Origin of the sequence: Legionella spiritensis, assembly GCF_900186965.1 — a bacterium.
GTDB lineage: Bacteria > Pseudomonadota > Gammaproteobacteria > Legionellales > Legionellaceae > Legionella_C > Legionella_C spiritensis.
This window is the reverse complement of the sequence record NZ_LT906457.1, coordinates 3117721-3233063: the sequence shown is the minus strand read 5'-3', so window position 1 is coordinate 3233063 and position 115343 is coordinate 3117721. Positions and strand designations below refer to the sequence as shown.

Here is a 115343-nt window from a genome sequence, read left to right as displayed (position 1 = left end):
CTGGATCGCCAGTTGTTGAAAACGCTGTCGCGTCAGATCGCTTTCCGCAAGGGGATTGAATACAATTTGTGGGAAAACAGGCAGGAACAGCAGGTGTTTTGCACGGAAATTATCGATCTTTACGCGCGCCTGCAGGAGGTGGTGCCTCTGGAATTGCAGCTTGATTATCAGACGTAAGTGACCAGAAAAAACGGCGGCAGATACAAGATATCGGCCGCCGTTAGACAACTGTATCGTAATTACATGCCCATGCCGGAGGACGAAGACGGCCCTGGAGCATCGGAGCGGCCTTCATCAATGCTTCGTTCTTTCTCTTTAGCTAAAGCGGCTTGCCTTTCTTTTTCAAGGTTCAGTTTTGCATCGTGTTCTTCGGAAGCCTCGATGACAAATTTTGCTATTTCCCCGGCGATTTCAGCCACAACAGGGTTGACAATTTTTTCCTTGTCCGGTTGCTCTCTCAATTGGGTCAGGGAAGAGCGCTTCCTTTCCAGTTCATCGAGTGTATTGCGAATCTTTCCTTCCCATTCCGTACTTAGATAAAAATCCGTATCCGTGTTTCGTATGCGCTCTACATTGGATTTTTCCCTGGAATCCTTGTAAGAAATGGCAATGGCTTTGATGGTGGCGGTGGTGATGGTTTCTACCAGAGCCGCTAACTGGCCATGCCGTCTGGATTTTTTATCGGAGGCACCCTCCCCGGTAAGGATGGTTTCGATGAAGTGACGGAAGGAATGATAATCATGAATAACCGGTACTTTCTGTTCGAGTCTGCCCTGCAAGTGGTTTCTTTGTATCTCGGCGTTCCTGTCGGCGTGCATAATTTGGGTCATGGTTTCATGAAAGGTTCGGAGTCGGCGTTGAATGTCGGCACTGAGCTCCGGTCCTTCTGCCGCCAGATTTTCTTTAAAGGAATGTACGAGCAGCCCTGTCAGGTGTCTGTCAATGAGGTTGGTACTTACTTTAACGCGTTCATGGACGGTTTTATCCTTTAATAGATCTTTAAACGAGAGTTGACGCATTGGTTCTTTTTCAAGGCTCTTGAAAAGAACTTGTACGGATTTGTCGTATTCAAGAAGCATTTTGATTGTTGTCACAAAGTTGTGCATGGTTTGTAACCGGTCACGGTAACTCTCTTTGATAAAAGACTGGGATACCAGATGATTGTATAGTGGCAAGATGTTTTTATAGGTACGCAACGCATATTTTATTGATGATTCAGGTACGTCGGCGACACCCGCATGCACGGGATAGTCCGGATGAGTCAATGCCATGAATAGCGGCATCTTTCCTTCCGCGCGCAGAAGCAGGGCTTTATGGTTCATAAATTCAAATCGTGCGTCATTATTGTCGAATTGTTTCTTATAAGCTTCTTCGGAAAGTTGCTCATACTCCGTAGGGAGGCGTGACAATTCGGGATTGGCTACCATGATTTCCTGTACGGCTTTTTGCATATAGGAATAAAAATATGGGCGCTGCTCAATGGGGTGATGTTCAATCCATTCCTGATAGATTGGATTTAAAATCCCGGTTAGCAATGCCTCAACCTGGTCGAGCAACTCGTTTCTCAACGGATAGTAGGTTTGGCCAATTTCCAGTTGCAGCACCTTCAATAAAGAATTGTGCGTATGCACGGTGGCACCGAGGCGTTTCAAATCGTTACCGGATACTTCCGAAAACTTGTCGCGAACAGCAATGGTGTCTCGCCATTTCGTGGCATCCATTCCCTCGTCAAACAAGTCTAGCAGCGCCACGGATGAATACGCTCTTCTTTTCTTGATTTTTCCTTCTTCGTATTCTTTATATTTATCGAGCAAGGAGCGCACGGAAATCTCTTTTTCATCACGGTCGGAGGCGCCTTCGGAATCGGAATCAGGCAATGTTGTGGCGGATCCCGATTGTGTTTTTTCTGTGGATCGGGGACTTCTGGGCGAAGATGTAATCTTATCCTTATTATCCTTAAACAGGCTGAAACTACTGTTGCTTAAGGTGCGTTTCAGAGTTTGCAGTTTTGAAGAACTTGTACGGGGTTCAACGGAAGATAACTCCTGACTGCTTTTCGATAGTGATAATGTATTCTTGACTTCAGGATGGTCTTCGATAAGAACTGGGGAGTATTTTGAGGCATGGCGAATGGTGGCGGAATTTTTTTTGATTCGTATCCTGACGCCCGGTAAAGCCTGTCCAGTTAAACTTTCCAATACTGCTTCAGGATCAAGCTTTTCGTCGCTGCCTGCAACTTGAAACAGGCAGGTTGCCTTGTTTTTATGAAGTTCCCAGACCAACGGTTTGCCTTTATACTCTATACCTTCAAAATAAACTAACATTTTATTACAACTTAAAAAATACAAAAAGAGCAAATATAATACAGAAAATAGGGTTTCTTGTCAAATATTAGTGGTGTTGCTCGTTTTCATTGGAGGTCGTTTTGTTTTATGGCAGGCACTGGTTTGTAATCGGGTTTAACCTGGCCTAACCTTGAAACCAGTGTATCAAGGTTAACCGGTTTTATAACGATAAATTCTTGTTTTACAGGCTTAACGCTTGTAGCCGGGAAAACGGAATGATTAATTCGTTGAGCGTATACAAATGAATTCTTCTTCGTCAAAATCAATGTCGCCATGAAAGTCCGGTTGACGGGTATGGGTTTTTTCCTGCGGCTCCAATGCTCGAATCGTATCGTCCTGTTCTTGCGGGCGTGCTTCGGGTTCGTTCATTTTAGGGTCTCCTTTTTTTCAGTCTTCCTGATAAAGAATAGTGCAAGATTGGCAATTATCCAGTTTTCAGCTTATTTTTTGAATTTAAACTATTTTGTAGCCCGTAAGGAGGCCTGCGGGCTATTGCGGGTTCACGCTGCGTTTGTCCGGCATGGAAAAAACACCCTCTAAAAAAGATGCCATTCCTGGAGCGGTGCAGTACAATGCTTTTCACCGGAATTATCGATTTATACAGAGAGCGTCATGTGGATCAATCTTGCCGAAGGAACCTGGCTGAAACATCGCCGGATTCAAAATGAAACCGTGCTGGCACTGGCGTTAAGCGCATTTTTATTTGCCATTCCCTTAAGCAATACGGCTCAGAGTATTACCTTTGTGGTTGCCGTAGTGCTGTTGCTGGCGAGCAAATGGCCCGTGGATTCATTTCGTTACTTGCTGAAACAACCCTGGGTGATGGCCCTGGCCGGTTTCTTATTGCTGGTGATCATGGGGTGTTTGTGGAGTCCGGCAAGCTGGTCCGGAGAATTTCTGGTCATCAAAAAATACAGCAAATTGCTCTGGCTGCCTGTATTAACCCTGGGATTTGTTCATCCGCGCACGAGGCACTGGGGCTTGCACGCCTTTCTGGGTGCCATGTTGCTGACCTGTCTGGTGGCGGTGGCCAAAACCATTAGCCTTGGATCACTGCATAACGATATCCCGGGTTACGTATTCCGTAATTACATTATGACCGGCCATATGATGGCGTTTGCCAGCTACCTCGCCGGGTATTATGCCATAACGCGGCCGCGATGGCGCATGGCCTATCTCGCAATGTTTCTGTTGTTCAGTTATCAGATTCTCTTCCTGAGTCTCGGCAGAACCGGATACATTGTTTATTTTCTCCTGCTTTTCCTGCTCATGGTACACGTCTTAAACAGGAAACAACTGGTTGCGGGGTTGCTTGCCGCCGGGCTGGCGCTGACTTTGGCGATGCACTATAGTCCGCGTATGCAGCAGGGTTTGTATGGCATTGTGGATAATCTGCAGCATTTTCAGCAAGGTGACAAAAGCACGTCGGTGGGCTTTCGTTTGCAGTTTCAGCAGTTTTCCTGGCAACTGTTTCGGGAAAGTCCGGTGATTGGCCATGGCACTGGCAGTTTCGCCTATTATTTTGAGCAACGCCAGCCGGTGCCTGCCTGGGGCAAACGACTTAACGAACCGCATAACCAGTATTGGCTGATTGCGGCGGAATACGGGCTTGTCGGCGTCGTCGCCTATCTGGTTCTGCTGGCCACGCTTTATCTCGCCAGCCGGCGTTTACGCGATATGAAACCCATCGCCGTGGCGTTACTGGTACCGTTTGTCATTGGCGGTTTTTCAGATTCGTTGCTTTTTTATTCCAGCAGCGGCTATTTCTTTCTGGCTTTAATGGCCTTATGTCTCGGGGAAGGGCTAGTACTGTTTCCATTTAGTTTTGACAAGTTAACTGTCATTCCCGCGAAGGCGGGAAACCATTCCTGATGTGGCTCAGTGCTTGATTCAGTATGGATCCCCGCCTTCGCGGGGATGACAAAAAGACAAACACTCTGTGCAAGCCAACCTGTCAAAACTAAATGGAAGTGGTACTAGGTTTTGCCGTACCCCAGAACCTAGTCCGCCACGGAAACGATGATCTCCCGGGTATTGGCTAATCCATGCTCATCCACGACACGTACGATGTAATGTCCGGGTTTCGCCTTCCACCAGTACGGTTGGTCGCGGCGGGTTTTGGCCAGATAACGACCATTAATGAACCAGTAAAGATGCGAGACATCAGCGTCCGCAACCGCCGTCAGCGGGATGCGGGTCTTTTGCAGCGCATGGGCGCGTACGATGTATTGTAATTCATGATGCGGCGAGGTGATTTGCGGTATCAGCCCGGTCATGGCGATGCGCCCGCATCCGGGTTCGTAGGGAGGGGGCGAGCGGCGCTGAATACCGGCTTGCCGGAAAGTGGCCAGTAAATCGGACGGCCAGAATTCAAAAATCTCAAAACGCGACTGTTCATTAATATGGCAGGTGCGCAGGCCGGTGGTGCTGTCTATGGCCACTTCCCGGTAAATGGTGTCCGTTGTTATGGGCGATTTACCGGGAATGAACCAGGTCAGTTCGGTATCCTGACAAAAACGTGTCGGTAACATGCCAGAAGCCTTGCAGACACGGACTTGAGTCAGATTCATGGTTTGCGGGTATTTTTCCAGTCTCGGGATGGGGCCAAGTTCATGGTTCATCGCTTCCACAATCTCAAAAAATAACGGGGCGGCAATGTTTTTACCGACAAAAGCGGGATTTCCCTGATTATTGAAATGGCCTATCCATACGGCCAGGACGTAAGGGCCGAATGCGCCTGCCGACCAGGCGTCGCGATAACCGGACGAGGTCCCGGTTTTCCAGGCAACAGGCAGGGCGTGCCGTTGGATCCCCGGTTGTAATCCCGGGGTATCCTTAAGCATATCCAGAACCAGAAAACTGGCTTCCGGACTTAACAGACGTTTTCCGGCGTCGCGTTTTGCATCCTGCGTCAACCGCAACTCATGCCAGACACCGTCGTTGACCAGGGTGGCGTACAGGGTTGTCAATTCTTTCATACTCAATTCGGCGCCGCCCAGACTCAAGGCCAGGCCATAATAGGAAGCGGGTTTTAACGAACTGACCCGGGCGTCTTCAAGGAATTCATACAACGTGGGGTTGGTGAGCTGGTTGGCCAGATCAACGGCCGGAATATTGCGGCTCAGGATCAGGGCGTCTTTTGCCTTGACAGGACCCATAAAGTCGTAATCAAAATTTTCCGGATTGTAACTGCCAAAACGGTGCGGAACGTCTTTTAAAACGGTTGCCGGATGAATCAGCCCCTGATCCAGAGCCAGAGCATAGATAAATGGTTTTAAAGTCGAGCCGGGGGAACGTTTGATGTCGGTGCCGTTGATTTGGCCGTCGATGGCCGTATTGAAGAAACTGGCCGAGCCGGTTAAGGCTTTGATACCCATGGTCCGGGTATCAACCAGCATGATGGCGGCGTTGTTTGCGCCCAGGGAGGCGGTTCTGGCCAGATATCGTCGGGAAACACGTTCCACCAGGCGTTGCAGACGACCGTCGAGGGTGGTCAGTATGGTTTTTTGATCAGGATGGCGGCTGAGTACGTCGTTGACGAAATGCGGCGCTTTAAAAGGCAATTGCCGCATAGACCGCATGGCCAAAGGCAGGTTCATGGCGGCTTGCTGATTTTCATCGTCCGGATGAATACGCAGCCATCGTTGAAACAGTTTGTCGCGAATGGGTTGCAGTTGATGATTGTCCGGCGTTCGCCGTCCGGGATTTTGGGGGATGACAGCAAGCGCCAGCGCTTCGGGCAAAGTCAGTTTTTCCGCGGGTTTATTAAAATAGACCAGGCTCGCGGCGCCGATTCCTTCAATGTTATGGCCGTAGGGCGCGAGATTTAAATAGGCTTCCAACAGTTCTTTCTTGCTGTAGTGTCTCTCAAGCTGCAAAGCCCGCAGTATTTGCGCTACCTTGCCGGTCAGGGTTCTGGAATGAATTTTAAAGCGCATACGGGCCACCTGCATGGTAATGGTGGATGCCCCGATGCGGCGTGATCGGAGGACAAACGTTTGCCAGGCGGCTTTCAGCATGGCGACAGGGTTTACGCCGGGATGGCGGTAAAAATATTGATCTTCCTGCAGCAGGGTGGCTTCCACCAGTTGCAAAGCCATATTATCGAGCGGCGTGTAAAGACGGTATTGATCGTCATGACTCAAGGTAAGACGCAACAATCGGCGCTGTTCATCAAAAACCCCGGTGGAATAACTGATGCCGTTCAATAACGGTGGTTTGGGAATGAAAAAATAAAACGCCAACGCACTGACAAACAGCACAACAACGATTATTCTAGTTAGTCTGAATGTCAATTTCATGGAATCTCGTACCCTTTCCATTCAGGTTCATTAATGGCATCCGGTCAAATATTAAATGGAAACGGTACTATACCTCATTGCGGATAGACTATGAAAAAAAACAGGATCTCTTGGTTATTGGCGGCAATCGGCTCTTTTTTAGCGCCGCTGACAGGCCGGGTACAATGGAAAAGCCCTCCGTGGTTCAAGTTTTTGCGAAAAAAAGCGCGCAAGAATCCGAAACAATTCCTGGGAGCCGCCGCGGGTTTAGGCGTCGTGCTGCTTGGTCTTGTTCTTGGATACGTCTGGTATAAAAATTTACCGCAACCCTTGCTGATCACCGCAAAAATTGCCGAACCCCAAATCACACCCAACCAGGATGAACTGGTTGCCGAGCCTCTGGTCATTGATTTCGGACTGGCGGGCGACAAGCGGCAATTTACGCCGTCGTCCGTCGCGCCCCTTAATGAGGTTGGCAAGGTGGTGACGGACAATATCGAGATAAAACCGGCCATTGCCGGGCAATGGCGATGGGAAAGCGACAGCCGGTTGATCTTTACGCCCGCCCGGGATTGGCCGCCCGGCCAGAGGTATGAGATCAACTTTGGTGTGAAAGCCTTTGCCGACAGCAGCAAAATAGCGAGCCTGAGCTATACCTTTTCTACCCGGCCGTTCAAGGCGGCCATCAGTAAGTTCACCTTGTATCAGGATACGGTTAATCCTAAAAACAGACAGGCTGTAGCTACGGTTGAGTTTAATTTTCCCGTGGATACGACAAGCTTCGAAAGCAAGACAAATCTCAAGCTGCAAGCCTTGCAACAAGGGAAACTTGATTCAGATGCCCCGCCTTATCAATTCAAAGTCACTTATGACAAGCATAAACGTGTTGCCTACCTTCGTTCCGAAAATTTGCAGATCCCTGAGGTTTCCCGTTATGTGCTGCTTACCGTTCCGAAGGATGTGAAATCGGCGTCCGGTACGGCCGAAACGCTTGATACGGTCAGCAAAAACCTGCTGATCCCCGATCAGGGCAGTTATTTTAAGGTCTTACAGACCGGAGCATCCATCGTCCGTAATGACAGGGATCAGCCGGAGCAGGTTCTGACGCTGGAAACGTCGCTGGGCGTCATGCAAGCGCAATTGAATAAACACCTGCACGTTTATTTGCTGCCTGAAAATTATCCCGCAACGAAAAACGAGCGGGAAATCAAACATTACCAATGGCAAAATCCCGGTGAAATCACCGCGGGGATCCTTGCGCTTTCAACACCCTTGACAAAATCAGCCATCCCCGCGGATCGTAATTACGCAACCCTGCACAGTTATAAATTCAAGGCCAGGACACCCCGTTATATTTATCTTAAGCTGGATAAAGGGGTAAAAAGTTTCGGGGATTTCGTGTTAAGCCAGGATTACGCCGCTGTCATTGCGGTTCCCGAGTTTCCGAGAGAAATCAATTTTCTTCATAAAGGCGCCCTGCTGGCCTTGACCGGGGAGAAAAAATTATCGGTAGCCGTACGGGGATTGCCCGCCGTCAAATTTGATATTGCCCGGGTACTGCCGGATAACATCAACCAGCTGGTCACCCAAAGCGAAGGTGATTTCAATAACCCCTATTTCCTTCATACCAGCTTTAACCAGCAAAACATCAGCCGGATTTTTTCAGAGACGCAATCTTTTGATAATTCCGATTTGAGCCGTCAACAATACTCCGCTCTCGATCTGGGCCGCTACGTTGCGCATGATCTCAACAGCAAAGGCCCCAGAGGATTATTCCTCTTGCAAGCGACAGGCTGGGATGTGGAAAACAACGTGGCGCTTGATGTCAAAGCCGGCCGTTTGATTTTAATTACGGATATGGCTTTGATCGTGAAAGACAACAGCGACAAGTCCCACGATGTGTTTGTGCAATCCATTACCACCGGACTTCCCGTTGCCAATGCCATGGTGCGTGTGCTGGGTAAAAACGGTTTACCGCTGCTGACCCGCTTTACCGATCAGGAAGGGCGTGTCAGTTTCCCGCCCCTGCAGGATTTTACCGACGAACGCGAGCCGGTGGTTTATCTGGCTAACTTTGCCGGGGACGTGTCGTTTATTCCCTACAGTAATTATGGACGCCAGCTGAACTATTCACGATACGACGTGGGCGGGTTGTATAGCGGCAATCAGGAACAACATCGTTTGAGCGCTTTTTTATTTTCCGATCGCGGCATTTACCGGCCTGGCGATGAAGCGCATGTCGGCTTGATTGTAAAGCAGACGTTTGCGCAGCCGCAGCCGGCCGGACTGCCCCTGGAAATGACGGTGAGTGATCCGCGCGGCACGACCATTCTTGATCAGAAATTTACCCTCAATGCTTCGGGCTATATGAGTTTTAATATCCCGACCACGGCGACGTCCCCAACCGGCCAATATTTTGTAAACCTCTATCTTGTAAAAGATAATCAGGCGGACAGTCTGCTGGGCTCCACAACCCTGCGTGTCGCTGAATTTCAACCGGATCGCATGCGTATTGCCGCGGAATTCTCGCAAAAAAAGACGAAAGGCTGGCTTTCTCCCGACGCGTTGCAAGCCCGTGTTAATTTGTGGAACCTCTACGGCGCGCCGGCGGCGAACCGGCGGGTTAGCGCCAATTTGCTTCTGGCGCCGCAGGATGTGGCGTTTGACGAATATCCGGATTACCGTTTTGTCGATCCGTTGGTCGATGACCATAAACCGGCTAAAGTCTTCACCGATAATTTGGCCGAGGCTAAAACCAATGACGAAGGGCAGGCAGATTTTGATCTGGGCCTTAATCGTTTCCAAAAAGCCACGTATAAGCTGACGTTTTTCGCGGAAGGGTTTGAAGCGGAAGGCGGTCGCAGCGTGACCACGCAATTGACCGCCTTGGTTAGTCCCCTGCCTTATCTGATTGGCTATAAGCCGGACGGTGAATTGCGCTACATCAATCAGGGAAGCGCGCGCTCCATTCACTATATCGCGGTGAATTCCCAGTTGAATCAGCAGGCGGTTCGCGATTTAAAAATTCAGTTGCATGCCTTGCATCCGGTAACCACACTGGTTAAAAACCCGGATGGAACCTATCAGTATCAATCGGTCATCAAATCCACTCTAATTCGTAGCCAGCCGTTTTCCATTGGTGGACAAGGAACAAACTATTCTCTGCCGACTGATGAGATCGGTGATTTTTCTCTCAGTGTGGTGGATGATAAAAATACCAGACTAAGTCAGGCAAGATTCAGTGTGGTTGGCGCCAGCCAGTTACCGTTGCCCAAAAATGCGGAATTGACCGTCAAGCTTGATAAAACGGAATATCGGGCCGGCGAGGATATCGCGTTGCATGTTACCGCGCCTTATACCGGAGCCGGATTAATCACTATTGAACGGGACAAGGTTTACGCCTCGCAATGGTTCAGGGCGGATACCACAAGCTCGGTACAAACCATCCGGATCCCGGCTGATTTTCAGGGCAATGGTTATGTCAACATCGCTTTTGTGCGTAACTGGGATTCCCCGGAAATATTCATCAGCCCCTTAAGTTTTAGTGTGGTGCCATTCACGGTCAGCCATGAGGATCATGCGATTGCCATTGAATTGAAAACGGCGAAACGGGCACGTCCGGGCGAGGCGTTGACGATGGTGTATAAAACCGACAAGCCGGCAAAAATTATTGTCTTTGCCGTGGACGAAGGCATTTTGCAGGTTGCCGGATATCAAACACCGGATCCGCTGGCGTTCTTTTTTCAGAAAAGAGCTCTGGAGGTTCTGACCCAGCAAACAGTGGATCAGATTTTACCGAAATATTTAAGGGATCGTGAACTGTCCGCTGTAGGTGGTGATGAAGGGGAAGCTATGCTGGCCAGACATCTCAATCCCTTCAAGCGCAAGACCGATTTGCCGGTGGCCTATTGGTCAGGCGTTCTCGAAAGCGACGCGACTCCGCGGCAGTTGCGTTATCAGGTGCCGGATTATTTTAATGGTACGTTAACGGTCATGGCGGTGGCGGCGGCTTTTGATGCAATAGGATCGGCCTCCGTACAGTCACAAATACGCGGCCATTTTGTCATTAACCCCAACGTTCCCACCTTTGTAGCACCGGGTGATGAATTTGAAGTGACGGCCAGTATCGCCAATAATCTCGAGAACTCGGGTGATGTTGCCGAGATTGATGTACAGTTATTAACGTCTCCGGAGCTGGAGCTAATCAGTGACGCCAGTCAATCCCTGACTATTGGCGAAGGCAAGGAAAAGACGGTGCGTTATACTCTGCGTGCCAGATCGCAACCGGGTTCGGCAACCATCACGCTGGTGGCCAAAGCCGGCGATAAATCCGGTAAAATGGAAGCGACTTTGAGCGTAAGACCGGCAACCCCTTTCCTGACCACCTTGAAAAGCGGTAAGAGTGATCATCAGAAAACGCTCGCGGTAGATCGTAAATTGTATCCACAATACCGCACCGTGGAAGCAAATGCTGCAAACAGCCCGCTTATTCTGGTCAGCGGTTTACAGCGGTATCTGGATAATTTCCCCTATGGTTGTACGGAACAGCTGACAAGCAGGGCTTTGCTTTTACTCGCGATGGCGGGTCAACCCTGGTTTCATCAGGACGAGGCAGAGATCAGGGAAAAACTGGCGTTGGCCATACAAATGCTGGGCCAAAGACAGATGAGCAGCGGCGGCTTCAGTTACTGGCCGGGACTTGGGGCGAATCGGAGCAATGATTTTGCCACGGTCTATGCGATGCAGTTTTTAACGGAAGCGAAAGCGCAGGGAGTGACTGTTCCAGGCGATCTGTTTTATGCCGGGATCGGTTATCTGAAAGAGTTTGCAGGACAAAATCCTCGCAATCTTGAACATGCCAGATTACAGGCTTACGCCATTTATGTTCTGACACGCAATGAAATGGTGACTACGAATTATCTGACCAATCTGCAGCTTTATCTGGATAAGGAACAGGATAAATTATGGCAGGAAGATATTACCGGTGCTTATGTGGCGGCTTCCTATCAGTTATTGAAAAGCGAAGAGGAAGCATCCCGGTTGATTGAACAATATAAATCATCAGCCAACGCAGGCGTCTCCGATTTTTACAATAAGAACATTGCCGATGCGCAATATCTGTATTTAATCGCGCGCCATTTTCCCAATCATCTGGCACAAGTGGGCAAGGATTATGTCATGCCGCTGGTGAATGCTATCAATTCCGGTGAGATGAATACGGTATTGGCCGGTTACACCAGTATGGCTTTGAACGCTTATAGTCTGTCGGTGGAACCATCGCAGGAAAACGGATTGACGATTACTGAAATTCTGGCTAATGACAAACCCCGATACCTAACCCCCAATCCGGCGGCCTATCAATCCGTCACGATAGACGGTAACGCCAAAAATGTTGTGTTCAACGGTCCGAAGGGGCAGGATTATTTCTATCAGTTGATCCAGGCCGGTTTTGACGCGCAGCCGCCAGCCGCCAGTCTGCAACAAGGTCTGGAAGTGTATCGCGAATATCGTAATGCCGAGGGAGATGTGATCACAAAAGCCGAACTCGGAAAAGACATTGAGGTTCATATTCAGATCCGTGCCATGCAGGATCAGTATTTCAGTAATGTGGCCGTTGTGGATCTGTTGCCCGGTGGATTTGAAGTGGTTGCCGATTCCGTCGATACAAGCAAATTCGATTACGTGGACATCCGTGAAGATCGGGTGGTGTTTTTTATGGGCGTGGGCGCGGCGGCTTCGGAAATAGTTTATCGTATCAAAGCCACCAACAGCGGTGATTACACAGTGCCACCCGTATTGGCTCAATCCATGTATAACCCTAATGTTCAGGCCTATGGCAAGCCCGGTCAAATCAGTGTGACCAATACAGACTGATGCCGGGCGTTTTGTACCAGGGGGCATGACATTTTTCTCTGTACATGACAAAAAAATCTGTCATGTACAGAGGGCATTTTTTCTAAAACGGTGCAATTTTTTACAAAAAGAGGTAAAATTCGCCTTTTTTAAACCAGTAACGATACGATGAAATATCTGCTTTACCTTTGTTTGTTTTTTATAAGCAGCCTGCTTTATGCTGAAATTCGCTCGGAAATACATACGATTAAACTGGGTGACACACCGGTACAAATCGTCAGGGAAGGTGAATCGGGCAACACCTTTGTTCATTTGCATGAGAATGAAAGGACGGCGCTCAAAGCGGCGGAACGTTTTATCGCACAGCAAGGCGGCACTCTCATTACCTTGCGACACAGCGGACAGCGCAATATTGTGTTTCGGATAAACAAGGTGACGTACCAGTTTGATCCCAATCGCATTTTTACCGATCAGGGTATTAAAAAAACGCTACGGCAATACGGCCCGTATTCCGGAGCCGCGCATCGGGAGGTTAAACGTCTGGCTCAGGGAATTATTCGTTTGATCCCCCCCGGCAAGGTGATTGCGGTTCATAATAACAAAGGGTATTCCATGACCGATTATTTCCCCGGACACCCGTTGGCCCGGGATGCGAAAGCATGGCATCACCCTCCGGGCACCAATACGCGCAATTTTTATTTTGTTACCCGTTATCAGGAATACCTGCGGTTGAAAAAACTGAAATACAATGTCGTTTTACAAGCGGATCATGCGCAGAATGATGGTTCCCTGTCTTATTATCTGGCCGGCAATAATTATATAAATATTGAGTCCGCACATGGTCAGCTGGATGCGCAATTCAAAATGCTGAATCATGCCTGATAACTTGGCATGAGGCTCGTTTCAAGATACGATTAGATTTTTTGCACAGGGTAGGATGAATGGAGCAGCTTGACGTTAGTTCAACAGAGACGGTGCAACAGCAAATGTTGCGGTTAAGTTCACATCTGAATGGACGTATCCTCGGTCAGAAGGGGTTGGTGTCGCGATTGTTAATCGCCTTGCTCGCCGATGGCCACCTTCTGGTGGAAGGGGCGCCAGGTCTGGCTAAAACCCGGGCTGTCAAGGAGCTGTCAACGCTGATTGAAGGCAGTTTTCACCGTATTCAATTTACACCGGATTTGCTGCCTGGTGATTTAACGGGCACCGATGTCTTTCATCCGGAGGACGGCTCCTTTGTCTTTCAACCCGGACCTATTTTTCATCATCTGATTCTTGCCGATGAAATCAATCGGGCTCCAGCGAAAGTGCAGTCCGCGCTATTGGAGGCTATGGCTGAGCGGCAAGTCACTATTGGCGGTAAAACCTACCCGTTGCCCGAGTTGTTTCTGGTTATGGCGACGCAAAATCCGATTGAACAGGAAGGAACCTACCCCTTGCCCGAGGCACAGCTTGATCGGTTTTTGATGTATGTGAAAATCAGTTATCCGGAAGCCGCCGTTGAACATGATATCCTGTCTTTATCACGCAATGAGGCGATGGGATTGCAGGGCGGAACCGGTGAAAAAATCAAGGCGCTATCCCAGTCTGCCTTGTTTGAAGCACGGAAACAGGTTTTAAAGGTACACACCAGCAGTGCCCTGGAAAATTATCTGGTGCAACTCGTGGTCGCAACCCGTAACCCGGCGGCATACAGCGACGAACTAACCCGCTGGCTGCGTTTCGGAGCCAGCCCGCGTGCGACGATTGCGCTGGATCGCTGTTCCAAGGCACATGCCTGGCTGGCCGGTCGTGATTTTGTGACACCTGAAGATATTCATGTGATTGCTCATGACGTGCTCAGGCATCGTATTTTGCTCAGCTTTGAGGCGGAAGCGGAAGGAGTGAGCAGCGATGATTTCATTGATGCCTTGTTGCGTCTGGTGGCGGTGCCGTAGGAGAGGACGATGACCGATGGCGTGGTGGCACCTCTCAGCGAATTGATTGCGTTGCGGCGGTATGCCCGCAAGATTCATTACAAACCGGGAAAGAGCACGATCAGCGCGGGAAATCATTTATCCCGGCTTCGCGGCCGCGGTATGGATTTTTCCGAGGTTCGCAATTATCAGGCAGGAGACGAGATTCGTCATATGGAATGGCGGGTGACGGCACGCACGGGACGCCCCCATATTAAAATTTATCAGGAAGAACGCGAGCGTCCGGTGGTCATTCTCACCGACTTTAATCCATCCATGTATTTTGGCACGCGAGTCGCGTTTAAGTCCGTGCTGGCTGCCCGCCTGTCGGCCATGGTAGCCTGGACGGCCGTGAGGCAGGGTGATCGGGTGGGAGGTTTGCTGTATTCCGCCTCTCGTCACGATGAATTCATTCCCCGGGCTCGTGAATCAGGCATACTGCCGTGGTTGGCGGCTTTGAGTGATTATACCGGACAACTGGATAACCGGAATCATTCCGGGCCTCGCCAGTTAAGCGATGCTTTGCTGCGTATGCGGCGGGTCACCCGGCCCGGCAGTATTCTGGTGTTGATCAGCGATTTTTATCATCTTGATGCGGAAAGCGAGAAGCATCTCAATCGACTGCGCGCTCATAATGACGTACTTGTTTACCATATTTGTGATGTACTGGAACTGGCTCCCCCCAAACCGGATATTTACGCCATCACCAATGGTGCGCAGGAGATCCTTCTAGACACGCGAATCGACAAAGTCAGCCAGGATTATCGGAATTATTGCGAGGACAGACAACTGGCGTTGCAATCATTGTGTAAACGCCTGCAAATACAATACGTGACCGTGACTGCGGAAAAAGATATAGCGCAACTGGTTCGCCAGACGTTTCCCAGGAGGTCTAATGGCTGATTCGCAACCGTTAGCGCAGTTACGCGATATTCATTTACCCGCCCCCATTGGCTGGTGGCCGCTGGCGCCAGGCTGGTATTTTCTTGCTTTGGGTGTTCTGGTTTTGTTGCTGGTTGCCGTTTTTTTTATCCACCGGCGTTACTCTTACGGTCGTGCCAGGCGCCAGGCCTTGCAGTTGCTGGCCAGATACCGGCAGGAGTATATGAATGAAGGGAATAGTCAGGTGACCAGTGCCAAGGTATCGGAATTGTTGCGACGGGTGGCGCTGGTTTATTTTTCCAGGGAGCGGGTAGCTGGATTGCAAGGAGATGCGTGGATTGAGTTTCTAAACAGTACCGGCAAGGATATTAATTTCAGCGCCGTTCGTGAATGTTTGATAGAGCTGCCCTACCAGGCTCCAAAAAGTATAAATTTAAAACCACTGTTTACACGCGCCGAGATATGGATTAAGCAACGAGGTGTACCGTGTTCGAATTAGCGTACCCCTGGGCATTGTTGTTATTGCCTCTGCCTTTCGTTATCTGGTTTCTCTGCCCTCGTGCCGCATTGGCTTTGCCGGCCGCTATGAAAATCCCTTTTTACGAGGCAGTATATTCCATCGTTGATCAGGAAAAACGGGTTTTAGCCAGACAGGGGAGTACCGGTATTTTCCTGATTATCTGGGTGCTGATTTTACTTGCGGCGTCCGCTCCCCGCTGGGTGGGCTCCCCTATTCCCCTGCAAAGGGAAGGACGTAATATTATGCTGGCGCTGGACTTGTCAGACAGCATGAAAATCAATGATATGATGATGAACGGTCGCCCTGCCAGTCGTCTGGTCGTGGTAAAACAGGCGGCGGAACAATTCGTCAGGGAACGGACAGGTGATAAAATTGGTTTGATTCTGTTTGGAACCCGCGCTTATTTACAAACGCCTTTAACCTATGATTTGCATAGCGTGTTAATGCGTATTGAAGATGCTACGGCGGGGCTTGCCGGAAACACGACGTCCATCGGTGATGCGCTGGGTTTGGCCATCAAACGCTTGCAGGATGTTCCTGCCAGGGGGCGAGTGATTATATTGCTTACCGATGGCGCCAATAATTCCGGGGTTTTGACTCCTGTGAAAGCGGCGGAACTGGCTAAAACGGATAATATCAAGGTATATACCATAGGTTTGGGCTCGCAAACTGATGCAGGCGCGTTAAGCGGCATGTTTCTTGGTATGAATGCGTCCGCCGATCTGGATGAGGAAACGTTGCAAAAAGTGGCTGCCATGACCGGGGGCCAGTATTTCCGTGCCACGGATCCCAAGTCGTTGCAAGATATTTATAATACGATTAACCAGCTGGAAACCATCTCCCAGGATCAGGCGAATATTCGGCCGCAAAAAGATTATTACCCCTGGCCGCTGGCGTTGGCGTTGTTGTTATTTTTATACTGGTTCTCCGAAAAGGCCGGGTACGTACAGAAAATTTCTTTTCGATCCGCACGTGTTCAGGAGAGTGGTTCATGATAACGAACGTTCACTTTCTGCGCCCATGGTGGTTGCTGGCTCTGGTTCCTTTATTGATTCTGGCAGTGCGCCTGTGGCGGGCAAAACCTCATCTTGAATCCTGGGCTGCCGTTTGTGACCGTCATTTACTGGATCATCTGATTCAGTCGAAGGGAAGAAACAAACGACATCTTGCCATGACAAGTCTGTTTATCAGCGCCGCTTTTCTAATCATCAGCCTGGCCGGACCAAGCTGGTCCAGATTTCCGGTTCCTTCTTACCGGCAAGTCCAGCCAAGAGTATTGATTCTGGATATGTCAGACAGTATGTTGATGGATGATTTGAATCCGAATCGACTGACGCGGGCGAAATTCAAATTGCATGATTTGTTTAGCCGCCCTGATCTCGGACAGACAGGATTGATAGCGTACACGGGTGAACCTTTTATCGTTTCACCATTGACCGAAGACGCGAAGACCATCGATTCGCTCCTCTCGTCGCTAACGCCGGATATAATGCCTGTGTCCGGTCAGCGACTGGATAGTGCTCTCAAGCAGGCCGGACAATTGATTAATCAGGCCGGATTTCATTATGGCCAGATTCTGGTTCTCACCGCGGAATCGCCAAGCCGCGCGGCGATTGAAGAAGCTGAAACGCTCGCCGGACAACAGATCTATACGTCGGTCATTCCCATGCTAGGTGATCAATCTCTTAATCCGCTATTTCAACGATTGGCCAATGCCGGGCAAGGAATCGTCGTTCCCTTTTCCGATAGTTCCGCCGATCTGGAACGCTGGTTAACATTGTCGACGGGCGACTACCAGTTTAATCCGAGTCAACAAAATCTGATTCCGGTCTGGCGTGATGAGGGACGCTGGTTTTTAATTCCAGCACTGATTTTTTTATTACCGGTATTCAGGCGGGGTTGGCTGCAAAGGATAGACGCATGAAAAAGTGGATATTTATCATCCTCACGACACTGACCTGCAGTGCGTATTCATTTAGTTGGCAGAGCCTGTGGGCAACGGGTGATCAACAAGCCCAGTCGCTGATGAACAAAGGACAATATAAAAAAGCCGAGAAGACATTTCAGCATCCGGACTGGCGTGCCGCGGCCGCATACCGTGCCGGCCATTATCAGGATGCGGCAAAGGGATTTGCAGCATTAGACTCTGAGCGAGGTTATTATAACCAGGGGAATGCGCTGGCTCATATGGGACAATATGAGGCGGCCATCAAAGCCTATGATGAAGCGCTGCGCTTTAATCCGGACAACAAAGACGCACTCTATAACCGTCAGATCATCGCGGATTTGTTAAAAAAACAGAAGGAAAGCCAGCAAAACAAGGATCAGCAAGGTCAGGATCAGAAAAATCAGCAAAACAAGAATCAGCAGGGTCAGGATCAGAAAAATCAGCAAAGCAAGAATCAACAGGGTCAGGATCAGAAAAATCAGCAAAACAAGAATCAGCAGGGTCAGGATCAGCAAAATCAGCAAAACAAGAATCAGCAGGGTCAGGATCAGCAAAACCAGCAAAACAAGAATCAGCAGGGCCAGGATCAGCAAAATCAGCAAAACAAGAATCAGCAGGGTCAGGATCAGCAAAATCAGCAAAACAAGGATCAGCAGGGTCAGGATCAGCAAAACCAGCAAACTGCGGATAAGCAGCAACAAAATAAAGAAACGCGGCAATCTGATCAAAAATCGTCGGGGAAAAAGCAGGAAAATAGCGATGAGGCAGGAAAAACGGCGGCAGACGAGCATGCTACTGCGGTGGAGCGTGAAAAACAACTGGCGAAAGAACAGTGGTTGCGTTTGATCCCCGATGACCCGGGGGGATTAATGCGAGAAAAATTCTTGCGTGATCATTTAAGAAGACAACGTGGGTGGTATCAATGAAACATATACTGACAGCTGTTTTTTTAATCCTGTTCTGGATGGTGGGGTATGCGGATGTTACCTTGCAGGTTGAGTCGCCAACCGTCGAGTATGGTCAGCCATTTCGCCTGACGTTAACCATTGAGGATGCACAGACGAACGCCATTCCTGATTTAACGCCCCTGCGTAAGGATTTTACCATAGTCGGTACGGAACGAAGTGTGAATTATGCCTTGATTAACGGCCAATCCCGGACACTCAGCCAATGGACGGTATTGTTGCTGCCGAAACGTGAGGGAAAATTCACGATCCCTCCTATCCGGGTCGGGCAAGAGGAGACTGTGTCAACAACCATCGAGGTCATGAAAGACGCGGCCGGGATGACAGATACCATAAATGCCCGGGAGCAGAAAAGTGTGATGTTGCAAACCGAGGTCAGCACCAGTAAACCTTACGTGAATCAGCAGGTGCTCTACACGGTCAAGTTATACAATAATCGCCGGCTGTTCGATGCTGATTATCAGCCTCCCAGGATAGAGGATGGTTTGTTGATTCCATTGGGTGACGGGCGACGTTATCAGGTTATGGTAAATGGTACGGCTTATACTGTCGATGAATTGCAATACGCTGTTTTTCCTCAGAAAAGCGGCCCGTTAAAAATAACGCCGCCCCGGTTTCAAGCTTTGCTATCAGGTACCATTCCCCAAAGAATCACCGTGGCGGCTGAAACCACAACCCTGGATGTGAAACCGGTGCCTGCAAAGTATTTGAACCAAATCTGGCTGCCGGCCAAACAGGTTACCGTAACGGAGACTTTTGATCGGTCGGATAATGAGTTTCAACAAGGCGATATGCTGGTGCGTACCATAACCGTGCGGGCAACCGGCATGGTGGCTCAGTTGATGCCCGCGCTGAAACTGACCACAAGTGATCAGTACAGTATTTATCCTGAAAAACCCGTAGAAAAAACATCCTTTGTCCAGGGGGATTTAATCGGGACAACAACCATGAAAGTGACCTATCTGCTGAATAAGGCGGGTAAAATTGTGATTCCCGAAGTGAAATTACCCTGGTTTAACACGTTGAGCGGCCAATCCGATGTTGCGACATTAGCGAAAAAAACAATTGAGGTGATCCCTGCCGCCGGAGTGAAATCAGCGGCGAATTCTGGTTCCGGCATGTCTCCTGCACAAAATGCAACGCCGTTACCGGCACCAGTCAGCTCGAATCAACCCGCCGCAATACCTTCTTCGTCCGGAGCCTTTGTAGCGAATGATAACAAGGCATGGTGGGTTGCCGGAATTTTTGCCCTGGCCTGGATTGTAACCCTGTTATTGTGGTGGTGGCGTCAATCGCCTCATAATCGAGGCCGTTTGACGAAGGCTCGTAAGAAATTATGGGAGGCTTGTCTTGCCAATCAACCGGAGCAGGCAAAGGATGCGCTTATCGAATGGGCGCACTGCCAATGGCCTGACGCAGGCGTTTTAAATCTGGCAGACATCGGGCGGCAGGTACGGGATCCGGTGTTTAAAAAGCATTTGAATGCTCTGGCACAGGCTTTGTATCACGCGGATCAGACGCGGTGGCGAGGTGATGAGTTATGGCGTTGCATTGTCAACAACAAATTGGGTAGGGCCGCTGGAAAAAACAAATCCAATCCCCTTCCTCCCATCCATCCCTCCGTGGATTAATCATGCGCATGGAAGATTATTGCCAGCAGGATGCCCATGCCCTGGCAGAGTGGATCCGCAAAAAGAAATGGCGTGCCGAGGATGTACTGGATTGCGCGGTCAGGCGTATGCGCCAGGTGAATCCCTTATTGAACGCGGTGGTGACCGACTGCAGTGAATGGGGATATCGGCAATTGGCCGGTATGCGCGGCGACGAGCCGTTTTACGGCGTACCGGTGCTGGTGAAAGACCTTGGGTTTGAGATGAACGGCGTTCCTTATACGGCGGGGTCGCGTTTTTATGAAGGAACCGTTTCTCACCGTAACAGCGACATGATCACACGTTTGCTGTCGCTGGGCATGGTCCCTTTCGCCAAAACCAACACGCCTGAACTGGGATTATCCTATGTCACGGAATCCGCATACCTGGGCCCGGCTCGCAATCCCTATGATTTATCCCGAACGCCGGGTGGATCCTCGGGCGGATCAGCGGCTGCGGTGGCGGCTGGAATTGCGCCGGTCGCGACCGCCAGTGACGGCGGCGGCTCCATTCGTATTCCCGCCGCTTGCTGCGGATTATTCGGCTTTAAACCTACCCCGGGCTTGATTTCCTGTGGTCCCGCGGTCGGTGAAGCCTGGTCAGGCATGGTAAGCATTCATGTCCTGACCCGAAGCGTGCGCGATTCGGCCGGTTTATTTGCTTATTTGTCAGAAACGGGACTCGCAGCTTTGGGCCATCGTCCCAATAGCCGAACAATCCCGGCTTTGGCCAGGCATCAAGGCAAATCGGTGATTATTCCGGAAGGGCTATTTGCCGATGTGCCTGTCGACAAATCTTACCGGACGGCGGTGGATGTGGTATGCGGCCATCTGGAGAATATGGGTTATACGATAAAACGGCAATACTTGCCGCTTGATTTAGCCGCCATTGATGAATGTGTATTAACCATCATTGCCGCGAATGTGGCCGCCGAACTGGAACGGCAGCAAGAACAGACAGGCAGAAAACCTCGCAAGAATGAACTGGAATCGGCAACCTGGGAATTGAAACGCAGGGGTACATCCATCAGGGGATCCCGGTTGATCGCCGCCAGGAACAAGCTTTATCAATACATGCGGCCTGTTCATGACCTGTTGCAATCAACGAATTTCTTATTGACGCCGGCTCTGGCAAAGCCGCCGTTACCAATCGGCAGCCTGACTATGAAGGACGGATTTGAGTCGTTTCTTCAAAAGAATCGTGATTTTTCCCCGTTCACCTCCCTTTTTAATCAGGCCGGTTTACCCGCGATGGTTCTGCCGGTTATGGCGGATCAACATTTACCTGTTGGCGTGCAATTGGCAGCCGGAAAATGGCAAGACTGCTTGTTGCTTGAACTGGCGGAACAGTTACAACGAGTTTTGCCGGATTTTACCAGACCCGTCATGACGTTGCACCAGACCGATTTCTGATGCGCAGAGCCTGATCGGAAGAGGGTTTATTTTTTCAGATAGTTTACTTCCTGACGAAATTGCGAAATTATTTACAAAAGAAACTCGCTATTTGGCAAACACTAAGTTATAATTAACTCACTTGATGAAATCCTGATTCTCAGTGGAATAATTGATGCTCTCGTGACAATCCCTTCTTTTGTTATTCAAAGTGGCGAATCATCGCGTAAGTCCTGTCTTTTTTTCAAACCTGAAATTCGGATAACACAAGTGTGTAATTTAATTAATTTGGAAAGTATAAATGTCTGCTATAGTAGAAACTGGCCACGTCAAGTGGTTTAATGATGATAAAGGTTACGGCTTCATCAGCCGTGATAACGGTAAAGACGATGTATTCGTTCACTTCCGCTCAATTAACAGTGGCGATTCACGTAAGACGCTCGTAGAAGGCCAACGTGTACAGTTCACAGTAACCAAAGGTCCTAAAGGACTGCAAGCGGAAGATGTAACCTCCATATAATCCCGCTGTTTCTCCAATCTTCCCCCTCTGTTGTGACGTGATATGCGCGGCTTCGTGAGGGGGTGATCTTCTTTATTCTATGAAAAAACCGGATGTCATTGTCATTGGTGCGGGTGCCGCAGGCTTAATGTGCGCTATTGAGGCAGGTCGACGGGGACGACGCGTCCTGGTTATCGATCATGCCAACAAGGCAGGGAAAAAAATATTAATGTCGGGTGGTGGTCGTTGTAATTTCACCAATTATCACATTGAGTCCCATCATTTTCTCTCGAACAATCCCCATTTTTGTAAATCCGCGTTGAGTCGCTATACGCAATACGATTTTCTGGCATTGATCAGGCGATTTCACGTGCCCTTTCACGAAAAATCTCATGGACAATTGTTTTGCGATCGCAAATCATCAGACATTGTCGACATGCTATTACGTTGTTGCGAGGACGTGAACGTAGCCATCTCTCTTAACAGCCGTATCAAGTCCGTGATGCGTGAATCCGATGGTTTTCATATCAGGCTGGATAACGGTGAGAATTTAAAAAGCCGGAGTGTGGTTGTCGCGACAGGCGGATTATCCATACCCACCATGGGCGCTTCTCCTTTTGGCTATCAACTGGCCGCGCAATTCGGCCTCAACGTTTTGCCGACCAGGGCGGGACTGGTTCCTTTTACCCTGCAGCCGCATGACAAGGAGCGATATAGCGTGCTATCAGGCATCTCATTGCCTTGTCAGGTGTCTTGCAACGGGCAGAACTTTGAACTGGATATGCTTTTTACCCACAGAGGGCTGAGTGGTCCGGCCATGCTGCAAATATCGTCCTATTGGCAACCCGGTGATGATTTGGCTATTAACTGGATGACAGACAGGGATTGGGAGAACGATGTTCTGGAGCAAAAACGCGCCAGACCGGGAACACGCTTAAGGCATTATCTGGAACAGATGTTACCGAAACGTGTTGTACCCGCCTTGTTCGATGACAATATACTTGAGAGAGAATTGCATGGCTTCCCGGATCAACGATTGCAGGAAATGGTAAGTAGCCTTAAAGAGTGGCGCATGAAACCCAATGGTACGGAAGGGTATCGAACGGCGGAAGTGACGCTTGGCGGTGTTGATACCCATGCCCTGTCTTCCCAAACCATGGAAGTCAAAGCGATTCCCGGTCTTTATTTTATCGGCGAGGTACTGGATGTTACCGGCTGGCTGGGAGGGTACAATTTCCAGTGGGCCTGGTCGTCCGGTTGGGCTGCAGGGCAGGTGGCTTAATGTCTGAAAAAAGTCGTAACCTCATAAAAATCAGGTATAATTAACGCTTCTTGTATTGCCGGGATGCACTTATGACCAGGGCGGGTTTTCATTTTATTCTTTGGCTGCAAAAGCGGCTCACTGGCGCCAAAGCAGTTTTGAATTCGTTGAACAGGGCATGCTGCTCGCCTCATTCAAAACCATTCTGCCACTCAATTGTCTCCATTTTTGCTTCACGACGGCAACCGTATTCATTTTCAAAGTCCGGGCTGGCCGTTGTGATGTTATCTGTTTTCTCGGGATATACTTTTGCCTCGACTTCCGTTGACGGGTATTTTAAAACGCTGAAGTCTTGCCCGGCCTATCTGTCCAAAAACAAAAAAACAAATCCCGATCAACTTACCGTCCCTGCCAATGAGCAGTATGAACTGGTAGAAATCAACCGTGCCGGCCAACCCGACTGGTTTCGTATCGTTATTCCCGATAACGCGCATACCTTGCGGTGGGTGGCTCGTGATTGCGGTCAGGCCAATTATCGGAGCACGGATCATTCCCACTGTGATCAAACGCCGGGGATGGCGGATGCCTATGTACTGGCATTGAGTTGGCAGCCTGCTTTTTGCCAGACCTACGGCTATGAAATCGGCAAACCGGAATGCTTGAAATTACAGACGGATTCCTATGCCTCCTCTCATATGGTTCTACATGGTTTATGGCCTAACCAGGACAATTGCGGCACCAATTACGGATTTTGCGGTGTGGAGTCGTTGAGCCATCACTGTGACTACCCTTCCCTGACCATCAGCAAACCGATCGCGGATAAATTACGGATCTTGATGCCCAGCTTCGCATACGGCAGTTGCCTTGAGCGCCATGAATGGCAAAAACACGGGAGTTGTCAGATCCTGTCACAGGATGACTATTTTTCATTGGCGCTTCGTTTAACCGAAGAAGCCGATAAAACGGAGCTGGGACAGTATCTGTACCAGCATCGTGGTGATCACGTACCAAGAAAACAATTGGAAGATATGGTAGCCCGGTCGTTTGGCAAAGAGGCTGTCGCTAAAGTGTATCTGGGGTGTAAAGACGGGTTTCTGGTAGACGTTTTTATCCAGTTGCCTCCCTTGATTCCGTACACGACGCCCCTCGCAGAGTTGGTCAGGAAGGCGCCGGAACGTCGTTCGCATCAGGGCTGTCCGACTACTGTCGGGATTTCGGATTTCCATGCCGGGTCATAGGTTCAGTACCCGGCGTGAAGAAAAAGAGGGTAAAGCGCATCCCTGCCGGCGTTTGTTCTTCGCCGATTGATGATGACTTACCCTCATATCGCTTGCGCATTGATTTAACTTCCACTAATGTAGGGAGATATTGTTTATGGATAAAGGTCTATGTTAATCCGGATTTTCATACTGAATTTCCTTGCTCTTTTTCTGGCCGGCTGCACGCATCATGGCGATGCCGGGAAATCCGTAGCCGGAACCAGAGTCACGCAAGCTCGCAAGTTGCCATCGTTTAATCATGTGGTTGCCGAGGGGCAAATTGATGTAAGTATGCACACGGGCTATGCCCAGCCGCAAGTCATTCTGCGCGGCGATCCGCGCGATCTTGTTCAGGTTGTCACGGAAGTCAAGAATAACCGGCTGGTCATGTATCTGGGCGCCGGTCATCCCCGTTATGGCCCGGTGAGTGCGGACATACGTACTCGTTATTTAAATTCCTTTGTCTATGACGGAGGCGGTACGGTTTCCGGCATGCGCCTGAACTCCGGGCTGCTTGATGTGTCGATAAAAAATCCCGGCACAACCCGGTTGGGTGGCAACATAAATCTTAGAAAACTGGAAGTCAAGGGCAGTGGTATGACTCGAATCAGCGGAGTCAGAACCAGTAGTTTACAATTATCAATGTCCGGCAATCCCGTCGTTGAATTAGTCGGTGTGGCCAAACTGTCCTGCCTGGATCTGCGGGGAGAGGGACGTTTTAGTCTGTATTGGGTTAAAAGCGACAAACTGACCATCAAGGCCAGAGATAATATCTTTCTGCAACTGGCCGGAATAGCAAATATGATGAATGTGGAGTTGTGGGATCACGCACGTTTCAAGGGGCGTTACCTCCGTGCCAGCCGGGTATTTGTAAAAACCCATAATTTTTCGGTTGCTGAAATCTCGGCGACCAGGCGTCAACATGCCCTGGCGAGCGATGCCAGCGATATTTATTTTTACAATCTTCCCCAAATGAAAACCGATTTCATGGCATACAATGGAGCCGTCCTTGATATGCGTGACTGGCGGATGTATTCCTTGCAGGAATACACTCGTTATAATAAATGGCCAATATGACGGGAAAGAAAAAATTATTGACAGGTTGGTTTGCTAATGACAATCAAACCAACCTGCCAATTATGTTTATATTGCAAGCAAACAACCCGGGATCACGTTTGCCCGGATTGCCAGCCAGGACACGTTACGTGCCTTGAGCCTGTGTTTCGTTGAGTAAATTATTTGTTACACACCGGATAATGGTGTCCAGATCGCCATCCAGAGGAAGTACATGAGCGGATTTGGATAACCAGTGTATAGTGACATTGGCACAATCCGCAAAGCGTGCGGCTACCTTGCGTGACGCAACCACTTCATCATAACAGCCGAGAAAGACATCGGTTGGGCAGTTCGGCGGAATGAACTCAAATTGATTAACCAGCGTCAGAATTTCGATAATGGCCGGGATAGGGAGTTGGCGGTAAGCTATCTCACAGTGTTCCGGTGTAAAAAGGTTGCCTGCTGAACTTCGGATTTTACTGAACCCCAGACGGTTTAAAATTCTGGCGAGTCGGATAATACCCGGTAATGACAACTGTAAATTAAGTGCGGGGGCGAGAAGATACAAGTGATTTAAGTCAAAGCGCCGGCTTAAGTGACAGGCCAGCAGACCGCCTAACGATAATCCCATGACATCGACCTGTTTGAATTCATGAATCAGCGTGCCACAAACTTTTTCGACGTAAGCCAGCCAGTCAGCGGCCTTGACATTGGCGAAACAATCGATGCTCTCGCCATGCCCGGGCAGAACCGGGGCAATGACGGCACCGTAGTCCGAAAAGGCGGGGTACAGATTGCGAAAGACAGCGGGAGACGATGAGAAACCGTGAATTAACAGCAAAGCACGGCTATTATCCTGATTAACCTGCCTGAATTCCCGCAGATATTTCGCGTCTCGGGCACGTAAAATATCCAGTTGGACGCCACGGCGCATACAGCGAAAATCATCTAAATTCATTGATCCTCCGTCTCAATCGATTCCGTCGTTAATTTGTCGAAATTATGAGACATGACTCCTATTATTGCCATCTCTTTATCAAATTCATGGTGCCCGGCGGCAAAAATAACCCTTTGCTTCTATAAATATGACTCAATATCGTATGAAAATGCTAAAAAAGTGTAAAAATTATTCAATAAAACAGGATGTTGGATACTGTCTGATTATAATAATTAACAGACAACGCATTTATTCCAGCAACTACGCCAGCAAACAAAACAAAGATTGAATAGGGTGTTCATAGTTTGTTGCTGGTATTTGTGCTATTTTTAAATTAATAAAAGTATGATTTTCAGGTGAGTGCTATGGCTAATGATCCATCCTCAAACAATCAGGATCCCAGCGGAACGGGTGATCAAAACACCCAGGGCGGGTATCAGGATTACGATACCGGTCTGGTAGACTATTTGCAGGCTTCGGCCGATGAGATCAGCGCTCGCGGCGAAGCGCAACTCGACGCTATTACGGATTTGCCTGGAAATCTGGCTAATTCCGGTATGGGGGCTGCCAGCTCTCTGGTTTCCGGGAATGTAAGCGGCGCATTACAGAGCGGGATGTCCGCCCTTTCCGATACGACAACCGCAGCGGGTGCGACGTCTGCAAACGACAGTACGGTTGATGACTACAACACTATGGCGCAATCCAATAATCAAAGCTTAAGCAGCAGCAACACGGATAGTATGGATCAGGTAGCCGAGTTGGGTTCTTCCCTGATTTCTTCCCTATAGGTGGCCAGAATAATGCCGGATTTCGTGCTTTAAACTACTATAATATAATGAAAGATGATATTTATACGTCTGGTTTTATGGAGAAAATACAGGCGATACATGCGGCAGGAGAAGTGATTTATGCCTAGCAAAAGCGAAAACACCGAACAAGAAGTTGGAACATCCGGGCTTCAGACGGAAGCCGCGGCCACAAAATTTTTTAAATCAAAACACGGTCAACAATTTTTATCGCAGGTGGTTGAGGTTATTGAAGAAAAGGAACAGGAAAAACAAGCGGCTATCCTGTGGCAGCAGCAGGAAGAACTAAAGGCTGCAGCCATTCTTACAGCAAGCCAGGAAGACACGGTTGTTGTGCGTCCTCTTGATGAGACGGAAGTGGTATTGTCTGAACCGCAGGAAAACAATATCCCTGAGGAGCCTGACACGTCCACTTACGATGCCATGATGAAGGGATTCAATAAAAACATGGAAGCGCTGGAAGAGCACAGACAACAAATTGAGCAACGCTACGAAGACTATAATGATAACCTTAAACAGGCCGATGATTTTATCGATACGTTACCCACGGATAACAAGGACGATGCTATCCAGAAAATCGAGGATAAAATCAAGGAACTGGAAGCGAACAATGACAAGGATGCCCAACGGATTTATGGTCTGGTTGATGAGGGGAAGGAAAACGAGGCGCGTGACGAGTTGCAGAAGCTGAATGCCAAAAACCTTCAGGTTGGTACCTTAAAAGACATGCTATCCGTCGTTAAGGGTGAGAAATCACTGTATACGGCAGAAGGGGAAAAAATAGATTTAAACGACACCAATGTCGTCGATGCGTTCAAGGAGTCCGGTTTCATCGTACCGGATGGTCAGAAAATAGTGACGGAAACCAACGAGGAAACGGGCGAAAAGGAGTTTTTTCTCCTTGGGGAAGACGACGAGTTAACCGACGAAAATAAAGAAAGCGCGAAAGACGCTTTTGACCGTAAAAAACCGGAACTGTCCAGTGTGAAATCGCTGGTTGGCGATATGAAAGACAAGGAGCTGACCAGCATTCGCGATGAGATAAGCAAGTTGCAGACTTCCGCTAACGAGAGCGCACCGGTTGCGAAAAGCGAGCAAACGGCAGCGCCTGCTCCTGCCGCACCAAGCAAGAAATCCGGTAAAGAAGCTGATACGGACGGGCCACCAAAAACAGGTGAGGATGAGGAGAAGAAAGAAGAGGATTTGTACGATAAATTCATGGCCCTGATCAAGACTATCGAGAGAATCGCAGATGAGCAATTCGATAAACTCCTCGATAAGATACTAAACGCGATGTCAGGCAAATCCAGGGGTGACACACCGGAAATTGTTATGGATCCGCAGAATAACACGGAAGATCTCCTCGAAACGGACGAGCTCGAACCGGAAGAGCCCAAACCGGAGTTCGCCGCTATAACGGATAACACAAACACACAGCAGCATAAGGAATCCCTGGAGGGTTACCATGCCCTTGCGATCGAAAATAATGAAAAAAACAACCCTTCTTCAGGAGCGCCGTTACAGATAACCGACGGGAATGAGATTGAGCCGGAGGATACCAATTCCGTAACGAGTAAAGTCTAGTACCTCATCCTGTAAACAACCCAACGTACCAATATTTTAGCTTGGTATCCTGTAGCCCGTCATGAAGGCGAAGCCGAAATGCGGGATAACCGGGTACCCAAGTCCAATATTGGGACATGAAACCCGCAATACGGCCGCAGGCCTCCTTACGGGCTACTGCATTTTTGTAAAAAATTAGGCTTCCATTAATTTATGGGGCAAACTTTCCAGGCGCCCGGCCGGGGTAATGGTCACATAATTTAATTTACGCTGCAATTCTGAAATTGTATCTGCGCCGGCGTAAGTCAGCCCCGAGCGTAATCCGCCGATAATGTCGGCAATAATGGCGTCCTGATTGGCGTGGTAAGGTACTTCGGTGGTCACTCCCTCCGCAGTTTTCCATTCCTGCATTTGACCCAGAAAATCTTCCTGGGCTTCGCGTGAAGCCATACCTCGATAACGTTTGTATTGCTGGCCGTTTTCCTTTTTAATCACGTCACCGGGAGTTGGTTCCGTTCCTGCCAGCATGCCGCCTATCATGACAAAATCCGCGCCGAAAGCGAGCGCTTTCACGATATCGCCCGAGGTACGAATACCGCCGTCCGCGACGATGGAACGGTCGGCGCGGGCGCAATGCTGAATGCAGGTGAGCATGGGAATGCCAAAGCCCGTTTTGATGCGGGTACTGCAAACGGAGCCGCCGCCGATGCCGGCTTTAATGATGTCGGCGCCACAGGACGCGAGATAATCCGCCCCGGCGTAGGTAGCGACATTGCCGGCCATGATACAGCGACTTCCCAGTATTTTTCTAAGATTTTTCAATGTCTTGCCGACGTATTTGGCATGCGCGTGAGCGACGTCGACACAAAAAAAATCCGCCCCGGCATCACGCAACGCTTCCGCTCTCTGCAATTCCGCATCGGTACAGCCTACGGAAACAAAAACCTGGCCCTGGCATCGTTTAAACTCGCTGATGTTCTCTTCGATGCTGAGAAAGCGGTGCATGACGCCAATGCCGCCCTTGCTATTCATAAAGTTAGCCATGTTACTTTCAGTAATGGTATCCATATTGGAACTCATGACCGGCAGTTGCAGCGTTAATTTGCCTATTCGATCCGTCATGCCGATATCGACGACACGTCTGGATTCGTGGTGATTGTATGCGGGAACCAGTAACACGTCATCGAAAGTGATGGCTTGGTCGTTCATTATTTATCCTTTTTGTAAAGCGGGTACTATAAATGCTCCGCCGCGTAATAAGCAAGCCTTGAACGTTCCCCTCGCATTAATGTCATATGAGCGCTATGTTGCCAGGTTTTAAAGCGATCCACGGCAAAGGTGAGACCGGAAGTTCGTTCGGTCAGATAAGGCGTATCGATCTGCTTGATATCGCCGAGGCAAATGATCTTGCTGCCGGGGCCTGCCCGGGTAACCAGGGTTTTGATTTGCTTGGACGTCAGATTCTGGGCTTCATCAATAATAATAAAGCGGTTCAGAAAGGTACGGCCGCGCATGAAATTCAAGGAACGGATTTTAATTTTATTCTGGAGTAAATCCTGGGTCGCATTACGGCCGAAAGTACCGCCTTCCTGGGAACTGTGCAAGACTTCCAGGTTATCCATTAAAGCCCCCATCCACGGCGTCATTTTTTCTTCTTCCGTACCGGGTAGAAACCCGATGTCCTCGCCTACCGGAATGGTGACGCGGGTCATTAAAATTTCATTGTACCGATTTTGATCCAGTACCTGGGTTAAGCCGGCGGCAATGGTAAGCAGGGTTTTTCCCGTGCCGGCCGAACCTTGCAAGGTGACAAAATCAATGTCGGGATCCAGTAGAATATTTAATGCGAAATTCTGTTCACGGTTACGGGCATTGATACCCCATACCGAATGTTTGGATTGGGTAAAATCACGAACCAGCTGTACGATGGCGCTGCCTGACTCCACATTCTTAACAATGGCCTGAAATTCATCGTTTTCGGTACTCAGGCAATCGTTGCAATACCATTGCCCGGTCAGCGGGCCGGTAATGCGGTAAAACGTTTTGCCGCTCTCCTGCCACGCTTCCATATCCTTGGCATGATTTTCCCAGAAATCATTGTCCAGAATATGCAAGCCGCCGTGCAGTAAATTGACGTCATCCAATACCTGGTCATTGTAATAATCTTCTGCCGAAATACCGAGGATCCCCGCTTTGATACGTAAATTGATATCTTTGGAAATAATGGCGACGTGGCGGCCAGGGTATTTTTTCTGCAGGCCGAGAGCGGTGGCCAGTAAGGTGTTGTCCGCTTTATGGCCGGGCAAGGATGTGGGTCTTAATTGTTCAAATTCATCGGTCTGGAAAAAAAGACGGCCGCTGCTTTTGACGTTCTCGGCGCTGAGAAAATTGGGGATGGGCAGGCCGGCGACAATTTCATTATGAGTGGCGTTGCTCATTAATTCGACCAGCATCCGGTTGGTTTGCCGGACATTACGCGCTACTTCCGAAATTCCCGTTTTGTGGCTGTCTAATTCTTCCAGTACAACCATCGGTAAATATATGTCGTGTTCCTCGAAGCGGTAAATGGCTGTGGGATCGTGCATTAATATATTGGTATCAAGAACAAACAACTTACAGCCATCAGATATTTTTTCCATGGATTCACCCTATCATCTAAGACAATTTTATTGTGATGAGGGTGGTGGGCGCAGTCAAGCAAATTAAACAAATCTTTGGATGAGTGAAACGCACAGAACCCGGGATTTTTTATTTTTGCAGGGTTTGCAGGGTTGTCAATACGTCGGCGACGTGTTCCTTTACCTTCACTTTCCGCCATTCATGGCGTAAAACGCCTTGCGGATCAATGAGAAACGTACTGCGCTCTATCCCGCATACCTGTTTGCCGTACATGGATTTCATTTTGATGACATCAAATAATTGACAGAGTTGTTCATCCTGATCGCTGATGAGTTCAAAAGGAAACTGCTGCTTGTTTTTGAAATTATTGTGAGATGTCACGCTGTCTCTTGAAACGCCGAATATTTCGCAGTTCAGTGCCTGGAAGCGTTCATAGGCGTCACGAAAGTCCTGGCCTTCGGTGGTGCATCCCGGTGTGGAATCCTTGGGGTAAAAGTAGAGCACAACCCATTTCCCATGGAAATCATGCAAACGGGTGTCAGGATTATTGGTGGCTGTAAATAAAACATCGGGTATTTTATCGCCAGTCTGCATGGTGCTCTCCTCAAAATAAAAGAACAAGCCTAAATTAGAATGAATGAATAAGCCAGGACTTGTAAGCCTGCCTGGAACGGAGAATAGCTACATCCATTGATTTCCGTGTATAATTATCCTTTTTTTATGTAATCAGGTGGCTTATGACGGCCAAAAAAAAATCGGATAATTCCATAGCCATCAACAAAAAGGCCCGCTTTGATTATTTTATCGAAACGGAATACGAAGCCGGTCTGGTTCTTGAGGGTTGGGAAGTGAAAAGCCTGCGAGCCGGCAAGATCAATCTCTCCGATGCCCATGTTATTATCAAACACGGGGAAGCGTTTCTGCTGGGTTCTCAAATTCAACCGTTACCTACGGCGTCAACTCATTTGCACCCTGATGCCGCACGAACCCGAAAGCTGTTATTAAATCGTCGTGAACTCAATCAATTAATAGGCAGCGTGGAGCGTCAGGGGTACACCATCGTACCTTTATCCCTGTACTGGAATCGTAATCGCGTCAAAATAAAGGTTGCCCTGGCCAAGGGTAAAAAGACTCACGATAAACGGGATACCATTAAAGACAGGGACTGGCAACGAGACAGGGCGCGCTTGTTAAAGAAAAATAATTAGAGCTGTCGTCCGGAGTCATGGCCTGAATGGCTTTGTTGACAAGATGAGCACTCAAGACATAATAAGGATTAGGTGCTATAAATAGTTAGGGCTTGTTGACCTGTCAACAAGCCCTGGATCAATGACATTGCGCGGTAACATAGCGGACAATCGGATCACGCTGCAGGGGTCAATGGACTGGACAAGGGAATCTTAAGGAGAAGCTTATGCCACACTTCGCGAAACGGGGCGCATGGTTGTTGCTTGTGCTGCTGTGCTTGCCATTTACCGGCCATGCCGATAAGTCGATACGTTCCGTCGTTATTTTCGGGGACAGTTTGTCCGACACCGGAAACACGACCCACTTGTTAAAAAGTTTGCGGCAGGAAGAAAGTCCGGCCTATCTGGTTCATCCCCTGAAGGTTTTTGTTGTCAACAAGATGACCGAATTTGCCGAGGACTATTATGTGCCGCAAATGGTTCTTGACGCGGGCATTGAGATAGTCAGGAATTATTTTGATACCGAGCTCGGTCCCTTGCTGGCCTCTATCGTCAGTAAAGTGCGGCGGGTGCCGGTGCTGCCCGGGGAGCCTTACTGGCAAAATCATTTTTCAAACGGCCGGGTCTGGAATGAGTATCTGGCGCCAATGCTGTCTGTTGATCGTGAGGACATGAATGATTTCAGCAATCAGGCGTTTGGCGGCAGTTGGGCTATGACCTATGATCATCAGTTAACGGTCTGGAATTTGATTCGTCATCCTCTGAATACGTTAAAAACGCTAATTGTCGGCAAGCTCATCCCCCCCAGCCTGGGATTGACGGTACAGGCTTATTTGCTGATCCATGAGCAGCTGGATGAGCGTACGGCCTATTTTGTCTTTACAGGGGCCAATGATTATTTGAATGTGCTGTTGTTTGAGGACAATTACAACCCGGCTGTTATGAGCGCTTATATTGATAATGTTCTCGATGGCATCGCCGCAGGTGTTCATAAGTTAACCAAATCCGGGGCGCGTCACATTGTTGTTATGGGATTGCCCGATGTGGGTTTGACGCCCAAATTTGTCCGCACATCCGACAGCCCGGTATTGAGTGCGGCCATTGCTTTGCATAACAAACGTCTTGGCGCGCGTGTGGAGGAATGGCGACAGGCCCAACCGGATGTTGATTTTTTATATATCGATGTTCAGAAATTCCTGCAAAAAGCGCTCGATAATCCGTCTTTTTTTGGTTTTTCCAATGTAGTAGACGCTTGTATTGACGTGAAATTTCCCATGTTTTCCGCGTTTGCCCAGTCGCCTTTTGCCCGCAATTATGTATTGCAATACGCTCAGGTTCTGAATTATCGTGCCCCTGGTTTTGCTCCGAATGAAAGGAATTACCATCTTTGTGATGCGCCGCAGGATTATTTATTCTGGGATGAAATCCATCCGACTACCCGCGCCCATCATTTGCTTGCCTATGAAATTTGCGAGGTTTTGAAAGCCAATGGTTACCAGGCCAACTGTCAAAATCCGCTTAATAGTTAGAATATGGCCGGTAATGTGGCATACTTGGCCCTGTTTTTCGAGACAGACACCGGCATGAATAGTATTGCCGGTGGGCTTTCAGGTATTCGGTAAGGAGTTTGTTATGTGTGGCATCATGGGGGCGACCTCACAGCGTGATATCAGTAAAATTTTATTGGAAGGGTTACGCCGTCTGGAGTATCGGGGCTATGATTCGGCGGGGATGGCTGTCATTGACAATGCCGGTCACCTGAAACGTCTCCGTATTCAAGGCAAGGTGCAGGCGCTGGCCGATGCCATGCAGGAAACCGCGATTGCCGGGATGACCGGAATTGCTCATACCCGTTGGGCGACACATGGCAAGCCTTGCGAACAAAATGCCCATCCCCATCTGTCTCACGGTGAAATCGCGGTGGTTCATAATGGTATTATTGAAAACCATGACGCCTTGCGTAACAAACTGGCCGGACTAGGCTACCAGTTCGTTTCCGAAACGGACTCCGAGGTCGCGGCCCATCTGATTCATCATCATTACCAACAGCATGAGCATCTGCTGACGGCAGTTCAGGATGCTGCGGCCGAGATGCGCGGTGCTTTTGCATTGGGCATTATCCATCAAAACCGCCCGCATGAACTGGTAGCGATACGCAAGGGAAGTCCGCTGGTGGTCGGGTGCGGGATAGGCGAACAATTCATAGCCTCCGATGCGCTCGCTCTGCGTTCCTTCGCCCAGCAGGTCTATTATCTGGAAGAAGGTGACAGCGCCTTGCTGACCGCCGACGGCGCGCGTATATTTGATGAACACAAGCGTCCCGTTGATCGAGTGGCTCACCCGTTAGACAATGACAGTCAGGTTATCAGTAAAGGCTCCTACCGCCATTTTATGTTGAAGGAAATTCATGAGCAGGGGCGGGTGTTGTCTGATACTCTGGAAGGTCGTATTGCCAGTATCGAAGTGCTGCGAGCCAGTTTTGGCGAACAGGCAAGCCGTATTTTTTCCAAAATCAGGCATATCCATATTGTAGCGTGCGGAACCAGTTATCATGCCGGTTTAACGGCGCGTTACTGGCTGGAATCGTTAACGGGACTATCGACACAGGTTGAAATAGCCAGTGAGTACCGTTATCGTGATGTTGTGGTTGACGAACACACCTTGTTTATCGCCGTGTCGCAATCGGGAGAAACCGCCGATACTCTTGCGGCGCTCCATAAGGCCAAATCACTCGATTATTTATCTACGCTGGCCATCTGTAATGTGGCGACCAGTACGTTGGTACGGGAAGCTGACAGCGTTTTTTTAACCAGGGCGGGTACTGAAATAGGTGTGGCATCCACCAAAGCGTTTACCACCCAGCTTGCGGCGTTTCTTATGCTGGCCGCCGCTCTTTGCCATGACAAACGATCAGCCAGTGTTTTGACGCAATTACAGGAATTGCCGGCCTGTTGTGAGCGTGTACTTAAGATGAACAAAACCATCGAATCCCTGGCCCCGCTTTTTGTGAACAAGGCCCACGCCCTGTTTTTAGGACGAGGTGTGCAATATCCTGTCGCTCTGGAAGGTGCCCTGAAGCTGAAAGAAATCTCTTATATCCATGCGGAAGCCTATCCGGCCGGTGAATTGAAGCACGGTCCCCTGGCTTTGGTGGACAATGACATGCCAGTCATTGCTGTCGCGCCAAATGATGAATTGTTTGATAAATTAAAATCCAATCTGCATGAAGTGAGTGCGAGAGGCGGGCAATTGATAGTTTTTGTTGATGATTCCCATACCTGGCAGGCGAACAGTTCGCATTTGATTCCGATTCCTTCCTGTGGTCCATGGATAGCTCCCATCATTTATACTATTCCCTTGCAGTTGCTGGCGTATCATGTCGCGGTTGCCAAGGGAACGGACGTGGATCAACCTCGTAATCTGGCCAAATCAGTAACGGTGGAGTGAAGAAAGGCCGATGATTCCAGTCGTTGTTCAAGACGCCTTCTCCACGGAACCGGACGGTACGGATATTGGCGACGTCGGCGTCGCTTTTTACGAGCTGATTGCGCCTGTACAGGAGCCGCATCCCGGAGGAGGTAAAATTCGCAAGTGCGGGGCGAACAGTATATAATGCGTTCGTTTTATTATAATGTTTTTCGGGGATGTGAATGAGTCAGGAACTATTGGCTACCGCAACAATCATTGCGCGGGAACTCAAGGTCAAGGTATCACAGGTTGAAACGGCGATTCGGCTGCTTGATGAAGGCGCGACGGTGCCATTTATCGCTCGTTATCGTAAAGAGGCAACGGAAGGACTTGATGATGTGCAACTAAGGCATCTGGCGGAACGCCTGCACTATATCCGTGAGTTGGACGAACGGCGTGCCGTGATACTGCAGTCCATCCGCGAACAGGAGAAACTGACTCCCGAACTGGAACAAACCATTCTCGCGGCAGATACCAAGACACGTCTTGAAGACTTGTATTTGCCTTACCGTCCCAAACGTCGTACCAAAGCGCAAATGGCCAGGGAAGCGGGACTTGAGCCTTTGGCTCAAGCTTTGTGGCAAAATCCTGCCCTTGAGCCTGAAAGCGAGGCTATCGCTTATATCAACAAGGAAGCCGGCGTCGAGGATACCAAAGCCGCGCTGGAAGGTGCCCGGCAGATATTAATGGAGCAATTTGCCGAAGACGCTGATCTCCTTAATGAGTTACGCGAATACCTGTGGCAACACGCCGTGCTGACATCAATTGGCAGTGCCGGCGGCAAGAAAGACGCGGCCAGCAAATTCTCCGATTATTTTGATTACAGGGAACCGGCAAAAAAAATTCCCTCCCACCGTGCATTGGCATTGTTTCGCGGCCGACGTGAAAGCGTCTTGCAATTGTCGTTGCAATTGCCTGATGATCCGGAATATGGTGAAAAGCATGTTTGCAGTTATTTTAACATCAATTCTCAGAACAGAGCCGCCGATCAGTGGTTGCTTGATACGGTGCGCATGACCTGGAAAATCAAATTATTTACCAAACTCGAACTTGAATTGCTTGCCCGTTTGCGCGAGTCGGCGGATGAAGAAGCCATTCGTGTTTTTACCCGTAATTTGCGAGGCCTGCTATTGGCCGCACCGGCGGGTGCCCAAGTGACCATGGGACTGGATCCTGGGATTCGAACCGGTGTGAAAGTGGCTGTTGTCGATGCGACGGGCAAACTTCTCGATTACACGACCGTTTTTCCTTTCGCACCACAAAACGAATGGCACCAGGCTATTGCCGAGTTGGCGAAACTGGCAGCGAAGCATCAGGTCGGTCTGGTTAGCATCGGCAACGGAACAGGGTCGCGGGAGACCGAGCGTCTGGTCACGGATATGATAAAAATGTATCCCGATATCAAGCTGAATAAAGTGGTGGTCAGTGAGGCGGGTGCGTCTGTTTATTCCGCATCGGAACTGGCCTCTGACGAATTTCCGGATTTGGATGTCAGCCTGCGGGGAGCCGTCTCCATTGCTCGCCGTGTGCAAGATCCGCTGGCAGAACTGGTTAAAATTGATCCGAAAGCAATCGGTGTCGGCCAATATCAGCATGACGTCAATCAAACCCGTCTGGCACGAAGTCTTGATGGTGTGGTGGAAGATTGTGTGAATGCCGTAGGTGTTGATGTCAATACCGCTTCTGTATCCCTGCTGACCCGGGTATCCGGCCTTAATGAAACGCTGGCGAAAAATCTGGTGCAGTATCGTGATGAGCATGGCGCATTTATCGAGCGCAATCAGTTAATGCAGGTGCCGCGTATGGGAGAAAAAACCTTTCAGCAAGCCGCCGGTTTCCTGAGAATTATCAATGGTAATAATCCCCTGGATGCCTCTGCCGTGCATCCGGAAACTTATCCTCTTGTAGAAAAAATAATCTCCGATCAGCATGTGGAAATTGGCGGGATTATTGGTAATCATGAACTGTTGAAAAGTATGAATGCGGCAAAATATGTTGACGAGCGCTTTGGTTTGCCGACCGTTGAAGACGTGTTACGGGAACTGGAAAAACCGGGTCGTGATCCGCGTCCTGAATTTAAGACGGTGAGTTTTAAAGAAGGGATAGAAGATATCAGCCATTTGCAGGAAGGCATGATACTGGAGGGCGTGGTCAGCAATGTCACGAATTTCGGCGCGTTTGTCGATGTCGGTGTCCATCAGGATGGCCTGGTTCATATTTCCGCAATGACCAGCCGTTTTATTACCGATCCCCATACCGTGGTCAAGGCGGGTGATATTGTCACCGTCAAAGTGGTTGAAGTGGATAAGGAAAGGCGGCGTATTGGTTTAAGTATGAAGCTTGACGAGGAAAAAAGCACTCCCCGACCCAATAAAGTGACCGCAGTTCAACCGGGTAAAAAACAACATGCGGTAAAAAAGGAAAAATTGAGACGCAGAGAGCCGGACAAACGAACGATTACTCCAGTGAAAAAGGGAGTGTTTAACACGGCAATGGCCGATGCTCTGGCCAAACTCAAACGAGATTCCTGAATGACCAAACCCCGAGGCGAGATTACTATTCAAACTCTGGCCATGCCGGCGGATACCAATGCCAATGGCGATATTTTCGGCGGATGGCTGGTGTCCCAGATGGATTTGGCTGCCGGTGTGCTAGCTAAACGACTGGCGCGTGGCCGCGTGGCCACAGTCGCTATTAATTCCATGAGTTTCCTGAAACCGGTTCATGTTGGTGATGTGGTCAGTTGCCATGTGGAATTGATCAAACAGGGACGCACGTCCTTGACCATCTCTGTTGAAGTGTGGGCTATGCCTGCTGTAGGCACGCAGGGATATCGGGTGACGGAAGGCGTTTTTGTGTTCGTGGCTATTGATGGTCAGGGCAACGCAAGAAAGGTGTCTGATAACGAATGACTGCTGAATTCGAACAATTAAAACAATGGATTACCAGGATGGCCTTGCTTATTGATGAAAGCACGGATCCTGTTCCTGAGTATTACACGCCTTTCATACACGAACCGGAACTGGCGCTGCGGCTGGTTGATTTAATTGCGGAACTGGATGAAGGCGCACTGGATGATGAGCGTCCTTATTACTCAGCCTGTGTTTTCGCCCTGGATATTTGTGTGGCACAACTGCAATCCGCTCAGGAAAACGGTAATAAAATGGGTGGTAAAACACTGCGCCAGCTCATGAGCCGTATGGCTGAAACCATGCTTCACAGCGGCCATTCCCTAAGTTTCTGGTTACCGGTTCTTAACGCGTTTTATGAGGTGCATACGGAATTATCGCCTGAACTCAAAGGGGCCTATCTGGAGTTGGCGGAACGGGAGGATGATTTGACTCCCGAAGAAGAAAGCAACCATTTAAACGCCATTCGCGAAATGATCGAGGAATTATCGGATTTGTCCGTATTTGATATTGCGGAGAATTTTTTTGCGCAAAGTTATGCCATGCCGGAAGATTTTTTTGCGGATCTGATGATTGATTTGTATAGTATTGATACAGGACAGGATATCGCCTTGTTGTTGCTTCTCCATCCCAAATCGGAAGTGCGCGCCATTGTGGCGGCAACCATGGAACAACTTATAGATACCATTCAATTCAGCTCCATCTCCCTGTCGAGGCTGCAAGCCATCAAAAACTGGTATCCCCCCGAATACCAGGAGCAATTCAATCGCTGGATAAAAATACAACGTAAAAAAGGCGTGGTTTTCCATCATGAAACAACCGCTTTGCCTTCCTTTCGCCTGAAAGCGAGTGAAGTGGACGGTAGCGGCGCTCAAGGTATTTTTATTCATGTGAAACAACGGCGGCACAATCGTCTTTGCGGTTTGTTGTTCAAACAGGATTTTGGCATTAAGGACGCCTGGATGACACCGGCCATTCCCGCCAAAGACATTGCCGGTTATTATGATGAAGCGTTTGATGACACCGTAACGCTGCGGGATGTGGATACGGATTATTTATTGTTGCTTACCAATCATTTCCTGGCATTGACGCTGCGGCAGGGCGCCATGCCGGATTTGCATCTTTTGGAAATACAGGAACTGCTGGGCTTGCATTTTTATCCGGAACTCATGGATATTCCGGCGATCATGGATCGTTTGAGTGTGCAAATTTTGCCATTTACTCCCGAGGCCATGCAGGCATCGTTCAAGCGTTCCAATCGCTGGACTACCGGCAAGAAATTCACCGAATCCTGGTTTATTGAAAATGCCCATATTGACAAGCTGGTTAATCGCTGCAGCAGTTTTGTTGAAGGGGTTCGGGTTTGTGACGTTGAAACAGCGATGGCTCATGTATTTGAACAGGACATGGAATTGCACCGCGATAAATGGTTCTTTCATTTTTTATGGGTAACGTTGTGGTTGAAAGCGAAAGCCCGCAAGGGTGAGAAAATGTGGTGGGACAGCTTTTTTATTGCCCACGCCATTGCAGAGGAAACGCCTCTTGAGAATATTCCTGTCATGCGTGCCATATGCCGGCAAACGGTTATTAACAGTGTTGAAACCATGAATGAACGCCGTACGCATTTAAACAAAGAGTAGAGGCCTATTGGTCGGGCCGTTCAGCCCGAGAGCTCCTCACCTTTCATACGGATTGCTATCATTGCTTGCCAGGTACGAGGAATTCAGGTTGCCTTGGGTGAATCACCGGTATGGCGGCGATCTTCTTTCTGTTCCATTGATTTTTCTTCAACTTTCGCCAGTCTTTTCGCACTTAAACGAGCCTGATTGTCAGGGTTTTGCCACCATAAGCGACCATAGCCCGGATTAGCCATGTGCGTGTGTGTGCTACTGCCCTTGACTAGCATCGGTTTTTTGTCTGACGTTTTGTCGGCCGGTAATTTTCCGTTACGGTTAGGTTCGTATCGCAGAAATAAATCGGATGTATCAGGTGGTTTACGGAAATAGATGGTGATCGCACAATCATGGGTTTCAGCATCCCGTATTGTTTTTGATGTCTCTTTTCTGGATTTATGGTGCAGGGATGTTCTCACAATCTCCTGAAGATTAATGACTTTAACACTCTCATTATCTTCATTCAGATCATCGACCAATACGTCTTTATCTTCCTCGCCCACTTTTCGGGTTGTAAAATGCCAGCCTTCCGGAATTGTGATATAAATCATGATATTTCGCCAATATGGATGCTATTTTTACAGCATGGTTAGATTATATGTATAATAGATTAATATAACCGATCCGTCTATATCAAAGTCAGAGCGGCCTCATTTGATTTGCAAGTCTCTGCTCCCTATTGCGGTATGAGGTATTAGATGCCAGGATGAGGCGATCCGGTTTCTGCCAGGAAGACGGGTTCACCCTTTATTAAATGGTTAAGCAAGGTCTCATCGCTCTGGTTTAAAAAATCCAGTACGACTTTTTGATCCGTTTCCTCGTCTAACAGCCAATCATTGATGGTGGTTAGCAGGTTTTGTAACCCTCTTTTGCGTCGGTCCAACGTCAAGGTAGCGTTTGAACGGTCTTGATTACTCATGGAGAACTGGCTTATAAGTTCAATCAGTTCATTCACACGGCTTTCTAGGAATCTTTTGTCTTCCTCCTCGAATCGTTCTGGTAATTCGTTTAATTTCTCGCGGATATCTGATTTAATTTGCTTCCCGTCTTTAATCAATTTATCGCGTAAATCCAGTTTGGTCTGCATGACTTGCTTATGGGTAAAGTAAAAGCCGCCTAAGACCCCGGCAGCTATAAACAAAGCCATGGGCGCATAACCGTCCGAATCGACCAGACAGTCTTCCAGTAACCATCCCCCCGCTGCGCCAGCTATTATTCCCCCCCATATATATAGCCTGTCGTATACTTGCCGGGTACTATAACTGGTTATGCCTTTCGTGGTTGATGTGCGTGCAAAATTTGAAAAATCAATACGATTTCCAAAGAAACCGGTGAGTTGATTGGCTAAGTCAATAGGTAATATACCGGGCATGTGTATCTCTCTTATCCTGTTTGGAAACAAGTGGCAGGTTATTACAGAATTCTGCGTACCTGCTGGTTTATACGAATTCAAGTTTGTTGCATAACTCAATTTACCGCAACCGTGTCTTTTTAAAGGCTCTGCGCCAATAACTCTCTGGCATGCAGGCGTGTTTGTTCGGTGATGGTCAATCCACCCAGCATGCGCGCAATTTCATTGATTTTATCGTCTTCCAGCAGGGAAATAATGCGGGAAAAGGTTTGTTCCTGCTCGCTGTATTTTTCAACGACAAAATGATGGTGGGCGCTTGAAGCAACCTGAGGCTGGTGGGTCACACAAAAGACCTGCAGACGCTCGCCCAGCTTACGCAGAAGTTGCCCAACCAGGGCGGCGGTCGCGCCGCCTATGCCGACATCCACCTCATCAAACAGCAGGGTCGGTGTGGCGCCTCGTTGTGCCGTAATCATTTGAATAGCCAGGCTGATGCGGGACAGCTCGCCGCCGGAAGCGATTTTGTTCAGGGCGTCCGGCATGGTGCCCGGGTTGGTGCATACTTTGTATTCCACCCTGTCCAGGCCATGTGGTTGCATTTTATCCAGCGGTGTCATAGCGATTTCCACCCGACCGTTCGGCATACCGAGTTTCCGGATAATGGCGGTTATCTCGGCACTTAATTTTTCAGCGGCCTGTTTGCGGGAAGCACTTAATTTCCGAGCGGTTTGCTCAAAGGTTTGCAGTTGCTGATCGTATTGCTGTTGCAAATGCGATACCCTCTGTTCACTGTCTTTCAATTGCTGTAATTCAAGTTGTAACTGCCGCAGATGTTCGGGCAGTTGATCGACGTCTTTGTGGTATTTACGGGCGGCTTGATGCAACTCGCTGATCCGTTCCTCAACCTCCTGCAAACGCTCCGGATCAAGATGTACCTGATCGGAAAAACCCCGTAGTTCATTGAGCGTTTCCTCACACTGGATCAAGGCGTTATTAAGCAAATCCTTACTGTTTTTAATGGCGGGATGTTCTTCGGGCAATTGCTGCAGCCAATGCAGGATCTGATTTAACATGCCGCAAACGGTGATATCCTCATCGCCATTTAAAGTCCGGGCAATGTGGTGGCTGTGCTGCAAATAGTCCTGGGCGTGATGGAGGAGCTGATGCTCCTCACCGAGACGTTGCATGTCGCCTTCCTGAATATTCAGGGATTGCAACTCGTCAATTTGAAAGGCTAGAAGCGCCACGCGATCCTGGTTTTTATCCTGTTCTTGCAGATCCTCCAGTTCGGAACGAATTTTCTGGCATGTTTTATAAAGCGTCTGGATTTCCTGTAGAAGAGGGCCATGTTCCGCGTAATGATCAAGTTGCTGGCGGTGTGTCGGATGTTGCAGCAAGGTCTGATGCTGGTGCTGTCCGTGAATATGCACCAGCATTTCGCTGAGTTCCTTGATCTTTTGAAGTGGAATCGGTTGGGCGTTAACGAATGATTTCGACCGGCCTTCGGCATACAGTACCCTTCTCAGGATAATCTCACCGTCTTCCCAGCCAATATCATGTTCCTTGAGCCAAAGGGCGGGTTCGGATTGCAAAGAGATCTGAAAGGTGGCGACGATGTCGCATTTTTCCTCACCATGACGGATCACAGACGCGTCTCCCCGTCCGCCTAAGGCCAGCATCAAGGCGTCTATCATAATGGATTTTCCGGCACCGGTTTCGCCGGTAAAGGCTGTCATACCCTGGGCAAAATCCAGCTCAAGATGTTTGACTATGGCAAAATTTTCGATACGCAAGGCAGTGAGCATGATTTATCCCTGGTGTTTGGATTCCCAGCCGAGTTTTATCCGTAATGTATCATAATAATGGTAATCCACGGGATGCAGCAAGCGAAGTTGCTGGGCATTTTTTTCAATAGATACCTGTTGTCTGGGTTTGACCATGCGTGATTCATGGCCGTCACAACTGATGCGCAAATCCGTTTCATTGCGTTCGCTGATAACCAGATCTATCCTGGACTGGCTGTCAATGACCAAGGGTCGTGAACTTAAACTATGTGGAAACATTGGCACCAGTACGATGGCGTTGATTTGCGGGTGCATGATTGGGCCGCCGGCCGACAAGGCGTAGGCGGTGGAGCCGGTGGGTGTGGCCAGTATCAAACCATCCGAGCGGTAGTGGCTGACGAATTGTTGATTAATATAAACGTCAAATTCAATCAAATGGGTTTCACTGCCGCGCCCCAGAACCACATCGTTGAGGGCGTCACCCTGAAAATAGGTGTTTTCTTCATCATGAATGCGGGTTTGCAGCAGGAATCGATGTTCCTCCTGATATTCGCCGTTCAGAACAGCCTTCAACTGCTCTTCCATATCGTTTGGATTGATGTCTGTTAAAAAGCCCAGACGGCCGCGGTTGATCCCGATAACCGGAACATTGACCTTAATGGCCATGCGCGCGGCGGAAAGCAAACTGCCGTCCCCACCGACCACAATAATTAAATCCTGCTTTTTGCCCATGCAGGCACGTTCCAGGATGGGAAGTTTGATAGTAAAGGAACCGGCGGTGTCCGTATCGAGATAAGCGTCTATCTGCTGTTTTTTTAAAAATTTCACCAGACGTTGCAGACTCTCATTAACACCTTCGTTAGCGCGGTGCTGGCGTGCATACAAGATAACGCGTTGAAATTTCTGTTTCATATTTTGTCAGATGGTTAATGGTTCATTTCCTTCCTTGCACCGGAACCGAGCACTCGACACAAGTTATGACTACAATAATGATGATTGCTTAAATTCTATCATATTATTGAGAATACCCCCTAGTGCACTTGCTATAAAGAGGCAGGCGATCCTTCGCCAGCCGTTCGCCCGTATTACTCTTCCGACTGGGCGCGTGACGCGCGTTTGCGCTCATGTTCTTTCAAGGTTTTTTTGCGCAATCGAATCGACTTGGGCGTCACCTCCACCAGTTCATCGTCGTCAATGAATTCAAGAGCTTGTTCGAGCGACAATTTCACCGAAGGGGTCAGAATAATATTTTCATCCGAACCAGATGCTCGAATATTAGTCAATTGTTTTTCCTTGGTGACATTGACCACCAAATCGTTATCACGCGAGTGAATACCGACAATCATTCCTTCGTAACAGACTGTTTGAGGCTCGATGAACAGACGGCCTCGTTCCTGTAAATTAAACAGGGCAAAGGCGCGGGCCGCACCCTGGCAATTGGCGATAAGCACACCGTTGTTGCGTTTACCCAAACGTCCGCGAAAGGCGGGACCATAATGATCATAGACATGATACATCAGGCCGGTTCCCGATGTGCTTGATAAAAATTCGGTGTGAAAACCGATAAGGCCGCGAGTGGGAATGAGATAATCCAGACGTACCCGACCCTTGCCATCCGGGATCATATTTTGTAACTCACCACGGCGCTCGCCGAGTTTCTCCATGATGGTACCCTGGTGATTTTCCTCGACATCAATGGTCAACCGCTCATAGGGTTCCTGCGGCTCGCCGTTTTCTTCCCGTAAAATAACTTCCGGTTTACTGATCGCCAGTTCGTAGCCTTCCCGGCGCATGTTTTCAATGAGTATCGATAAATGCAATTCCCCTCGTCCCGATACCCGGAATTTATCCGGATCTTCCGTGTCTTCCACGCGCAAGGCCACATTATGTAATAATTCTGTCTGCAATCGCTCGCGTATCTTGCGGCTGGTGACAAATTTGCCCTCCTGCCCGGCAAAGGGGGAATCGTTGACTTGAAAGGTCATGCTGATGGTGGGTTCGTCGACGGTTAACGCCGGCATGGGTTCGACCAGATTGGGATCACACAAGGTGTCTGAAATATTGAGTTGCTCGATACCGGTGACCGCTATAATGTCTCCGGCACTTGCCTCGGCAATTTCCACCCGCTCCAATCCTTTAAATCCAAGTAGCTGAAGCAGACGTCCGTTGCGGATGTTTCCTTCCTTGTCGATGATTTTAACGGGCGATTTGGCCTTGATTTGCCCCCGGGTAATGCGGCCAATGCCAATGGTGCCGACATAGGACGAGTAATCCAGAGAGCTGATTTGCATTTGAAACGGACCTGATTCATCCACCTGCGGCGGCGGTACCCGATCAATGATGGTTTGCAGCAACGCCGACATATCCTCTGTCTCATCGGTGAGATCCAGTTTGGCGTAGCCATTTAAGGCGGAGGCATAAACTACCGGAAAATCAAGCTGGGTATCGGTAGCGCCCAGATTGTCAAACAAATCAAAAACCTGATCCATCACCCAATGCGGCCTTGCGCCGGGACGATCGATTTTATTGATCACAACGATGGGATTTAAACCGCGGGCAAAGGCTTTCTGGGTGACGAAGCGGGTTTGCGGCATCGGGCCGTCCACCGCGTCTACCAGCAATAAAACACTGTCCACCATGGACAGGATGCGTTCAACCTCACCTCCGAAATCCGCGTGCCCGGGCGTGTCGACGATATTAATTTGATGATCCTGCCAGTTAACACAGGTGTTTTTAGCGAGAATGGTGATACCGCGCTCCTTTTCCAGCGCGTTGGAATCCATGACGCGCTCCACTTTGGGCGCGCGCTCGTTAAGCGTACCGGTTTGTTGCAGTAATTTATCGACGAGGGTGGTTTTGCCGTGATCGACGTGCGCGATGATGGCAATATTACGTATCTTCTCTATCATAAAGGGCCTTGGTTTACAGTAAAGCGTTATGCCGGGTGTTGTCAGCGGCATGACAGGCAGAAAGTGTTCATCAATTTATCATTATACATCGGAATGTCAGTAAATCCTATCCAGATGAGCAGGGCTTGTTGACATTTCATAACGTGAAGCGAAAATGTGGCTAATTGCGTGCCGTTATGCAACCATGAAATGACATGTCAACAAGCCTCCGGTTCCGTGAACAAAAATGTCACGGCACCATTTTTTTACAAAAGAGCGTTATCCCGCATTACGGCTTCGCCCTGAGTGATCCTGACATATTTTTGTTAAAAATACATATCCCTAACGTTTTTTATAGCTATCCCAGACTGAATTTGAACACAGATTTTTGAGATTACCTCGATCTGCCCCCTCTCCCGCGCCAGGAATTTGAGTAGTAGGATGATATTTTTTGCGGGAGAGGGTTGGGGAGAGGGTGTGGAAAAATCGGTGTTAAGGCAACGAGCCCGCGATTTAAGGAAAAACAGTACGGATGCTGAGAGGCATCTATGGTACTATCTTCGAGCGAATAGACCTGGATTTAAATTCAAGAGACAAGTACCAATAAGCGACTACATCGTTGATTTTGCCTGTCTTGAAAAACGGCTGATTATCGAACTTGATGGTGGTCAACACCTGCACAATCAAATTTACGATACGAAACGTACTGATTGACTAAAGACACGTGGTTTTAAAGTGCTCCGCTTTTGGAATCATGATATCTTTCAGCACACGCCAACAGTCCTCGACGTCATCATGACTGCTTTAAAGTAAAGCCGTTTGAAGCATCCCGCCTGTCGCCTCCATAAACAACTGCTCATCCTTACCATGACGTCCCTTAGGTTTTGGAAGCAACGTTTCTAAACGACACCATATCTCATCGTCAATGACCATCCGTGACAAGCCCTCTCCCCAACCCTCATCCCGCGAAAAAACATCATCCTGTTACTCAAATTCCTGGCGCGGGAGAGGGGGCAGATCGAGGTAATCTGAATTTGATCACAAAAACATAGGCGCTTCCATTTTTTTGTTCAAAAAAATGTCGAGATTCCTCAGAGCGAAGCCTTCATGGCGGGCTACAGGAAATACTACAAAAAAAGACAAATCACACACCTTATTTCGGCGCAATGGTATCTGGCTGGTCAAGCTCCTGGGATGAGGTCATTTCATTGGTGCCGCCGGAAGAATCAAGGCTTGGGATGTCCTTGTCGTTGAGCTCGGAACCGTCTGTTATGGCCAACGTGTCTGACGCCGCCGTTAGCATCAGCGGGCTGCTTTCCTTGTTGTCTTCAATGGCAAGCTGATTATTGTCAGTCGACGTCATTTCTGACAGAGGCGTGTCTTCCTGGGCAAGCTCATCTTCCACAATATTTTCTTCCTTGTTCCCCTTGTCCGCTTTCTTGTCGGAAAAGAGTTTGCCGAGCAAGGCATTGGTGAGCGCCTGATTTAATTCCATCATCGTTTGCATGAATTTTAGCCATGCTTTTATCACTGGATCGTCAATGCCATCGGTGGAATAAATCTCTTTCATGAAATCGTAAAGCTTGTCATTGACTTGTTGTGCTTTATTTTTTTGGGGTCCGGCCGGTTTTTCAGCGGCGGTTTCCTCTTTTTTATCGGTTATTTCTTCCGGTTTCGCATCTTCTTCCGGCTTTTTTTCAGTCTTGGGCTTGCTTTTTTCCGGTGCGGAGGTCGGGCTTTTGGCTACCACGATACTGCTTTCCGTATTGGTTTGAGTCTGCGTTTGTGAGGAGGTTTGTTTCAGGGTATTATCGTAGGTGGCCCGTTTTCCCTCGTCGCTTAATGTTTCGTAGGCGTTATGAAGCTTGTCAAAAGCCGCTTCGCTTTCTTTCTTCACGTTTTCGGGATTTTTATCGGGATGTACCTCTTTTGCCGCTTTGAAATAAGCTTTTTTTATCTCGGACGGGCTGGCATCCTGAGCAACTCCCAATACCTCATAGAAATTGCCGGCGCCGTTTATCCTTTGAATGTTGGACGATGGTTGCTTCTGGGTTTCCGGTTTTGCATCTTCAGGTGTGCTGGACATGTCTTTTTCCGAATTTTGTTGCCATATATTTACAGTATATCATATCATACATTTTGATATAAATTTAATCATGTTGTGGCTATTATAAAGCGAGTCATGAAACCAAATGTCAATGAAACCAGGAACAAGACGGTACTGTTTGGCTCCTGAACAGTCCCCTACCCATTATAATTTGAGTCGGTTGTTGCGCGCACAAGGCTGGATTGCCACGCGCTTTGCAAAGCGGGCCGGATTTGGCGAAACCAATCTGCATTTTGATGAGGCTGCGGCGCAATGTCTGGAATACAAACATCGGCTCGCGGCTCTGGTAACCCGTTATTGTCCGGAGGTGATGCCCGAAACCCATAGTATTGATGATCATAACTGGCCTGGCGTGTTGAATCGCCTGGCTGACCGTCAAGGGCAAAGTACGTCCGCACCGGAAACATGGATTTTAAAGCCGTCTCTATTAAACAATGGTCAGCAGATTAAAATTTTTCAATCGATCGGGGAGATTGAGCGTCATTATCTGAATCCCCGGCGTTTGGGCGGGATTCATGTGTTGCAGCGATATATTACCAATCCCCAGTTGTTACGTGATGATCGCAAATACAGCATTCGCCTGTTTGTCATTCTAACGAACTACGCCGGTTCCTACCTTTATCAGGACGGTTATTTTAATGTCGCTTTATCGCCTTACTCCCGCAATGGTTTTACGGATTTGCGCCCCCATCTGACCAACGAGCATCTGCATGAAAGCGATGTGAATGTTTTGCAGATCCCCTCACGACGATTTGCTTTTTTTGCAGCGCAGATGCACCAAATAGAGCCTATGGTGTCGAGGGTGCTGGCGGGATTGAATCGTGAATTTCCGCAAGCATTCCAATGCGGTGAACGACGTCGTATGGCCATTTTCGGGTTTGATTTCATGGCCGATGATACGGGACGGCTGTGGTTGCTGGAAGCTAATCACGGGCCATGCTTCCCCGTAGAGGATGAGCACCCACTGCAGCGTTATCTTTATGATGATTTCTGGCAGGCATTCATCGACGCTTTTGTGACTCCTGTTGCTGACAATGCGGCAGTGGATACCATCCGTTATTCAGGGTTTTCCAGGGTTTGAATGGCTCCCGGATTTTGCTGTCGTATTGATACGATAAATCACGGAATCCACCCGAAAACGGCGATCGGCGCTTAAACTGTTGGCCACGGCGATAAATGTCTGGCCGGCGTTTGCAAATAACGCCGCACTGACGCCGCCGAACGTCGGGATGGTTTCAACGACCATAAAACGATCCTTTTTCCATTCATAGAGCGGTGAGGACAAGGAGGTTTCAGGATTGGTGCGATCACCCAGAATAAAATTAATCCGTAACAGATAATAATGACCATTCCGGGTGAAAAAAGCGAAATTACGGCCTCCGGCTCCTTTTAGAGTCTGGTAGGAAACAAATTGTCTGCCGTTCCACTTATAGACAACGGAATCGTTGCTGATGTTGGCATAAGCCAGGTAGTGCTTGTCTGCAATAGTAAAAAATTTAAAAGCTCGCCCGCCGTTTCCTTTGAAAAGCTGCACGGATATGAATTGTTGTCCATTCCAGCGGTACAGGCTTGATTGCTTGAGATGATCAGCCAGAGCCAGATAGTGCTGTCCGTCCATGTTAAATGTTTCAAAGCTGTAAGCCCATTGCGAGGGGATGGACTGAAATGGTTTAAATTGCCGACCATCCCACTCGTAAACCATGGAGTTGGTATTGGCGTCCCGGGTATTTGCCTCACCGGCGGTAACCCCGTTGGCTACGGCCAGAAAACGGCGATTGCCAATAGTGAAATAATGCCATTGTTTGGCGGCGAAGGTAAAAAACTGTTGCACCGGGTAAAAATAATGCCCATCCCAGCGGTATAATTTGGAATAGGTATTCATATTATAGGGCGCGTGTGGTCCGGAACGAATACTGGCCACCGCAAGAAACGCGTTGTTGTCTATGGTAAAAAATTCGACGCTTTCATTGCCATGGCTGGGAATACGCTGATATTCCTTATAGCCGCCGGATTGTTTTTTGAAAATTACCACGGCAATATCGGAATTGCCGCCATTCATGTTCGCCGGGGTGTCGGGAATGTCCTCGGCCAGTTGCGCTACCGCCAGAAATTGCTCATGATTCAGTTTGAAAGGCGTTACCTCGCGTGCGCCAGAGGTTGTCAGCGTCTCTGCTACCGACAGGATTTGGCCGGCAAAAAGCGGAGACAACAGGCCGATCATAAGGAAAAAACCGGTCAGCTTATGTTTTATGGTCATGATGATTGTCCAATGGCCGGATTTTGTGACGGGTATTGTTTGACACCTTCCGGAAACCCGCTGGTCAGTCCCGGGATCTCGATTTTCGTTAAATCCCAGTTTTTGTCGAGTAATTCTCCAGACATCCAGAAACCTACCGTATTGGATAGCATTTCCCGGGAATCCTGTAGCGAATGTTTCAGGCGAACCATAAAATCAATGATGTCGCCGGCCTTCGAATAATTGTAATCCCCGGGTATGGCCGGTCGTCCCGGTAAATAAATGGTTTCCAGATCGGTAAAAACCTGCCCTGCAATCTGAGTGCGATTAAACACACTGCCCCACACGCCATTCACGTAATATTTATAGGTGGACTCGGGCAAAGGATTTTGACCGACATCGGGTAATACTTTCGCATAGGCGGGAATAAACACCCGATTGGCAGGCAGATTGCCGCCGGCCAAAGCGTGTACAAACGGCACCATCCAGTTGCTACCGCTGGTTAATCCTGCTGTGACATTACTGCCGGCCACATTTCGCACGATGACCATGGCGTTCGCCCAGTCGAGCTTGAGTTTGACCACGTCGTCGTGAACTTCGGCCATGCTTTGCAGCGCGGTCAGCATAAAGGTTCCTACCATGACAGAATTATAGGGAATGGGATAATCCTTGTTGCCGTTAAAAAACTGGTTTTGTACCGACGACAGATCGAACGTTGCGCCGTTTTGAATATTGACGATATAGTTGCCGGCCATGGACATGGCGTAGTCAACCATGGCCTGGATTTGTTGCTCATGTCCTTGCCAGGCCTTGATGTTGAGTTGTTGCAGCCAGTTGTTGGAGGTTTGGGCATTCAGCGCCTTTACTTTTTTGATATCGGCTAACAGACTGGTCAGGGCAGCTTTCCAGGAATCGTCGCCGTTTTCCTTGATTTTAGCCAGATAGGCCAACGCGGGGCCCACGTGGGAGACGGCGGTCATCTCAAAAAAACCGGTGGAGCGGTTGGTTCGTAATAATTTCTTGTACAAAAGCTGCCTGTTCTGATCGTAAATATAAATGGAAGAGTCCAGGATCAGTATCAGGGGGCCATTAAAGGGATTGCTGGCCTTTTTAGTTTGTTCCGACTGGATCAGGTATTGTGAAATCGTGGTTTTGCCGGCGGGAAAATCCGTCTCTCCCGTACCTGTGAAATCGAAATACAAATCCATAAACGCCTGGGGTGTTGTATAGGTGGCGGCGGTACCGGTCATCGATATCAATAATAATCCGATGGCCAACATCCAGCAGCGTCCTGTTGTGCCTAATCGTAGCGTCATGTTTTTACTCCATTTCGTTTGGCATGGTTTTAATTCTTAAAAAACATCTACGTGCCGAGAACAAGTCGCGGCACGTAGACAATTTTAGAACAATTTGTATATCATAACCTATCCATACTAAATGGATAGGTTACTGGAAAACAACCCAACAGGGCTGAATCAATTACGTATTTTGCAATTGGTGTTCGACTTTCCATTGTGTCCAGCTTCCGGAATAACCACTCAGCCGTTGTTGGGCAAATTGATAAAAATAAGTCAAAAAAGTCAACCGTTCCTGGTAGTAAACGGTGTATTCCGGAGCGTTTCTGACAATTTGAGTTAAATCATAGTAAGGAGGAATGGACGCCTGGCGAGCAAGGATATCGTTAAACGAGGCTTTATCGGCATTTTTCAGCATGTCATACATGGCAAGAAATGTTGTGGAACGGCCCTTTCCGCCCCGGCAGTGGATATGCAGCCAATGATGTTTCGGCAATTGATTGACCAGAGACACGAATTTATCAACTTCGTCATCCTGCGGGGCGCGATGATCGGCAATGGCCAGACGAAGATAGGCAAAGCCCATGGACTGTACCAGATCCTGTTCGCTTTGCAGGGTTTTAATCGGAATGATTTTTCCGGCATTATACTCCTGTTTGTCGAATTGCTGCGAAGTCAACACATTTTCTATGGCCGGATCAACGGCCAGGCTTTGCAGCCATCGGGATTCGTCCGCGATGGTTTGATCGGTCGACTTGCCAAGGTTTAGCCAGTTGTGCAAATCGCACAGAGTAATGGCGTTGCCGTTAAGATAGCCGTGATTTTCCTGGCGTAAATCGATGACCAGAACGTGATTGGGTTTGTAATTTGCCTGGTTGCGTATGTATCTCGCAATATCCTCCCAGCCGGTTTTACTTGGTGCTTCGCTTGCCGAGGCCAGCAATGCCTGGACTCCGGCTATGTTGCCGTGGTAGTACTCCCCAATCATCCGACTGTGACGAAGGTTCGTGACGGGGGCAGTCTTCCGGGCGGTGTCTTGCACAATACATGGTTTTGCCCTGCTTGCCTCACACGATTCGGGATTGCTCAATGAAAAGCCCTGATTATGAAACAGCATCAGTGCGGTCGAAACGACTTGAATGAACCCCTTGTATTTCATGCCATTATCTCACGGGCCACGGAGAAAGGATTGCCACAGTTTAGTACGTCATCCTGTAAATAACAATATTCAACAGGATGAGTTTCCAGGCTCTGTGCACAGAGCCTGGAAACTCGCATTTTGAAGTTTCCTGGATATATCTGCCAGGTTGGTATGTTGTTTGCTAAACTTGGAGTAGGACGTAAAAATGGGGGAAGTCATGAAGAAATTGATTTTGCATCCCACTGAAATCAGCCAATGGCATGCGTTAGTGAACGAGGCACAGGCTGCTACTCGCTTGATTCTTAATGAAAATACAGAAAGTTATCTGGTTTTCCTGCTGATGCGCTATACCCAGGGACCCAGGCTGATTGAATCGGTTATTGCCCTTGATTTTCTCGAATCCATGAATAATACTGGGCGACGTCAGGTCGAATTGCTGCGTGATGTCGGTGACAAGAGTCTGTTATTCTGCGGTCTTTTCCCCGGCATGGCGAAAAAAAGAAAAGTCAGTCTCAATTATTTTACGGATATGGGACAGGCCGCTTATTTAACTGTCAGCGAATTACAGGAAAGTCAGCTGGCTGATTTGTACTCCGAACTCAGCGCACAGTTTTTAACGCTACAGAACATTTTGCAGGCCATGCGCCATGAGGGACTGGAACTGGATATGGATAGCCACACGGTTATTTCCATGCCGGATTTGCCCATGCAATAAAGTGGTATTATGATTAAAAATCACATCGTTAATCTCTATCTTTTTTCGCCTATTGTGCTACCGAATTTGATTTCGGGGATCTCTTGTGGCTAAAGCGTTTACTCATTTATGTGGAAAAATTAATGTCAGCTTGTTTGATGATACCATAACCGTCTATCTAAATTACGCATCACTGGATAGTAACAGACGTGCTTTGTTTTTTAAGCAAGTTGATGCGATCAGGGAACAATTAAGACATTTTTTTACATCCCAGGTTGTCGAATTAGGCGTTACTCGTTTTGTACAACGCTATCATGTTGATCATGAGCGTTATCATCAAGATGATTTTGATAGAAGGTTTCGTCATTATCATGCCCAGTTTGGACATACCATCGATGCGAAAAAGCTGGATCAGATTTTGAGCGCGCTGGAACAATACAAGCTTATAACGATGGAAGAAAGGACTGTTTTCATGGCGGCTTATAACGAGGCTAATGCTATCCCTGAGGGTTTGGAACATAATGATCAAACTCGTCTTGTCAGTCCTGCGATATCGGAAGCAACCGGACAACAACCTTTTAAGAAAAGCAGTATATCGCATGAGAAAACACCATCAGGGCAAACAGCGGAGTCATCTGAAGTTGGTATTGTAAGCAGGTTTCTGCGATTTTTTACCTCTTATACAACAAAAGAACCGGAGGGGAGTCCAAAAGGGCGTGAGACACTTTCTACCGGTAGAAACATCTGATTCGGCCTACGCGTTTTGCCGTGCAGGCAACACACAATTATTCACGGAATAAAACGGCAACATCAATCGCGTCAAACGTATAACAGCTGTTGCAAAAATCACAACGGACTTCAATGTTACCTTGTTCTTTAAGAAGCTCCCCTGCTTCCTTCTCGCCCAGTATTTTCAAAACCTGCCGCATTTTGTCATGGTTGCAGCGGCATTGAAATTGCACCGGCCGGCTGTTAAACAGCCGTAATTCGGTTTCGTGGTATAAACGATGCAGCAGGGTCTGGTTATCGAGGGTCAGTAATTCCTGTTCGCTTACCGTCTGGCCTAACTGCACGGCGTATTCCCAGAATTGTTCGCGTTGCAGAGTATCCTGACCGGGCATGAGCTGCAGCAGCATCCCGGCAACCCGCTCCTCATTGACCGCAAGCCATACCCGGCTGGCCACTTGTTCGGACTGGGCAAAATAATGCATGAGATTTTCACTCATGGAGGTGGAGGAAATAGGTACCATACTCTGGTAAGCCTGGGTGTTCTGGTATTGATTGATGGTTAACACCATGCGTCCCTGTAGAAATGAGTCGGCATAATCGGCGATTTCAAGCCCTTCCTCGTATTTGGCGAAGGCGCGTATATTTAATTGATGATCGCATTGTACAAGCAGCAGTGGCAAACGCTTGTCGCCCTGAAACTGCAGACTGAGCTCTCCTTCAAATTTGATGCTTCCTGTCAACAGTAAACAGGAAATCAATGCCTCACCCAGCAAATTCCTGACCATTGCCGGATAAGGGCGCTGAGCCATGATGGTTTGGTAGGTGGTTTCAAGATGTGTAATTTCACCTCGAATGCTGGCGTTCTCAAATAAAAAACGTTGCAGGGTATCGGTTTCTTTCATGATGGAACAATATTGGGCGACAAAATTGCGATTCTAACACAAAGTGGATTGCCTGCACGGCATTGTCACGCGATAATGGCGATTTTTTGGACGAGACGATGATGGTGCTGAATCCCCAACAAATGGCCGCCGTAACTTATATCGACGGCCCGTTGCTGGTGCTTGCCGGCGCCGGCAGTGGCAAAACGCGCGTGATTACGCGAAAAATCGCTTATCTGGTAGAAGAATGTGGTTATGCCGCGCCTTCGGTTTATGCGGTGACATTTACTAACAAGGCGGCTAATGAAATGCGCTCTCGCGTCGCTTTAACCTTGCCTGCGGCAAAAAGACGGGGATTGAAAGTCGCTACGTTCCATACGCTCGGTTTAAGTCTGATTAAAAAGGATTTGGCGTTATGCGGTTTAAAGAAAGGGTTCTCTATTTTTGATGCCGAGGACAGCTTACAGTTGTTACGAGGGTTTCTGCCGGCCGGTAAGGCTTCCGTACGTGATTATTTGTTACAGATGCAACAGATAATCTCCCACTGGAAAAATCAGTTACTGACACCGGAACAGGTACTGGCGCTGCCACCTGTCACGCCTTCTCATGAGGAGGCGGCACGACTGTATCCCGCCTACCAGCAGGCATTGAACGCTTATAACGCGGTGGATTTTGACGATTTGATCCGTGTTCCTGTCCGGTTGTTGCAACAGCATGCCGAGGTACGTGAGCGCTGGCAAAATCGTATTCGTCATTTATTGATTGATGAATATCAGGATTCCAATACCAGTCAGTACGAGCTGGTGAAATTGCTGGTTGGTGTCCGGGCCCGCTTTACGGTGGTCGGGGATGATGATCAGTCTATTTACGCCTGGCGAGGCGCCAAACCGGAAAATCTGGCACAATTGCAAAAGGATTATCCGGGACTCAACGTCATCAAACTGGAACAGAATTATCGTTCCACCAGCAGAATTTTGCATGTGGCCAATACCTTGATTGCCAATAACCCCCATTTGTTTGACAAGCGGTTGTGGAGCGATTTGGGGCATGGTGAGGTCTTGCGGGTGTTGTGCTGCAGGGATGAACAGGATGAAGCGGAGCAGGTGGTGGCTGATTTAATCAGTCATAAATTACGAATGGGTCATCCGTTTGGTGATTACGCCATTTTGTATCGCGGCAATCATCAGTCACGAATTTTTGAAAAAGTGCTTCGTCATCATGGGGTTGCCTATCGGATCAGCGGTGGTCAATCCTGGTTTGCCCGTACCGAGATCAAGGATATTTTCGCCTATCTGAAACTCCTGTGTAACGAAGCCGATGACGCGGCGTTTTTACGAGTGATCAATACCCCAAAACGGGGTATTGGCGATTCAACATTGGATGCGCTTGGCCATTACGCGCAAAGTCAGGGTCGAAGTCTTTACGCCTGCGCCGATCATCTGGCGCTGGCCGACAGGATTGGCGATAAACCCAGAGCTGCCCTGGCGCAATTCAAACACTGGTTTGAGCATATAAAAAGCCGTCAGCAGACGCAAGGCGGTATTGATGTGTTGCGCGACATGGTGGAAGACAGCGGTTATGAAGCGTATCTTTATGAGCAAAGCGATACACCGGCCAAAGCGCAAAAACGGATGGAGAGTGTCTGGGAATTGATTGAATGGGTAGGACGACTGCTGGCGAAAGATACTGGGCAGGGATTGGCCGAGGTTGTGAACAAGCTGATTCTCATTGATATCCTGGAACAATCGGATGAACAGGACAAGGACACCATTCAATTACTGACGTTGCACGCGTCCAAAGGGCTGGAGTTCCCCTATGTTTATCTGGTCGGCATGGAGGAAGAATTGCTGCCGCACCGCACCAGTATCGAAGACGAACAGATCGATGAGGAACGCCGTCTGGCCTATGTCGGCATCACTCGCGCCCGCAAGGGATTGTGCTTTACCCTTGCCAGGCAACGTCGCCGCGGCGGCGAATTGCTGGATTGCCAACCCAGCCGCTTTTTAGACGAACTGCCCAAAGACAGTCTGGAGTGGTTTGGTAAAACGATAGAGCGCAACGAAGTCAAATCCAGAGAACTGGCGCGTTCGCATCTGGCGGGATTAAAGAATTTATTGACTTGAGGAGTCGTCGTTATCGGCGTAGCCGAAATACGACGACTGTAATGACACGTCACGCGGCCGGGGCACTGATTTGTTGGGGGAGATCATCTAATAATTGCTGCGTGCTGGTGTTACCATGGCTAAAGAGGCGATGACGGTTATACATCGCCTTCTCTTGTTCCTGCTCGATGCGTGCCTTGGGCGTTTGTACTCTGAAATCAAGATGGCGCAAATCCTGTTGCAGGGCGTTTAATCCCTCAATTTTTTGCCTTGCGCCGGAACGATCTGCCAGAATCAGGCCGCCGAAGTGTTTTGCCTTGTAGCGCTCTATCTTATAGACGGCGTGCTGGGCTTGCCATTGTTCAGCAGGCGCTGCAACATCAACGTGCTCTTCGGTGCGGCGATCTATCTTCTGTCCGGTTTGTTTTTTCCAGGCGTCTGCAAAAGTCAGCGCTTCGCTGGTTGGGCGGGGAGCGGATACCAGGCGGAAAGCCAGGTAATCCCAGCCGGCGGCCAGCAAGTAAACCGGTGAGAAAATCAGTTTGAGAATACGGGTGGGTAAATCGGTACTGTGATCATGCCCTGCTTCTTCAGGATTCAAGCGTTTATCCAGTAAATCGTTAAAATCAGCTTCTTCCTGATCGTGAGCGTGCTCCACGAAATAATGCATGTCTTCAAAGCCTTCGCTGATAATGCCGAGAATCGCTGAAACGATGGCTGGAATGCCGGGAACGCGATCGGCCGTCACGCCTATGCTTATCAAGTGACCGAAAAATAACAATATACGCAAAGGTACGATGGTCACCTTGAGCAAAAGCCGGAACGGATTAAGAATTTGCAGCCAGTTTTCCCGTTGCAGCAATCCGAGGATGCTTTGATGGATGCTCTCATAGGCGCGGCTGAACCAGTTGTGGCCACTGCTCAGGAGACCGTATACAATTTCGAGAGAACCGGCCGTGTTTTCCAGATTAAAGGATAATGCCGCAATGCCGGTAATCAGGGGATTGATAACACCCATGATAAAACCCGGCATTTTCCCCATCCAGGCAAATAAGGGGCGAGAATGTTTGGCCACGGTCCACCATGTGCCTGCGGTACAGATGGTAAGCGCCACCGCCAGGGAGACCAGTAGAACCGCCATACCCACGATCAGGACATTTCGCAGGGTTAATCCTTCCTTTAAGTCGTCTCGAATCCTTTTGTACCACTTGCGAAGGGTGTCGTTGTTGATCATGTCGGTTATGGTGTTGTAGGTCAACAATCCCCAGGCGGCTCCGGCGATAATGGCCATTGGGACGATAAGCACCGGTAATATTCCAAACGGGATAGCGGCCAGCAGGGGAATAGTGGCAAACGCCTCCACCAGGAGATAGGTCGTTCCAAGGCCCATAAACAAGCCGGACAACACACTAAATCCCTGGGTAAGCCGGAATTGCCGGTGGCGGAGTTTGAATAAATTCTGTCTTTCCTGTTGTCCATTTTCAGCCAGCCAGTCTCTCAGTTCTATCTCATAATTGCTTAAAAGAGTTTTATCTTCTCCGGCAGGAGGGAACACTTGCATGGCGAACCATTTTTCCATACCGCGCAGGGTTTTCTTAACCTGTTTTTTGCGGGCCTTGCTGGCGGGATCCAGTTTTTTACCGCTTAATTTAGCCAGTTCCTCAAGTTGCTGTTTGTAATGCCCAAAGAACAATGGGCAGCCTCTTGCTTCGGTGTCGATACCATTTTTGAATAACGATAATAAATACTCGTTGGCCAGATGACGTTTCAGATAATCTCGTCGGGTCAGCTTATCAAGCGCACCCTGGATGTTCTTGTTGTAAATTTCACCTTCATAGGCGACGGATAGGACAAAGGCTCCGATAGCGAGTGGCAACAGCGGCAACAGCGCATACATACCGCCAAAACTTAAAAAACCGAGGATGATACTCGCACCGAAGGTCAATAAAAGAGCCAGGAGGCGAGAGAGATTCTTTTTTGTTTTCATTGTCTATCTTTGAGGCATATTTAAGGTCTTGGTACTTTATAACAAATGAAAATGATTATCAATAAATTGTGATATAAAAAAAATCATTATGATTGTGAGACGATCTGGCTCATGGTGCTCGGCAGTTATTTAACCGGAAAAATAAAGTTGCATCCTGGCGATCATCATGTACTATCAGGAGGCATTTTTATTGAATTTAAGGAGAAACAATGCGCATCAAACAATGGATAACCGGCCTGTCTACGGGTCTTTTTATAACCACTACGTCCATGGCAGCTCAGCCCACCCGGATTATGGAGCAGATACAGGTACCGCAATGTCTGGCCGGCAAATTGTCATCCGACTACAAAGTGCTTGCCGAGAACAAGGCGTTTAAGATTGTGGAAGTGCCGTCCGATCAGCTCGATAACATCGCCATATTGGCCGAAAAGGTTCGTTGCGGGAAGTTTGTTAATGTGAGCCACAAACTGGCCGGAACCGGCAAAGGATTACGGTCACAAACGGCGGAGCAACTGTTAAATAAAAAGGCTGTGAGTAAAAAAATAACCGCTGTCGATGCATATGAAATCAGACACCAGGATGAGGTGGAAGCGGCGTTGGCGAAAGTAAATCCCGATAATATCTGGTCAACCCTGACGCATTTGACTAATTATTACAATCGTTCCGCCACCAAGGATACCGGCGTTGAAACGGCTGAATGGCTTAAAGCAACCTTTGAAACCATGGCGGCTGAATACGGGCGTCAGGATACGGCCACCTATTTTGTCAATACGGGCTGGTGGTATAAGCAACCTTCCGTTGTGACGGTCATCGGCAAGGATATTGACGCGCCGGCGGTAGTCATCGGTGCGCACATGGATACTCTGGACGGACGTATGCCCGGTGCCGGTGATGACGGCAGCGGTTCATCCAGCGTGATGGAACTGGCGCGCGTGTTGCTGTCCAGCCAGCATGAGTTTAAGCGTCCTGTTTATATTGTCTGGTATGCCGCGGAAGAGCGTGGTCTGGTGGGATCGCAGTATGTCGTGCAGGATTTTCTGGACAAACACATTCCCGTGAAGGCCGCCATACAATTTGATATGACCGGTTTTCGTAACGATCAGAATGATCCGACCATGTGGGTCTTCAGAGATTATACGGATAAAAATCTGAGTGATTTCGTGGCGCAATTGATTCAGACTTACGTCAAGGTTCCCGTGGATTATTCGCGTTGCGGTTATGGTTGCAGTGATCACGCGTCATGGATGGCTGAGGGAATTCCCGCAGCATTCCCATGCGAGACCAATTTTGAAGATCATAATCCCTATATACACTCGTCTGATGATCAGATCTCTTTATTAAATCTGGAGCACATGACCAACTTCACCAAGCTTGGTCTGGCGTTTGCCATAGAGCTGGCCAGCGAATAAAGTAAGCCGAATGACCGAGGTTGTTTTTAAAGACAATCTCGGTCAGGTTCTGTCAACAAGCCTTGTAGTTCTAAACAAATAACAGTTTCCTGTAGCCCGTCATGAAGGCGAAGCCGAAATGCGGGATTACGTCCATTTCGGTATTTACCTGTTCTCTTGGGACAATATTGGGGGCATGAAACCCGCAATACGGCCGCAGGCCTCCTTACGGGCTGTTCTTTTGAAAAAAAATTGTCCACATAACCTAATGCGTTTCTTTTTCCTTGTGGTTTTTAACAGGACGAGGCGGACAATGATATTCCTCCGTAACCCGACCTTGCGTATCAACGGCATGCAGTACGACCGGGAATTTCCACAGCGTATGAAGATGTTTCAGTACTTCCCGGGTATTGTCGCCCAGCGGTATGCTATGTTGCTGGGTATATTGCAGCGTCAGAGAGCGATCACCTTCCACATCAACGGAATACACCTGTATATCCGGTTCCAGATAACCCAGATTATATTGCCTTGAGAGTGCTTCCCGAATTTGTTTATACCCTTGTTCATTGTGGATTGCCTCAACGACCAGTTCCGATTGCCTGTGGTCATCGACGATATGAAACAGTTTCAGTTCCCGGATCAAGCGCGGTGACAAGTACTGGGCGATAAAACTCTCATCCTTGAAATTACGCATGGCGGTATCCAGTCCGGTCAGCCAGTCGGTGTTGGCCAGAAAAGGAAACCAGTGCCGATCCTCCTCGGTGGGGTTTTCACAAATCCGCCGGATATCCTGCATCATATGGTAACCCAGCGTGTAGGGATTGATACCGTTATAATAAGGGCTGTTAAACGGCGGTTGCATGATAACATTGGTATGATTTTGCAGAATTTCCAGCATAAATTCGTCGGTGACCAGTCCCTCGTCATAGAGGGCGTGGAGAAGCGTGTAATGCCAGAAGCAGGCCCAGCCTTCGTTCATGACTTTGGTTTGGCCTTGTGGATAAAAATACTGCGCGATTTTACGGACTATGCGCACGATTTCCCGTTGCCATGACTCCAGTAAAGGCGCATTTTTTTCAATAAAATACAGAATGTTTTCCTGCGGCTCCTCCGGAAATCGTTTTTTTTCGCCGTTGGCATCCACCTGTTTGTTTTGCGGGATGGTGCGCCATAATTCATTGACCTGGGATTGCAGATATACTTCCCGGTTTTGCTGCCTGATTTTTTCTTCCTGAATGGAGAGTCCGGCGGGATGTTTGTAGCGATCCACACCATAATTCATCAACGCATGGCAGGCATCGAGGACGGCTTCCACTTCATCGATCCCGTGCCGTAACTCGCATTCGCTGATGTAATTTCTGGCAAACACCAGATAATCGATGATGGCATCCGCCGAAGTCCACATTTTAAACAGGTAATTATTCTTGAAGAACGAGTTGTGGCCATAACAGGCGTGTGCGATGACCAGAGCCTGCATGGCCATGGTATTCTCTTCCATCAAATAGGAAATACAGGGATTGGAGTTAATAACCAGTTCATAAGCCAGCCCCATCTGTCCCCGTTTATAGCTTTTTTCAACTCCGACAAAATGCTTGCCGAAAGACCAGTGATGATAGCCGATGGGCATGCCTACCGAAGCGTAGGCATCCATCATCTGTTCGGCGGTAATCACTTCGATTTGATTCGGATAGGTATCGAGCTTGAAGTCGCCGGCCAGACGGGCTATTTCCTTGTCGTAGGCTTGAATTAATTCAAAGGTCCATTCGGCGCCGGTTGAAATGGGCTTTTTTTTTCTCATACCACCTTCCTTTTGAATAATTCACGAAATACCGGATAGATATCGGCGACATTATCAATATTTTCCATAGCGAAATTAGGGTATTGCTGGCGCACTTTCTGGTAGACTTCCCATAAGCTCTGGTGATGGCGGGGCATAATCTCTATGTACGCAAAGTACTGCAGCAGGGGCATAATCTGTTCTTGTAATAACTCCTGGCAATAGGGCGAGTCGGCGTTCCAGTTATCGCCGTCGGATGCCTGTGCCACATAGATATTCCATGCGGAAGGCGGATAGCGCGCTTCGATGATCGTGTTCAACAATTCCAGGGCGCTGGATACGACGGTTCCTCCGGTTTCGCGGGAGTAAAAGAATTCTTCTTCATTGACTTCCTTGGCGGAGGTATGGTGGCGAATAAAAACCAGTTCTATTTTTTCATAGTTTCGGGTAAGAAACAGATACAGCAAAATAAAAAAACGCTTGGCAATGTCTTTTTTCGCCTCGTCCATGGAACCGGATACATCCATGACACAAAACATCACGGCCTGGGTCGAGGGCGCCGGAATACGAACGCGGTTGTTATAGCGCAAATCCAGGGTATCGATAAACGGCACGGATTGAATTTTTTTCTTGAGAAATTCAATATCGCGCTGCAATCGTAGCAGGTCGACTTTTTCCGGGCTGGATTGTTCTTCCAGTCTGGCCAGCTCGGCTTCTGCCGCCCGTAGCTGACGTTTGTAGGGAGAAGCCAGTGCCACACGTCTGCCTGTTGCCTGACGCATGGATCGCACCACGTTGATGTTACTGGGGATCCCGCTGCTGGTTACTCCGGCGCGCACGGTTTTGTAGGTTGTCATGCGTGCCAGCTCTTTTTTGACCAGGTCGGGTAATTCGAGATCTTCAAAATAGAGTTCCAGGAATTCTTCACGAGACAGTTGAAAGACGAATTCGTCTTCGCCCTCGCCGCCGTTGCTGGCCTGGCTCCCGCCTCCACCACCACCCTGCTCTTCCGGACGCTTGATCCGGTCTCCGGCTATAAATTGATCATTGCCCGGCAGGACACGTTCGACGTAGCCGCCCCTCCCTTTATGAAAGCGCGGTTCGGAAATGTCTTTTGCAGGTATGCTGATTTGCTCGCCCTGATCGATATCGGTAATGCTGCGCTTGCCCATGGCATCGGAGACGGCACGCTTGATTTGATGTTTATAGCGTCTCAGAAAACGCTGACGATTTACCGTACTTTTTTTACCGGCGTTTTGCCGACGGTCTATTAGTTGCGACATCCTCACATCCTTATCAGTCATTCGGGCCGTGGCATTCGGAAATCATCCGGTACCACGGCCGAATTTATCTGTATTATTGCGATTTGCGCACACGTAAATACCATTCGCACAGCAGTCGGACCTGTTTGCGTGTATAGCCTTTCTCAACCATGCGAGAGATAAACTCCTCATGTTTTTTCTTGTCGTCTTCCGATGCCTTGGCATTAAAGGATATGACCGGTAACAGATCTTCCGTATTGGTGAACATTTTCTTTTCAATGACGGTTTTTAATTTTTCGTAGCTGTTCCACACGGGATTTTTGCCGTGATTGTTCGCGCGTGCGCGCAGCACGAAGTTCACGACTTCGTTACGGAAATCCTTGGGATTGGAAATGCCGGCGGGTTTTTCGATTTTTTCCAGCTCGGAATTAAGCGAGCCCCTATCGAAAATTTCACCGGTATCCGGATCCCGATAATCCTGATCCTGAATCCAGAAGTCCGCATAGGTAATATAACGGTCGAAAATATTTTGTCCGTATTCGGAATAGGATTCCAGGTAAGCAGTCTGAATTTCCTTGCCGATGAATTCCACGTATTTATGAGATAAGTGTTCCTTGATAAAGGTCAGGTATTTTTCCTGCAGTTCCTGCGGGAATTGTTCCTGTTCTATTTGCCGCTCCAGCACGTACATCAAATGCACGGGGTTGGCCGCCACCTCCGTATGATCGAAATTGAACACTTTTGACAGGATTTTGAAGGCGAAGCGGGTGGAGATGCCGCTCATTCCTTCATCAACCCCGGCAAAATCGCGGTATTCCTGATAGGATTTGGCTTTCGGATCGGTGTCTTTCAGACTTTCGCCATTATAGACGCGCATCTTTGAATAGATGCTTGAGTTCTGTGGTTCTTTCAAGCGGGTCAGTACGGAAAACTGTGCCAGCATATCGAGGGTGCCGGGCGCACAGGGTGCTTCTCTTAAGGAACTGTTATCCAGCAGTTTCTGGTAAATTCTGGTTTCTTCCGAAATGCGAAGGCAGTAGGGCACTTTAACGATATTAATCCGGTCTATAAACGCCTCGTTGTTTTTATTATTGCGAAACGTCTGCCATTCCGCCTCGTTGGAGTGGGCGAGAATAATGCCCTCAAACGGTATGGCGGACAATCCTTCTGTGGGATTGTAATTGCCTTCCTGAGTTGCGGTCAGCAAGGGATGGAGCACCTTAATAGGCGCTTTGAACATTTCCACAAACTCCATAATACCGCGGTTGGCACGGCAAAGACCTCCGGAGAAACTGTAGGCGTCCGGATCGTCCTGAGAGAACTCTTCCAGTTTACGGATATCGACTTTACCGACCAGTGAGGAAATATCCTGGTTGTTTTCATCACCCGGCTCCGTCTTGGAAACAGCGATTTGTTTCAGGCGGGACGGTTTGACCTTGATGACTTTGAATTGATTAATGTCGCCATTGTATTCCTGCAATCGTTTTACGGCCCAGGGGGACATGACGTAGCGGAGATGGCGGGTTGGAATGCCGTAGCGTTCCTGAAGTAATTCGCCGTCTTCTTCCGGATCAAACAGGGACAGGGGTGATTCAAAAACGGGTGAGCCCTTGATGGCGTAGAAAGGTACTTTCTGCATGAGATCCTTGAGTTTTTCGGCCAGAGAGGATTTTCCACCGCCAACCGGTCCGAGGAGGTAAAGAACCTGTTTGGTTTCTTCCAGCCCTTGTGCCGCGTGCTTCAGAAAGCCGACAATCTGTTCAATAGGTTCTTCCATGCCATAAAACTCGGAAAACACCTCATATCGCGGAATAATTTTGTTGGAAAAAAGACGGGACAACACCGGATCATGGCGGGTGTCGAGCATTTCCGGTTCACCGATAGCTATTAACAGCCGTTCCGCCGGGTTGGCAAAGGCCCCCGGATCAGTTTTACACAGTTCCAGATACTCGTTTAAGCTAAGCTCCTCTTCCTTGTTGTCCACAAAGCGTCTGGTGTAATTCGTTAAAAAATCATCTGTATTCATAAGCCGGCCCCTTATTACTGATCCCTGATGGGAAAACGCTATTTTACTTCTTGTTTGTTTTGCATTTCGCTGATAAAAGCGAGAAACTATCTTAAATTTAGTATAGCTAAAATGACTCGTGATGGTAGAAGCTATCACAGAAAAATATTAAAAAAAATCAATTCCCTATTTCATCCGCAACCATGATGTTGAAAATGGAGCAATGTTTATGCAAAACACGACCGTTTACCTGAAAGATTACCAACCCCCGGTTTTTGCTGTCGAGTCGGTGGCGTTGAATTTTGATTTATTCGATGATCATGCCCTTATTGAAAACCGTATGGTGGTGACGCGTTTAAACAACGGCCCCTTGCATCTGTATGGTGATGAACTGGAGTTGATACAGTTGTCCGTCGATGATCGTTTGCTGACGGAAAAGGAGTATCGTTTTGAAGGCAGTGATTTGATTGTGGATCATTGTCCGGATCAGGCGGCCCTCAAAATAGTTACCCGGATCCGCCCCCAGGACAACAGCCAGTTATCCGGCCTGTATCGTTCCAATCATCTGTTTTGCACCCAGTGTGAAGCCCAGGGATTTCGCCGCATCACTTTTTTTCCGGATCGTCCCGATGTTCTGACCACCTATACGACACGCATCAGCGCCGATAAGCAAAAATATCCGGTTCTTTTATCCAACGGCAACCTGATCGAGTCCGGCGAATCCTCCGAAGGCCGGCATTGGGTGGTGTGGCAAGATCCCTTTAAAAAACCCTCGTATCTCTTCGCGCTGGTCGCCGGCCATTTACGCTGTGTGGAAGATACCTTTACGACCTGTTCGGGCAGGACGGTTGCTTTAAGGATTTATGTCGAGCCCGGTAATGAAGACAAATGCGGCCATGCCATGGCGTCTTTAAAAAAGGCCATGCGCTGGGATGAGGAAGAATTTGGCCGTGAGTACGATCTGGATATTTTCATGATCGTGGCGGTCAGTGATTTTAATATGGGCGCCATGGAAAACAAAGGGTTGAACATTTTTAATTCCAAATACATTCTGGCCCGTCCGGATACGGCCACCGATCAGGATTTTGCCGCCATCGAAGGCGTGGTCGGGCATGAGTATTTTCACAACTGGACCGGTAACCGGGTGACTTGCAGGGACTGGTTTCAACTCAGTTTGAAAGAAGGTTTGACGGTGTTTCGGGATCAGGAATTTTCGCGTGACATGAATTCCAGGGATGTGAGTCGTATTGATGACGTAAGAATCCTGCGTACCGCACAATTTCCGGAAGACGCCGGCAGTATGGCGCATCCGGTCAGGCCGGAATCGTATCAGGAAATCAATAATTTTTACACCGCAACGGTTTACAACAAGGGTGCGGAAGTGATTAGGATGCAGCATACCTTGCTGGGCAAGGCAGGATTTCGTCGCGGCATGGATTTGTATTTCGAGCGTCATGACGGCCAGGCGGTCACAATCAATGACTTTGTGGCGGCCATGGAAGACGCCAATGAGGTCGATTTGACGCAGTTTAAATACTGGTATAGCCAGGCCGGCACGCCGGAAGTAACGGTAGAAACCGATTATCAGAAGGACTGCCTGACCCTGATCCTGAGCCAGCATTGCCCATCGACCCCGGAGTCGGTTGATAAAAAACCGTTTCATATTCCAGTCAAAATAGCCTTGTTTGACCAGCAGGGGCATGAACTTCCCATTGAACGGGATGTACTGGAATTAAAGGAGCAGCGGCAAACCTTTGTGTTTACAGGCATCAAACAGAAACCTTATGTGTCGCTGTTACGCGATTTTTCAGCGCCGGTCAAACTGAAAAGAAAAACCGGCCAAAACGAATTGCTGGCCTTGCTGCGTTTTGAAAGCAATGGGTTTGCCAAATGGGATATTGCCCAGACGCTGGCCATCGACACCATGACGGCGCAATTGCAAGCCAAGGGCGAGAAGGCCATTCCAGAGGCCTTGCTGGACGCCTGCCACCATATTTTGCTGGATACGACCCTGGATAACGCGCTACGGGCTGAATTACTGACGCCGCCGGGCTTTGAAGACGTGACGGCTTTCATGACGGACATTGATGTCGAGGCCGTGGAAGCCGTTCGCGATCAATACCGTGTCGCATTGGGCGACAGACTGTTCGCCTCCTTTGCGGACATATACCAGTCGCTCTGGACGCAGGAAAAACATACCATGGATGCGCATGCTTACGGGCAACGCAAGCTGCGTAATATTTGTCTCTCTTACATGATGAAAGCACGGGAACAGGACACTTTGGACATTTGCCGGCATCAATTTGACCATGCCCGAACCATGACCGATCAAATGGCCGGATTTGCGCTGCTCAATAACTGTTCTTCCCCGCAGGAGCGTCAGCAGGCTGTCGAGCGATTTTACCGCCAGTGGCAGAAAGACGAACTGGTGCTGGATAAATGGTTTGCCGTTCAGGCCTCATCTGAAGCGCCCGATACGTTGCAAAGGGTTGTTGCGTTACTGAAACATCCGGCGTTTTCCCTGCGCAATCCCAACAAGGTCCGCGCTCTGATAGGCGCTTTTTGTATGAATAATCCCCGGCACTTTCACGACAAAGACGGTCGCGGTTATGAATTTCTGGCAAGCCGGCTACTCGAGCTTGATACATTAAATCCGCAAGTGGCCGCCAGACTGGCCACCCCGTTTACCCGCTGGCGACGGTTTGACAGCCTCAGGCAAGGGTTAATGAAAGCACAGCTTGAGCGTCTGGCGGCTCTTGAGTTGTCACGCGATCTGGGTGAAATAGTTTCCAAAAGCCTCAAGGTCTGAGGCAACGCCAGGTTCGTGAACCAAAATTTTCTTCGCACCATTTTTTGCGAAAAAACAGTAGCCCGTAAGAAGGCCTGCGGCCGTATTGCGGGTTTGATGTGCCACTTATGAACGTTTTCCCGCATTACGGCTTCGCCTTCATGACGGGCTACAAGACATTATTAGTTGTTGCGCAACAATAGTTGCCTTGTTTTCGATCGGAAAAAAATTGGTTCTCAGAACCTGGGGTTTCACGGATTGGAGAATCATTTTAGCGGGTTGCCAATGGCAACCCGCAGTCTTTACAGTCCGTATCCCGATTCTTCTTCATGCTCTGTGTCAGGTTCGGTAGTCATCGTCATTTCCGCGCCGGCTTCCATGTTAAAGAAGTCAATACCCGCAAAATCCCTGACCAGACACAACACCGTGGTTGCCAGCCTGCCGTTTGACTTAACTATTTTGCCCTCGGGCAGACTGCTTTTAAACTCCTGTAAAAAGCGGATCAGCGTTGCTTCATCGGCAATACGTTCATATCGCTCTTCGGACAGGAGGTTGTGAATCCGTGCACCATGGGTGGTGTTCATATGGCCGCTGGCAACGCGTAAAAATGAGGCGCTCCAGCCGGATCGGCCCGGTGCCGATTTCGCATATTGTCTCAGTGCCTGGTGAATTAACGCATACAGATTGTCACGATGCTCCGGGTATTGGTGAGCCAGATCAAAATATTGCTTGATGCTGTTAAAGCGGGGAGGGTTAGATTGATATCGGGCCTCGACCAATCTCCTGGCAGATGTGCGAACATCTCTTATCATACCAAGCCGTTGATCAAGATCAATGAAGTATTTACCTTTTGAGTTTTTTGCCGCCAGCAATCTGGCAATGATTTTAAAATGCCTCGCGTTGATTGCCAAAAAAAAATTCGATTGTCTAAACAAATTCTGTTTGGTTTCGCTAAAACAGATTTTATAAAACTCATCATTGAAAATTTTGGGGTTTTTGTCCCTCAAAGCCAAAAGAGATTCAAGAGTCTCTGTTGCCTTATCACGAAAGCGTGGGGTCACTATTTGAAACTGTATATTTCTGGCAGTTTTGGCTGGAAGTATAAGGGACAGGGTTATGTCTTCACCCATCCTTATTTCGGCGTCTGTTAGCGTCATGTTGCCATCTAACACCGATTGTTTATCCCAACCGGCAAGTTCTTTCATGCGGGCAACAAAATCGGCAAGATTTTCGGCTCCTGTGGGTCGCCAAAGCCAATCCGTATTTAACAGCGATTGAAAATATTGGGACACCCTGCGAGACTGCAGTTTTTCCCTGGGGGTTAAATGATCAAGGATGAACAAGGCGAGTTCATCAGGTAAAACGGACTCCTCTTTGCCGTTGAAAAAAAACGATGGCATGTTACATTCCTACGCAAATCAATACCTTGGTGAGTATTTGTCAAAAATTGTGCAAATGGTATCATGGCCAGATTAACGAAATGTTAAGCGTGTTTTTATAGCACTGCAGGTGGCTTTTTGCTAAGAACAATGGTAGCCCGTAAGGAGGCCGCAGGCCGTATTGCGGGGTTCGCCCTTTAAAACATACAAGAGGTTTTATGTCCGACCATTACGCCGTTATGGGTGATCCCATTGCCCACAGTCTATCGCCTGTTATCCATCACCTGTTTGCCGCCCAGGCTAAAATAACGATTCGCTACGATAAAATATTGGTGCAACCGCAGCAATTCAGGCGGCAGGTGGAACGTTTTTTTCAGGATGGCGGCAAGGGGCTTAATGTCACCCTGCCGTTCAAGGAAGAGGCTTTTGCCATGGCTGGCGTTGCCACGTCACGATGTCAACAGGCCCGCGCGGCCAACACCTTATGGATGGAACAGGGCGTGTTGCACGCCGACAATACCGATGGGGCAGGTTTCATCAGAGACTTGTCTCGTCATGTCGATGTGGCGGGTAAAACCCTATTGTTACTGGGGGCGGGCGGCGCGGCACGGGGGGTGATTGCACCGTTGCTGGCTGCGTCGATCACATCGCTTACGGTGACCAATCGTACCTTGTCGCGGGCGCAGGATTTGCAACATGATTTTCCCGGGATTTTTTGTGTCGCTCTTGATGAGCTGGACACTTATGATGTGATCATCCACGCCACATCAGCGGGTACGCGGGGGGAATCCCTGCTATGGCCGGAACGGCTCCTTGGCGTTGTCCCGTTTTGTTATGATTTGTCGTATCGTTCAAACGGGAGTACGCCTTTTGTCGATTGGGTTCGGCAGCATGGCTGCCGGGCGGTTGACGGTTTGGGGATGCTGGTGGAGCAGGCGGCGGAATCGTTTGAAATCTGGCATGGATTCGAGCCGGAAACGGAAAGCGTTTTGCGGGCATTGCGGCAGGAGCGGTAGCGCCACTTGTCTGAAAAACAGCGGATTAACTGAAAAAACTAAGCAGCGTGGCTTCCTTCGTCAAGGTGTCTTCAAAACCCAGTTTGATTAATTCCACGGTAAATTCCCTTTCAAACAACAAAAAACTCAGCAAGTCGCCGGAGTGGCTTTTGGCGCCAAGCCCGTTGAGTAAAAAGCGTAACAGGGTCGGCATGCTTTGGTATTGGGCCTGGGCAATCGCGGCCACGTCGATGCTTGGTCTTAGGTGCAGGGTTTCTATCGGGCGCCAGGGGGAGCGGCGCTTTCTCCACAGGGAAATCATACGGGCGATATCGTTCATGCGGTTGACCAGTTCAATGTCGCGATCCAGATTATCGAGAAACAATCCGTTGAGCATGCTTCCCAGTATAGGTGCGAAACCAATGTCACCGTTTAGCAGCTTTTCCGGACGGGTTAATTCCGGAAGCTGACGTGTGCCCAGAATCAGAATTTTTTCCACTTGAAAGCGAATGGCGCCTCTAAGAGGAGAAACCAGACCCATACTGCCGTCGCCATAATGAAATCCGTCAATTTTGGTCGGGGGGAAAAACAGCGGCAAAGCGCTGGACGCCAGAATATGCTCCGCCTGGATGTGGGTTCGCTCGCTGAAATGGCGCGGGTAATGCCAGTCTTCAAAATGCGGGCTGTGATGTTGGTAAAAAGAAATGGTCTGATGCGTTTCATAGCAATTGCTGATCACCTCCATGGTTTGCAGATGGTTGCCGGCAATATTCTGTTCTATGTCGTCAAAATTGATATTGGTGGTAATAAAGTCACGTAAAGGGGCGGTGTTGAGTAAATGACCGGATTCCCTTTGTTTGATGAGTATATGACTTAAATTGCGGAATACGGATTTGCTTAAGGCGTAATTGCTGGTATTAAAAATCTGCGAGCAGCTTATCCCCTGCCACAGCGTTTCCATTTTATCCACCGCAGCCGGGAAGTCGGTTGCGTTTTCAGCCAGAATCGCCGCGTTGATACTGCCGATGCTGACGCCGCTTACCATGTCAAAAGGAATTTTTTTTACGCCGAGTATGGCGCTGATTGCTTTAAGCACGCCAGCCTGATAGGCGCCGCGAGCACCTCCGCCGGCAAGATATAGGGCTTTTTTCGCCATGGATTAATTTTTTATAAATGATATTTTGCAATATAGATGACTTGTGCGGGATATGGCAAGAGTGAAGAAGGATAAATTCGAGAAAATCTCCCGAATCAAAACGTTATTTTAAATTTAAATCCGGCACAATCACGTCATTCTTTGTTAAGGATTCGTTGCTATAGTATTAATAATCCTGATAAACAACGGTACTGCGACATGAGTAAGAAAAAATCAGAAATTCTTACGGATGAAGAGAGAAAATGGGATCCTGAAACCATTAAAGAGTGGACGAACAAAGCGGGGGAAATGCGAAAGCCGGTCATCATTACCGGTAAACTTCCGGAAGAAAGCAAATTTTATCAGAAATTTTTTGAAAAAATATTGCCGGGTTTTACCGGATTGACGCATACGCTGGCCGATACCGGGGGTGGTGTCACTAAAGCCATTTCTCTAAGCCATGCTACCCATACGCTACAGGCGGCGGGTTCCGGTTTTCAAATCGCGGGTGTGGCATTAGCCGGCCTGAATTTTATCCGTATCCCGGCGATTTATCTTGGCGCGCTCATCGCCGGGAAAAAACCGCCGATTACCTTGAGTCGCAATGCAAGCTGGGCTTATTCCGGGGTGATTCTGGGCCTGGCGTTGTCCGCTCTTCTGGTGCCGGCTGCCGCAGGCCCCATCGGTATTGCCATTGGTGGTCTGGTGCTTGGTGTCAGTGTGTTTTCCATGGGAAAATTGTTATATCAACGCTATAAAACAAACAAGGCGTTGAAAGCGGTCAAGCTGGAAATCGATGCTGAAAACAACAATCTGGAAGAAATTCAGAATGAAATTAAGGACGCGCACGATTTGTTGCAAGGACTTGAGGACGATTATAAAAACGGTCGCATTGATGAAGCGGCCTATAAGCGTGCGGCTCAACCGCACTGCGAGAAGCTGGAGGCATTGGAAACGAGCTATCAGGCATCTGTAGGGAAATTACAAAAACTGCACGATACCAAAGTCTTGCAGGAAAAAAAGCTGTCCATGATGGGAGCCGCCGCCTTTCTGGACAAAGGCGTGGGTATCGGGCTGGCTTCCCTGGCTGTGGCCGGTCTTGCTCTGAGTCTGTTTTTCCCACCGGTGGGGTTAGGTATTTTTGCCGCCAGCGCCGGGTTAGGCGCCGCGTATATTGTTGGCCGTATCACAGTACCCCTGGTTGCGCCTTTATTTAAAAAACTGGGTGGCTGGGTAGCCGGCAAACTGGGGTGGGGACAAAAAGCAACGGCTTCCCCGTCCGTGTTGAAGGACGCCATGGAAGAAACCGCAGCGTTGCTTGATAAATCGGAGAAGCCGCTCAGCGTGACGGACAGTGAGCATCCTGCGCTTGACAAGGGAAAAGACAAGGAAATACTGGACGAAAGCCTGCCTGCGCCCTCGCCTGCCCCTGAAAAAATGCTGGATTCAACCAGTAAAATAGAATTGCTCATGTCCGGGAAGAAGGATGTCGAGTCAGGATTACGGCACATGATGGAAAATACAGAGGCGGCAGGTAAGCTGGATGCAGAAATTGGACGTATCGTCAGAAATGATGATCCCAGGGAAGCGCTGAATTTTATAAAAGACTTGTCACAGCAGGCTTTCAAACAGCACTGCGTGCATCAGGATTTAACCTGCTTGCTAAACACCTTTGATAATATGCCGAAACTTCTTCCGGTGCTGCAAAGGGCGATGAAACAAATTGCTGGCGGAGAAATACGATTGTCTGCACAAGAGCGTGAACAATTATTAAAATCCGGACCATTAATGGAGATATTACGCAAGCAGGATCTGGATATCTCGGGAGAGACTCTGGCGCCGGTACGTCCTGACGCAGTCCGGGGTATGGATGCGACCAAACCCGCCACGAAGAAGGTATCTGACGATGAGGAAGGTGAGAGCGAGGGAGAAAACCCTGCCAATGTCCATTAGGTTCTGTGCACAAAAATGTTCACAACCGCCAATGCGATTGATTGGTACCATTTTCCTTTTGAATTTGTTGGTTTGCCATCAGGATGGGATACAGGGTCGAGCGAGGCGCCCGGCCTGATTTTTCGCTTCGATAAATCTCATGTCAACAAGCCCCAGCCTCTATCCAGGCAAAAAAGCCTGATTGCAATTCACAAAAAACTGGTATAGTTTAAATGGTCAAATTAATGGATTAAGAGGGCTCATGCTGGCATTATTTCGTGAGCAGCCGCGCGCATTTTACATGATTTTCATGCTGGAAATCTGGGAGCGGTTCGGGTTTTATACGGTACAGGGTATTTTAACCTTGTATTTTATTCGTTTTCTCGGCTTTAGCGACAGTGAAGCCTATTTCACATTCGGGGCATTTTCGGCGCTAGTCTATGGAATGGTCGCCTTGGGCGGTTATCTGGGCGATAAAGTGCTCGGCACGAAAAGAACGATTGTTCTTGGCCTGTTTACGCTGGCTTTCGGATATCTGGCGCTGACGATTGCAGATAAACAAAGTGTTTTCCTCGCCCTGGGGTTGATTTGTGTCGGTAATGGTCTGTTTAAAGCCAATCCCTCCAGTTTGCTGGCCAAGTGTTATGATGATGGTGATCATCGTCTGTACGGTGGTTTTACGCTGTATTACATGGCCATCAATCTTGGTTCGACCGTGGCCTTGTTTGTGGGGCCGAGCCTGTCTTCCATCTATGGTTACTCATACGCCTATTTTGTGAGTTTCATAGGCCTGGTTCTCGGGCTGGCCAATTACTGGTTTCAGCGCCGTCATGTGGCCGATATTAACACGTATGCGGATAGCAAAATCATTAAAGTCCGGCAGTGGTTTCTTGTTGTCGCGGGTATTATCCTGGCCACGGCGGCTTGTGCCTGGCTTCTCCAGCACGTTACGATAACCAGGCGGTTGTTATGGATTGTCACAGCGCTTGTTGTCGCCATTTATTTTTTCTATATGAAACAGGAGCGTAAAACGTCGGTTTTACGTATGCTGGTTGCTTTTGTTTTAATGCTCGAAGCCATTGTGTTTTTTACGCTTTACCAGCAGATGCCTACGTCATTGAATCTGTTCGCCGTCAATAATGTGGTGCCTACCCTGCTTGGGATTCCGCTTGATCCGCAGAGTTTTCAGGCTTTGAATCCTATCTGGATTATCGCTATGAGTCCTGTGCTGGCCATGGTTTACAGCAAGCTTTATCACCGCGGCGTTTCCTTTCCTGTTCCTTATAAATTTGCTGTGGGCATGATTTGTTGCGGGTTAAGCTTTTCTTTACTGTTTTTCGCCCGTTTTACTCCTGATGAAGCAGGCATGGTGTCGTCCTGGTGGCTGGTTGCCAGTTACTTTTTTCAAAGCACAGGGGAATTAATGGTTTCCGCACTAGGTGTGGCTATGGTTGCCGAGCTTGTCCCCAGGCAAATCGCAGGTTTTGTGATGGGCATGTGGTTTTTAACCTCTTCAGTCGCCGGTTTCATCGGCGCCTCCGTGGCATCGTTGACGTCTTTGCCAGAGAACATCAAGCCGGGACTGGAGTCGTTGACTATCTATACCAGGGTTTTCGCGTGGATTGGCATTGTGACTCTGGTTATCGGGGTGTTGATGTGGCTTATCGCCCCTCGTTTGAGCCGTTATATAAAAACACCGGCCGAGCCATCTCATGACGACACGGTGCGGGATAAACCGGCAAAAAATGAAAGCGACGCCGGGGTGGGGAGAAACGACCAATCCTGCACACACATTCCCTCCAACGCGTGATATTCGGATGTGAACCCGCACTACCTTTGAAAGCCTCCTTGTAGACGGACGCTCTTTCCATGTTGTTCACGGAACCTGCGTTTTTTTATGAAAATTTTCCCAGGTGAAAAATTTTTTTCGCAATCCTTACAATTTTCTTAATATTTGTTTAATAAAAATTCACTATGATGGCGGTATGTCACTTGTCTGCGGATTTTCCAGGCAGGCTTGTAATAACGTCCTTGGAGTAAAAGCGTGGCTCTCGATTCTATTCAATTGTCAGACGCCAGCAAAAAAATTGCTGAAACACTTAAAAGTAGCGACTCGATTAGGCAGGAGATCCTTGCTGTTCAGGAAATGTCACTACAAAAGCTGATTGAAACACTGAAAAATATTGAACTGCAAAGAGATAACGAGCGTTTTTTGCTGGAATCGCTATACGTGTCCCTGATGAAGGATATGAATCGTGCCCTGGCGAAAAACGGGCAAAAAAAAGAGGCGAAAAAACATAAATCCGGAAGCTGGGCTAACAAAATCAAGTTGCTTGGGCTTGCCATTGCCGGGATTGTGTATTTCGGCTGTGAAGGATTTGACGGTGTAACCGCTTTACTGGGCATTTTTAATTTACCGGCATTGACTATTTTTCTGGTAGGCATCGGATTTTCGCTGTTGTCTATTGTTGTATTTTGTGCCTTTGATCTGGTTGAGATATCCCATAACCTGGGTGTTGATTTTAAAAGCTCACGCAAAATTATTGATATCTACCTGGAAGAAATTAAGTCCCTTAAAGCAATCAGAAGGACGATTAGGGACAATTACTCAAACTCACAATCCGATGCCGAAATAACGCAATACCTTGAATTGATCGAGATATTGCAGAAAAAACACGAGATGTTGAATGAAGCACGTCAGCAGTTGCAAAAATCGCTTAATAAACCCTGGCTGAAAGCAGGCAAGATAGCAACAGCGGGTATTGCCGGTATCATATTTTTCAGTGGCGGCTTTTTTGCCGGCCAAACCGTGGCGCTTGCCGTAGGAGGCCTGTTTGCCGCCGGGGCTTTGACGCCTACGTTTTGGCCTATTATCCTGGCCAGTGTTTTGGTGGGACTGGCGGCTCTCAGTGTGTACTGGTTTGTGGAGCGTCCCGGTATAGAAAATTTAATAGGACGCTGGGTTGGACTGGATAAGGAAAAAATTGATACATTTTGTGACAAAGACAAAGTGGCTAAAGAAGCCAGAAAACTGTCTGCCTTGCAAAGCAGCCTGGAGGAGAAAAAACAGGATCTAATTGAACATCGACAGACCAGGAGCGAATTGCAAAGCACGAAGGAGGAGCTGGAAAAAGTCAAACAGGAGAAGTCGGAATTAGTCAAATCCGTACTGTGCGATGGGGGGTTCGGACTTTTCAGAACAGGAAAAGAAGGGAAAACCCCATCAGTTGATCATTTTTCCCGGTTGAGCCGAAGCCAATCTATGGATGATTTGCATCATGGCTATGTTCGCTCTGAGCAACCATCTTTGTTATTCTAGTACAACGTTTCACTGAAGTTGTCTTGCTTGTTTGTTATTGCCGCGACAGCGGGTCAAGTCGTAGGTCGGGCGCCTCGCCCGACCTACCTATTCTGTACCGTTGGCAACAGGACAGAATCAGTGAAACGTTGTACTAGGTTCGTGAACAAAATTAATTACGGCTGCAAAAAGGCGTATGATTTGTCCCTTATTTGTAGCCGTCATGAAGGTGAAGTCGAAATGCGGGAAAACCGTTCACTTAGGCGCTCACCTGTTCTCCTGAGATAATATTAACCCGCAATACTACTTACGGGCTACCGTTCTTTTGTAAAAAATGGTGCCAGGACATTGTTGTTCACAGAGCCTAATCATCCGTCAGAAATGTTTGATTTTAAATCATTCGGTGTTCCCTTGCCTCGATGTATTTATGTCAGACGCGCCACGCGCTGGATCAGAGATCAGCAAACGGCATGACTGACAACCTGTTTGATGCCGTGGCTTATTGTAGCCAGGTTAAGAGGTAGATAAATCAGCAGGGAATTCCCGTTTTTATAGTCGGGATTTATAGTCAAATAATAATCAACATGCTCGTTTGTTTTATCTGGCGTAGGGAGGGTTGTGTCCAGAAAAGTTATTTGATTGCTGAGGAGCATCGGATGCTGCGGGCAGGATGACCAGCCGTTTTGCTGTTTTAAAAGTTTCACCAGCGCCAGGACGTGCTCCGGTATGACAATACCCCTACATGGATAAAAAACTTCCGCTTGTTCGGCAAGGAAGCGGTATTTGGCGGGGGTCGAGGCGTTTAAAAAAAGAACCAGTTCCTTTTCCGGATTTTCCAGTTTGTATTTCATTGCCTGAATCAAGCCGAATTTAGCGGCCTCATAGCTGATGCAATGGCGTGGATTATGGTACGTGCCTCCGGTAAATATGATAATTTCCCGTGAACGCATGAAAAGGGTTTCGCGGCACAGGCGAGAGAAGCCTGTCAATTTATCCTGATGGTCATAATAAAGAGCCAGATGACCCTGTTTGGAGATGCTGAGCACGTTGGCAAGGAACTCGTCATGGCTGACCGGCGTATAGTGTTGTCTGGTGAATCGTTCCAGTGTTTGAATGAGTGAATGGTCAAAAACGGTTGTTGCCGATTCTACTGTCAATATATCTGTTCGCGTAACAGGTGAAATGTCCATTTTCCCTCCCTGGAAAAATTTTAGGGACGTTGCTTATGTTCTGTACACTTAATCTCATCTATAAATTTGCAGGCCGGATTGTCTTTGACAGCCCGCCAAAATAATTCCGGTACGTACGCGGTTTGTCCACGGGATCCGGTTAGGAACAATCCCTAAATATAGTTAAGAATTATGAAAAGTCAAACGCCAAGAACCGATTTGACAAACGGAATGGTAATTTTGCGCTGGGCGGCCAGGGAGGCGTCGTCGAGTTGGTTAAGAATGCTTTGCAGGTCATGCATGTTGCGGGCACAGCGATTGATTAAAAATTGTGCGACACTCGTTGATAAATGAAACCCTCGTTTGTGCGCCTGCTCCTGAATGGTGACTATTTTTAAATCATCACTGAGTTCTTTAAGATGTACTACCAATCCCCAGGCCAGGCGCGAACGCAGATCAGGAAGCCGCACAGGAGACACTGTAGGAGCATGCTGCCCGCTGATTAGTAAACAGGCGTTATCATTATCACGTACCCGGTTGTAAAAATGAAAAAGGGCTTCTTCCCAATAAGCGTCACCGGCTACGGCATCAAGATTATCCAGCGCGATCAGATCATGCTGGCTCATTCCTTCAATACTGGCCGGGCCCCATTCCTTTAAGATATCCAGAGGAAGATAAATTGCCGAATCGTGTTTATAATAAGCACGACAACAGGCTTGCAGTAAATGGGATTTGCCGCTGCCGGGATTGCCCCAGATATAAACGAATGGTTCTCCCTGGCCCCGGATGATTTTTTCTATTTCCTGTTTCAGCAACGCCTGTTCGCCCCAGCAAAAATTGCTCAGGCAGGCCTGATGATTCAATTGAATGGCTAGTGTCTGTTGAATTTTCATTCTTGACGCGAACAGATGAATGATTGGGAGCCATTTTACGTTTGAATGAGTCGAATAGCGAGTCCTAATTTAACGAAATCCGTTGTAATACGATGCCAGTCAGACTCATTCGCAGCGTGCTATCACAACGTATTTGATTGTCCGGTCATTGAGGCAAGTGACTGATCTCACAGGCTTTTCTGCCCCAGCTCCAGACGTAGTATATGTAAGTAGCCGTAGTTGTGGCTGCGGTCAGGATTATCAAACTGGAGACCAGATAATTGCTGAATTCAAAATAGGCCAACTCAAACAGGCAAAGCGTTACAAGGGCCAGTTGCAGCGTGGTATTAATTTTGCTCAGGCGAGTGGGTTCAAAATCAATTTTGCGCTGAATCAGCCAAAACCAGGCCAGAACGCCTATGGAAATGGTCAAATCCCGTAAAAAAACCAGAATCACCAGCCACCAGGGGAGCCGGCCAATCAGGGCGAGAGAAATAAAGCTGGATGCAACCAGTAATTTATCAGCTAGCGGATCAATAAATGAACCGAGAAGGCTCTGCCAGTTAAAATGCCGGGCCAGCCACCCGTCTATGCCATCGGTCACCCCCGCCAGCAAAAATATATAGAACGCGTTGACGTAACTTCTCTGATAAAGATAAGCCAGAAACGGTATGATCAATATCAGGCGTAAAAAAGTTAACGCGTTAGGGGTGTGTTTTAGTATGGGGTGAGACACGGTAATGTATAATGACCTCATCTGTTTATGCCGGGAAAGCGCGGGATTATTTATCCTTACGGTTCGCTTTTCCAGTAGTAATTTGTACACAAGTTTATACAATCCTGTCCCGACTGTCACGTTGTTGATAAACGTGGATTAACCAGACGTGTCCCCGGCCATGCCAGGACACTGAGTAAACTGATGACGGTGAGTAGCAGCATGAACGGTGTGACACTTTGAATATTCAGCATGCTGCTGATTAAGCTGAATGATGCGGAAAAATTAAACTGACAAAACAGCGTAAGGGCTAGCGCGGTAGCCATTTGCTTGGGAAATGGCCGGACTGAAGCCGCTGTGGTGCAGGCTACAATGAATCCGGTGCCAAAATAATAGATGGTCATGGGAATGATAAACGTCAGTAACACGTTGCCGTGGGTCAGGGAAAACAACCACATGGCGCAGGCTGAAACCGCAAACAGCCGCACACCCAGAACAACCAGGTGGGCGCTGGTGAAATAGCGTATCAACAGCCCGCAAGCCGCGGTGCCCAGCATGTGCATAATCGCCATGATGGTTTTAATGGCTCCGTAATGAGAGACGCTGTAGCCGGCACCTTTAATCAGAATGAATGACGCGCTGGTGTTAAACGCCGATTCGCCGGCCATCATCAGGGCGGACACCAGAAGATAGCGCACAAAAAGCGTGTTGCGAAATACGAGCGAAATGCTGGAGCGCAAGGTAGGGATCGAAGCGTGGTAAGGCATCGTTTCCGGCATGATCCGACTGAAAATCAACAATAATAAACCATAGCCTGCCATGATGGTGGAAGCGACGCGCCAATTGCCAAAGCTGTTGATGACGCCACCCAGAAAAGGGAGAAAGCAAATCAATAAACCGGCCAGTGAAAACAGGAAGGCGAATTGTTGGGTTGCCTGTTGTTCGTTATGGGTGTCGTTTATCATCGCCCTGCCCATTAGAAGCGTGGCGCCAACCGCCAATCCTTGCAAAAAACGACAAATGAGTAGAACCGTCATGGAAGGACTCCAGGACGCCAGAAAATTACTGACCACATACAAGCCCAGGCCGGCTATAAACACCGGTTTCCGGCCCCGTCGCTCAGAAATACCGCTCCAAAAGAGCATGCTCAACGCTTTTCCTAACAGAAACAAACTGATTGTCAATTGGGCAATTCGCGGCGTGGTGTGAAAAGGGTCGCCAGTGCCGGCAAAGCCGGGGTCATGAAGTGAATACCCAGATTGCCAAGAAACCAGGTGAATAAAATCATCAGCCATGCGGATTTGTTCATAATTCCGCCCTCATGGACTGCCAGGACCAGCGTGATTTGCCAAATACCGTTAATGGGCCGTAACTGATAATCGCTATCAGGGCGTAAATGGCTGCAACCACCAAAAACAATTGCAGAAACGGTATAAATCCGGCCAGCCATCCTCCCAATAGCAACCCTGCGAGATTACCCAGCTTGGCAAAGGAATTGGCTATTCCGATGGCGTAACCCTGTCGTTGGTGATGATCACTGATTAACGCAAACAAGGCCGGTAAAATGGCGGCCATAATGACACCCCACCCTATCCGAACGACGGACAGGAGAAAAAGATTGGTGGCGAAGGCGTGGCCCAGCATGATGAGCGTGCCAAGAAGGCTGTAACTGATAAGATATTGCTTGACCATGGCCGGATTGGTTCGGCATCGATCAAACTGACGTCCACTCCATTCCGCGCTGCATAACATGCCGACTGCCGGCAGTGAATAGAGCAAACCAACCCATAAAACGTTGGCATGAAAAAGTTTGTTGAGTGCCAGTGTAAATACGGGATCGGTCAGAAATTTGGCAATCTGGGTCATGGTAATCATGAGACACAGGATGAGAAATACGCTGCCGCCCAAGGACATGGGCCTGGCTAATGATGGCGGCGTTGCAGTCGGGTGTGTGGTGGTTCGCCGTACGGATGGCAGCGTGTGTTGCATAAAGAGAGTGGTCAGCAGACACAACAGCATGGCGACGGTATAAAGACCTCGATAACCGAACAAGGTCAAAAACAGGCCGCCGGTGATGCCTGCCAGTGTCGTAGCAATGGCTTTGGCCGATTGCAGGCGAGCCAGTTGTCGGCTTTTATGTTGCCATTCGCATTGTGACAGGGCATAGGTTTGCATGGCCACAATAAAGCCGGCAAACGCGCCCTGAATAAGGCGTACTATCAGAATCCAGGTGGCGGATTCGGCAAAAATCATTAACGCCTGGGTCAATACCAGCACCCAGGCCGCCCGCATCAGCATGGGTTTATAGCCCCATTTATCAGCGGCCATACCCCAGACAGGACCCATGATGATATTAGCCAGCATCGGAAGAGCCAGAGCCAGGGTGCTGTATAATACCGTCGACGCCATTGTCATATTCGCTTGTCTGGCGATCAACAAGGGCAGGAACGGGTTGGTCATTTCCAAAGCCAGTAACATAATAAACTGGCTGAGCAGGATATTGGTTTGCAAACGATTATTCATGAAAGCAACTCAACGGATTGCTGGCGGCAACAAACAAGTCAGGTAGGTTGCCTTGCACAAGACGCATGGATAACAGACTTTTATGCTGCCAGGCCTGGACAAGAAGTTTTTGCCGGTAACATTGAAATATAGCCGGATGGGTTTCCGGTGCGAGTCGGTTCAGCAACGTTTTTAATGTTTTATAAACAATACGCCACAGATCCTGCCCGGCAATGCCGTAATGCTGATTGATGCTCCGGATCCAATGCGCCAGGTTGCTCTGCAGATTGCCATGGATAAATTTATTGGCTACGTCCTCGAGATGATTGGTCGTAATGGTTGAGTCCGGATGGAAAACGGGTTTTGCAAGGTCATCATAAAGGGCGTGTGTGCAAATCCTGACACCACCAAGATCACGAATAACCAGTGCTGCCGGTCTGTGATCTTCAAAACATACCAGGGTATTTTGCTGATGGCTTTCCAGGGCAATGCCGTAGCGAAGCATCAGATGCAGCTGTCCCGTTAAAACACAACGACAGTATTGGGTAAAATATTGTTCCGGCGCCACGCCGCTTGCATCAATAATTTCGGTAAGCAGCGGCCTGCCGCCAAACGGAGTGGGGGCGAATAAGGCGGCAAGCGGTACCAGACGTTGGGTTTGAGTAATCCATTGCAGTGGATTTTCCCGGATAATCAGAGCCAGTTGATTTTTCTGATGATGGGGGATCGATGGATGGTTAAGATTGATCCCGGCCATATCTTTGGCTAAATAGAGTTGTTGCCGGTAATAATCGTGTTGCGCCAACAGGCCCGACACCCAGGCGGATAAAGGCGGTCCGTTATGAACGGAGGCCGGTGATACCGTGCGCAATGCGGATGTGGTGTGCACGGCCGTCGCGAGCTTGAGGTGGCAGACGTTGTTTCCCTCGGGCATCATGGTGCGGAAGGACATCGTTGGCCTGGTCATTTGATGGTGTGGTACAAAGAGTAACTCTTTCTGATCGAGTAACTCCGAGTGTAACTCCTGGATTTTGTTGCGCCACTGCCAGGGATGAATGGGGAGTGGGTAATAATCGTCCGGATTAAATTGTTTGAAACGAAGGTTCTCTGCCCAGAGACGATGTTCCCGCGGAAATTGTTCGGCCAGTAATTGCGGGTAAGTAGTGGAATAATGCGTTAAATTGGCCCTGTCCCGACGTAAGGCTCCCCAGTGGATAGCTACTTTTGCATTGAATTCAGGCGAATATTGCATGATTTCACGACGGCTGAAACCTGATTTACAGCGGAAATTGGGATGATGGGGATGGCCGGTACATCCCCATTGTTCCAGCAGTTCAACCGTTTCCTGGGCATTGTATTGCTGGCTCATCCATTGCCACATCGAACCAAAGGGAGCGGCCTGGTGAAGAATACTTTCCTGCCATCGTTGACGGTAGGCAAGCGCAAGGGCCTCGTTGGCAATGCTTTCATTCAGTTCTTTTTGCAGTGACTGCCATTGATAAAAAACACTGCCGGGCCGGGACTTAGCCATCTTGGCCTGCAACTGTTCAAGAAAATCATGGGCATGGTGGCTGGCGATGGGATGTTCTATTAATTGCTCTGTCAATGCCGCCTGTTGCAGCCGCAGCAGACAATCATGATGAACCCGGGTGATGAAATGTTCCACCGCGCTTTGCGGGAGTCCTATCCCTATTTCAAACAATAAAAATCGCAGATGATGGCTTAATTCATGAAAATTTCCATATGCGAGTGCCATAATATGATTCTCCATCGATACCGTCTATACAGGTAAATATAAATGATAATCATTCTCATTTGCAAGTAAAATTTATTGATTTTTCTAGGTTCTGTGAACAAATTTTTTCGCAAAGCGAAAATGTGGATAATTGAGTGCCATTATGTCTTTGAATGAGGCGAATAGCTGGCTCTATTTAACGAATTCAAAGACATAATGGCGCCAATTAGCCGCATTTGCAGCTGGGAAAATTTTTGTTCACAGAGCCTAGAGGCTGTCTACCGTTTCATAGTGACGCGTTGCCGCAGGATAGGGATTCCCGCCTTCGCGGGAAGGATGAGTCGGTCAAATACAAGGGGAAACTAATCGTCCCTTTTCCGATAAATAATGGCGGTGTTCCCTATCAATTGCACCAGCTCCGCCTGTAATTGAGTGCACAATTCATGGGCTATCACTGGCCGGTCTTCTTTTTCAGTTCCGTTCATTTTAACCTTGATCAGTTCATGGGTCTGCAAGGCGAGATGAGTTTCTTCAACAACCGGTTGAGTCAATCCTTTGGCGCCAATAAGAATAACGGGTTTTAAATGATGGGCTTTCGCCTTGAGTTGTTGTCTAAAAGCGGTATCCACGACAATTCCTGCAAAATAAATGGCGAATTATTGCACGTTTTGCTGGGAAACGGTAGTAAATTTAAGTATCATGTGTACTTGTTTTCAATTTTTTTTCAACGATGCCACGCTCGAAAAGCAGTAAAAAATGGTTGCAAGAGCATTTTGAAGATGTTTACGTCAAAAAAGCCCGGACCGACGGTTATCGAAGCCGGGCTGTCTATAAACTGCAGGAAATCGATATCAAGGAACAATTGCTGAAGCCTGGCATGACGATTGTTGATTTGGGCGCCGCACCGGGCGGCTGGACACAGTATGCCAGCGAAAAGCTGCAAGGACACGGCCGGATTGTGGCTCTGGACTTGCTGCCGATGGACGCCCTGCCGGGTGTTGAGTTTATTCAAGGCGATTTTTGTGAAGATGATGTATTGCAGCAATTGATAAATTTGATTCCCGAACGTAAAGTAGACTTGCTTTTATCGGATATGGCCCCAAATATGAGTGGTTCGGCCGCCATAGATATCCCGCGCGCCATGTATCTGGTGGAACTCGCTTTCGATTTCGCCGGGAAAATGTTAAAGCCGGGGGGAGCCATGCTGATAAAAATTTTTCATGGTGCCGGGTTTGATGAAGTAATCAAACTGGCCAGGTCGCATTTTGACAAGGTGGTCATTCGTAAACCGATGGCTTCACGTTCTCGCTCGCGGGAAACCTATTTGCTGGCGAAGGGCTATAATTTATAGTAACTTTATCGTTCTATCGTCGTAGTAATACGCATAATCGAGGTTAATACTTTGAACGACATGGTAAAAAATCTGTTTCTCTGGCTTATCATAGCCATCGTCCTGGTCTCTGTGTTCAGCAATTTTGGCCCGCGCCATGCCGACACGCAAAAATTATCGTATAGCCAGTTTTTGAAAGAAGTTGAGCAAGGTTCTATCAATACGGTGACCGTTGAAGATGGTCGTGTTATCAAGGGTATGACCAAGAAAAATCAGCGTTTTGTGACGTATATGCCGATGCAGGATGACGCTTTGCTTGGCGAATTGTTAAAAAACAAGGTGGATGTCAGCGGTCAGGAAAAACAACAGGAAAGCTTCCTGCTCCACATTTTTATCAACTGGTTCCCTATGCTATTGTTGATTGGAGTCTGGTTTTTCTTTATGCGCCAGATGCAGGGCGGAGGCGGTCGTGGCGCTATGTCCTTTGGCCGCTCGCGTGCCCGTTTGCTCGGTGAAGATCAGGTCAAGGTCACGTTTGCGGATGTCGCCGGTGTTGATGAAGCCAAGGAAGAGGTCAAGGAACTGGTTGATTTTTTGCGTGATCCAACCAAATTTCAGAACCTTGGCGGTCGTATTCCCAAGGGTGTTTTGCTCGTGGGGTCGCCGGGAACCGGTAAAACCTTGTTAGCTAAAGCCGTTGCCGGTGAGGCGAAAGTGCCCTTTTTCACCATTTCCGGCTCGGATTTCGTGGAAATGTTTGTGGGTGTCGGTGCTTCCCGGGTGCGTGATATGTTTGAGCAAGCCAAGAAACACGCTCCCTGCATTATTTTCATAGATGAAATTGACGCCGTTGGCCGTCATCGTGGCGCAGGTCTTGGTGGCGGGCATGACGAGCGTGAGCAGACGCTGAACCAGTTGCTGGTGGAAATGGACGGATTTGAAGGTAATGAAGGGGTAATAGTCGTTTCCGCAACCAACCGCCCTGACGTGCTTGACCCTGCCTTGTTACGGCCAGGCCGTTTCGATCGCCAGGTCGTTGTGCCATTGCCGGATATCCGGGGGCGTGAGCAAATTTTAAAAGTGCATCTCAAGAAAGTACCTGTTGAGAAAGACGTTGAAGTGATGCCTGTCGCACGGGGTACACCAGGATTTTCAGGCGCGGATCTGGCTAATCTGGTCAATGAGGCTGCCCTGTTCGCGGCACGGGCCAATAAAAGAAAAGTCAGTATGATTGAGCTTGACAAGGCGAAAGATAAAATCATGATGGGTGCGGAGCGCCGCTCCATGGTTATGGATGAAGGTGAGAAAAAATTAACCGCCTACCATGAAGCGGGACACGCTATTGTCGGACTGTCCGTTCCCGAGCATGACCCGGTATACAAGGTCTCGATTATTCCTCGTGGAAGGGCGCTGGGCGTGACCATGTTTCTGCCTGAACAGGACAGGTATAGCCATAGCAAGCGTCGCCTGGAAAGCCAGCTATGCAGTTTGTTTGGCGGACGAATTGCCGAAGAGTTAATTTTTGGTGCCGACAGCGTGACTACCGGCGCTTCCAATGACATCATGCGTTCTACTGAAATTGCCCGGAAGATGGTCACTACCTGGGGGTTGTCCGATATGGGTCCCTTGACGTTCGGCGAAGAGGAAGGCGAAGTTTTCCTTGGACGCAGCGTCAGTCAGCATAAAGAAATTTCCGACAAGACAGCACAGCGTATTGACGAGGAAGTTCGCAAAATCATTGATAGAAATTATCAACGTGCCAGGCAAATTCTGGAAACCAATCTTGACAAGCTGCATATGATGGCCGAAGGATTGATAAAATATGAAACCATTGACGCCAAACAGATTGAGGAAATCATGTCCGGCAAGAACCCTTCTCCTCCGGATGACTGGGAATCCGTAAAAACAACGGAAAGTGATCAGAAGGATTCCAAGGAAGAATCCAAAATCATTAACGGTAAAACCGTTGATCACCCTGCCGGCGAGCATTAATTAAACTCAAAGGCCGCCCGCCTATGTTGAGGGTCGGGTGGTCTGACTTTGAGAAACATAGTGAATAATCAGTATTTTCTAAATTGGCTTCACAATTATTCTAATGCCCCTGATACAACTTATGTGCAGAAACCGTTGCTTATGGGGATACTGAATATTACGCCTGATTCCTTTTCGGATGGCGGTTGTTTCACGAACCCTGATGCGGCACTCGAACAAGCCCTGCGCATGGTGGAGGCTGGTGCGGATATTATTGACGTAGGCGGTGAATCATCGAGGCCCGGTGCATTATCCGTTACCTCGGAGCAGGAAATAGACCGGATTGTGCCGGTGATTGAACGTATACGACGTGAAAGCGATGTGTGTCTGTCCATTGACACCACCAAGGCGGACGTGATGTGTGCCGGCATTGAAGCCGGTGCTAATCTGATTAATGATATCAGTGCACTTTCCGGAGATGGTTCCCTGGAGATGGCGGCGAGACTGGCTGTCCCTGTTTGCCTGATGCATATGCGTGGTAAACCGGCCACCATGCAGGAAAATCCTTACTATAGTAAAGATATAGTAGAGGAAATTAACGATTTTTTTATAGAACGGATGACGGCATGTCTGCAGGCGGGAATACCTCGTGAACGGTTGATTCTCGATCCGGGCTTTGGTTTCGGTAAAACGGTTCAGCATAATTTGCAGTTAACCAGACATATACAAGGCTTCCGAATACATGGCCTGCCGATACTGTTAGGCGCATCACGAAAAAGCACTCTGGGTACCGTATTGAATAAAGCGGTGGATGAGCGGCTAATGGCCGGTATTGCGATAGCGGTTTATGCCGGACTTCAGGGCGTTGCGATCATACGGACACACGATGTGGATGAAACCAGCCAGGCTTTGTCCATGCTGGATGCCATGATGCAAGTAAACATAGAACATGATGAGGTAAGATAGGATGAGTCAACGCAAATATTTCGGTACCGACGGGATTCGCGGTCAGGTCGGTATGTCCAATGTTAATCCGGAATTTATGTTGAAATTGGGTTGGGCCTTGGGAAGAGTGCTCGGGAACGGCCAGCGTAAAAAAGTGATCATCGGTAAAGATACCCGTGTATCAGGCTATATGCTGGAATCCGCTCTGGAGGCCGGATTATCGGCGGCCGGTGTGGATGTTGACTTGTTAGGGCCAATGCCTACCCCGGGCATTGCCTATTTAACCCAGACACTGCGTGCCAGCGCCGGTATTGTCATTAGTGCGTCGCATAATCCCTTTGAAGATAACGGCATCAAGTTTTTCTCGGCAAACGGCAGCAAATTACCTGATGCCCTGGAGTTGGCGATAGAGGCTGAAATTGAAAAACCCCTGCAGATGGCAGCACCTTTCGATCTTGGCAAGGCAAAGCGAATCAATGACGCGCCCGGCCGCTATATTGAATTCTGCAAAGCCACCATCCCGTCCATGACCCGTCTGACCGGCCTGAAGATAGCGGTGGATTGTGCCAATGGGGCAACGTATCATATCGCTCCCAACGTGTTTAGCGAGCTGGGCGCTGAAGTGGTTGTCATTGGGGATAAACCGGATGGATTTAATATTAATCAGCAATGCGGTTCAACCGCGCCGGAAGCGCTACGGCAAAAAGTTCTGGAAACAAAAGCCGATCTTGGTATTGCCCTGGATGGCGATGGCGATCGCGTCCTGATGATTGATGCCGAAGGCCGATTGGTTGACGGCGATCAACTGATTTTTATCATTGCCAGAGACCGTCATCTGCGAGGAATCCTGCACGGCGGGGTTGTGGGCACCTTAATGAGTAATTTCGGGCTGGAAAAAGCCGTTCAAGCCATGGGCGTTCCCTTTTTGCGTACGAAAGTGGGTGATCGTTATGTGCTGGAGGCACTTAAGGAAAACGACTGGAAAATTGGAGGGGAACCGTCCGGACATATTGTCTGTCTCGATAAAACCACCACGGGTGATGGCATTATCGCCGCCCTGCAGGTTCTGGCTTGCATGGTTAAACAGGAGAAAACATTACGGCAGTTAACCGAAGGCATACAACTGTTGCCCCAGAAATTAATCAATATTAAAACCAACGTGGCCCAGGAGTTGGCCATCAATCCCAAGGTGATGGGGTTGGTCGAGGATGTAAGCAAGCAATTAAATAACAGCGGCCGGGTTCTGTTACGTCCCTCGGGTACCGAGCCTTTGTTAAGGTTGATGGTGGAGGGTATGGACGATCAGGAGGTGTGCCGTCATGCCGAACATCTGCGTGATGAAATTGTTTTCATTGCCCAGGCTAGTGGATAGTATATTTTATAAAAAAATGACTTTTACCCCATTTTTTTATTAAGGAACGGTAGCCTGCAAGGAGCACAGCGGATTGCGGGAAGGCGTGTAACAGAAATCCCGCATCTCGGCTTTGCCTTCATGACGGACTACAGGAACTGGAGCCCCGGACATGCTGCCATTTCATTCAGGCCGTACACGCTATTAATTCCTGATGGGTCGTTTCCAGCAATTGTGTGGTATGGGTCGGAACGAAGAAAAAGCGATGGCGGTAGTTTTCTTCCGGCTGTCGACGAATCAATCCCAGAATAGACGTGCAAAATTCAGCCAGCCATTCCACAATTTTCAGGAAACCCCGATGGCGTTGCAAGCTTTCATAACGAGGATCGTTCAGGTTGTTAATGAAATTCTCCGGCAAGTCTTCAGGGCTCCCGTCTTCAATCTGTAAGGCAATTTGGTGCAGGTTGTCCGTTGCCTGTTTCAGCAAGGCTGCCTCGCGAGGGTGGTTATCCGCCATTTTGCCCTGTTGCCTTTGCAGTCGTTGCAATTGTTCCTGTAATTTTTCGTTTTTGAGAGGGGATAAATCATCCGGGTTAATCGGCAAGGCCGGCTTCAAAGCAAGCAAGGTATCGCAGTCTCGCTCAGGATCCGGACATAATTGCCGGTAACGCTGTAATACCGCATAGGGCGCCGAGGCATCGGGGTGTTGTAATTCAAAGTGGATGTCACGCAACAGTTGAATGCTTTGCAGTTTAAGTTTTTCATCACCATCCTGATTGATCAAGACCTCATATAGTCTCCGGTACCATCTATACCAATCAGGCGGCATGTTCTTCTGCAACTGACGGATTTTTTCATCCTGTTTGCCAAGCGTCTCCTGGTAGGGATGCCGTTCCGATGAGAAAGATTCGGATTCGAAGATTGCCGGCAGGCTATCCGGTTTGGTAGAAACATGAAGATCACTGAGTTTTTCCGCTTCAACACGGGCGAGCCTCTCAATGAAAGGACAAACAGCTTTCTGTGCCTCCAGATTTTTTTGTTCAAGTTCGTCTAATGAGCCCAGGCGTTTTAGTTCCGATTGCAGGGCACGGATGGATTTTTTGAGCGTCAATAGCAGTTTGTTGCAATCTTCCACTCTGATATGGGCATCGTTGCGCCTTTTTGCAATAGCCAGATATTTCTCACAGGATCGGATAGATTGCTCCAGATAGTCCAGCTTTTCCCTACGTACCTGACGGGCATTTTTATCATCGCGCAATATTTTAATGTCGTTAAACAAATCTTCCTCTAAAATGGAAGTAATCTCGTATCTGGTTCGTAATTCCGCATTGCATCCGGCCGTTTTTTGATAATTGATCAACAGGTTAATGCCTTTCTCCAGCTGATCTTTATTATCAGACAATTTCTGCTGAAAATTGATAAAATTTCGCAAGAGTTCAATATTGTCCATATCTTCGGAAAACAGATATTCCTTATCGGGATAGATTAATTGCGCGGCTTCGTTTAATAATCGCGAGGCGTGATAGTGAATTTCCTCCGTTTTGGCGCAGGGCACTGCTTCTGATTTTAGTGTTTCAGCATGTTTCAGTTGAGTAGTAAGGATTTCAAATTGTTGTTGCAATTGATGTTGCCTGTGCAGAGCAAGGGTAAATTGAAAGTGCTTGTTTATTTTTAGGGCAGATTCTTTCGAAGATAAATCTTCCGGATCAGCGGGTGTCTCCCATCGAACCAATGAGCCAACTTTTTGAGGGATACTCGTGACCCAGCCGGTTATAGCAGTTTTAACGTCATATAAGGTAGTCATATAACCCTGGTTCCGGATATATTCTTCCTTGTCCGTTGCATCTATGTATTGCTGAAGTAACGTATTCCTATCGATGCTCTCAATATCCATACTCTTCATGCCCATTTCAATCTCAAGCAAATGACACCTGGTTTCCTCGATTTTCCTGGTTGTATTTGAAATTTTATCCCCTATTTCCTTGGTTGATATACTCTGTGCCAGCTGTTGGTGTGACCTGGAAAGTTGTTGCAGAAGATCGTCATATCGCTTCTTTTCCCCCTCAAAATTCACGCGGGTTTCCTGCAGATTACGCGGCATGTACGATACAACAAACAAACCCAGTTCCTTTATCTGATTTTTGATGTCTAAAAGCGCGAGATTATTCTCATAAAGCATGATAAGCGCGTTTTTCTGCAATAACTGTTTTTGCTCCTCTACCAGCTTGTAATGATGATCCTGGACCAGTTTGTCATCCCAGGTGTCTGAAGCGATATAAATGGCTCTCAAGGGATCTTCCGTCTGTTGCTCGGCTGCATAATGCTGGTAAATTGCCGTATATTTTCTTTTGAGCTGGCTTTCCAGTTCTGAAAGGGTCTTTTCAACCCCTCTCTTAAGACGGATTTCCTTTGCGGCTTGCCCTTTATCTTCGGCTAATTTTTTCTGATAGGTGTGAAAAAGATGAAGATTGACGCGGGACTTCTGCCAATCTTCCAAATGAGCCGCAATTTCTCCAAGCAATTGCCATTGCTCGAGCATGTCTTCAGGTATGCTTTCCCTGGATTCAAACAGTTGCCTGTTTTCTTCAAAAAGTTTGTGAATGGTTATAAATTCAATAGGCTGCTTTAGCGTAAGCAGTTGAGATATAAATCCTTGAAGCTGTTCTTTCACGGGAAACCTCCTGGTACCTACCGGTTAAAACATGCGAATGTACTCTGATGGATGGGAAGCCATGATTTATAATCAGGCAACTTGTTAATAAAAATCAAGTAAAATACTAGGATTTATGCAAGCATTACGGTATATTGCGCGCGTTAATAACTGGAGTCGTCATGAGGAAGCGAATCGTAGCGGGAAACTGGAAGATGAATGGCAGCACATCCTTTGTCACCGGTTTGCTTATGGAACTGCTACAACTTTTTGAGCATCTGGAGCCCAAATGCGAGTGTGTGGTTATGCCGCCCGCCATCTTTTTGCCTATGGTACAGAACCTGTTACAGGAGCGGGGAATTCAATGGGGCGCTCAAAATGTTTATCCCGCCGAGTCGGGTGCTTATACCGGGGAACATTCCGGCTCCATGCTTAATAATTACAATTGTACCTATGTCCTTACCGGCCACTCCGAGCGAAGAAAACTCTTCGGTGAGGATGAAAAATTTGTCGCAGATAAATACCACCATGTTAAAGAACATGGTATGATACCCATTCTTTGTGTGGGAGAAACCTGGCAAGAACGCCAGCAAGATCAAACCGGGGAAATCCTGGCACGTCAGATTCTGGCGGTCGCTGAACGTGATCGGCAATGTTTCAGGGGAGGCGTGATTGCCTATGAACCGGTCTGGGCCATTGGCACCGGACAGACGGCGACCCCTGAGCAGGCGCAGGAAACCCACGCATTTATCAGACAATTGATTCGTAAGTTTGATCCGGATGTTGCCGATAGCGTATCGCTTCTTTATGGCGGCAGTGTGAATGAAATGAACGCAGAGTCTCTGTTTTCAATGCCGGATGTAGACGGCGGGTTAGTTGGCGGCGCATCTCTGAATGCGAAACAGTTTGTGGAAATTGTCAAATGTATCAATTAATTTTAATCATACATGTGTTGGTGGCGATAGTGCTGATTGGCCTGGTACTAATCCAGCACGGAAAAGGTGCCGATATTGGTGCGGCCTTTGGTTCCGGCGCCTCCAATACCGTATTCGGAAGCCAGGGTACCGGAGGGTTTCTGTTTAAATTAACCGGGGGTTTGGCGCTGACATTTTTTGTGACCAGTCTGTCCTTGTCCTATATGGTTACAATGCAGTATAAAAAAGCGGAGCAACAGGCTATCCCTCAACAAACTCAGGAAAGCAGTGTGCCTGTACCGGTTAATAGCGAGAAAAGTGGAAAACAATAATTAAAACTTGCCGAAGTGGTGGAATTGGTAGACACGCCGTCTTGAGGGGGCGGTGGCGTAAGCCGTGCCGGTTCGAGTCCGGCCTTCGGCACCATTTATCAGAGCGATACAAATGATACTATCTCACTATTTGCCAGTATTAGTCTTTATTATCATAGCCTTGGTCTTAGGCGTAGTCATGCTGACCGCCAGCACCATACTCGCCAAGCACAAGCCCGACGCGGCTAAAAATTCGCCTTACGAATGCGGTTTCGGTGCTTTTGAAAGTTCACACCTGCCATTTGATGTGCGATTCTATCTTGTTGCTATACTGTTTATTATTTTTGATTTGGAAACGGCTTTTTTCTTTCCATGGGCGTTGGTTTTGCGCAAAATTGGCTGGTTTGGCTTCACCGCCATGATGATTTTTCTTGGCCTCCTGGTCATCGGCTTTATTTATGAGTGGAAACGAGGGGCGCTTGAATGGGAATGATGAACCCGGATCTCCGGTCAATTCAGTGATACCTGTTACCTGGTTTCAATTGAACCGCATTATCTATTATAGAGGCTTGCTATGGCTGTCGCAGAATTGCAGAAAAATGGCTTTGTCACAACCACGGTAGAGAAGCTGGCCGGTTGGGCGCGCAGCGGCTCGATGTGGCCGATGACGTTTGGATTGGCTTGCTGTGCCGTCGAAATGATGCACGTTGGTGCCGCGCGTTATGATCTGGATCGTTTTGGAATTATTTTCAGACCCAGTCCCCGTCAGTCCGACGTCATGATCGTTGCCGGAACCTTATGCAATAAAATGGCCCCCGCCTTGCGCCGCGTATACGATCAAATGCCGGAACCAAGATGGGTGATCTCCATGGGATCGTGCGCCAATGGCGGCGGTTACTACCACTATTCCTATTCCGTTGTGAGAGGGTGTGATCGCATCGTCCCGGTGGATGTTTATGTACCGGGTTGCCCGCCTACGGCCGAGGCTCTTTTATACGGTATTATTCAATTACAAAATAAAATCAGGCGAAAACCTGTTATTGAAGTATAAACCGGCACAGGTAATTATTCATGACTAAACTTGAGAATTTGGCTGAAAAAATTAACAAGGAATTGCAGGACAAGATACTATCTGTCCAGGTGGCGCACGATGAAATCACTGTGGAATGCGGACGTGATTCTATCAAAAACGTGTTACAGCAACTGAGAGTCCACGAGGATTTCGCTTTTGATCAGCTTATTGACCTCTGCGCGGTCGATTACCTGCAATACGGTATTTACGACTGGGAAACGGAATCCTCCACTGAAAGCGGATTTTCGCGCGGGGTAGAGGCTCAGGAGTCCAGGGCGTTTGTTTTTGACAAGCCGCGTTTTGCCGTCGTTTATCATTTGTTATCTACCGTCAGAAATCAGCGTGTGCGCGTCAAGGTATTTCTCGATGAAAACCACCTGATTATTCCCTCGGCCCATAATATCTGGAAAGTGGCTGACTGGTTCGAACGGGAAGCTTATGATTTGTATGGTATTCTCTTTGAAGATCATCCGGATCTCAGACGTATTTTGACGGATTATGGTTTTATCGGTCATCCCTTCCGCAAGGATTTTCCCATCAGTGGTCATGTTGAAATGCGTTACGACGCGCATCTGCAAAAGGTCATATATGAGCCGGTTGATATTGAGCCAAGAGTTCTGGTACCCAAGGTAATTCGAAATGATAATCGCTACCTTGATATGCCCAAGGGAGCAAACGATGATTGAACTAAAAAATTATACCCTTAATTTTGGGCCCCAGCACCCTGCCGCACATGGTGTGTTGCGGCTTGTTATGGAACTGGAAGGTGAAACGATAGTTCGAGCCGATCCCCATATCGGTCTGCTTCACCGAGCCACGGAGAAACTGGCTGAAACCAAACCTTATCTGCAAAGCATTGGCTACATGGATCGACTGGATTACGTCTCCATGATGTGTAATGAACATGCGTATGTTAATGCCATGGAAAAATTACTGGGCATTGAACCGCCGATAAGAGCGCAGTATATCCGTACCATGTTTGATGAAATCACCCGAATTCTCAACCATTTGCTGTGGCTGGGTGCTTGTGCGCTGGATATCGGCGCCATGACGGTATTTCTTTATTGCTTCCGGGAGCGTGAAGATTTATTCGATGTGTATGAAGCGGTATCCGGAGCCCGTATGCACGCCACTTATTATCGTCCTGGCGGCGTTGCTCGTGATTTACCTGCCACCATGCCCCAATACAAGCCGTCACGTTGGCATAACGAACGGGAAGTGGACAAGATGAATGCGGATCGCCAGGGTAATCTTCTTGATTTTATCTGGGCGTTTACGGAACGTTTTCCGAAACGGGTTGACGAGTATGAAACGCTGTTGACGGATAACCGCATCTGGAAACAACGAAATATTGACATTGGTGTTGTTTCACCGGAAGAAGCATTGCAACGAGGGTTTACCGGTCCTATGCTAAGAGGTTCCGGCGTAGCATGGGATTTACGAAAAAAACAACCCTATGCGGCTTACGACAAAATGGATTTTGATATCCCTGTGGGTAAAACCGGCGATTGCTACGACCGCTACCTGGTTCGTGTTGAGGAAATGAGACAATCGAACCGGATTATCAGACAATGCGTGGAATGGTTACGTAAAAATCCGGGGTCCGTGCATTTTCAGGATCATAAAATCACACCTCCCCGGCGCGAGGAAATGAAACATGATATGGAAGCTTTGATTCATCATTTTAAACTCTTTACCGAAGGGTTCTGTTTGCCGCGCGGAGAAGTATATGCTGCGGTTGAGGCGCCCAAGGGAGAGTTTGGCATTTACCTTGTATCCGATGGGGCCAACAAGCCTTACCGGTTAAAAATACGGGCTCCCGGTTTTGCCCATCTTTCCGGTTATGATGACATGGTCCGTGGCCATATGCTGGCGGACGGGGTGGCCATACTTGCGAGTCAGGATATTGTATTTGGTGAAATTGACCGTTAAAAAATGAAAAACAACACCTGTCAGGGTAAACGAATTTAAGGTTAGAAAGCATGTCTGAGAATTCAGCTAAATTACTTTGTCAACTGATATCAGCCGAACGAATCAGTGAAATTGACGAATGGATTGCCAAATATCCTCCGGATCAGAAGCAATCGGCCGTATTAAGCGCGTTACGTCTGGTTCAGGAGCAACATGGGTATTTATCTACAGAGTTGATGGATGCCGTAGCGGATTATCTTGAAATGCCGCCTATCGCCGTGTACGAAGCCGCCACGTTCTACACCATGTATGAACATAAGCCTATAGGCAGGCATCTGATCAATGTATGCACCAATATATCCTGCAAGCTGGTCGGTTCCGCAGAAATTGTTAAAGGACTGGAAAACAAACTGGGCATTAAATTGGGGGAAACAACGGAGGATGGCCGTTTTACCCTGAGATCGGTTGAATGTCTCGGAGCGTGCGTGAATGCTCCAATGATGCAAGTGGATAAAGATTACCATGAAAATCTGAATGCTGAAAAAATTGATCATGTTCTGGAGCAGTACCAATGAACGCTAAAAATGGTACCATGGTTGCACAAAATTTAGTTTGCTACCGTACATTCCACCTCAAGGAGCCCTGGTCACTGGAATCCTATCTGAGTGTTGGCGGATATAGTGCGTGGCGCCGTATTCTTAAGGAAAAAACACCGCCTGAGCAAATAATTGAGGAGATTAAAACATCGGCCTTGCGCGGGAGAGGTGGTGCCGGCTTTCCTACGGGACTGAAATGGAGCTTTATGAATCGCAATGCTCCTGTCCAGAAATATATCGTCTGCAATTCGGATGAAGGGGAACCCGGTACTTGCAAAGACCGGGAAATATTGCGTAACAACCCGCACCAGTTAATTGAAGGTATGGTTATCGCCGGTTACGTAACAGGCTCAACGGTTGGCTATAATTACATCCGCGGTGAATTCTGGGAGCCTTTCGTACGTATGGAGCAGGCTCTCAAGGAAGCTTATCAGGAAGGATTGCTGGGCAAAAATATTATGGGTACCGGCATTGATTTCGATCTGCATAATCATCTTGGTGCAGGAGCCTATATATGCGGTGAAGAAACCGCGTTGCTGAATTCACTGGAAGGCAAGAAAGGATTGCCGCGCTTTAAACCGCCGTTTCCTGCCAATTACGGATTGTATGGCAAGCCGACCACCATAAACAATACCGAAACCTTTGCCTCCGTTCCGGTGATTATGGAAAAAGGCGGGGAATGGTTCCTGAAGCTGGGTAAACCCAATAACGGCGGTACCAAATGCTTTTCAGTCAGCGGGCATGTCAATAAACCGGGTAATTTTGAAATACCACTTGGTACGCCTTTTAAAACGCTTCTGGAGCTGGCTGGCGGCATGCGTGACGGTAATCGCATCAAAGCGGTGATTCCCGGCGGATCATCAATGCGTATTTTGCCGGGCGATGTCATGATGGAACTCGATATGGATTATGACAGCATACAGAAAGCCGGTTCCGGACTGGGCTCCGGTGCGGTTATCGTTATGGATGAAACCACCTGTATGGTGGATGCGCTTTACAGGATTTCAGAATTTTATATGGATGAATCCTGTGGACAATGCACGCCTTGCCGGGAAGGGACAGGTTGGATGGTGCGCTTAATCCATCGTATTAAAGAAGGTCATGGCGAGCCTGGTGATGTGGATAAACTGGTGAACGTTGCCAACAAAATTGATGGACGCACTATTTGTGCATTGGGTGAGGCTGCGGCCTGGCCCGTTCAAAGTTTTGTAAAACATTTTTACCATGAATTTGAATATTTTATTAAGCACAAACGCTCGATCGTTGCAGCATAATTGAGAAGGTTTAGACAATGCCTACCATTGAAATCGACGGGAAAACATTTGAAGTTGAAAATGGCAAAATGATCATCGAGGTTGCCGATGCGGAAAATATTTATATTCCTCGTTTTTGCTACCATAAAAAACTTTCTGTGGCTGCCAATTGCCGGATGTGTCTGGTGGAAATTGAAAACGGCAGAAAGCCGGTACCCGCCTGTGCCACCCCTATCACGGATGGCATGAAGGTGTATACCCGATCGGCCGAAGCATTGCGCTCCCAGCAGGCGGTCATGGAGTTTCTGCTGATCAACCATCCTCTGGATTGCCCGATCTGTGATCAGGGTGGGGAATGTGAGTTGCAGGACATCTCTATGGGTTTTGGAGAGGATGCCTCTGAATATATTGATACCAAACGCGCCGTTGAAGACGATGATTTGGGGCCGTTGATTGCTACTGAAATGACTCGTTGTATTCATTGCACACGTTGTGTTCGTTTTGGTGATGAAGTCGCCGGTTTACGTGAACTTGGGGCAACAGGCCGCGGCGAACATATGCAGATAGGCACTTATGTCAAACACAGCATCGTGTCCGAGGTTTCCGGTAATGTTATCGATTTGTGTCCCGTCGGCGCCCTGACTTCCAAACCGTTTCGTTTTACCGCCCGTGCCTGGGAGTTGACGCAGCATGACAGCCTGGCTCCGCATGATTGCCTTGGTTCCAATGTTTTTCTGCACGTACGGCGTAACCAGTTGATGCGTGCCGTACCCAGGGAAAATGAAGCAATCAATGAAACCTGGCTGTCTGATCGCGACAGATTCAGTTACCTGGGACTTAAAAGTGAAGCCCGTGCCGCTCAGCCTATGATTAAAAAAGAAGGTCAATGGCACACCGTCGATTGGGCGGAAGCACTGAAATTTACCGCTGACGGCATAAGTAAAGTCATTAAACAGCATGGTCCCGAGCAATTTGCCGCATTTGCCTCTTCGTCCTCGACACTGGAGGAATTGTATTTATTGCAGAGACTGATGCGGGAACTGGGAGTCAATAACCTCGACCATCGTTTACAGCAAATCGATTTTCGTGATCAGGATGGTTTGCCGGCCCTGATTGCCAATTCACTGACCTATGCTGATCTGGAACATCAGAATGCTGTTTTGCTGTTAGGGTGCAACATTCACAGAGAAGTACCGCTGGCAGGCGTTCGGGTGAGAAAGGCGTTTCGCAATGGCGCTGATATCTATGCCGTGAATCCGGTTGATTACGAGTTTCATTTTGATGTGAAGGAAAAAGCCGTTACGTCACCTCAGGATATGGCTATCACATTAGCCAGGATAGCTTTGGCCATGATCGACGATAGCAAACGGCTACCTGAAGAAGTACAACGTCTCCTGGTAGGTTTGAAAGTAGACGAAGCGTCCCAAAAAATAGCTGATGGCCTGCGGCAGGCGAAGCATGCGGTCATTGTGACAGGTGCCATTTGTGACAACCATCCCGATGCGGCGTTACTTCGTACTCTTGTCAATGTTATTGAGACAACGAGTCAGGTTCGTACCCTTCGCCTGACTTCAGGTGCCAACGCGAATGGTGCCTCTCTTGCCGGCATGTTGCCTCACCGCACCGTGGCAGGTAAGGATGTGAAACAGTCTGGCCTGGATGTCCAGTCGGCGCTGGATGCGAAACTGAAAGGTTATTTTTTACTTGCCGCAGAACCGGGTTATGATTTTGCCAACCCGTTTAGCGCAAGACAATCCATGCTGGCTGCGGAATTCGTTGTTCTGGTTTCCGCGTTCAGGCAGGAATCCATGCTGGACTACGCCGATGTTATTCTGCCTATGGCACCGTACGCTGAAACCTCCGGAACCTACATCAATGTCGATGGACGGTGGCAAACGGTGACGGGTGCCTACACTCCTTTTGGGGAATCCCGTCCGGCATGGAAGATTCTACGGGTTCTCGGGAATCTTCTTCAGTGCAAGGATTTTGACTATCTGTCTTCTGAAGATGTGCTGATGGAAATAAAAGGAATAGTGGATATGACGGCCGACAGGAAATATCAGCCTTTTTATCCGGAATCATTGCCTTTCCATAATCAGCAACTGGTTCGAGTGGGCGAGTGGCCTTTGTACCGGAGTGACGCCATCGTTCGTAATGCTCAGGCATTACAAACCTGTGCGGCTACTGACAGTGCCTGTATCAGAGTTCACCCTGAAACGGCAAATCGATTGAAATTAGGTGAGGTCGCTACTGTATCTCAGGGAGATATTGAGATAACATTGCCGCTGAAACGAGATGAACGTGTGCCACGTGATGTCGTATGGGTAGCCAACGCGATGCCGGAAACCGTTGACCTCGGCCATTCCTTTGCTGCAATCACTATCAAGCGCTAGGCGGGTAAGAATATGCTACATGAAATAGGCATTTTGTTGTGGATTGTTATAAAAATAATTGTCATCGTGGTTCCGTTGCTGATTGGCGTCGCTTATCTTACCTATGCCGAGCGTAAAGTCATTGGTTACATGCAGATACGAATCGGGCCAAATCGGGTCGGCATCAAGGGTTTGTTGCAGCCATTTGCTGATTTAATCAAGCTGATCAGTAAAGAGCTTGTCCTGCCAGCCCGATCCAATAAATACTTGTTTATTATCGCGCCATTGTTTGCCCTGGCTCCCTCCCTGGTCGGATGGGCGGTTATACCCTTTTCCGAAGGCGTCGTATTAAGCAATCTTAACGCGGGGGTTTTATACCTGTTTGCCATGAGTTCACTGGGTGTTTACGGCGTATTAATCGCCGGTTGGGCATCCAACTCGAAATACGCCATGTTTGGCGCCTTGCGCAGCGCTGCTCAAACCGTGTCCTATGAAATTGCCATGGGTTTTGCGCTGGTCGGTGTGTTGCTGGCCGCTGGAAGCATGAATTTAACTGAAATTGTTCGTTCACAACAGGGTGGTTTGCTGCATTGGTGGTTTATTCCCTTAATGCCCCTGTTTTTTGTTTTTTGGATAGCAGGCATTGCGGAAACAAACAGAGCCCCTTTCGATCTGGCCGAAGGGGAATCGGAAATTGTCGCGGGATTTCATGTGGAATATGCGGGTATAGGGTTTGCCCTCTTCTTTCTCTCCGAATACGCGAGCATGATTCTCATCTCAACTATTATTGCACTATTGTTCATGGGCGGATGGTTGTCTCCGTTTGAAGGAATTCCTCTGCTTGAGAGCATTTTCTTTGTAGTGCCAGGGTTTGTCTGGCTATTATTAAAAGTTTCTTTCTTTCTCTTTGTATATTTGTGGATTCGCGCTACTTTTCCGCGCTATCGTTATGATCAACTGATGCGCCTGGGCTGGAAAGTATTGATCCCCGTGACCATAGTCTGGTTGTTTGTAACGGCCCTGATGGTTGTTACTCAATTGAAACCATGGTTTTAACGAGCAACTGAGCTGACGAATGAAAAAAGCATACAGATACATCAAGCATTACATTAAAAGTTTCCTGTTCCTGGAACTGCTGGCTGGTCTCGGTGTAACGCTGAAATATTTTTTTAAGAAAAAAATTACAGTACAGTTTCCGGAAGAGCAGACTCCTTTGTCCCCCCGATTCCGCGGATTACTGGCTTTACGTCGATACCCTAACGGCGAGGAACGGTGTATTGCCTGTAAATTATGTGAAGCGGTCTGTCCCGCTCTTGCAATAACCATTGAATCCCATGTGCGTGATGACGGCACGAGACGGACAACCCGTTACGATATTGATATGTTTAAATGCATCAACTGCGGTTTGTGTGAAGAGTCCTGCCCGGTTGATTCAATCGTGGTGACTCCCATCCATCATTACCATATCAGTGAACGGGGTCAAAACATCATGACAAAAGAAAAACTTTTGGCTGTGGGCGACCTAATGGAAAAAAGACTGGCCGCAGACAGGGCGGCAGATAAAGATTACCGCTAACGAGGTGCGAGATGCATGAGCTTTTTTCACAAATAATTTTTTACGCGTTTGCCGCGTTGGCACTGGGCTCCGCCTTGATGGTGATTACCCAGAATAATCCGGTGCGCTGCGTGTTGTTTCTTGTATTGACGTTTTTCGCCAGCGCCGCATTATGGATATTTGTGGAAGCCGAGTTTCTGGCATTAATCCTGGTGCTGGTGTATGTTGGCGCGGTTATGACGCTGTTTCTCTTTGTAGTCATGATGCTCAACATCGATACGGAATCAATGCGAACCCATTTTATCCGCTATCTCCCGTTCGGGTTGATATTGGTGGCTTTACTAACCGGGTTGTTGCTTGTCGCTCTGCCTGAAGGAGTCTTTAACGTCAGCGTAGAGAAATCAGCAAGCGTCAGCCAGTCTAATGAAGAAATTATTAATGTGGCGGATACGGAAGAGGAAATTCCGAAACTATCTAATACGGAACAAATTGGTATGGTTCTTTATACCGATTATGTATTTGCTCTGGAGCTGGCCGCGGTTCTGTTGCTTGTGGCAATCATTTCCGCCATTACATTGGCTCATAGAAATATTGTACGCTCAAAGCGGCAGAATATTAAAAATCAGATTATGACGCAACGCTCCGACCGTATTGAGCTGATTAAACTGAAATCGGAAAAATAATCGTTAGGAATAACCATGATACCCGTAAATCATTATCTTGTTTTAACGGCCATGCTGTTCGGCCTTAGTCTGGTTGGAATTTTGATAAACCGTAAGAATGTGATCCTTTTACTGGTTTGCATCGAACTTATGTTGCTTGCCGTAAATACAAATTTTGTCGCTTTTTCGCATTATTATGGCGATATTACAGGTAATATTTTCGTATTTTTTATTTTGACGGTTGCGGCAGCGGAAGCTGCCATTGGTCTGGCAATTGTGGTGTTGCTCTATCGTAATCGGGGTAATATCGATGTGGATAAGATGAATCATTTAAAAGGTTAACAACGTGAGCATTCAACAACTTTGTCTTATAATTGTCTTTGCCCCTCTGGTCAGTTCAATCATTGCCGGTTTTTTTCGGAACCAGATTGGACGGATTGGCGCGCATTCCGTGACGATAGCCGGGGTTGCCATTTCTTTTTTCATCTCGGTTTTTATAGCATTTGCGGTTATTGGCGGTGGTCATGAAGTCATTAATTTCAATCTCTACACATGGGCAAGCGGAGGACTATTCTTCCCCTACGCCTTTCATGTGGGATTTTTGGTTGATCCCCTAACCTCCTTGATGATGCTGGTTGTGACCTTTGTATCACTGCTGGTGCATATCTACAGTATCGGTTATATGGTTGACGACGACGGGTACCAGCGGTTTTTCAGCTATATATCCTTGTTTACTTTCATGATGCTGATGCTGGTGACGGCCAACAATTTCCTGCAATTGTTTTTTGGTTGGGAAGGTGTCGGTCTGGTTTCCTATTTTCTTATCGGCTTCTGGTATAGCAAGGAATCTGCTCTGCAGGGCAGTTTAAAGGCGTTTTTAGTGAACCGGGTCGGAGATTTCGGTTTTGTCCTTGGTATCGGGCTCGTCCTGGCTTACACCGGCAGCCTGGATTATGAAACCGTATTTAATCAAGCCTCCGCGTTGAATCAGCAAACAATCACCCTGTTTTCAGGTCATCCCTGGTCCTTGATCACCGTCATCAGTTTGTTGCTGTTTGTGGGAGCCATGGGTAAGTCGGCGCAGATCCCGTTGCATGTCTGGTTGCCGGAGTCCATGGAGGGTCCTACTCCGATTTCCGCATTGATTCACGCCGCAACCATGGTAACGGCCGGTGTTTTCATGATCGGTCGCATATCGCCATTGATGGAGTACTCCAATACCGCGTTAACCGTTGTGTTGGTTATTGGTGCTACCGGTGCATTGTTTACCGGGATTCTTGGTATTGTCATGAACGATATCAAACGGGTCATCGCCTATTCAACCTTGTCGCAACTCGGTTACATGATGGCTGCCATGGGAGCGTCCGCCTATAGTGCCGGTATATTTCATCTTACGACTCACGCCTGCTTCAAGGCCTTGCTGTTTTTGGGCGCGGGGTCGGTCATCATTGGTATGCACCATGAGCAGGATATGCGTAAAATGGGTGGATTATGGCGAAAAATGCCGGTGACCTACATCACTTATCTAATCGGAGGGCTCGCGTTATGCGCCATACCTCCCTTCGCCGGTTTCTTTTCAAAAGACACAATTATTGAAGCAGTCGGGGAATCCACGATGCCAGGCAGCGGTTACGCGTATTTTTGTGTGGCCGCAGGTGCTATGGTGACGGCGATTTACACGTTTCGCTCTCTGTTTATGACCTTCCACGGCACTCCGAGAATGGACAGGCATACCTGGGAGCATGTCAAGGAATCACCTGCTGTTGTCTGGGTTCCACTGGTGTTATTGGCTATTCCTTCGGTGATTCTCGGCTATATCATGTATATGCCCATGTTGTATGATGTGCCGACACTATTAGGAAAATCATTCTTTGTTTTACCTGATCACAATGTTTTGGCAGAGCTTGGCAAGGAAGTACACTCTCCCCTGCAGGATGTGTTACGTGCCCCCGGATCCATAACATTCTGGATAACTCTGGCCGGCGTTGTTATCACCTGGTTATGCTATATTGTCTTTCCTGCCATTCCCGCGAAGCTGGCCGGTGCATTTTCATGGGTTTACCGTATTTTACTCAACAAATACGGGTTTGATGCGTTTAACGAGTATATTATTGTTCCGTCCACCAAAATGCTGGGGCGTTTTTTCTACAATGTCGGTGATCGGAAATTAATTGACGGTCTGGTCGTCAACGGAGCCGGTCGGACGGTAAGATGGTTTGCAGCCAAAGGCCGCAATATCCAAAGTGGTTATCTTTATCATTATGCTACGGTCATGGTGATAGGTTTGTTTGTTTTCTTATGCTGGTTGCTGTTAGGCTGATAATTAAGGTGAAGGTATGCATCATTTGCTCAATTTATTGATCTGGTTGCCGATTATTGGAGGCGTGTTTGTATTCCTTACCGGTGATGATAAAAATCCCAATGTGTCACGTTTTCTAGCCCTGTTTACCATATTGCTGACGCTGATTGCCTGTATCCCGCTGGTCTCGGGCTTCGATGTCAATACCTACAGTATGCAGTATATTGAAGACATCCCCTGGATGTCGATATTGGGCATTAATTATAGCCTGGGTGTGGATGGTTTATCGCTGCTGTTGATAGTACTCAGTATTTTTACCAACTTAATTGTCATTCTGGCAACATGGAACAGTATTGAAAAACGTGTGGCGCAATACATGGCCGCTTTTTTGATCATGCAGGGATTTCTGGTAGGTGTTTTTGCCGCTACGGACGCCATTGTGTTCTATATTTTCTGGGAGGCGACTTTGATCCCGATGTATCTGATCATTGGTATCTGGGGATCATCCAACCGGGTTTATGCCGCCATCAAATTTTTCCTTTATACCTTTCTAGGATCGGTATTAATGCTCGCCTCTTTTTTATATATGGGGTATGTCGCCGGTTCCTTCAAAATAGAGACGTTTTACGCGCTTAAACTTGGGATGACAGCGCAAACATTGATTTTTATAGCCTTTTTTCTTGGATTCGCTATTAAAATTCCCATGTTCCCGGTTCATACCTGGTTACCGGATGCGCATACGGAAGCACCAGCCGGCGGATCCATTGTACTGGCTGCCGTACTGCTCAAGCTGGGGGCTTACGGGTTCATCCGCTTTGCTCTGCCTATTGTCCCAGATGCCTGCAAACACTACGCCGATATTATGATTGTTCTCTCGCTGATCGCGGTGGTTTATATTGGTCTGGTGGCTATCATTCAGCAGGATATGAAGCGGCTTATTGCCTATTCCTCCATTTCCCATATGGGTTTTGTCACAATAGGCTGTTTTGCGATCTTTGCGGTTGCCGAGCGTGCCGGCTTGCAAAATGCGGGTCTGGTGCTTGAAGGGGCTATTGTTGTGATGATCTCGCATGCTTTCGTATCAAGCGGAATGTTTGCCGGCGTTGGCTTTATTTATGATCGCATGCACACACGCCAGGTGAGTGATTTTGGCGGACTGGTTCATAGTATGCCTATTTTCGCCTCGTTTTTTATGTTGTTTGCAATGGCTAACGCGGGGTTGCCAGGCACGTCCGGATTTGTCGGTGAGTTTATGGTTATTCTTGGCAGTATTAAAGCTAATTTCTGGATAGCATTCTGGGCTGGAACGACCTTGATTATTGGGGCGGCTTATACTTTATGGATGTACAAGCGGGTTATTTTCGGACCGGTGACTAATCCGAAAATAGGCACGTTAAAAGATCTTTCCGGCTTCGAAATCAGCGCTTATGCCCTGTTGGCTCTGATGGTGGTTGCAATGGGTGTCTATCCCAAGCCCATGCTGGAATATGTGCATCAAACCGTAAGCCATACATTGGCACAGGCTGATAAATCAAAACTATAATTCGCAAGGTTAAATTGTCATGACGTCATTGCTCGATAACATTCATGTGGCTTTACCGGAAATAATCCTGCTGATAACGGCCTGTTTGGCTTTGCTCGGCGATTTGTTTTTAAAGGATTCCTGCAAAAATATTGCGTTTACCTTGTCGTTAATAGGACTGGGCCTAAGCGGAATAGCCAGCTTTCTTTTGCTGGGCAGTTATAAATCCATCATTTTTAGCGGACTCTTTATCAGCGATGATATCGCGCAACTGATGAACATATTTATAGTGCTAAGCGCCATGGTGAGTTTTGTCTATTCACGTCAGTATATCAATGATAGACAAATGCCTTCCGGCGACTATTATATTCTGGGATTGTTTTCGACTCTGGGTATGATGGTGCTTGTTTCCGCCCATTCCCTGCTAACTGTCTATCTCGGACTGGAGTTGCTGTCACTGCCGCTTTACGCAATGACCGCCATTCGTCGAACCAACAGTGACGCGTCTGAAGCCGCGATGAAATATTTTGTGATGGGCGCCATAGCATCCGGTATGCTGCTATACGGCATGTCTTTGCTTTATGGTGCTACCGGTAAGCTTGATTTGCTTGATATCGCAAACGCGATAGCTGCCAATTGGCAGGAACAGGATGCGTTATTATCGTTTGCGCTGGTCTTTATCATGGCCGGAGTCGGATTCAAACTGGCATCCATGCCTTTTCATATGTGGGCACCGGATGTCTATCAGGGTGCACCGACGTCCGTAACCCTGTTTCTAAGTGCGGGCCCCAAAATAGCGGCTATTGGTATGGCATTGCGCTTGCTGACCCTTGGGCTTGTAGATATCACGGCACAGTGGCAGTTACTTATTTTAGTGATGGCCTTGCTGTCAACCGGGCTTGGTAATTTGTTTGCCGTTGCCCAGAGTAACATAAAAAGATTGTTTGCCTATTCGGCGATTTCACATATCGGTTACGCGTTGTTTGGGATACTGGCCGCCAATGAAGCAGGTTATGCGGCGGCACTTTATTACGTTCTTATTTACTCCGTCATGACTCTTGGTGCGTTCGGTCTGGTGATCTTGTTATCGTCACAAGGTATGGAAATAGAAAACATCGAAGACTTAAAAGGATTAAGCAAACGTAATCCCTGGATGGCGTTTATGATGATGATCGTTTTGTTTTCCATGGCCGGTGTGCCGCCGACGGTGGGATTTTTTGCCAAGCTGCTTGTCCTAAAAGCGTTGGTTGACGTACATCTAACCTGGGTCGCGGTGTTAGGTCTGCTTTTTGCGGTCGTAGGCGCCTATTATTATATTCGTGTTATCAAGGTTATGTATTTCGATGACGCGAAGGACAGCACGCCTATGACAATAAGTTATTCTTCCCAAATTGTCTTTTCACTGAACTGTTTGTCATTACTATATTTGGGACTTTTCCCCACCTCGTTGATCAATGCGTGTATTAACGCCTTTGCATAAGGCTAACAACGTAAAAAAGACTTGCCATACCAGGCAAGTCTGAGTATACTTGCCCTCAGTTGATGCGGGGTGGAGCAGCCTGGTAGCTCGTCGGGCTCATAACCCGAAGGTCGTAGGTTCAAATCCTGCCCCCGCTACCAATTTATTAAAAGCCCCATTTATGGGGTTTTTTATTATCCTTGAAAAGAGGTTACCCATATCTGGCGTGTTTTCAGGATAGTTTGACTGGTAGCCTGGATACTGATAGGCAAGTCAACCTTGAAATGATAACAATCTTCCTGAAATTCAGAATTTAGAAGTTCGGAATAACCAGTTTACTCAATGACGGGTCGGCCAAAGTATTTAAGCAGGCCATCTCCGGAGGGTGTGTATCAGGGTCGGCGATATTAAAGAGTGGGCTATGATTAAATTAGATATACAGCAATTATTGAAGCCATTGGTGCAGAGTCTGGGATACGAGCTTTGGGGCTGTGAATATCTGTCTCAGGGGCGTCATTCGCTGTTGCGTGTTTATATTGATAAGCAAGAGGGCATAGGGATTGCTGATTGTGAGCTGGTTAGCAAACAGGTAAGCGCATTACTGGATGTGGAAGATCCCATCCCCGGTAATTACAGTCTTGAGGTATCTTCTCCGGGCATTCCAAGGCCGTTGTTTCTCAAAGAGCATTACGAGCGATACATCGGTGAGGAAATAAAAATCAAGCTCTATAAACCGGTTAACGGCAGCCGTAACCCGGCTGCAAAAATTGTGTCAGTAAAAGATGACACCGTGGTTTTGGCTATTAATGACACAGAATTTGACGTGCCATTATCCCATATTGTGAAAGCAAATTTGAAAGGCGAGTGAGGCGAACAATGAGCAAAGAATTGTTATTAGTTGCTGAGGCATTATCCAACGAAAAAGGGGTTAGTAAAGACGTTGTGCTGCAGGCTATCCAGGCGGCTCTTGAGTCGGCCACTCGCAAATTATCCGACAAGGAAATTGGCGTTCGTGTCAAAATGGATCCGAAAACCGGTGAATATGAGACATTCCGCTATTGGGATATCGTTGAAGACGACGAGATAGAATTTCCTGATCTGCAAATGGGTATAACTCAGGCCAGGGAACGTTCCCCCTCAATTGAAGTGGGCGGACGTATTGAAGAGCCTGTACCGTCTGTCGCGTTTGGGCGGATTGCGGCGCAGACGGCCCGACAAGTGATTATGCAGAAGGTACGCGAAGCGGAACGTCAACAAGTGGTCGATCAATTTAAATCCAAACTTGGCCAATTGATCTATGGCACCGTTAAAAAAGTAACGCGCGACAATGTTATCATTGATTTGGGCGGTAAGGCGGAAGCTTTTTTACCCCGCCACGAAATGTTGCCTAACGAAATGTTCAGACCTAATGACAGGGTACGTGCCTATCTGTATGAAATTACTCCGCAAGCGCGTGGGCCGCAATTGTTTGTCAGCCGGATCCGCAATGAAATGTTGATCGAGCTTTTTCGTATTGAAGTCCCTGAAATAGGGGAAAATGTCATTGATGTCAAAGCCGCCGCGCGTGAGCCGGGTAATCGCGCCAAAATAGCCGTGAAAACCAATGACGGACGTATCGATCCTGTGGGGGCCTGTGTGGGCATGCGTGGTGCGAGGGTTCAGGCTGTTTCCAGTGAGCTGGGCGGCGAGCGTGTGGATATTATTCTTTGGGATGATAATCCGGCTCAATTGGTGATTAACGCCATGGCGCCGGCCGATATCACTTCAATTGTCGTGGACGAAGACAGCCATACTATGGATTTGGCGGTACAAAAAGATCAGTTATCGCAAGCCATCGGTCGTAGTGGACAAAATGTTCGCCTGGCCAGCCAGTTGACGGGCTGGACATTGAATGTCATGACGGTAGAAGAATTCAATAGCAAAAGCCAGGAAGAATCATTGAAGACCATCAACCTTTTTACAACCGCGTTGGAAATGGATGAAGAAATTGCCGCACTCCTCGTAGCGAATGGTTTTTCTTCCCTGGAAGAAATAGCCTATGTACCTAAAGAGGAATTATTGGCTATTGAAGAATTCGATGAGGAAATTGTGGAAGAATTGCGCAATAGAGCTAACGATACCCTGTTGACCCAGGCGCTGGCTTCCGGACAGAGTCTGTCAGGTACACCGTCCGAGGAGTTGTTGGCTATGGAGGGAATGACTAAAACAATGGCTGTGAACCTGGCTGCGAAAGGGGTTACTACGGTAGAGGAATTGGCCGAGCAATCTGTCGATGAACTGCTTGATATTCCAGGTATGACCGAGGAGAAAGCAGGTGCTCTGATTATGAAAGCGCGCGAGCCCTGGTTTAGCTAAATAAATTTGCTATTGGGCGGGTGTTTCATAACAATAACATTGTCTAAAAATGCTTTGTTCTGGTTTAATGCGGGGATAATAACGGCAAGAAATAGTTAAAGACGTTTGTGCAAGGTTTTCTAATCCGGGTATAGCATGACCTGAACCTGGTATCAGGTGAGCATGTAGATATTAAGGATAGACACACGGCCAGGCGTTATGTAAGGTTTGCAAAAAGAATTGTCAACACGATTCGGGTGTGTGAAATCCGGGTTGTATTAGTTTTTATTGACGGTAAAAGTATTTGAACAAGAGCGATTTCTCAATGAATTGCTGAAAGGGGATATGAATATGGCGGATGTAACGGTTAAACAGTTGGCTCAAGTGGTGGGAATCCCCGTTGAGCGCTTATTGAACCAGTTGCAGGAAGCGGGATTGTCTTTTAACGATGATGAACAAACGGTTAATGAAGAGCAGAAACTCATTTTGCTTAATCATCTGAAAGGTAATGCCGGTCGCGATACAGGAGCGGCACCCGAGCGAATTACACTAAAACGCAAAAGCCTGACCCAGGTCACGGTCGGTCATGATGCGCACAGTGGTAAAACGGTGAACGTGGAAGTGCGCAAGAAACGAACTTATGTAAAAAGAAGCTCGTTACTTGAACAGCATGAGGAAGCGGAACAGGATTTGGATGAGCAGATACCGTCTTCCGAGGAAAAAAATATTTCCGAAGAGGGTTTGGCGCCGGAAATTTCCGAGGAAGCGGAAGGCGACATGCAACAACCTGTTGAAGCGCTGCAGGAAGAAATTGCTGAAACGGGCAGCGAGGAAGTTCAGCCCGAAGCGGCCGTATCGCCAGAAAGCGAGAACGTTGCTGTGACTGAGGAATCAAAACCTTCCGAAACGGAAGACGCTAAGGAAAAAGAGGGGCGTGCTGTAAAAAAACGTCACCCCTCCAAGCCTGAAGAAAGCGAGTTTGATTCCGAGAGACAAGAATTTAAAAAAGGCAAGAAAAAAAGCAAATACGCCGCTCCCGCGACCGAGGATGAAGAAAATCTTCATGGTCGCCACAAAAGGCCCAGGCCTAAAAAACGCAAACTTAATGAAAAATCCGATAAATATCGCGAGGCTGAAGACGCTTTAACCCATGGATTTGCCATGCCTACGTCGCCGATGATCAAGGAAGTACTGATTCCGGAAACCATTACCGTAGCAGATCTGGCCAAACGGATGTCCGTTAAAGCGGCTGAAGTCATTAAAAGCATGATGGGACTGGGAGCCATGGCTACCATCAATCAGGTTATCGATCAGGACACTGCGGTTATTGTCGTTGAGGAAATGGGACACAAGGCTCGACCTTTGAAAGAAGACGCCGTGGAAGAAACGTTGGGTGAGGTGATCAGCAAGGGAAGTCATTCCGAATCACGTGCGCCGGTTGTGACCATTATGGGGCATGTGGATCACGGAAAAACCTCCTTACTCGATTATATTCGCACAACCAAAGTAGCTGCAGGTGAGGCTGGCGGAATTACGCAGCATATCGGTGCGTATCATGTTTCAACGCCCAAAGGGGAAATAACTTTCCTGGATACTCCGGGACACGCCGCGTTTACCGCTATGAGAGCGCGCGGTGCTCAGGCAACGGATATTGTTATTCTGATTGTTGCCGCAGATGATGGCGTTAAGCCGCAAACCATCGAGGCGGTTCAACATGCCAAGGCTGCCAACGTGCCAATTATTGTGGCGGTTAATAAAATGGATAAGCCTGACGCGGATCCGGAGCGCGTCATGAACGAGCTGTCCGGCTATGAGGTAATCCCGGAAGCCTGGGGCGGCGATACCATGTTTGTAAATATTTCAGCCAAAACCGGATCCGGTGTGGACGGGTTACTCGATGCCGTGCTGCTGCAGGCGGAGTTCCTCGAACTTACAGCCTATACGGATGGCGCTGCCAAAGGTGTTGTTATCGAATCAAGACTCGATAAGGGACGTGGTCCTGTGGCAACGGTTCTCGTGCAAAGCGGCACATTGCGAAAAGGCGATATTCTGCTGGCCGGGTTTCAGTATGGCCGTGTCCGGGCGCTGGTTAGTGATAACGGTACCCATGTGGACAGCGCAGGTCCATCCATTCCAGTAGAGGTTCTGGGACTTTCTGCCATTCCCCATGCCGGAGATGAGGCGGTTGTTGTTCCTGATGAGAAAAAAGCCAGAGAAGTGGCGTTATTCAGACAGGGCAAATTTCGGGATGTTAAATTGGCCAGACGACAAAAAACGTCTCTGGAAGGCATTTTTGACAACATGGCAAGTACGGATGCGAAAGTTCTGAATGTTGTATTAAAAGCGGACGTTCAGGGGTCGCTTGAAGCCATTGCCGATGCGTTGGTGAAACTGTCGACCGATGAAGCCAAGGTTGAAATGATCGCCAGCGGCGTTGGTGGCATTACGGAATCGGATGTGCACCTGGCCATCGCGTCCAACGCCATTCTTATTGGTTTTAACGTCAGGGCCGACGGGGCTGCGAAACGTCTGGCCGAGCAGGAGTCGGTTGCGTTGCATTATTACAGTGTTATTTACGACATTGTGGATCAGGTGAAAGGGGCTTTGACCGGCATGTTATCGCCGCAATTCAAGGAAGAGATCATCGGTATCGCCGAAGTTCGTGATGTATTCCGTTCTCCGAAACTGGGTGCGATTGCCGGATGTATGGTGACGGAAGGTTCCATCAAGCGTAATAACCCTATCCGTGTTCTTAGAGATAATATTGTTATTTACGAGGGAACCCTTGAGTCTTTACGCCGTTTTAAAGATGATGTTCTGGAAGTACGTCAGGGCTTTGAGTGTGGTATTGGTGTTAAAAATTACAATGATGTCAAACCAGGTGATCTTATTGAAGTTTTTGAAACCGTTGAAATCAAGCGAGTATTATGAGTAATGAATTCAAGCGTACCGATCGTATAGCTGAAATGTTGCAAAGAAAGTTGGCGCAAATCATACCACTTGAAATAAAGGATCCGCGCCTGCCAAACTTTGTAACCATTTCCGGGGCAAAGGTCTCCGGTGATTTAAGCTATGCCAAAATATATTTTACGGTTTTTGACGAAAATCCCCAGGAAACGGCAGACATACTGAACAAGGCGGCCAGTTATCTACGTACGGCACTTGCCCGTTCGATAAAGTTACGGACGGTTCCCCAGCTTCATTTTGTCTATGATGAATCGATCGAATATGGACGGAGACTCAGTAAACTGATTGAAGAGGCAAACCCTGACAAAGAAGATGAGCAAGACTAATCACCAGGAAGCAGTGAATGGAATCTTGCTGGTTAACAAACCCCAGGGACGCTCTTCAAATGCGGTGCTGCAGCAGGTTAAAAGAATATATAGCGCCCGTAAGGCGGGACATACCGGCAGCCTTGACCCGTTGGCTACCGGCATGTTGCCGGTTTGTTTTGGTGAGGCCACCAAATTTTGTCAATATGTACTGGATTCTGAAAAGACCTACGAGGCTACAGGGCTTTTGGGTGTCAAAACAACCACAAGTGATTCTATGGGCGATGTGGTGAGCCGTGTCGAGCACGTCCGAATAGATGAACTGGAATTATTGGCGGCTATGCGGCAGTTTCTCGGTTCTCACCGACAAATTCCTTCCATGTATTCGGCGT

The 115343-nt window shown here is 48.3% G+C and carries 92 protein-coding genes, 2 tRNA genes and 3 pseudogenes (2 of these 97 only partly in view); 64 read left to right on the top strand and 33 right to left on the bottom strand.

The window, feature by feature from the left end; translation table 11 throughout:
- Positions 1–177 carry the 3' end of a hypothetical protein gene (locus tag CKW05_RS14695; protein WP_058482071.1) on the top strand. It extends 267 nt beyond the left edge of the window, so 177 of the gene's 444 nt are visible here — the last part of the coding sequence; the start codon falls outside the window, past its left edge; the stop codon is at positions 175–177.
- 62 nt (positions 178–239) lie between these two features.
- On the opposite strand, the gene CKW05_RS14690 is transcribed toward CKW05_RS14695, so the two are convergent.
- Together CKW05_RS14690 and CKW05_RS15400 are read right to left on the bottom strand one after the other, a co-directional pair.
- Complete coding sequence (locus CKW05_RS14690) at positions 240–2324, bottom strand: hypothetical protein (protein ID WP_058481979.1); 2085 nt, start codon at positions 2322–2324, stop codon at positions 240–242.
- Positions 2325–2564: 240 nt separating this feature from the next.
- Positions 2565–2714, bottom strand: a complete 150-nt coding sequence (locus CKW05_RS15400) for a hypothetical protein (RefSeq protein WP_156413328.1) — start codon at positions 2712–2714, stop codon at positions 2565–2567.
- Positions 2715–2957: 243 nt separating this feature from the next.
- On the opposite strand from CKW05_RS15400, the gene CKW05_RS14685 reads away from it, so the two are divergent.
- A complete protein-coding gene (locus CKW05_RS14685; protein ID WP_058481978.1) occupies positions 2958–4217 on the top strand; it encodes an O-antigen ligase family protein in 1260 nt (419 codons plus the stop codon).
- Positions 4218–4345: 128 nt separating this feature from the next.
- On the opposite strand, the gene pbpC is transcribed toward CKW05_RS14685, so the two are convergent.
- A complete protein-coding gene (gene pbpC, locus CKW05_RS14680) occupies positions 4346–6646 on the bottom strand; it encodes a penicillin-binding protein 1C (protein ID WP_058482070.1) in 2301 nt (766 codons plus the stop codon).
- Positions 6647–6736: 90 nt separating this feature from the next.
- Between pbpC and CKW05_RS14675 the strand changes: the two genes are divergently transcribed.
- The 14 genes from CKW05_RS14675 (at position 6737) to CKW05_RS14610 (ending at position 25884) form a co-directional block, all read left to right on the top strand.
- Positions 6737–12499 (top strand): MG2 domain-containing protein, encoded by a 5763-nt coding sequence (locus tag CKW05_RS14675; protein ID WP_058481977.1) that lies wholly within the window; start codon positions 6737–6739, stop codon positions 12497–12499.
- 147 nt (positions 12500–12646) lie between these two features.
- Positions 12647–13360 carry a hypothetical protein gene (locus CKW05_RS14670; RefSeq protein ID WP_058481976.1) on the top strand — a complete coding sequence of 238 codons (714 nt, stop codon included), beginning with the start codon at positions 12647–12649 and terminating at the stop codon, positions 13358–13360.
- Positions 13361–13419: 59 nt separating this feature from the next.
- The gene (locus CKW05_RS14665; protein WP_058481975.1) at positions 13420–14415 is read left to right on the top strand and encodes an AAA family ATPase; all 996 of its coding nucleotides are present in this window, start codon (positions 13420–13422) and stop codon (positions 14413–14415) included.
- Positions 14416–14424: 9 nt separating this feature from the next.
- On the top strand, positions 14425–15336 hold the full coding sequence (locus tag CKW05_RS14660) for a DUF58 domain-containing protein (RefSeq protein ID WP_058481974.1): 912 nt from the start codon (positions 14425–14427) through the stop codon (positions 15334–15336).
- Positions 15329–15814, top strand: a complete 486-nt coding sequence (locus CKW05_RS14655; protein ID WP_058481973.1) for a DUF4381 domain-containing protein — start codon at positions 15329–15331, stop codon at positions 15812–15814. The genes CKW05_RS14660 and CKW05_RS14655 overlap by 8 nt, the downstream gene beginning before the upstream one ends.
- The gene (locus CKW05_RS14650) at positions 15802–16830 is read left to right on the top strand and encodes a vWA domain-containing protein (RefSeq protein WP_058481972.1); all 1029 of its coding nucleotides are present in this window, start codon (positions 15802–15804) and stop codon (positions 16828–16830) included. The genes CKW05_RS14655 and CKW05_RS14650 overlap by 13 nt, the downstream gene beginning before the upstream one ends.
- On the top strand, positions 16827–17759 hold the full coding sequence (locus CKW05_RS14645) for a vWA domain-containing protein (protein WP_058481971.1): 933 nt from the start codon (positions 16827–16829) through the stop codon (positions 17757–17759). The genes CKW05_RS14650 and CKW05_RS14645 overlap by 4 nt, the downstream gene beginning before the upstream one ends.
- Entirely contained in the window at positions 17756–18709 is a 954-nt protein-coding gene (locus CKW05_RS14640) for a tetratricopeptide repeat protein (RefSeq protein ID WP_058481970.1), read from the top strand. The genes CKW05_RS14645 and CKW05_RS14640 overlap by 4 nt, the downstream gene beginning before the upstream one ends.
- The gene (locus tag CKW05_RS14635) at positions 18706–20379 is read left to right on the top strand and encodes a BatD family protein (RefSeq protein ID WP_058481969.1); all 1674 of its coding nucleotides are present in this window, start codon (positions 18706–18708) and stop codon (positions 20377–20379) included. Before CKW05_RS14640 ends, CKW05_RS14635 begins: the two co-directional genes overlap by 4 nt.
- Positions 20380–20381: 2 nt before the next feature.
- Positions 20382–21809 (top strand): amidase, encoded by a 1428-nt coding sequence (locus tag CKW05_RS14630; RefSeq protein ID WP_058481968.1) that lies wholly within the window; start codon positions 20382–20384, stop codon positions 21807–21809.
- A 280-nt stretch (positions 21810–22089) separates the two neighbouring features.
- On the top strand, positions 22090–22308 hold the full coding sequence (locus CKW05_RS14625) for a cold-shock protein (protein WP_058481967.1): 219 nt from the start codon (positions 22090–22092) through the stop codon (positions 22306–22308).
- A 79-nt stretch (positions 22309–22387) separates the two neighbouring features.
- On the top strand, positions 22388–23569 hold the full coding sequence (locus tag CKW05_RS14620; protein WP_058481966.1) for a BaiN/RdsA family NAD(P)/FAD-dependent oxidoreductase: 1182 nt from the start codon (positions 22388–22390) through the stop codon (positions 23567–23569).
- Between the two features lie 260 nt (positions 23570–23829).
- The gene (locus CKW05_RS14615) at positions 23830–24786 is read left to right on the top strand and encodes a ribonuclease T2 family protein (protein WP_058482069.1); all 957 of its coding nucleotides are present in this window, start codon (positions 23830–23832) and stop codon (positions 24784–24786) included.
- A 150-nt stretch (positions 24787–24936) separates the two neighbouring features.
- On the top strand, positions 24937–25884 hold the full coding sequence (locus tag CKW05_RS14610) for a GIN domain-containing protein (protein WP_058481965.1): 948 nt from the start codon (positions 24937–24939) through the stop codon (positions 25882–25884).
- Between the two features lie 124 nt (positions 25885–26008).
- Here CKW05_RS14610 and CKW05_RS14605 read toward each other — a convergent pair whose 3' ends face one another.
- Positions 26009–26821 (bottom strand): alpha/beta hydrolase, encoded by an 813-nt coding sequence (locus CKW05_RS14605; protein ID WP_058481964.1) that lies wholly within the window; start codon positions 26819–26821, stop codon positions 26009–26011.
- Between the two features lie 344 nt (positions 26822–27165).
- Here CKW05_RS14605 and CKW05_RS14600 point away from each other — a divergent pair, with 344 nt between their 5' ends.
- Positions 27166–27588 (top strand): hypothetical protein, encoded by a 423-nt coding sequence (locus CKW05_RS14600; protein ID WP_058481963.1) that lies wholly within the window; start codon positions 27166–27168, stop codon positions 27586–27588.
- A gap of 120 nt (positions 27589–27708) precedes the next feature.
- Positions 27709–29190 (top strand): hypothetical protein, encoded by a 1482-nt coding sequence (locus CKW05_RS14595; RefSeq protein ID WP_058481962.1) that lies wholly within the window; start codon positions 27709–27711, stop codon positions 29188–29190.
- A 174-nt stretch (positions 29191–29364) separates the two neighbouring features.
- On the opposite strand, the gene CKW05_RS14590 is transcribed toward CKW05_RS14595, so the two are convergent.
- From CKW05_RS14590 to CKW05_RS14580, 3 genes are all read right to left on the bottom strand, one after another.
- Entirely contained in the window at positions 29365–30378 is a 1014-nt protein-coding gene (locus CKW05_RS14590) for a guanosine monophosphate reductase (protein ID WP_058481961.1), read from the bottom strand.
- Between the two features lie 26 nt (positions 30379–30404).
- The gene (locus CKW05_RS14585; RefSeq protein WP_058481960.1) at positions 30405–31808 is read right to left on the bottom strand and encodes a PhoH family protein; all 1404 of its coding nucleotides are present in this window, start codon (positions 31806–31808) and stop codon (positions 30405–30407) included.
- Positions 31809–31917: 109 nt separating this feature from the next.
- Positions 31918–32382 carry a peroxiredoxin gene (locus tag CKW05_RS14580; protein ID WP_058481959.1) on the bottom strand — a complete coding sequence of 155 codons (465 nt, stop codon included), beginning with the start codon at positions 32380–32382 and terminating at the stop codon, positions 31918–31920.
- A 143-nt stretch (positions 32383–32525) separates the two neighbouring features.
- Between CKW05_RS14580 and smpB the strand changes: the two genes are divergently transcribed.
- From smpB to CKW05_RS14550, 7 genes are all read left to right on the top strand, one after another.
- A complete protein-coding gene (smpB, locus tag CKW05_RS14575; protein WP_058481958.1) occupies positions 32526–32996 on the top strand; it encodes an SsrA-binding protein SmpB in 471 nt (156 codons plus the stop codon).
- A 206-nt stretch (positions 32997–33202) separates the two neighbouring features.
- On the top strand, positions 33203–34504 hold the full coding sequence (gene plaC, locus CKW05_RS14570; RefSeq protein WP_058481957.1) for a lysophospholipase/glycerophospholipid:cholesterol acyltransferase PlaC: 1302 nt from the start codon (positions 33203–33205) through the stop codon (positions 34502–34504).
- A gap of 103 nt (positions 34505–34607) precedes the next feature.
- Positions 34608–36422, top strand: a complete 1815-nt coding sequence (gene glmS, locus CKW05_RS14565) for a glutamine--fructose-6-phosphate transaminase (isomerizing) (protein WP_058481956.1) — start codon at positions 34608–34610, stop codon at positions 36420–36422.
- Positions 36423–36432: 10 nt separating this feature from the next.
- Positions 36433–36588, top strand: coding sequence for a hypothetical protein (locus CKW05_RS15395; RefSeq protein WP_156413327.1), 156 nt, complete (start codon positions 36433–36435; stop codon positions 36586–36588).
- 37 nt (positions 36589–36625) lie between these two features.
- Positions 36626–38974: a Tex family protein gene (locus CKW05_RS14560; protein ID WP_058481955.1), complete on the top strand. Its 2349-nt coding sequence runs from the start codon at positions 36626–36628 to the stop codon at positions 38972–38974.
- Positions 38975–39355, top strand: coding sequence for an acyl-CoA thioesterase (locus CKW05_RS14555; protein ID WP_058481954.1), 381 nt, complete (start codon positions 38975–38977; stop codon positions 39353–39355). It begins immediately after the preceding gene.
- A complete protein-coding gene (locus CKW05_RS14550) occupies positions 39352–40992 on the top strand; it encodes a hypothetical protein (protein WP_058481953.1) in 1641 nt (546 codons plus the stop codon). The genes CKW05_RS14555 and CKW05_RS14550 overlap by 4 nt, the downstream gene beginning before the upstream one ends.
- An 83-nt stretch (positions 40993–41075) precedes the next feature.
- On the opposite strand, the gene CKW05_RS14545 is transcribed toward CKW05_RS14550, so the two are convergent.
- The 5 genes from CKW05_RS14545 to typA all read right to left on the bottom strand — a co-directional run bounded on the left by CKW05_RS14545 (position 41076) and on the right by typA (position 47069).
- Positions 41076–41576 (bottom strand): hypothetical protein, encoded by a 501-nt coding sequence (locus CKW05_RS14545; RefSeq protein WP_058481952.1) that lies wholly within the window; start codon positions 41574–41576, stop codon positions 41076–41078.
- Positions 41577–41719: 143 nt separating this feature from the next.
- On the bottom strand, positions 41720–42397 hold the full coding sequence (locus tag CKW05_RS14540) for a hypothetical protein (RefSeq protein ID WP_058481951.1): 678 nt from the start codon (positions 42395–42397) through the stop codon (positions 41720–41722).
- Positions 42398–42516: 119 nt separating this feature from the next.
- Positions 42517–44181: a DNA repair protein RecN gene (gene recN, locus CKW05_RS14535; RefSeq protein WP_058481950.1), complete on the bottom strand. Its 1665-nt coding sequence runs from the start codon at positions 44179–44181 to the stop codon at positions 42517–42519.
- A gap of 3 nt (positions 44182–44184) precedes the next feature.
- Positions 44185–45072: an NAD(+) kinase gene (locus CKW05_RS14530; protein ID WP_058481949.1), complete on the bottom strand. Its 888-nt coding sequence runs from the start codon at positions 45070–45072 to the stop codon at positions 44185–44187.
- A gap of 173 nt (positions 45073–45245) precedes the next feature.
- Positions 45246–47069, bottom strand: a complete 1824-nt coding sequence (gene typA, locus CKW05_RS14525; protein ID WP_058482068.1) for a translational GTPase TypA — start codon at positions 47067–47069, stop codon at positions 45246–45248.
- A 420-nt stretch (positions 47070–47489) separates the two neighbouring features.
- Here typA and CKW05_RS14520 point away from each other — a divergent pair.
- Positions 47490–47861, top strand: a pseudogene (locus CKW05_RS14520) (endonuclease domain-containing protein).
- Here CKW05_RS14520 and CKW05_RS15390 read toward each other — a convergent pair.
- Positions 47853–47990, bottom strand: a complete 138-nt coding sequence (locus CKW05_RS15390) for a hypothetical protein (RefSeq protein ID WP_157737728.1) — start codon at positions 47988–47990, stop codon at positions 47853–47855. The pseudogene CKW05_RS14520 and the gene CKW05_RS15390 overlap by 9 nt on opposite strands.
- 211 nt (positions 47991–48201) lie before the next feature.
- The gene (locus tag CKW05_RS14515) at positions 48202–49134 is read right to left on the bottom strand and encodes a J domain-containing protein (protein ID WP_058482869.1); all 933 of its coding nucleotides are present in this window, start codon (positions 49132–49134) and stop codon (positions 48202–48204) included.
- Positions 49135–49240: 106 nt separating this feature from the next.
- Between CKW05_RS14515 and CKW05_RS14510 the strand changes: the two genes are divergently transcribed.
- Positions 49241–50236 carry an ATP-grasp domain-containing protein gene (locus tag CKW05_RS14510; protein WP_058482868.1) on the top strand — a complete coding sequence of 332 codons (996 nt, stop codon included), beginning with the start codon at positions 49241–49243 and terminating at the stop codon, positions 50234–50236.
- On the opposite strand, the gene CKW05_RS14505 is transcribed toward CKW05_RS14510, so the two are convergent.
- From CKW05_RS14505 to CKW05_RS14495, 3 genes are all read right to left on the bottom strand, one after another.
- Entirely contained in the window at positions 50216–51412 is a 1197-nt protein-coding gene (locus tag CKW05_RS14505; protein WP_058482867.1) for a hypothetical protein, read from the bottom strand. The two genes, CKW05_RS14510 and CKW05_RS14505, sit on opposite strands and share 21 nt — an antisense overlap.
- The gene (locus CKW05_RS14500; RefSeq protein ID WP_133141150.1) at positions 51409–52707 is read right to left on the bottom strand and encodes a DUF5624 domain-containing protein; all 1299 of its coding nucleotides are present in this window, start codon (positions 52705–52707) and stop codon (positions 51409–51411) included. The genes CKW05_RS14505 and CKW05_RS14500 overlap by 4 nt, the downstream gene beginning before the upstream one ends.
- A 163-nt stretch (positions 52708–52870) precedes the next feature.
- Positions 52871–53845, bottom strand: coding sequence for a phosphatase domain-containing putative toxin (locus CKW05_RS14495; RefSeq protein WP_065238381.1), 975 nt, complete (start codon positions 53843–53845; stop codon positions 52871–52873).
- A gap of 199 nt (positions 53846–54044) precedes the next feature.
- Here CKW05_RS14495 and CKW05_RS14490 point away from each other — a divergent pair, with 199 nt between their 5' ends.
- Positions 54045–54542, top strand: coding sequence for a hypothetical protein (locus CKW05_RS14490; RefSeq protein WP_058482864.1), 498 nt, complete (start codon positions 54045–54047; stop codon positions 54540–54542).
- Between the two features lie 85 nt (positions 54543–54627).
- Entirely contained in the window at positions 54628–55269 is a 642-nt protein-coding gene (locus tag CKW05_RS14485) for a hypothetical protein (protein ID WP_058482863.1), read from the top strand.
- A 37-nt stretch (positions 55270–55306) separates the two neighbouring features.
- On the opposite strand, the gene hslO is transcribed toward CKW05_RS14485, so the two are convergent.
- Positions 55307–56152: an Hsp33 family molecular chaperone HslO gene (hslO, locus tag CKW05_RS14480; RefSeq protein ID WP_058482862.1), complete on the bottom strand. Its 846-nt coding sequence runs from the start codon at positions 56150–56152 to the stop codon at positions 55307–55309.
- Positions 56153–56256: 104 nt separating this feature from the next.
- Between hslO and CKW05_RS14475 the strand changes: the two genes are divergently transcribed.
- Positions 56257–58254 (top strand): UvrD-helicase domain-containing protein, encoded by a 1998-nt coding sequence (locus CKW05_RS14475; protein ID WP_058483003.1) that lies wholly within the window; start codon positions 56257–56259, stop codon positions 58252–58254.
- A 49-nt stretch (positions 58255–58303) separates the two neighbouring features.
- Here CKW05_RS14475 and CKW05_RS14470 read toward each other — a convergent pair whose 3' ends face one another.
- Complete coding sequence (locus CKW05_RS14470) at positions 58304–60220, bottom strand: hypothetical protein (RefSeq protein ID WP_058482861.1); 1917 nt, start codon at positions 60218–60220, stop codon at positions 58304–58306.
- A gap of 209 nt (positions 60221–60429) precedes the next feature.
- Here CKW05_RS14470 and lapA point away from each other — a divergent pair, with 209 nt between their 5' ends.
- On the top strand, positions 60430–61629 hold the full coding sequence (lapA, locus tag CKW05_RS14465) for an aminopeptidase LapA (protein WP_058482860.1): 1200 nt from the start codon (positions 60430–60432) through the stop codon (positions 61627–61629).
- 244 nt (positions 61630–61873) lie between these two features.
- Here the strand turns inward: lapA and CKW05_RS14460 are convergent, their stop codons facing one another.
- The 3 genes from CKW05_RS14460 to CKW05_RS14450 form a co-directional block, all read right to left on the bottom strand.
- Positions 61874–63406 (bottom strand): SpoVR family protein, encoded by a 1533-nt coding sequence (locus tag CKW05_RS14460; protein WP_058482859.1) that lies wholly within the window; start codon positions 63404–63406, stop codon positions 61874–61876.
- A complete protein-coding gene (locus CKW05_RS14455) occupies positions 63403–64668 on the bottom strand; it encodes a YeaH/YhbH family protein (protein WP_058482858.1) in 1266 nt (421 codons plus the stop codon). Before CKW05_RS14455 ends, CKW05_RS14460 begins: the two co-directional genes overlap by 4 nt.
- Before the next feature lie 73 nt (positions 64669–64741).
- Positions 64742–66673: a PrkA family serine protein kinase gene (locus tag CKW05_RS14450; protein ID WP_058482857.1), complete on the bottom strand. Its 1932-nt coding sequence runs from the start codon at positions 66671–66673 to the stop codon at positions 64742–64744.
- Between the two features lie 208 nt (positions 66674–66881).
- On the opposite strand from CKW05_RS14450, the gene pepN reads away from it, so the two are divergent.
- Positions 66882–69461 (top strand): aminopeptidase N, encoded by a 2580-nt coding sequence (gene pepN / locus CKW05_RS14445; protein ID WP_058482856.1) that lies wholly within the window; start codon positions 66882–66884, stop codon positions 69459–69461.
- 281 nt (positions 69462–69742) lie between these two features.
- Here pepN and CKW05_RS14440 read toward each other — a convergent pair whose 3' ends face one another.
- Positions 69743–70840: an F-box-like domain-containing protein gene (locus tag CKW05_RS14440; RefSeq protein ID WP_058482855.1), complete on the bottom strand. Its 1098-nt coding sequence runs from the start codon at positions 70838–70840 to the stop codon at positions 69743–69745.
- 197 nt (positions 70841–71037) lie between these two features.
- On the opposite strand from CKW05_RS14440, the gene aroE reads away from it, so the two are divergent.
- Positions 71038–71835, top strand: coding sequence for a shikimate dehydrogenase (gene aroE, locus CKW05_RS14435; RefSeq protein ID WP_058482854.1), 798 nt, complete (start codon positions 71038–71040; stop codon positions 71833–71835).
- Positions 71836–71860: 25 nt separating this feature from the next.
- Here the strand turns inward: aroE and CKW05_RS14430 are convergent, their stop codons facing one another.
- Positions 71861–72970: a patatin-like phospholipase family protein gene (locus CKW05_RS14430; protein WP_058482853.1), complete on the bottom strand. Its 1110-nt coding sequence runs from the start codon at positions 72968–72970 to the stop codon at positions 71861–71863.
- Between the two features lie 198 nt (positions 72971–73168).
- Here CKW05_RS14430 and CKW05_RS14425 point away from each other — a divergent pair, with 198 nt between their 5' ends.
- The 3 genes from CKW05_RS14425 to CKW05_RS14410 all read left to right on the top strand — a co-directional run bounded on the left by CKW05_RS14425 (position 73169) and on the right by CKW05_RS14410 (position 78200).
- Positions 73169–74902, top strand: a complete 1734-nt coding sequence (locus CKW05_RS14425) for a hypothetical protein (protein ID WP_058482852.1) — start codon at positions 73169–73171, stop codon at positions 74900–74902.
- Between the two features lie 241 nt (positions 74903–75143).
- Positions 75144–76691, top strand: a complete 1548-nt coding sequence (locus CKW05_RS14415; protein ID WP_082642734.1) for an oligopeptide:H+ symporter — start codon at positions 75144–75146, stop codon at positions 76689–76691.
- A gap of 234 nt (positions 76692–76925) precedes the next feature.
- Positions 76926–78200 (top strand): coiled-coil domain-containing protein, encoded by a 1275-nt coding sequence (locus tag CKW05_RS14410; protein ID WP_058482850.1) that lies wholly within the window; start codon positions 76926–76928, stop codon positions 78198–78200.
- 437 nt (positions 78201–78637) lie between these two features.
- Here CKW05_RS14410 and CKW05_RS14405 read toward each other — a convergent pair whose 3' ends face one another.
- The 8 genes from CKW05_RS14405 to yhbY form a co-directional block, all read right to left on the bottom strand.
- Entirely contained in the window at positions 78638–79369 is a 732-nt protein-coding gene (locus tag CKW05_RS14405; protein ID WP_058482849.1) for a hypothetical protein, read from the bottom strand.
- A gap of 179 nt (positions 79370–79548) precedes the next feature.
- Entirely contained in the window at positions 79549–80241 is a 693-nt protein-coding gene (gene hda, locus CKW05_RS14400) for a DnaA regulatory inactivator Hda (RefSeq protein ID WP_058482848.1), read from the bottom strand.
- A 145-nt stretch (positions 80242–80386) separates the two neighbouring features.
- The gene (locus CKW05_RS14395) at positions 80387–80977 is read right to left on the bottom strand and encodes a CDP-alcohol phosphatidyltransferase family protein (protein ID WP_058483002.1); all 591 of its coding nucleotides are present in this window, start codon (positions 80975–80977) and stop codon (positions 80387–80389) included.
- 95 nt (positions 80978–81072) lie between these two features.
- Complete coding sequence (locus tag CKW05_RS14390) at positions 81073–82107, bottom strand: MFS transporter (RefSeq protein ID WP_269457750.1); 1035 nt, start codon at positions 82105–82107, stop codon at positions 81073–81075.
- A gap of 8 nt (positions 82108–82115) precedes the next feature.
- Positions 82116–82244, bottom strand: a complete 129-nt coding sequence (locus CKW05_RS15605; protein ID WP_269457746.1) for a hypothetical protein — start codon at positions 82242–82244, stop codon at positions 82116–82118.
- Positions 82241–83458 (bottom strand): MFS transporter, encoded by a 1218-nt coding sequence (locus tag CKW05_RS14385; protein ID WP_065238380.1) that lies wholly within the window; start codon positions 83456–83458, stop codon positions 82241–82243. The genes CKW05_RS15605 and CKW05_RS14385 overlap by 4 nt, the downstream gene beginning before the upstream one ends.
- Positions 83451–85193, bottom strand: coding sequence for an IucA/IucC family protein (locus CKW05_RS14380; RefSeq protein WP_058482846.1), 1743 nt, complete (start codon positions 85191–85193; stop codon positions 83451–83453). Before CKW05_RS14380 ends, CKW05_RS14385 begins: the two co-directional genes overlap by 8 nt.
- A gap of 341 nt (positions 85194–85534) precedes the next feature.
- A complete protein-coding gene (gene yhbY, locus CKW05_RS14375) occupies positions 85535–85801 on the bottom strand; it encodes a ribosome assembly RNA-binding protein YhbY (RefSeq protein ID WP_058482845.1) in 267 nt (88 codons plus the stop codon).
- A gap of 101 nt (positions 85802–85902) precedes the next feature.
- On the opposite strand from yhbY, the gene rlmE reads away from it, so the two are divergent.
- From rlmE to glmM, 4 genes are read left to right on the top strand one after another with little or no spacing between them, the layout of a single operon-like run.
- A complete protein-coding gene (gene rlmE / locus CKW05_RS14370) occupies positions 85903–86523 on the top strand; it encodes a 23S rRNA (uridine(2552)-2'-O)-methyltransferase RlmE (RefSeq protein WP_058482844.1) in 621 nt (206 codons plus the stop codon).
- A 60-nt stretch (positions 86524–86583) separates the two neighbouring features.
- Complete coding sequence (gene ftsH, locus CKW05_RS14365) at positions 86584–88494, top strand: ATP-dependent zinc metalloprotease FtsH (protein WP_058482843.1); 1911 nt, start codon at positions 86584–86586, stop codon at positions 88492–88494.
- 60 nt (positions 88495–88554) lie between these two features.
- The gene (gene folP / locus CKW05_RS14360) at positions 88555–89439 is read left to right on the top strand and encodes a dihydropteroate synthase (RefSeq protein WP_058482842.1); all 885 of its coding nucleotides are present in this window, start codon (positions 88555–88557) and stop codon (positions 89437–89439) included.
- A 1-nt stretch (position 89440) separates the two neighbouring features.
- Entirely contained in the window at positions 89441–90790 is a 1350-nt protein-coding gene (gene glmM / locus CKW05_RS14355; RefSeq protein WP_058482841.1) for a phosphoglucosamine mutase, read from the top strand.
- A 166-nt stretch (positions 90791–90956) separates the two neighbouring features.
- On the opposite strand, the gene CKW05_RS14350 is transcribed toward glmM, so the two are convergent.
- A complete protein-coding gene (locus tag CKW05_RS14350; protein WP_058482840.1) occupies positions 90957–93440 on the bottom strand; it encodes a hypothetical protein in 2484 nt (827 codons plus the stop codon).
- A gap of 161 nt (positions 93441–93601) precedes the next feature.
- On the opposite strand from CKW05_RS14350, the gene tpiA reads away from it, so the two are divergent.
- The 24 genes and pseudogenes from tpiA to truB form a co-directional block, all read left to right on the top strand.
- Positions 93602–94354 (top strand): triose-phosphate isomerase, encoded by a 753-nt coding sequence (gene tpiA, locus CKW05_RS14345; protein ID WP_058482839.1) that lies wholly within the window; start codon positions 93602–93604, stop codon positions 94352–94354.
- Positions 94342–94665: a preprotein translocase subunit SecG gene (gene secG, locus CKW05_RS14340; RefSeq protein WP_058482838.1), complete on the top strand. Its 324-nt coding sequence runs from the start codon at positions 94342–94344 to the stop codon at positions 94663–94665. Before tpiA ends, secG begins: the two co-directional genes overlap by 13 nt.
- Positions 94666–94674: 9 nt before the next feature.
- Positions 94675–94759 (top strand) — tRNA-Leu (locus CKW05_RS14335).
- 21 nt (positions 94760–94780) lie between these two features.
- A complete protein-coding gene (locus tag CKW05_RS14330) occupies positions 94781–95137 on the top strand; it encodes an NADH-quinone oxidoreductase subunit A (RefSeq protein WP_058483001.1) in 357 nt (118 codons plus the stop codon).
- Positions 95138–95218: 81 nt separating this feature from the next.
- Positions 95219–95695: a NuoB/complex I 20 kDa subunit family protein gene (locus CKW05_RS14325; RefSeq protein WP_058482837.1), complete on the top strand. Its 477-nt coding sequence runs from the start codon at positions 95219–95221 to the stop codon at positions 95693–95695.
- Between the two features lie 20 nt (positions 95696–95715).
- Entirely contained in the window at positions 95716–96402 is a 687-nt protein-coding gene (locus CKW05_RS14320) for an NADH-quinone oxidoreductase subunit C (RefSeq protein ID WP_058482836.1), read from the top strand.
- A complete protein-coding gene (locus tag CKW05_RS14315) occupies positions 96395–97648 on the top strand; it encodes an NADH-quinone oxidoreductase subunit D (protein WP_058482835.1) in 1254 nt (417 codons plus the stop codon). Before CKW05_RS14320 ends, CKW05_RS14315 begins: the two co-directional genes overlap by 8 nt.
- A 50-nt stretch (positions 97649–97698) precedes the next feature.
- Positions 97699–98202: an NADH-quinone oxidoreductase subunit NuoE gene (nuoE, locus tag CKW05_RS14310; protein WP_058482834.1), complete on the top strand. Its 504-nt coding sequence runs from the start codon at positions 97699–97701 to the stop codon at positions 98200–98202.
- 17 nt (positions 98203–98219) lie between these two features.
- On the top strand, positions 98220–99497 hold the full coding sequence (gene nuoF / locus CKW05_RS14305; protein ID WP_058483000.1) for an NADH-quinone oxidoreductase subunit NuoF: 1278 nt from the start codon (positions 98220–98222) through the stop codon (positions 99495–99497).
- A 17-nt stretch (positions 99498–99514) separates the two neighbouring features.
- Positions 99515–101869 (top strand): NADH-quinone oxidoreductase subunit NuoG, encoded by a 2355-nt coding sequence (gene nuoG, locus CKW05_RS14300; RefSeq protein ID WP_058482833.1) that lies wholly within the window; start codon positions 99515–99517, stop codon positions 101867–101869.
- A gap of 12 nt (positions 101870–101881) precedes the next feature.
- On the top strand, positions 101882–102904 hold the full coding sequence (gene nuoH / locus CKW05_RS14295) for an NADH-quinone oxidoreductase subunit NuoH (protein WP_058482832.1): 1023 nt from the start codon (positions 101882–101884) through the stop codon (positions 102902–102904).
- Between the two features lie 19 nt (positions 102905–102923).
- Positions 102924–103424, top strand: coding sequence for an NADH-quinone oxidoreductase subunit NuoI (nuoI, locus tag CKW05_RS14290; protein ID WP_058482831.1), 501 nt, complete (start codon positions 102924–102926; stop codon positions 103422–103424).
- A gap of 11 nt (positions 103425–103435) precedes the next feature.
- Complete coding sequence (locus tag CKW05_RS14285; protein ID WP_058482830.1) at positions 103436–104086, top strand: NADH-quinone oxidoreductase subunit J; 651 nt, start codon at positions 103436–103438, stop codon at positions 104084–104086.
- A 15-nt stretch (positions 104087–104101) separates the two neighbouring features.
- Positions 104102–104407, top strand: coding sequence for an NADH-quinone oxidoreductase subunit NuoK (gene nuoK, locus CKW05_RS14280; RefSeq protein WP_058482829.1), 306 nt, complete (start codon positions 104102–104104; stop codon positions 104405–104407).
- Positions 104408–104411: 4 nt separating this feature from the next.
- Positions 104412–106385 carry an NADH-quinone oxidoreductase subunit L gene (gene nuoL / locus CKW05_RS14275; RefSeq protein WP_058482828.1) on the top strand — a complete coding sequence of 658 codons (1974 nt, stop codon included), beginning with the start codon at positions 104412–104414 and terminating at the stop codon, positions 106383–106385.
- Positions 106386–106401: 16 nt separating this feature from the next.
- The gene (locus tag CKW05_RS14270) at positions 106402–107907 is read left to right on the top strand and encodes a complex I subunit 4 family protein (protein ID WP_058482827.1); all 1506 of its coding nucleotides are present in this window, start codon (positions 106402–106404) and stop codon (positions 107905–107907) included.
- 19 nt (positions 107908–107926) lie between these two features.
- Complete coding sequence (gene nuoN, locus CKW05_RS14265) at positions 107927–109366, top strand: NADH-quinone oxidoreductase subunit NuoN (RefSeq protein WP_058482826.1); 1440 nt, start codon at positions 107927–107929, stop codon at positions 109364–109366.
- Positions 109367–109429: 63 nt separating this feature from the next.
- Positions 109430–109506, top strand: a tRNA-Met gene (locus tag CKW05_RS14260).
- 260 nt (positions 109507–109766) lie between these two features.
- The gene (gene rimP / locus CKW05_RS14255) at positions 109767–110213 is read left to right on the top strand and encodes a ribosome maturation factor RimP (protein WP_058482825.1); all 447 of its coding nucleotides are present in this window, start codon (positions 109767–109769) and stop codon (positions 110211–110213) included.
- Positions 110214–110221: 8 nt separating this feature from the next.
- Positions 110222–111700: a transcription termination factor NusA gene (nusA, locus tag CKW05_RS14250; RefSeq protein WP_058482824.1), complete on the top strand. Its 1479-nt coding sequence runs from the start codon at positions 110222–110224 to the stop codon at positions 111698–111700.
- A 330-nt stretch (positions 111701–112030) separates the two neighbouring features.
- A pseudogene (locus tag CKW05_RS15640) lies at positions 112031–112358 on the top strand (translation initiation factor IF-2 associated domain-containing protein); the annotation flags it as partial.
- A gap of 107 nt (positions 112359–112465) precedes the next feature.
- Positions 112466–114610: pseudogene (infB, locus tag CKW05_RS14245) on the top strand (translation initiation factor IF-2); the annotation flags it as partial.
- Complete coding sequence (gene rbfA, locus CKW05_RS14240) at positions 114607–114972, top strand: 30S ribosome-binding factor RbfA (RefSeq protein ID WP_058482823.1); 366 nt, start codon at positions 114607–114609, stop codon at positions 114970–114972. The pseudogene infB and the gene rbfA, both read left to right, overlap by 4 nt.
- Positions 114959–115343, top strand: the 5' end (the start) of a protein-coding gene (gene truB / locus CKW05_RS14235) for a tRNA pseudouridine(55) synthase TruB (RefSeq protein ID WP_058482822.1). 551 nt of this gene lie beyond the right edge of the window; the window shows 385 of its 936 coding nt (coding positions 1–385); it begins with the start codon at positions 114959–114961; the stop codon falls past the right edge of the window. The genes rbfA and truB overlap by 14 nt, the downstream gene beginning before the upstream one ends.

What these genes read in the sequence shown, in the direction of transcription:
- CKW05_RS14690 (WP_058481979.1), bottom strand. Translation starts at nt 2,324, where the DNA reads ATGTTAGTTTATTTTGAAGGTATAGAGTATAAAGGCAAACCGTTGGTC.
- CKW05_RS15400 (WP_156413328.1), bottom strand. Translation starts at nt 2,714, where the DNA reads ATGAACGAACCCGAAGCACGCCCGCAAGAACAGGACGATACGATTCGA.
- CKW05_RS14685 (WP_058481978.1), top strand. Translation starts at nt 2,958, where the DNA reads ATGTGGATCAATCTTGCCGAAGGAACCTGGCTGAAACATCGCCGGATT.
- pbpC (WP_058482070.1), bottom strand. Translation starts at nt 6,646, where the DNA reads ATGAAATTGACATTCAGACTAACTAGAATAATCGTTGTTGTGCTGTTT.
- CKW05_RS14675 (WP_058481977.1), top strand. Translation starts at nt 6,737, where the DNA reads ATGAAAAAAAACAGGATCTCTTGGTTATTGGCGGCAATCGGCTCTTTT.
- CKW05_RS14670 (WP_058481976.1), top strand. Translation starts at nt 12,647, where the DNA reads ATGAAATATCTGCTTTACCTTTGTTTGTTTTTTATAAGCAGCCTGCTT.
- CKW05_RS14665 (WP_058481975.1), top strand. Translation starts at nt 13,420, where the DNA reads ATGGAGCAGCTTGACGTTAGTTCAACAGAGACGGTGCAACAGCAAATG.
- CKW05_RS14660 (WP_058481974.1), top strand. Translation starts at nt 14,425, where the DNA reads ATGACCGATGGCGTGGTGGCACCTCTCAGCGAATTGATTGCGTTGCGG.
- CKW05_RS14655 (WP_058481973.1), top strand. Translation starts at nt 15,329, where the DNA reads ATGGCTGATTCGCAACCGTTAGCGCAGTTACGCGATATTCATTTACCC.
- CKW05_RS14645 (WP_058481971.1), top strand. Translation starts at nt 16,827, where the DNA reads ATGATAACGAACGTTCACTTTCTGCGCCCATGGTGGTTGCTGGCTCTG.
- CKW05_RS14640 (WP_058481970.1), top strand. Translation starts at nt 17,756, where the DNA reads ATGAAAAAGTGGATATTTATCATCCTCACGACACTGACCTGCAGTGCG.
- CKW05_RS14635 (WP_058481969.1), top strand. Translation starts at nt 18,706, where the DNA reads ATGAAACATATACTGACAGCTGTTTTTTTAATCCTGTTCTGGATGGTG.
- CKW05_RS14630 (WP_058481968.1), top strand. Translation starts at nt 20,382, where the DNA reads ATGCGCATGGAAGATTATTGCCAGCAGGATGCCCATGCCCTGGCAGAG.
- CKW05_RS14625 (WP_058481967.1), top strand. Translation starts at nt 22,090, where the DNA reads ATGTCTGCTATAGTAGAAACTGGCCACGTCAAGTGGTTTAATGATGAT.
- CKW05_RS14620 (WP_058481966.1), top strand. Translation starts at nt 22,388, where the DNA reads ATGAAAAAACCGGATGTCATTGTCATTGGTGCGGGTGCCGCAGGCTTA.
- CKW05_RS14615 (WP_058482069.1), top strand. Translation starts at nt 23,830, where the DNA reads ATGTTATCTGTTTTCTCGGGATATACTTTTGCCTCGACTTCCGTTGAC.
- CKW05_RS14610 (WP_058481965.1), top strand. Translation starts at nt 24,937, where the DNA reads ATGTTAATCCGGATTTTCATACTGAATTTCCTTGCTCTTTTTCTGGCC.
- CKW05_RS14605 (WP_058481964.1), bottom strand. Translation starts at nt 26,821, where the DNA reads ATGAATTTAGATGATTTTCGCTGTATGCGCCGTGGCGTCCAACTGGAT.
- CKW05_RS14600 (WP_058481963.1), top strand. Translation starts at nt 27,166, where the DNA reads ATGGCTAATGATCCATCCTCAAACAATCAGGATCCCAGCGGAACGGGT.
- CKW05_RS14595 (WP_058481962.1), top strand. Translation starts at nt 27,709, where the DNA reads ATGCCTAGCAAAAGCGAAAACACCGAACAAGAAGTTGGAACATCCGGG.
- CKW05_RS14590 (WP_058481961.1), bottom strand. Translation starts at nt 30,378, where the DNA reads ATGAACGACCAAGCCATCACTTTCGATGACGTGTTACTGGTTCCCGCA.
- CKW05_RS14585 (WP_058481960.1), bottom strand. Translation starts at nt 31,808, where the DNA reads ATGGAAAAAATATCTGATGGCTGTAAGTTGTTTGTTCTTGATACCAAT.
- CKW05_RS14580 (WP_058481959.1), bottom strand. Translation starts at nt 32,382, where the DNA reads ATGCAGACTGGCGATAAAATACCCGATGTTTTATTTACAGCCACCAAT.
- smpB (WP_058481958.1), top strand. Translation starts at nt 32,526, where the DNA reads ATGACGGCCAAAAAAAAATCGGATAATTCCATAGCCATCAACAAAAAG.
- plaC (WP_058481957.1), top strand. Translation starts at nt 33,203, where the DNA reads ATGCCACACTTCGCGAAACGGGGCGCATGGTTGTTGCTTGTGCTGCTG.
- glmS (WP_058481956.1), top strand. Translation starts at nt 34,608, where the DNA reads ATGTGTGGCATCATGGGGGCGACCTCACAGCGTGATATCAGTAAAATT.
- CKW05_RS15395 (WP_156413327.1), top strand. Translation starts at nt 36,433, where the DNA reads ATGATTCCAGTCGTTGTTCAAGACGCCTTCTCCACGGAACCGGACGGT.
- CKW05_RS14560 (WP_058481955.1), top strand. Translation starts at nt 36,626, where the DNA reads ATGAGTCAGGAACTATTGGCTACCGCAACAATCATTGCGCGGGAACTC.
- CKW05_RS14555 (WP_058481954.1), top strand. Translation starts at nt 38,975, where the DNA reads ATGACCAAACCCCGAGGCGAGATTACTATTCAAACTCTGGCCATGCCG.
- CKW05_RS14550 (WP_058481953.1), top strand. Translation starts at nt 39,352, where the DNA reads ATGACTGCTGAATTCGAACAATTAAAACAATGGATTACCAGGATGGCC.
- CKW05_RS14545 (WP_058481952.1), bottom strand. Translation starts at nt 41,576, where the DNA reads ATGATTTATATCACAATTCCGGAAGGCTGGCATTTTACAACCCGAAAA.
- CKW05_RS14540 (WP_058481951.1), bottom strand. Translation starts at nt 42,397, where the DNA reads ATGCCCGGTATATTACCTATTGACTTAGCCAATCAACTCACCGGTTTC.
- recN (WP_058481950.1), bottom strand. Translation starts at nt 44,181, where the DNA reads ATGCTCACTGCCTTGCGTATCGAAAATTTTGCCATAGTCAAACATCTT.
- CKW05_RS14530 (WP_058481949.1), bottom strand. Translation starts at nt 45,072, where the DNA reads ATGAAACAGAAATTTCAACGCGTTATCTTGTATGCACGCCAGCACCGC.
- typA (WP_058482068.1), bottom strand. Translation starts at nt 47,069, where the DNA reads ATGATAGAGAAGATACGTAATATTGCCATCATCGCGCACGTCGATCAC.
- CKW05_RS14515 (WP_058482869.1), bottom strand. Translation starts at nt 49,134, where the DNA reads ATGTCCAGCACACCTGAAGATGCAAAACCGGAAACCCAGAAGCAACCA.
- CKW05_RS14510 (WP_058482868.1), top strand. Translation starts at nt 49,241, where the DNA reads ATGTCAATGAAACCAGGAACAAGACGGTACTGTTTGGCTCCTGAACAG.
- CKW05_RS14505 (WP_058482867.1), bottom strand. Translation starts at nt 51,412, where the DNA reads ATGACCATAAAACATAAGCTGACCGGTTTTTTCCTTATGATCGGCCTG.
- CKW05_RS14500 (WP_133141150.1), bottom strand. Translation starts at nt 52,707, where the DNA reads ATGACGCTACGATTAGGCACAACAGGACGCTGCTGGATGTTGGCCATC.
- CKW05_RS14495 (WP_065238381.1), bottom strand. Translation starts at nt 53,845, where the DNA reads ATGAAATACAAGGGGTTCATTCAAGTCGTTTCGACCGCACTGATGCTG.
- CKW05_RS14490 (WP_058482864.1), top strand. Translation starts at nt 54,045, where the DNA reads ATGAAGAAATTGATTTTGCATCCCACTGAAATCAGCCAATGGCATGCG.
- hslO (WP_058482862.1), bottom strand. Translation starts at nt 56,152, where the DNA reads ATGAAAGAAACCGATACCCTGCAACGTTTTTTATTTGAGAACGCCAGC.
- CKW05_RS14470 (WP_058482861.1), bottom strand. Translation starts at nt 60,220, where the DNA reads ATGAAAACAAAAAAGAATCTCTCTCGCCTCCTGGCTCTTTTATTGACC.
- lapA (WP_058482860.1), top strand. Translation starts at nt 60,430, where the DNA reads ATGCGCATCAAACAATGGATAACCGGCCTGTCTACGGGTCTTTTTATA.
- CKW05_RS14460 (WP_058482859.1), bottom strand. Translation starts at nt 63,406, where the DNA reads ATGAGAAAAAAAAAGCCCATTTCAACCGGCGCCGAATGGACCTTTGAA.
- CKW05_RS14455 (WP_058482858.1), bottom strand. Translation starts at nt 64,668, where the DNA reads ATGTCGCAACTAATAGACCGTCGGCAAAACGCCGGTAAAAAAAGTACG.
- CKW05_RS14450 (WP_058482857.1), bottom strand. Translation starts at nt 66,673, where the DNA reads ATGAATACAGATGATTTTTTAACGAATTACACCAGACGCTTTGTGGAC.
- pepN (WP_058482856.1), top strand. Translation starts at nt 66,882, where the DNA reads ATGCAAAACACGACCGTTTACCTGAAAGATTACCAACCCCCGGTTTTT.
- CKW05_RS14440 (WP_058482855.1), bottom strand. Translation starts at nt 70,840, where the DNA reads ATGCCATCGTTTTTTTTCAACGGCAAAGAGGAGTCCGTTTTACCTGAT.
- aroE (WP_058482854.1), top strand. Translation starts at nt 71,038, where the DNA reads ATGTCCGACCATTACGCCGTTATGGGTGATCCCATTGCCCACAGTCTA.
- CKW05_RS14430 (WP_058482853.1), bottom strand. Translation starts at nt 72,970, where the DNA reads ATGGCGAAAAAAGCCCTATATCTTGCCGGCGGAGGTGCTCGCGGCGCC.
- CKW05_RS14425 (WP_058482852.1), top strand. Translation starts at nt 73,169, where the DNA reads ATGAGTAAGAAAAAATCAGAAATTCTTACGGATGAAGAGAGAAAATGG.
- CKW05_RS14415 (WP_082642734.1), top strand. Translation starts at nt 75,144, where the DNA reads ATGCTGGCATTATTTCGTGAGCAGCCGCGCGCATTTTACATGATTTTC.
- CKW05_RS14405 (WP_058482849.1), bottom strand. Translation starts at nt 79,369, where the DNA reads ATGGACATTTCACCTGTTACGCGAACAGATATATTGACAGTAGAATCG.
- hda (WP_058482848.1), bottom strand. Translation starts at nt 80,241, where the DNA reads ATGAAAATTCAACAGACACTAGCCATTCAATTGAATCATCAGGCCTGC.
- CKW05_RS14395 (WP_058483002.1), bottom strand. Translation starts at nt 80,977, where the DNA reads ATGAGGTCATTATACATTACCGTGTCTCACCCCATACTAAAACACACC.
- CKW05_RS15605 (WP_269457746.1), bottom strand. Translation starts at nt 82,244, where the DNA reads ATGAACAAATCCGCATGGCTGATGATTTTATTCACCTGGTTTCTTGGC.
- CKW05_RS14385 (WP_065238380.1), bottom strand. Translation starts at nt 83,458, where the DNA reads ATGAATAATCGTTTGCAAACCAATATCCTGCTCAGCCAGTTTATTATG.
- CKW05_RS14380 (WP_058482846.1), bottom strand. Translation starts at nt 85,193, where the DNA reads ATGGCACTCGCATATGGAAATTTTCATGAATTAAGCCATCATCTGCGA.
- rlmE (WP_058482844.1), top strand. Translation starts at nt 85,903, where the DNA reads ATGCCACGCTCGAAAAGCAGTAAAAAATGGTTGCAAGAGCATTTTGAA.
- ftsH (WP_058482843.1), top strand. Translation starts at nt 86,584, where the DNA reads ATGGTAAAAAATCTGTTTCTCTGGCTTATCATAGCCATCGTCCTGGTC.
- glmM (WP_058482841.1), top strand. Translation starts at nt 89,441, where the DNA reads ATGAGTCAACGCAAATATTTCGGTACCGACGGGATTCGCGGTCAGGTC.
- tpiA (WP_058482839.1), top strand. Translation starts at nt 93,602, where the DNA reads ATGAGGAAGCGAATCGTAGCGGGAAACTGGAAGATGAATGGCAGCACA.
- secG (WP_058482838.1), top strand. Translation starts at nt 94,342, where the DNA reads ATGTATCAATTAATTTTAATCATACATGTGTTGGTGGCGATAGTGCTG.
- CKW05_RS14325 (WP_058482837.1), top strand. Translation starts at nt 95,219, where the DNA reads ATGGCTGTCGCAGAATTGCAGAAAAATGGCTTTGTCACAACCACGGTA.
- CKW05_RS14320 (WP_058482836.1), top strand. Translation starts at nt 95,716, where the DNA reads ATGACTAAACTTGAGAATTTGGCTGAAAAAATTAACAAGGAATTGCAG.
- CKW05_RS14315 (WP_058482835.1), top strand. Translation starts at nt 96,395, where the DNA reads ATGATTGAACTAAAAAATTATACCCTTAATTTTGGGCCCCAGCACCCT.
- nuoE (WP_058482834.1), top strand. Translation starts at nt 97,699, where the DNA reads ATGTCTGAGAATTCAGCTAAATTACTTTGTCAACTGATATCAGCCGAA.
- nuoF (WP_058483000.1), top strand. Translation starts at nt 98,220, where the DNA reads ATGGTTGCACAAAATTTAGTTTGCTACCGTACATTCCACCTCAAGGAG.
- nuoG (WP_058482833.1), top strand. Translation starts at nt 99,515, where the DNA reads ATGCCTACCATTGAAATCGACGGGAAAACATTTGAAGTTGAAAATGGC.
- nuoH (WP_058482832.1), top strand. Translation starts at nt 101,882, where the DNA reads ATGCTACATGAAATAGGCATTTTGTTGTGGATTGTTATAAAAATAATT.
- nuoI (WP_058482831.1), top strand. Translation starts at nt 102,924, where the DNA reads ATGAAAAAAGCATACAGATACATCAAGCATTACATTAAAAGTTTCCTG.
- CKW05_RS14285 (WP_058482830.1), top strand. Translation starts at nt 103,436, where the DNA reads ATGCATGAGCTTTTTTCACAAATAATTTTTTACGCGTTTGCCGCGTTG.
- nuoK (WP_058482829.1), top strand. Translation starts at nt 104,102, where the DNA reads ATGATACCCGTAAATCATTATCTTGTTTTAACGGCCATGCTGTTCGGC.
- CKW05_RS14270 (WP_058482827.1), top strand. Translation starts at nt 106,402, where the DNA reads ATGCATCATTTGCTCAATTTATTGATCTGGTTGCCGATTATTGGAGGC.
- nuoN (WP_058482826.1), top strand. Translation starts at nt 107,927, where the DNA reads ATGACGTCATTGCTCGATAACATTCATGTGGCTTTACCGGAAATAATC.
- rimP (WP_058482825.1), top strand. Translation starts at nt 109,767, where the DNA reads ATGATTAAATTAGATATACAGCAATTATTGAAGCCATTGGTGCAGAGT.
- nusA (WP_058482824.1), top strand. Translation starts at nt 110,222, where the DNA reads ATGAGCAAAGAATTGTTATTAGTTGCTGAGGCATTATCCAACGAAAAA.
- rbfA (WP_058482823.1), top strand. Translation starts at nt 114,607, where the DNA reads ATGAGTAATGAATTCAAGCGTACCGATCGTATAGCTGAAATGTTGCAA.